The organism is Azospirillum ramasamyi (assembly GCF_003233655.1).
GTDB lineage: Bacteria > Pseudomonadota > Alphaproteobacteria > Azospirillales > Azospirillaceae > Azospirillum > Azospirillum ramasamyi.
Genome location: NZ_CP029829.1, coordinates 777,370 through 892,318, shown reverse-complemented (window position 1 = coordinate 892,318; position 114,949 = coordinate 777,370). Strand labels below are relative to the sequence as shown.

Genomic DNA, 114,949 nt, shown 5'->3' with positions numbered 1-114,949 from the left:
TCCGGCCCTGCGGCCGGATGTCGGACAGGGCTTCGGCGGCCACGGCGGCGACGGTCTGGTCGCGGTCCGTGGCCCGGTTGTCTAGACGTGCCACCTGGATCAGCCCTTGTCGCGCATCAGCCGCGCCTTGTCGCGCTGCCAGCTGCGTTCCTTCTCGCTCTCGCGCTTGTCGTGCTTCTTCTTGCCGGTGGCGAGGCCGATCTCGACCTTGGCGAAGCCGCGGTCGTTGAAATAGACCGACATCGGCACGAGCGTAACGCCCTTCTGCTTGATGCCGGCCGCGAGCTTGTCCAGCTCGCGGCGGCGGACCAGCAGCTTGCGCGGCCGCTTCGGCTCGTGCTGATCGATGCGGCCGGCCTGGAGATATTCGGGGATGTAGGCGTTGAACAGGAACAGCTCCCCGCCCTTCAGACCGGCATAGGCCTCGTTCACACTGGCGCGGCCGCCGCGCAACGACTTCACCTCAGACCCGGTCAGCATGATCCCGGCCTCGAGGACATCATCGATGAAGAAGTCGAACCGCGCGCGGCGGTTCTGTGCCGCGTATTTTTTAGCTTCCTCGCGCGTCGCCAAGTCTCTCTCCTATACGGCCCGTTCCGTCGCTCAGGACAACAGGCCGGCTTTGGTCATGGCTCCACGAACGGCGGCACGTGCGGTCTCCGTCGCCGGAACCAGCGGCAGGCGCACCTCGTCGCTGCCGAGGCCCAGCAGGCTGGCGGCGAACTTCACCGGGGCCGGGCTGGTCTCGACGAACATCGAGTCGTGCAGCGGCGACAGCACGTCGCGCAGGCGGAACGCCTCCTTCAGGTCGCCCTTGGCCCAGGCGGTCTGCATGGCGGAGCACAGCGCCGGAGCCACGTTGGCGGTGACGGAGATGCAGCCCACGCCGCCCTGCGCGTTGAAGGCCAGCGCCGTGGCGTCCTCGCCCGACAGCTGGATGAAGTCGGGGCCGACCTCCTGCAGCAGGCGGGACGGACGGGACAGATCGGCGGTCGCGTCCTTCACGCCGACGATGTTGGGCAGCTTCGCAAGCCGCGCCATCGTCGCCACAGACATATCCACGACACTGCGGCCGGGAATGTTGTAAATGAAGATCGGCAAATCCGCCGCGTCATGGATCGCCTTGAAATGCTGGTACAGACCCTCTTGAGACGGCTTGTTGTAGTAGGGCGTGACCACGAGCGCCGCCTGCGCGCCTGCCTGCTTGGCATGGCGGGTCAGCGCGATCGCCTCCTCGGTCGAGTTGGAGCCGGTGCCGGCCATCACCGGCACCTTGCCGCCGGCCGCCTCGATGCACAGTTCCACGACGCGGTTGTGTTCCTCGTGGGACAGGGTCGGCGACTCGCCGGTGGTGCCGCAGGGCACGAGACCGTGCGTGCCTTGGGCGACCTGCCACTCCACAAAGGACTGGAAGGCCGTCTCGTCCACTTTCCCGCCCTTGAACGGAGTCAGAAGGGCGACAATGGAACCGTGGAACATGGCTGCCTCCTCAGTCGGCTTAGCTGGAAAAAAGAGTTGCGCACATTATCCCTCCCCGTCGCCCTCGGCAAGAGCGCCCGGAGCGCTGTTTTCGCCGGTCTCCTCACCGTTGCCGCCGCGCTTCCCGGCGCCCTGCCCGCCGCCGCTCTGAGCGCGCAGGACATCGCCGTCTATCGCGAGGCGTTCAAGCTCGCCGATAACGACCGGCTGGCCGAGGCGCTGGCCGCGGCCTCCCGCGCCCAGGACCCGTTACCGGCGAAGGTTTTGCGCTGGATGGCGCTCGCCACGCCCGGCGGCGGCAGCTACGCCGAGATCACGGCCTTCATCCGCGAGAATCCGGATTGGCCCAACATGGCGGCCCTGCGCCGTCAGGCCGAGCTGGCGATGCCCGACATCCCGCCGGCCGAGGTGGTTGAGTGGTTCCGCCAGTCCCCGCCGCAGACCAATGACGGCTTCGTCCGCTACGCCGACGCGCTGATCGCCACCGGCAGCGTGGAGCACGCGACCGGCCTGATCCGCCAGCAGTGGGCCGAGACCAATTTCACCCCGGACGAGGAAGCGGCCTTCCTCTCCCACTACACCCCCTATCTGCGCCCGCTGGACCACAAGGCGCGCATCGACCGGCTGCTCTGGGCCCGGCAGGACGCGCCGGTGCGCCGGATGCTGCCCTTCTTCGACGAGGCCTATGACACGCTGATCGAGGCGCGCATCGCGCTGGACGGCGACAGCCCCGGCGCCGAAGCGGCTCTGGCCCGCGTCGCCTCTGCCCTGCGCGACGATCCCGGCCTGATGTTCGACCGCGCCCGCTATCTGCGCCGCAAGGGCGACGATGCCGGCGCGCTGGAAATCATCGCCCGCGCCGGCACCGACCTCGGCCGTCCGCAGGCCTGGTGGCCGGAGCGCCATCTGCTGGCACGCCGGGCGATGGAGCGCGGCGACTTCAACCTCGCCTACCGTCTGGTCAGCACCCACGGCATGACCGAGGGCAGCGCCTTCGCCGACGCGGAATTCCTGTCGGGCTTCCTGGCCCTGCGCTTCCTCGACAAGCCGTCGGAGGCCTTCGCCCATTTCCACAAGCTCTACCGCTCCGTCTCGGCGCCGATCAGCAAGGCGCGCGGCGCCTACTGGTGCGGCCGGGCGGCGGAAGCCCTGGGACAGACGGAGCCGGCCCGCGACTGGTACGCCAAGGCCGCGACCTACCCCACCACCTTCTACGGCCAGCTGGCCTTCCGCCATGTCTCCGACGGGGCCGTCACCCTGCCGGCGCCGCCGCCGGTGTCCAGCGCCGACAGCGCCGCCTTCAACCGGCGCGAGGTGGTGCGCGTCGCCCGCCTGCTGGCGGAGATCGGCGGCAGCACCGATGCGCGGCTGGGCAGCTTCATCCGCCGCATCAGCCTGGATGCCAAGACGCCCGCCGACTATGTTCTCGCCGCCCGGCTGGCGAGCGAGGTCGGCCGCCGCGATCTCGCCGTCGCCGCCGCCAAGGACGCCGCGCAGAACGAGGTGTTCCTGGTCGAGGCCGGCTATCCGATGATCGACGCCCGGCCGGCGGCGCCGGAAGCGGCGCTGATCCACGGCATCATCCGGCAGGAAAGCACCTTCAACCCCACCATCGTGTCGTCGGCCGGCGCGCGCGGCCTGATGCAGCTGATGCCGGCGACGGCGCAGCTGGTGGCGGGCAAGCTGGGCCTGAAGCACACCCACTCCCGGCTGACCTCGGATCCCGAGTACAACATCGTGCTCGGCTCGGCCTATCTGTCGGAGCTGATCGACCGCTTCAACGGCTCCTGGGTGATGGCGATCGCCGGCTACAACGCCGGGCCGAACCGGGTGCGCAACTGGCTGCAGACCTACGGCGACCCGCGGACCGAGTCGGTGGACGTGGTCGACTGGATCGAGCTGATCCCGATCTCCGAGACCCGCAACTATGTCCAGCGCGTCCTGGAGGCCGTCCAGGTCTACCGGGCCCGCCTGAGCGGCGACCGGGCGGAGCCGAATCTGGACAGGGATTTGCGGCGATAGGGTGTCGCGGCGGGCGAGGTCCGGTGAGGGTCCACGCCCGCCCCACCCTCACCCCTTCGGCCGCTCCGACCGCGCGTAGTTGCTGAAGTGTCCTTCCTTCGCCGCCATCCGGCGGGCCGATTGGACGACGGCGCCGGCCTTGCCCTCCGGCGCCACGTTCGATAGCTGGCGGCTCAGCCCGGCGCTGCCGCAGGACGGGCAGGCCGGCGTCTCGCCGGAGCGCACCAGGGTCTCGAATCCATGGTCGCAGGCGTTGCAGCGGTAGGAATAGAGCGGCATCGGGATCTCCGGGTACGAATCGAGTCGGCCCGAGTATCCCGCAATATCCATATTATAAAAACGGTTTTGTTGCGCTGCATCAAACAGAGCGCATCACACACGGCGCGCCCGGCACGGCGTCAGGCCGCGGCGCCGCCGAAATCGAATCCCGCGGCCTCCACCGCCTGCCGCACCACCTCCTCCGGGATGCCGCCGTCCACCATCACCGTGCCGGTCGCGAGATCCACGGTCACGGCGGCATCGGGCGCCGCCTTGGTGATCGCATTGGAGACGGAGCGGGCGCAGCCGCCGCAGGTCATTCCATCCACCTTGTAGGCATCGGCCATCGTCATGGGGCTCCCCTCACGGTCGGGTCAGCCGCCGGTATGGCGCATCCGCACCAGCGTGCTGACCGGGACAAGTACGAAGCCACGCTTTTGCACATCCGGCATCCAGGACGCCAGGGCGTCGATTGTCGCATCATGCGGGTGGCCGATGGCGACGGCATAGCCCTGCCGCCTGGCGACCTGTTCGGTCTTCGCCAGCTGGGCCTTGACCGCAGCGACCGTATCCTGGTTGTCGAGGAAGATGTCGCGGCCGATCCACGGCATCTTCAGTTCCCGCGCCAGCCCGATCCCGGCGCTGTTCGGCGTCGTCCGGCTGTCCAGCCACAGCAGGCCGCGGCGATGCAGTTCGGCCAGCACCGGCGCCAGCGCCGCGCGGTCGGCGGTGAAGCGGCTCCCCATATGGTTGTTGACCCCGACATAGCCATCGAAGCTGTCCAGCGCCCCGCGGACCCGCTTCACGATCTCCCCCCGGTCGAGCGAAACCAGCAGGGCATTCGGGCCTGGATCGGCCTTCACGCTGGGTTCCATCGGCATGTGCAGCATCAGCTCATGCCCGTTGGCCCGCGCCGCCCTGGCCTGGACCTGCAGATCGCGGGCATAGGGCAGCCAGGACAAGGTCAGCGGACCATGCAGCGCCGCCATCCGGTTCGAGCGCTTCCGGTCCACCCCCATGTCGTCGATGACGATGGCGATCATCGGCTTGCCCTGCGGCACCTCCGCCGGCAGGGCGTTCTTGCGCCACAGCGCGGCATTGCCCGATGGGGCCTGCACCGGCGGCTGGCTGGGCGGGGCGGGCGGCGGCAGCATCGCCACCGTCGTGGCCGGCGGGCGGAATTCGGCCGGCGCCGGCTTCTCCGCCGCCGCCTTGCCGGTGCTTTCCGTCTCCGTCTGCGCGGTCGATTGCGGGGCTGGGGCAGGCGGTTCCACCTTCGCCGCCGGCACCGGCGGGGACTGCACCGGCGGAGGCTGCACCGCCTGTTGCCCGCTTGCCTGTTGCCCGCTTGCCTGCTGTCCATTCGCCTGCTGCTGGGCAGCCTGCTGCACCGGCGCCGGCTTGCCGGACTCGCCACCGGAGCTTCCGCCGGTCAGCGTCGCCACTCCCATAGCGATGGCGAACACCCCGGCGACGGCGGCCAGCGCCAGCACGAAGGGGTTCGACAGAAGGCGGGGAAGCGGAGATTTGCGGGCTTTTGAAGGCGCCTTGCGGGCCATGGTGACGACGTCCATCCTGCAACCGGGGCGCCGCACACTGGCACCCCGCCGCCACGACCGCAACCGCCCAATCGGCGCAGAACGCCGCTGCGGCGCCATCCGCCCGATGCGGCCAAGCCCATTCCGAAGAGTCCGCCCGATGCGTCCCATCTTTGTCATCGCCGCCCTGCTTCCGGCCGCCGCCGCCGCGACTCCGGCGCTGGCCGCCATGGATTGCCCGGCCAGCCTGACGGTCCAGGCGCAGCCCGACGCCCCCGGCGGCTGGTCGCCCTACCCCGGCCGCGACAGCCACAGCTTCGCCGGCATCTCCATCGTCGCGGGCGACCGCGCCAGCCAGATGACCTCGGCCGCTCCCGCCACGCTCGCCCCCGACCGCGAGTTGCGGCGCGGGCGCAGCATCGTCCAGGTCTGGGAGTTCTCCGGCTCGCGCCGCGACAACGTTTTCCTTGTCTGCCGCTACCGCAACACCCAGGCGGCGCTTGCCGCCGACCTGCCGCGCAGCATCCGCCGCTGCACCCTGACGCTGGAGGCCGACATCCGCGGCACCGTGCTGGACGAGCCCAAGACCCCTCCGCAGCTCGACTGCCGCTGATACCGCGGGAGTTCTGCGCGGAGGCTGGAAATCCGCCCCCTCAGCCGTTAGGGTGTCCGTCGTTGGAACAGGGGCGGAACGGCCCCGACGATCCGGGCGAAGGTGGAAGGCGGAAGGCGCATGCTGCTGCTCATCGATAACTACGACAGCTTTACCTACAATCTCGTCCATTACCTGGGCGAGCTTGGCGCCGACGTGCAGGTCCGCCGCAACGACGCCCTGACGGTGGAGGAGGCGATGGCTCTGCGCCCCGACGGCATCGTGCTGTCGCCCGGCCCCTGCAATCCCGACCGCGCCGGCATCTGCCTTCCGCTGATCGACGCCGCCGCCAAGGCCCGCCTGCCGCTGATGGGCGTCTGCCTGGGCCACCAGTCGATCGGCCAGGCCTTCGGCGGCCGGGTGATCCGCGCCCCGGTGCCCATGCACGGCAAGGTCGACAGCATGCGGCACGAGGGACGCGGCGTGCTCGCCGGCCTGCCCAGCCCGTTCCGCGCCACCCGCTACCACTCGCTGATCGTCGAGCGCGAGACCCTGCCCGCCTGCCTGGAGGTGACCGGCGAGACCGCCGACGGCCTCATCATGGCGCTGGCCCACCGCGAGTTGCCGATCCACGGCGTGCAGTTCCATCCCGAAAGCATCGAGAGCGAGCACGGCCACAAGATCCTGCGGAATTTCCTGGACCTGACACGTCCCCGCCCGGAGACCGCGGCCCTGGAGAACGCGGCATGAGCGGCGATCTGTCCGATATGAAGGCCATTCTGGGCAAGGTCGCCACCGGCGCCGCCCTGACCGAGGCGGAGTCCGGCTTCGCCTTCGACATCATCATGTCCGGCAACGCCACCCCGTCGCAGATGGGCGGCTTCCTGATGGCCCTGCGCGTGCGCGGCGAGACGGTGGACGAGATCACCGGCGCCGCCCGCGTCATGCGCGCCAAGGCGATCCCGGTCGATGCGCCTCCCGGCACCATCGACACCTGCGGCACCGGCGGCGACGGCGCCGGCACCTACAACATCTCCACCGCCGCGGCGCTGGTGGTGTCGTCCTGCGGCGTGCCGGTCGCCAAACACGGCAACCGGGCCATTTCGTCCAAATCCGGCGCCGCCGACGTGCTGGGCTCGCTGGGCGTCAACCTCGACTGCGACTTCGCGCAGGTGCGCAAGGCTCTGTGGGATGCCGGCATCGCCTTCCTGATGGCGCCTCGCCACCACCTTGCCATGCGCAACGTCGGCCCGACGCGGGTGGAACTCGGCACCCGCACCGTCTTCAACCTGCTGGGTCCGCTCGCCAACCCGGCGACCGCCAAGCGGCAGGTGCTGGGCGTCTTCTCCAAGCAGTGGGTGGAACCGCTGGCGCAGGTGCTGAAGCGGCTGGGTTCCGAAGCGGCCTGGGTCGTCCACGGTTCCGACGGGCTGGACGAGATCACCACCACCGGCCCCACCACCGTCGCCCAGTTGAAGGACGGCGAGGTGACGGTGTTCGAGGTGACGCCGGAGGACGCCGGCCTGCCCCGCGCCCGCATCGAGGACCTGAAGGGCGGCGACGCCCAGGTCAACGCCGAGGCGATCCACGCCCTGTTCGACGGGGCGCGCAGCCCCTACCGCGACATCGTGCTGCTGAACGCCGCCGCCGCCCTGCTGGTGGCCGGCAAGGCCGCGACGCTGAAGGAGGGCGCGGCGATGGCCGCCGACGCCATCGACAGCGGCGGCGCCCGCGACCGCCTGCGCCGGCTGGTCGCCATCACCAACGAGGCGGTGGCCTGATGAGCGACGTTCTGACCCGCATCAACGACGACAAGCGCGCGCTGGTCGCCGCCCGCAAGGCCGCCCGCCCGCTGTCGGAGGTGGAGGCCGCCGCCAGGGCCGCCAACGAGACCAACCCGCCGCGCGGCTTCATCCGGGCGCTCGGCGCCGCGGTGGAGGCCGGGCGCTACGGCCTGATCGCCGAGATCAAGAAGGCCAGCCCGTCCAAGGGCCTGATCCGCGCCGATTTCGATCCGCCGGCCTTGGCGCGCGCCTATCGCGGCGGCGGGGCGACCTGCCTGTCGGTGCTGACCGACGAGCCCTATTTCCAGGGCAGGGACGAGTATCTGGTCGCCGCCCGCGCCGCGGTCGACCTGCCGGTTCTGCGCAAGGACTTCATGGTCGATCCCTATCAGATCGTGGAGGCCCGCGCGCTGGGTGCCGACTGCATCCTCATCATCATGGCCTCGCTGTCAGACGCCCAGGCGGCGGAGATCGAGGACGCCGCCCTCGCCCAGGGGCTGGACGTGCTGGTCGAGGTGCATGACCGCGCCGAGCTGGACCGCGCGCTGCTGCTGAAGACGCCGCTGCTGGGCGTCAACAACCGCAACCTCAAGACGCTGGCGGTGGACATCGCGACGACGGAGGAACTGGCCGCCAACGTGCCGCCCGACCGCATGCTGGTCGCCGAAAGCGGGCTCTACACCCCCGCCGATCTGGCCCGCATGGCGAAGGTCGGGGCGCGCTGCTTCCTGGTCGGCGAATCGCTGATGCGGCAGGCCGACGTGACCGCCGCCACCCGCGCCCTGCTGGCCCCGGCATAGACCGATGCCGGAGATCGCGATAGCCGCGGAAAGCCCGCGCCAGGAATCGGTGGTCGCGCTGGTTGCGGCGCTGGACCGCTATCTGCTGGAGCTCTATCCGGCCGACACCTGCCACCTGCTCGACATCGCGGAGTTGGAGGCGCCGGACCTCCGCTTCTTCGTCGCCCGCAAGGACGGCGTGCCGGTCGGCTGCGCCGCACTGCGCGTCGATCCGACCGGCTATGGCGAGGTCAAGCGCATGTATGTCGATCCCGCCGCCCGCGGCCTCCGCGTCGGCGACCGCCTGCTGGCGCGGCTGGAGGAACAGGCGCGGGCGGAGGGGCTGAGCGCCCTGCTGCTCGAATCCGGCATCCACCAGCACGAGGCGCTGGGGCTCTACCGCAAGGCCGGATTCACCGGGCGCGGACCCTACGCCTGCTACGAAGAGAACGGCGTCAGCGTCTTCATGGAAAAACCCCTGCGGGAGATCGTCCGATGACCGGCTTCACCCATTTCGACGCCGACGGCAAGGCGGTGATGGTCGACGTGTCCGACAAGGCGGACACCGAACGCACCGCCACCGCCGCCGCCGCCGTGCTGATGCAGCCTGAAACCCTCGCGCTCATCATGCAGGGCGGGGTGAAGAAGGGCGACGTTCTGTCGGTCGCCCGGCTGGCCGGAATCATGGGGGCCAAGCGCACGCCGGACCTCATCCCGCTGTGCCACCCGCTGATGCTGACCTCGGTCAAGGTCGACCTCACCTGCGACCCCGCGCGCAACGCGGTCGACGTGACAGCCACCTGCAAACTCAAGGGCCAGACCGGCGTGGAGATGGAGGCGCTGACCGCCGTCACCATCGCCGCCCTGACCGTCTACGACATGTGCAAGGCGGTGGACCGCGGCATGACGGTCACCGACGTCCGTCTGCTGCACAAGGCCGGCGGCAAGAGCGGCGAGTGGGGCGCGACCGCGCCGTCGGCGGGAGGCTGACGCCATGATCTCCGTCGCGGAGGCGCGCGCCCGAATCCTGTCGGCCTTCGCCCCTCTGCCGGCGGAGACCGTCGCCCTGCCCGACGCGCTCGGCCGCGTGCTGGCCGAGCCGGTGGTCGCCCGGCTGACCCAGCCGCCCTTCCACGCCTCCTCCATGGACGGCTGGGCGGTGCGATCCGCCGACATCGCCGCCGCGACCGCCGACGCCCCCGTTTCCCTGCGCCGCATCGGCGAATCCTCCGCCGGTCATGCCTTCGGCGGCGGCGTCGGTCCCGGCGAAGCGGTGCGCATCTTCACCGGCGCGCCGTTGCCCGATGGCGCCGACGCCGTCGTGATGCAGGAGGATTGCAGCGCCGACGACGCCACGGTTCGCGTCGGCCGCGCCGTCCCCGCCGGACGCTTCGTCCGTCAGGCCGGCTTCGACTTCGCGCTCGGGCAGGAACTGCTGCCCAAGGGCCGCCGGCTGACCGCGCGCGACATCGCGCTGGCCGCCGGCGGCAATGTGCCCTGGCTTTCGGTCCATCGCCGGCCGCGCATCGCCATCCTCGCCACCGGCGACGAGATCGCCCTGCCCGGCGATCCGCTTGGGCCGAGCCAGATCGTCAGCACCAACGCGCTCGGCCTCTGCGCGCTCGTCGCCGCCCAGGGCGGACTGGCCCACAATCTCGGCGTCGCCAAGGACACGCCGGACAGCGTCGCCGCCATGGCGAAGGGCGCCGCCGGCTGCGATCTGCTGGTCACCACCGGCGGCGCCTCGCATGGCGATTACGACTTCGTGCGCGACGTGCTGGCCGACCGTGGCGTGTCGCTGGAGGTGCAGACCGTGGCGATGCGGCCGGGCAAGGCGCTGATGTTCGGCCGGGCCGGCGGGGTGCCGCTGCTGGGCCTGCCCGGCAATCCGGTCTCGACCGGGGTCACCGCCGTCCTGTTCCTGCGCCCGGTTCTGCGCCTGCTGCAGGGCCTGCCGCCCGAGGACGACCGCCCGCCCCTGCGCGCCCGTCTGACCGTCGCGCTGAGGGCCAACGACCGGCGCGAGGAATATCTGCGCGCCACCCTGGCCGCCGGACCGGATGGCGTCCTCACCGTCACCCCCTTCGCCCGGCAGGACAGCGCCATCACCTCGCTCTACGCCCGGGCCGACTGCCTGATTCCCCGCCCGCCCAACGCCGATCCGGAACCTGCCGGCGCCCTGGTCGGCGTGCTTCCTTTGACCGACGGGGCGCTCAGCATCTAAACTTGAACACGGCGTTTGACAGACGATGGAACAGTTGAACACCACCCTGAAATCCGTTCCACGGTGTTTCGGATGTTCCACTCAAGTTCTGAAAGAAGCCGATGGAGGGCTTGACGCGCGGCAGGAACCAAACTAGAACATGGAGCAACGTTTAGTTTTTGTTCCATCTTCAGTCTGGCGACGGCCGGGAGGCATCCATGCTCACGCGCAAGCAGCACGAATTGCTGCTGTTCATCCACGAACGGCTCGGCCAGGGCGGAGTTTCGCCGTCGTTCGACGAGATGAAGGACGCCCTGGGGCTGAAGTCCAAGTCGGGCATCCACCGCCTCATCACCGGCCTTGAGGAACGCGGCTTCATCCGCCGCCTGCCCCACCGCGCCCGCGCCCTGGAGGTTCTCCGCCTTCCCGAGGGCATCGACGCCGCCCGCGCCCGCGGCGGCGCGCCCAAGCCGAAGTTCCAGCCCAACGTAATCAAAGGCGATTTCGCCTTCGCCGGCCGCGACGCCGCTCCGCCCGCCCCCACCCCGGCCGCGGCGAACGAGACGGTGCAGCTCCCGCTCTACGGCCGCATCGCCGCCGGCACGCCGATCGAGGCCCTGCGCGACAACAGCGCCTTCGTCGACGTCCCCGCCTCGATGCTGACCGCCGGCGACCACTACGCGCTGGAGGTCTCGGGCGATTCGATGGTGGAGGCCGGCATCCTCGACCACGATACCGTCATCATCCAGCGTTGCGACGCGGCGGAGAACGGCACCATCGTCGTGGCGCTGGTCGATGAAGGCGAAGTGACGCTGAAGCGCCTGCGCCGCAAGGGCCACACCATCGCCCTGGAACCCGCCAACGCCGCCTATGAAACCCGCATCTTCGGCGCCGACCGCGTCCGCGTGCAGGGCAAGCTGGTCGGTCTGGTCCGCAAGTACTGAGCCACTGTCGTCCCTCCCTATCCCTCCCCCGCTCACGCGGGAGAGGGTCGGTGAGGCGGCAAAACCTCGGTCATCCCTCACCTCCCCCCGGTCCAGGGCCGGTCTCCCCTGATCCCGCGCACCGTCTCCACCTCCACCCCCGCCTCCGTCAGCCACAGCGCATGCGCCCCCTCGTGACGCAGCGCCCAGCGGTCGATAACGACGCCGGCCCGGCACCTCCGCGCCACCGCCGCAGTCACCACCGCATCGGCCGCCCCGCAATCCTCGTCCAGGGCATCCGGCAGCCGCGGCAGGGCGACAGTTCGTCCCCCGCCCCGGTACAGGCAGCCGAGCGCATCGCAGTTCAACGACCGCCCACCCTCGCTCCATCCTCCAGCCGCCGGCCAGGGATCCGCCGCCGCGCGTTCGCCGTCGCGTTCCCGCCAGGTTTCGACGACCCGGCCCCCGGTCTTGCCCGAAGCGCTGAGGCGACCGTCCGCCAGCCGCACCGCCATCACGGCCCCGTCCCCCGAGACCAGCACGTCCGGCCGCGTCACCAAAGCCGGCGAGGCCAGCCCCGCCAGGATCGGCAGCAATCCCAGCCAACGCCATCGCCGGGTCCAGATGCACAGCCAGATGCCGCCCAGCACCAGCACCGCGAACCCCTCCATCGGCATCGCCGGCATGGTCAGCGAGGCGCCGGGCAGCCGGCCGAAGAACTCGGCGGTCCAGATCACCGCCCGGTCGCCCCAGTTCATCGCGATCAGCGCCGGCGCCTCCAGCCCGAATGGCATCAGCGCGTAGACGATCAGGCTCCACGGCATGACCCAGAAGGAGGTGATGGGAATGGCGATCAGGTTGGACAACACGCCATAGAAGGCGATCTGCTGAAAATGGAAAAGCGAGAAGGGCAGCGTCGCCAGCGTCGCCACCACGCTGGTCAGCAGGATGCCGCCGACATAGAGCAGGCTGCGCAGAAACCATCCCGCCTCGTTGCGCCATTCCGCCAGCCGCGGACTGCCGCGCTCTAAGGCGGCGATCAGCGCCACCACCGCCGCGAAGGACATCTGGAAACTTGGGCCGAGCATCCCTTCCGGGTCCATGGCGATGGTGACCAGACCGGCGAAGGCGACCAGCCGCATGCTCAGCGGGTGGCGGTCCAGCATGATCGCGCCCATGACCATGCCGGTCATCAGCACCGACCGCACGGTCGGCAGCGGCGCTCCGACGAGCAACGTATAGGCCAAGGCCGACAGGATGCCGAACAGCGCCGCGATCTTCTTGATCGGCCAACGCAAGGCTATGAAGGGCACCAGCGCCAGCAAGGCCCTGACCACATAGAACAGGATGCCGGCGGCAATGCCCACATGCAGGCCGGAGATCGACAGCAGATGCGCCAACCCGCTGTTGCGGAAATCCTCGAGCGTCTCATCCGGGATGCCGAACTGCTCCCCGTTCAGCAAAGCCGTGGTGACCCTCGCCTCCACCGGATCGCCGATGGTTGCGGCCACCCGCTCGGCGATCGCGCCGCGCGCCCGCTCGAAGGCCACCGCCACCACCTGCCAGCCCGTGACCGGCGGTGCCTCGACCAGTTCCACCGCACCGGTGGCGAAGCCGGTGCCGCCCAGCCCCATGAACCAGGCCCGCCGCTGGAAGTCGAAAGCGCCCGGTTCGGCCGGCGCCTGGGGCGGCAGCAGCGTGGCGCGCAGGCGCACCACCGATCCCGGGTCTGGCGCCGCATGGCGGTCGGGCAGGCGGATGCGCAGCATGGCCGGGGTCTGCTCAGGCGGCAGCCGGCTGACCGTCGGTTCCCGCACCGTGATGCGGGTGGCGCCCGGGCGCCGCTCCACCGCCATCACGCGGCCAGTGACGACCGCGCCCGTGACCATGCGGGTCAGCACCGGCGCCTCCACCCGCGCGCTGTGCCCCTGCGCCACCATGAACCCCGCCGCCATCATCAGCAGCACCATCACCGCGCCGAACAGCGCGAAGCGGCGGCGCAGGACCAGAAGCAGCGCCGCACAGACCCCGCAAGCCGCAAGCCCGATCCACCGGTCCGGTTCCCGCATCAGGCCGAAATACAGCGACACACCCGCCCCGAAGGCGACGGGGAGCCACAGGACCCAGCGCTGCCCCTCCGCCTCGGCCAAGGCCGCGAGTCGCCTCCCGATGTGGAACCGCAGGCCCCGCCACCGCCCACCGGCTCCGGCCGGCCCCTCCGACTCCTCCCCGGACCAGCCGGCGGCCGTCACCGCTGAGGGCTTTCCGGCGCAGGGATGCTTTCCGCGTGCCCCTCATTGACCGTCCATGCGCGCATCGCATTGCCTCCCAACCCGGTGGCTGTGTTAAACCTCGGTGTCGAACCACCGGCGCATCATACCAGCGCCGAACCGGAAATTGAGAGACCGATGACCGTCGTCACCCGCTTCGCTCCGTCGCCGACCGGCTTTCTGCACATCGGCGGTGGCCGCACCGCCCTGTTCAACTGGCTGTATGCCCGCAACACCGGCGGCAAGTTCCTGCTGCGGATCGAAGACACCGACCGGCAACGCTCGACCCAGGCGGCGGTCGACGCCATCCTGGACGGGCTGAAGTGGCTGGGCCTGGATTGGGACGGCGACGCGGTCAGCCAGTTCGAGCGCAAGGACCGCCATGCCGAGGTGGCGCACCAGATGCTGGCCGCCGGCAAGGCCTATCGCTGCTATTGCAGCCCGGAAGAACTGGAGCAGATGCGCGCCGCCCAGAAGGCCGCCGGGCTGCCGATGCGCTATGACGGCCGCTGGCGCGACCGCCCCGAGTCCGACGCGCCTCCCGGCGTCGCCCCCGTCATCCGCCTGAAGGCGCCGCAGGAAGGCCAGACGGTCCTAAACGACCTCGTCCAGGGCGAGGTGACGGTGCAGAACGCCCAGTTGGACGACCTGATCCTGCTGCGCGCCGACGGCACGCCGACCTATCTGCTGGCAGTGGTGGTGGACGACCACGACATGAACGTGACCCACGTCATCCGCGGCGACGACCATCTGACCAACACCTTCCGGCAGATCCAGATCTTCAACGCCATGGGCTGGGATCTGCCGCGCTTCGGCCATATCCCGCTGATCCACGGGCCGGACGGCGCCAAGTTGTCCAAGCGCCACGGCGCGCTGGGCGTCGACGCCTACCGCGACATGGGCTATCTGCCGGAAGCACTGCGCAACTATCTGCTGCGGCTCGGCTGGTCGCACGGCGACGACGAGATCATCTCGACCGAGCAGGCGATCGAGTGGTTCAACCTGGAGAGCATCGGCCGCTCGCCCTCGCGCTTCGACTTCGCCAAGCTGGAAAACCTGAACGCCCATTATATGCGTCTGGCCGACGACTCCCGGCTGGTCGGGCTGATCGCCCCGCGGCTGGAGGCCGAGCTGGGCCGCAGCCTGACCGATGCGGATCGCGACCTTCTGACGCGGGCGATGAACGGCCTGAAGCAGCGGGCCCGCACCGTCGTCGACTTGGCCCAGAGCGCGCGCTTCTATGTCGCAGCGCAGCCCCTCAGCTATGACGAAAAAGCATCCGCGCTGCTGGACGAAAAAGGCCGCGGCCTGTTGAGGGAACTGGCAGAGGCCTTTGACGGGGAACCGGATTTCACCGCCGCGGCATTGGAGGCGCAGGTGCGCGCCTTCGCCGAGGCGCGGGGCGAGAAGCTGGGCAAGGTGGCGCAGCCGCTGCGCGCGGCTCTGACCGGTTCGACGGTGTCGCCGCCGATCTTCGAGGTAGCCGAACTGTTGGGCCGGGAAGTAACGCTTTCTCGCATCCGCGATGCAGCAGGTGCAGCATAATGGTCATTTCCGTGCGTTGCCATCGGGCAGCCTTGGAACTATGCTGCGCCGACGAAAAAAGGGCGTTAAGCCCGACCCTCAACGATAAGGACGTGCCGAGATGACCCAGACTGAGGACGGCAAGGATACCGTTACCCTCATCGACAATAAAACGGGCAAGCAGGTCACGATGCCGGTCCTGCACGGCAGCGTCGGGCCGAGCGTGATCGACATCCGCAAGCTCTACGCCGCCACCGGCTATTTCACCTACGATCCGGGCTTCACCTCTACGGGCAGCTGCGAGTCGGGCATCACCTACATCGACGGCGACGAGGGTGTCCTGCTGCACCGCGGCTACGCCATCGATGAGCTGGCCGAGAACTCCACCTTCCCGGAAGTCTGCTTCCTCCTGCTCAACAACCACCTGCCGACCGCGGCAGAGCGCACGGAGTTCGAGAACATCCTGCGCCGCCATTCGATGGTGCACGAGCAGCTGACCAAGTTCTACAGCGGCTTCCGCCGTGACGCCCACCCGATGGCGATCATGTGCGGCGTCGTCGGCGCCCTGTCGGCCTTCTATCACGACTCGCTGGACATCAACGATCCGCAGGAGCGCAAGATCGCCGCGCACCGCCTGATCGCCAAGATGCCGACGATCGCGGCGATGGCCTACAAGTACTCGACCGGCCAGCCCTTCATGTATCCGCGCAACGACCTGTCCTACGCGGAGAACTTCCTCTACATGACCTTCGGCACGCCCTGCGAGCCGTTCAAGGTCAACCCGATCCTGTCCAAGGCGATGGACAAGATCTTCATCCTGCATGCCGACCACGAGCAGAACGCCTCGACCTCGACGGTCCGCCTGGCCGGTTCGTCGGGCGCGAACCCGTTCGCCTGCATCGCCGCCGGCATCGCCTCTCTGTGGGGTCCGGCCCATGGCGGCGCGAACGAAGCCGTGCTGAAGATGCTGGAGGAGATCGGCTCGGTCGACCGCATCCCCGAGTTCGTCCGCCGCGCCAAGGACAAGAACGACAACTTCCGCCTGATGGGCTTCGGCCACCGGGTCTACAAGAACTACGACCCGCGCGCCCAGGTCATGCGCCAGACCTGCCACGAGGTTCTCGGCGAGCTCGGCATCAAGGACGAGCCGCTGCTGGACATCGCGATGGAGCTGGAGAAGATCGCCCTGTCGGACGAGTACTTCATCGAGAAGAAGCTCTATCCGAACGTCGATTTCTATTCGGGCATCATCCTGAAGGCGATGGGCTTCCCGACCAGCATGTTCACCGTGCTGTTCGCGCTGGCCCGCACCGTCGGCTGGATCAGCCAGTGGAAGGAGATGATCGAGGATCCGGTGCAGAAGATCGGCCGTCCGCGTCAGCTCTACACCGGCGACACCAAGCGGCCGTTCGTGCCGCTGGACAAGCGTGGCTAACCGGCCCACAGCCCATATCGGAATGGGCGGCTCCAACGGAGCCGCCCAGGATCCGACTGCGTACATCGTTCCGGCCCGGCGCGTGCGTCTGCGCGCGCCGGCCAACGACAACCGGGCACCGCTTGGCTGGCGGCTGCGCCGGATGATCGTCTATCTGCTGATCGCCGCCCTGATCGCCGGGATTGTCTTCATCTGAGGCTGGCTCTCAGTTCCCGCTTTCGAGCACGAATCCCTCGTCGATCCATCCCGTCACGCCGCCGATCATCAGCTTGACCGGCCGCCCGATCCGCGCCAGCCGCAAGGCCGCGCGATCCGCGCCGTTGCAGTGCGGGCCGGCGCAATAGACGACGAACAGCGTGCCCGCCGGCCATTCCGTCATCCGCCTTTCCGTGATTTTGCCATGCGGCAGGTTCAGTGCACCCGGCACATGCCCTTCGGCGAAAGCCGCCGGTCCACGCACATCGAGCAGCACGAAATCGGGACCGCCGGATTTCAGCGACTCATGCACATCCCAGCAATCGGTCTCCAACGACAGCTTGCGGGCGAAATGGGCGGCGGCATCCGCCGGTGATGCGGCTGGAATTTCGGTGACGAGACTGGCCATGATGCTCTCCTGATCGGGCTTCGCGGGCATCATTCCAATCGCCGCATCCGCTGGAAAGTGGCGTGACTGCCAGCTATCGTTCAGATCATGCCAATTGCCATGCCACCGCTTGCCGTCGCGCTCGCTTATGACGGCCTGTGTACCTTCGAGTTCGGCGTGGCCGTCGAGGTGTTCGGTCTTCCACGCCCTGAGCTTGGCCCCAATTGGTATCGCTTCGCCGTCGCCGCGCTCGATCCCGGCCCGTTGCGGGCGATGGGCGGCATCCGCATCGAGGCCGATGGCGGGCTCGACCTGCTCGACCAAGCCGACGTCATCGTCATTCCCGGCTGGCGCGGCGCTCGGGAACCGGTGCCTGTCCGACTGACGGAGGCGCTGCGCCGGGCCGATGGCCGGGGAGCGCGCATCCTCTCGATCTGCTCCGGCGCCTTCGTGCTGGCCGCCGCCGATCTGTTGAAGGGCCGCCGCGCGACCACCCACTGGCGCTATGCCGCAACCCTCGGGGAGCTTTATCCCGACATCCGCGTGGTGCCCGACGTTCTCTATGTGGACGAGGGCAACATCCTGACCTCTGCCGGCAGCGCGGCCGGCATCGACCTTTGCCTTCATCTGGTGCGCCGCGACTTCGGACCCGAGGCCGCCAACAGCGTCGCCCGCCGCCTGGTGGTCCAGCCGCACCGCGAGAGCGGGCAGGCCCAGTTCATCGAGGCACCGGTGCCCATCGCCTGTGAAGGCGCCCGCCTGGGACCGCTGCTCGACCATCTGCGGGAAACCCTGGCGGAGGACCACAGCCTGCCGAGCATGGCCTCACGCGCCGGCATGAGCCTGCGCACCTTCCTGCGCCGCTTCCAGGCACTGACCGGCACCACGCCCGGCGAATGGCTGGCGACGGAGCGGCTGAACCGCGCCCGTGATCTGCTGGAACGCGGAACCTTGCCGGTGGAAGAGGTTGCGACGCTTGCCGGCTTCGGCTCCGCCGCCACCTTGCGGCATCATTTCCGCCGGCGTCTGGGGATCAGTCCGGCGACCTACCGGTCACGCTTCCGACGCGATCCGGCGCCCGCCACATAAACAAAGGGCGCAGCCGCTACCGGCCGCGCCCCTGTCGAAAACGGTTAAGCCGCGAAACGTCACTTCGTCTCGATCAGCTCAACCTTGTAGCCGTCCGGATCCTCGATGAAGGCGATGACGGTGGTGCCGTGCTTCATCGGACCCGGCGGACGCGGGATCTTCACGCCTTCCGCGGCCAGCTTCTCGCAGGTGCCGTAGATGTCGGGAACGCCGAGCGCGATATGGCCATAGGCGGTGCCGATCTCGTACGGCTCCTTCTGGTCCCAGTTGTGGGTCAGTTCCAGAACCGCCGTGTCGGATTCTTCGCCATAGCCGACGAAGGCCAGGGTGAAGCGGCCGCCCTCGTAGTCGTTGCGGCGCAGCAGCTTCATGCCGAGCAGCCGGGTGTAGAAGTCCAGTGACTTCTCCAGATCCAGCACGCGCAGCATCGTATGCAGCAGACGGAATTCGCTCATGGTCTCTATTCTCCCGCTTGGCGGTTAACTGGGCGGTTGTTCAGTCGTTTTTTGTGCGGTGCTCTTCGACGAGGTCCAGGATGGCGCGGGCGGCCCGTTCGCTGGGCGGGGTATCCCCCTGCCCCAGCCAGCGGGCCACTTCCGCCACGCCGTCGATCTGCGTCTGGCGCGCCGCCGGATCGTCGAGCAGACGGCGCAACTCGGCCGCCAGTCTATCGGGGCGGCAGTCCTTCTGCAGCAGTTCCGGAACCAGCATCCGATCGAGCATCAGGTTGACGAGATTGACGTACTTCACCTGGATCAGCCGGCGATAAAGCGCGACGGTGACAGGATTCAGCCGGTAGGCGATGACTGTCGGCAGCCGCGCGAGCGCCAGTTCCAACGCGACGGTGCCCGAAGCGGCTAGAGCCGCCTCCGCCGCCGCGAAGGCATCGTACTTCTCGGCATCCCCTTCGACCAGCAGCGTGCGCAGCGGCCAATCGGCGATGGCGGCGGCAACGCGGTCGCGCACCGTCGCCACCGTCGGGACGACAGCCACCAGGTTCGGATGCGCTGGACGCAACAGTTCCAACGTCGCCCGGAAATCGGGCAGCAGGCGGGATACCTCTCCCTTGCGGCTGCCCGGAAGCACGGCGACGATCCGCTCATCCGGCGCGATGCCATGCCGCTCGCGGAACGCTCCCCCGTCACCCTTCCCCGCACCACCTTCGACGACCGAATGCCCGACGAAGGTGCAGGCCAGCCCCTCCTTCTCGAAATAGGGCGGCTCGAAGGGCAGCACCGCGAGAAGGTGGTCATAGATGGCGGCATACTTGGCCGCACGCTTGGGCTTCCAGGCCCAAACCGTGGGCGCCACATAGTGGACAAGCGGAATGGCTGGCTCGGCGGCCCGCACCTTCTTGGCCACGCGCACGGTGAAGCCGGGCGAATCGATGCCTACCACGGCGTCGGGCCGCAGCCGGACGATCTCCGCAACCGTCTGGTCGATGCGGCGGATCAGGTTCGGCAGATGCGGCAGCAGTTCGAAGATGCCGAACAGGGTCAGTTCGCCCATGGGGAACAGGCTGACCAGTCCCTCCGCCGTCATCTTCTCGCCGCCGATACCCACGAAGCGCACTTTGCCGCCGGTCAACCGCTTGGCCGCCGCCATCAGCCGCGCGCCCAGCGCGTCGCCCGACGGTTCGCCGGCGATCAGGAACAGGGTCGGGCCGTCGCAGGCCACCTCAGCGGCCGTCGGGTGGATGGTCATTGCGGAATCTCGATGCCGGTGACGAACAGACCGAGCCGGTCGGCCGCCGCCGCCACCGCCGCGCGATCGACCAAAAGGCTGCCGCCGGCCTCGACGGCGATGCCGCGCAGCCCGGCTGCGGCGGCCTTCTCCACCGTCGTGACGCCCATGGTCGGCAGATCGATGCGGCGGTCCTGCTTGGGCTTCTTCACCTTGACCAGCACGCCGCCCGGCCCCGGCCGCGACAGGCCGGCACAACGGTCGAGCATGGCGTCGGTACCCTCGATGGCCTCGACAGCCAGGACGATGCCCTGCTGGACCACCGCTCCTTGTCCGACATCCAGCGCCCCCATGGCACGGGCGACCTCGACCGCGCGGGCGATATCACGCTCCGCGTCCGCATCCGGGGAGAGCCGTCCGACCGGACCGGGCGTGGTCAACAGATCCTTCAGCAGTTCATGGAGACCGACGACGCGGAAGCCGTCCTCTTCCACCTCGCGCACCACGGCGCGCAGCAAACCGTCGTCGCCAAGCGCGCGGGTTCCGACGCGGGCAAGGAACCGCGCTGTGCGCCAGTCCGGCATCAGTTCCGTGAAGGACGGACGCTTCACCGGCCCGGCCAGCACGACCTCCCCCACGCCTTCCTCATGGAGACGGCGGAGGATGGTGCCGGCAGCGCCGAAGCGGCTCCACAGATGCGGCAGACCGGCGACGGTCTCGGGGTCGGTGTGTCCGTCGAACGCGACGACGAAGACTTCACGCCCCTGCCCGCGCACCGCGCTCGCGATCCTGGCCGGCAGCGTACCGCCACCGGCCAGGATCGCCAATTTCGGACCGGCAACCTGTCGGGTATCGGCCATCGGCCGGCAGCCTCAGCTCTCGCGCGGCTGGCAGAGGGAACGCGCTTCCTTGGCACGGATGAAGGACAGCACGTCGGAGATCAGCGCACGCTCGCCGAAGTCGCGACCGACCTCCTCCACCCGCTCGGCGAAGGTACCCTCCGGCCCGAACAGCATGCGGTAGGCCGCGCGGAGCGCGTGGATGTCGTCCTTCTTGAAGCCGCGCCGCTCAAGCCCGACGAGGTTCAGGCCGGCCAGACGGGCGCGGTCGCCCATGACCAGACCGAAGGGAATCACATCGTTCTCGACGCCCGACATGCCGCCGATCATGGCGTGGGAACCGATGCGCACGAACTGGCGCACCGCCGAAAGCCCGCCGATGATCACATAGTCACCCAGCGTCACATGACCGCCGAGCGTGGCGTTGTTTGCCAGGATGACGTGATCGCCGACGATGCAGTCATGCGCGACGTGCGAGCCCATCATGAACAGCCCGTCGTCGCCGACGCGGGTGATCATGCCCCCGCCCTCGGTGCCGGGGTTCATCGTCACATGCTCGCGGATCTGGTTGCGGGCACCGATGACGAGTTCGGACGCCTCGCCGTGGAACTTCAGGTCCTGCGGACGATGGCCGATGGACGCGAAGGGATAGATGACGGTGTCGGCGCCGATGCTGGTGCGCCCGTCCACAGCCACATGGGAAACCAGCCGAACGCCGTCGCCCAGCGTGACGTCGGGACCGACGACGCAGAATGGGCCGATGTTGACGCCCTCGCCCAGCTTGGCCGCGGGATCGACGATGGCGGACGGATGGATGGAAACGGTCATTTTTCGTCCAGGATCATGGCGGAATAGACGGCTTCGGCGACGAGGACGCCGTTGACCTTGGCCTCGCCCTTGAACTTCCAAACATTGGCGCGCTGGCGCTGCTTGGTCACGTGGATGTGGATGGTGTCGCCGGGGGTGACCGGACGGCGGAAACGCGCCTCGTCCACGGTCATGAAATAGACCAGCTTGCCTTCGGCATCCGGCCCGAGCGTGGCGACCACCAGCACGGCGGAGGTCTGCGCCATCGCCTCGATGATCAGCACGCCGGGCATTACCGGACGCGACGGGAAATGGCCCTGGAAGAAGGGCTCGTTGATCGTGACGTTCTTCACGCCGGTGGCGCCTTCGCCCAGCGTCACATCGATCACCCGGTCGATCATCAGGATCGGGTAGCGATGCGGGATCATTTTCATGATCCGCGTGATGTCGATGTCGTCGATCTTATTGCTGTGCGCGTTGTTGTCCGCCGTCACGTCCATTATCCGGCCGCCCGCCTTTCCACCAACCGATAGGGTTCACCATTCTCCGAACCGGGAGAACGGGCACCGCCGTCCCGCCAGGGAAGCGCCGGCACCTTTTTGTTTGCTCCGCCTTCTTGCCCCATTTCCGCGGCGACCGCAACCGCCGAACCCGGATACGCAACAGGGCCGTCACCCTCCCTCGTCGGGATGGCGACGGCCCTGCTCAGGTATGCGTCACTGCTTGGGAACGTTCAGCGCGACTTGCGGCAGCTTCTTGTTCACCCGCTCCATCACCGCATCGGTGACGTCGAGTTGGGTATCGACCAGGACGAACTGCTGGCGGGCGAGGACGAGGTTGGCGCCGCGCTCGCGCGAGATCTCGGCGACCACATCGACCATCGTCTTGTGAACGACGGCCATCGCGTCGTTCAGCCCCGTCTCCAGGGCCCGCTTGCGGGTCTGGACCGTCTTCTGAACCTCGGCGACCTGCTTCTCGAAATCGCGGCGCTTGGTGGCGAGCGCTTCCGGCGACAGGACGGTCTGCTGCTTGCGCAGTTCGTCCTCGGTCTTGCGGAGCTTGTCCTCCAGCGCGGAGATTTCCTTCTGGTAGGAATCGCGCAGCGATTCGAAGGACTTGGTGATCCCCTTCGACGCCGTGGACTCCTGCATGATCTTCTGGACGTCGATCACCGCGATGATCGGGGCCTTCAGTTCCGCACCGGGAGCCGGCGGGGTGGCCGTCGCCGGCTTGGGGGCTTCGGTCTTCGGAGCCTCGGCCTTCGGTTGGCTTTGGGCCTGAGCCGAGGTGGCGGCGAACAGGAGGCCGGCGACCGTGACGGCCGACAGGACGGCGACGCGGAACGGCGCCTTCGACTGGGAGAATTTCATCTTAGAACCTGGTTCCGAAGCTGAAGCGGATGAGCTCTTTCTCGTCGTAGCCTTCCTTGCGGATCGGCAGCGCGACATCGAGCCGGATGGGCCCGAACGGCGACTTCCACGACACGCCGGTGCCGATGGAGACGCGGATGGTCTCGTCATCCTTCACGTTCGGATCGTTGATGTCGACCTTGCCGAGCGTGCCGACATCGGTAAAGGCGTGGCCGAGCAGGCCGAACTCTTCCGGCAGGCCGAAGGGGAAGCTCATTTCCACCGAGGCGCGGGCATAGCGGGTACCGCCCAGCGCATCGCCGGTGGACACGTCGCGCGGACCGATGCCGGCGGTGTTGAAGCCGCGCAACGTATCACCGCCGATGAAGAAGCGGTCGCCCAACTGCACCTTCTGGCCGAGACCGTGGATATAGCCGATCTCACCCGTGGTGCTCAGCACCCACTGGTCCTCGCCGAGCGGGATGTAGTATCCGGCGGCCAGCTTATTGCGCAGGAACCGCACCGAACCGCCGAGACCGGCGATGTCGTTGGTGAGGCGGATGAAATAGCCCTCGGTCGGCGTCAGCTTGCTGTTGCGGACGTCGTAGGTCAACTCCTGGCCGATCAGCGAGGTCACGCGTTCGCCGCGCTGCTCCTGGATGTACTTCGACGCGGTGAGCGGCACTTCCTCGATCAGCGTGTCCTGCAGCTGGTAATAGACGCGCTGGCGCAGGTGCTCGCTCAGCGGATAGCCCAGGCGCAGGGCGAAGCCAGTGTTCTTCTCGTTGAACGAGCTCTCGTCCTGGTAGTTGTAGCGCGTCCGGAAGAGGTCGACACCGGCCGACAGGTCCCGGTCCATGAAGTACGGCTCGGTGAAGGAGATGTCGTACAGCTGGCGGCGGCCCGATAGTGTGGCGCCCAGGCGCAGATCCTGACCGCGGCCGAGCAGGTTGCGCTCGCGGATCGAGAAGTCGCCCAAGGGACCGTCGGAAGTCGAGAAACCGGCACCGATCGAGATTTCACCGGTCGACTGCTCGGCCACGTCGACGTTCACGATGGTGCGGTCGGGCGCGCTGCTTTCGGCGGTGGTGATGTTCACGCGCTCGAAGAAGCCCAGATCCTTGATGCGCTGCTCGGACCGCCTCAACTTGGACGCGTTGAACGGATCGCCTTCAGCCAGCAGCATCTCGCGGCGCACCACCTTGTCCAGCGTACGGACGTTGCCAGTGATGTCGATGCGGTCGACGAAGGTGCGGGGCCCCTCGTTGATCTCATAGATGATGTCGATGGTGCGGTTCTCGCGGTTGCGCGAAATCCGCGGCCGTACATCCACGAAGGCGTACTGCAGATCGCCGACGGCGTTCGTCAGCTTCGTGATCGTGTCTTCGACCTTCTGGGCGTTGTACCAGTCGCCTTCGGTGGTGGTCACGCTGTTCTGCAGCACGGCCGGGTCGAGCTGCTTCAGCGAGGTGTTGATGTCCACCTTGCCGAACTTGTAGCGATCGCCTTCCTCGATGGTGAAGGTGATGAAGAAGTCCGATTTGTCGGGCGTCAGCTCCGCCACGGCCGAGACCACGCGGAAGTCGGCGTAGCCTTCCTTCAGGTAGAAGCGGCGCAGCAGGTCGCGGTCGTAGTTCAGACGGTCCGGATCATAGTTGTCGTCGGACGACAGGAAGCGCCACCAGGCGGATTCCTTGGTCTGAACGGCCTCGCGCAGAGTTCCGTCGGAAAAATGCTGGTTGCCGATGAAGGTGATGCCGCGCACGCCGGTGCGCGCGCCTTCATTGATCTCATAGACCAGATCGACCCGGTTCTGGTCGAGCTGGATGATCTTCGGCTCGACCGTCGCGGCGAATCGGCCCTGGCGGCGGTAGATCTCCTGGATACGCTGAACATCGTTCTGAACGCGGGTGCGCGTATAGACGACGCGGGGACGCAGCTGGATTTCCCGCTCCAGCGTCTCCCTGTCGATGCGCCGGTTCCCCTCGAACGCGATGCGGTTGATGATGGGGTTCTCGGCCACCGTCACCACCAGCGCATCGCCTTCGCGCTTCAGCACCACGTCCGCGAACAGGCCGGTGTTGAACAGCGCCTTCAACGACTGGTCGATCCGTTCGGGATCGAACTGGTCGCCGGGCTGAATCGTCAGGTAGGAGCGGACCGTGGACGGTTCGATTCGCTGGGTGCCTTCGACCCGGATATCGCGCACCGTACCGCCGCTGAACACCTGGGCGACCATGGACCCGGAACCCGCGGGCGCCCTTCCGGGCGAGGCGGCGGTTTGGGCGTGGGCGACAGACACCGTCGTCATGGCGCAGCCGGCCAGCAGGCCCGCCACCAGAACTTTGCTCGACACCGGCAAATCACGCTCCCTGGCAAGGGGCTGGAATCAGGAAACCAGTCCCCGGAAGAAATCGACCACGCGCAGTTGAACCAGGTCGTTCCACGTGGCGAAGACCATGAGCGTTAATACCAAGGCCAATCCAATTCGGAAACCGTATTCTTGCGCTCGCGCTCCAAGCGGCCGGCCCCGAAGCTTTTCGAAGGCGTAGAACACCAGATGGCCGCCGTCCAGCATCGGCACCGGGAACAGGTTGATCAGCCCGAGGTTCACCGACAGGAAGGTCATGAACCAGATCAGCGGATACAGGCCGGATTGCGCCACCTCGCCCGACATCTGGGCGATGCGCAGCGGCCCCCCCAGCTCTTCGGTCCCGCGCGATCCCTGGACCATCTGGCCCAGCGCGGTGAAGGTGCCGCTGATCATGCCTGCGACTTCTCGTCCCGCCTGCCAGACCGCCGTCAGCGGGTCGTGGCGCATCATCCCGACGCTGCCGCGGCTGATGCCGAGCAAGCCGATCTGATGGCTGTTGCCGAGTCGGTCCGTGACGGACTGCGAATCCGGCGTCGCGGTGACCGTCATCACCCGGCCGTCGCGATTCAACTCGATCGCCAGTGGCTGCCCCGGACGGATGGATACGATCTGCCGGATTTCCTCGAAGCGCTGAATGCCTGTGCCGTCGACCGAGAGGATGATGTCGCCGGGCAGGATGCCGGCGCGCTCGGCCGCGCTGCCGGGCTGGATGCCGCCGACGTCGGGCGGCGTGAAGGACTGCCCCGCCGTCATGAACAGCACGGCCAGCACGACGATGGAGAACAGGAAGTTGGCGATCGGCCCGGCGGCGACGATCGCCGCGCGCTGCCCCACCCGCTTGTGGTGGAAGGAGACGGACCGCTCCTCTTCCGTCATGCCCGACAGATTGGAGCCGGGCGTGCTCGCCGGGTCGGCGTCGCCGAACATCTTGACATAGCCGCCGAGCGGCAGCGCGCTGAACTTCCAGCGCGTGCCGGTGCGGTCGGTGAAGCCGAACAACTCCGGCCCGAAGCCGATTGAGAAGGTCTCGATCCGCACGCCGTTGCGCCGCGCGATCAGATAGTGACCAAGCTCGTGCACGAAGACGAGCACGGTGAGGACCAGCAGAAAAGCCAGCACCGAGGTCCAGAAACCGCCGATTACGTCCATTTCAACCCTTGCGCCCTTCAGCGCCTCGAACGCTGATCATCGGCTGCCAACCGCTGTCGCACCGATGGCCTGAACGCGGCCGGCGGCATCCCGCCTGGCATCCGCATCGGCCTCCCGCACGGCGGCGAGATCGCGCAGCGGGCGGTGGGGCAACGCCGTCAACGTCTCCTCGACGATCCGTTCGATGTCGAGGAAGCCGATCCGGCGGTCGAGAAACGCCTGAACAGCCACCTCATTGGCGGCACTGAGTATAGTAGGAGCGCCCCCCCCGCTTTGCAAGGCGGCCCGGGCCAGCCGGAGTGCCGGGAAGCGTACGGGATCGGGCGCCTCGAAGGTCAGGGTCGCAGCCTTGACAAGATCCAGCCGTTCCGCCGGGGTGGCGATGCGCGCGGGCCAGCCCAGCGCATAGGCGATGGGTGTACGCATGTCCGGCGTGCCGAGCTGCGCCAGCACGGAGCCGTCGACATACTCGACCAGGGAGTGGATCACCGACTGCGGATGGACCAGGACATCGATCCGCTCCTCGGGGATGCCGAACAGGAAATGGGCTTCGATCAGCTCCAGCCCCTTGTTCATCATCGTGGCGCTGTCGACCGAGATCTTGGCGCCCATGTCCCAGGTCGGATGGGCGACCGCCTGCTCCCGCGTCGCCGCGGCCATGAAGGCGCGGTCCCTGGTGCGGAACGGACCACCCGAGGCGGTGAGGATCAGGCGGGCGACGCTGTCGGTCCGCCCGAAATCGAAGACCTGATAGATGGCGGAATGTTCGCTGTCGACCGGCAGCAGCGTTGCGCCGTGGGCCTTCACCTCCTCCATCATCAGGGCGCCGGCGCAGACCAGAACCTCCTTGTTGGCGAAGGCGACGATGGCGCCCCGGCGCACGGCGGCAAGCGTCGGCTCCAGCCCGGCGGCGCCGACGATGGCGGCCATCACCCAGTCGGCCGGGCGTTCGGCGGCGGCGGCCACGGCCTCGGCACCGGCGGCAACCTCGATGCCGGTGCCGGACAAAAGGTCCTTCAATTCAGCATAGGCGGCGGGATCGGCGACGACGGCAAGGCGGGCCCTCAGGTCGCGAGCCTGCTTTGCCAGCAGAGCGACGTTGCGGTTGGCGGTCAGCGCCTCGACCGGGAAGCGCTCCGGATCGCGGGCGACGAGGTCCACGGTCTGCGTGCCGACCGAACCGGTGGACCCGAGGATCGTCACGCTGCGCGGCGCATCCGGCACCGCCTCCGCCTTCACCACCATGAGAGGACCGTTCCGATGGCCGCGTGGAACAAGGCCAGCACCGGGGCAGCGGCCAGAAGCCCGTCGATGCGGTCGAGGATGCCGCCATGCCCGGGAATGAGCTGGCCGCTGTCCTTCACATTGTAACGCCGCTTGACCGCCGATTCGAACAGGTCGCCGGCCTGCCCCACCACCGCGACCGCGGCACCCACCAGAATGGCGATGTCCGGACGCGCGGCGCCGAAGGCAATGGCCACGAGCCAGCCGAACAGGGCGGAAGACAGCATGCCGCCGATAAGGCCGGCCCAGGTCTTCTTCGGGCTGATGCGGGGCGCCAGTTTCGGCCCGCCGATGCTGCGGCCGGCGGCATAGGCGCCGATGTCGGTCGCCCAGATGGCGAACAGGACGAAGAGGAACAGCGAGAGCCCGATGTCCGGGAGGTCGCGCAGCCAGATCAGTCCGGCCATGCCGGCGGCGACGTAGAAGACGCCGAACCCGAGCAGGCCGCGGTCGCTGCCGCCGCCGACGATGGCCGTCATGACGGCGAAGGCCGCCGCGACGCCCAATCCCGCGGCCGGTCCGGCGGCGAGCTGGGCCATCAGCGCGACGGCGATGCCGACCGCCGCCATCACGCGGGCCGGCAGGTGGCGGGCGCTGGGGACGATGTTGGTCCATTCGGAAACGGCAACCACCGAGCCGAAGGCGATGAGCGCATGGAACACCCAGCCACCCATCCAGACAGCGCCCAGCACGACCGGCGCCATGACGAGCGCGGACAGGGCGCGGACCTTGAGATCCCCCGCCTTGGACGGCTTCACCGGCGCTGCGGCCGTATCCGCGGCCGACGGCTCAGCGGGAGCCGGCGGTGGTGGCGCCGAAGCGGCGTTCCCTTCTGTGGAACTCTTCAATCGCCGCCTCCAGATCGCGCTTGGTAAAATCGGGCCAGAGGGTGTCCACGAAGACCAGCTCGGCGTAGGCCGCCTGCCACAGCAGGAAATTGCTGATCCGCTTCTCACCACTGGTGCGGATGATCAGGTCGGGGTCGGGGATGTCGGCGGTGTAGAGCCGGGCCGACAGAGCGTCCTCGTCGATGGCGTCGGGCGACAGGCGCCCCGCCGCCACCTCCTCCGCCAGCCGGCGCGCGGCATGGACGATCTCCAACCGGGAGCCGTAGCTGAGAGCGACGACCAGGGTCATCACACGGTTGTCGCGGGTCAGCGCCTCGGCGTTGTCGATCAGTCGGTTGATGTCTTCCGACAGCCGGTTGCGGTCGCCGATCACCCGCAGGCGGATGCCCGCCCGGTGAAGTTCGGCGACTTCGCTGCGCAGATAGAAGCGCAGCAGACCCATCAGGTCGCTGATCTCCTCTTCCGGCCGGCGCCAGTTCTCCGAGGAGAAGCTGAAGATCGTCAGAGTGCCGATGCCCAGTTCGCGCGCCGCTTCCACGGTGCGGCGGACGGCGTCCACGCCCTTCTTGTGACCGGCGGTGCGCGGCAGGCCGCGCGCCTTGGCCCAACGCCCGTTGCCATCCATGATGATGGCGACGTGCCCGGGGGCCGTGTTGGACCGGTTGTCGTCCGCGTCGCGCATTCCGGATCAGACCTGCATGATTTCCTTTTCTTTTTGCGCAAGCGTATCATCGACCATCTTGATGTGCTGGTCGGTCAGAAGCTGCACCTTGTCCGACTGGACCTTGTGCTCGTCCTGGGTGATCTCGCTGGCCTTCTCCGCCTTCTTCAGGCCGTCCATGCCGTCACGGCGGATGTTGCGGATGGCGATGCGGCACTGCTCGGCGTATTTGTGGGCGACCTTCGCCAGTTCGGCGCGGCGCTCCTGCGTCAGGTCGGGCAGCGGCACGCGGATGACCTGGCCCTCGGTCTGCGGGTTCAGGCCCAGGCCGCTGTCGCGGATGGCCTTTTCGACCGCCTTGGTCATGCCGCGGTCCCACACCTGCACGGTGATCAGGCGCGGCTCCGGCACGGAGACGGTCGCCACCTCTCGCAGGTGCATGCGGCTGCCATAGGCCTCCACCATCACCGGTTCCAGCAGGCTGGACGAGGCGCGGCCGGTGCGCAGACCGCCCAGTTCCTTGCGAAATGAGTCGAGCGCGCCTTCCATGCGGCGCTTCAGATCCGATAGGTCGGGCGCAGCCACGGGCCTACTCCCTTTCTTCCGTTATGATGGTGTGCTTGCCACGGCCCTGCATCACTTCGGCGAAGGCGCCGGGCGTGTGGATCGAGAAAACCAGTATGGGTATATGGTTCTCGCGCGACAGCGCGATCGCCGAAGCGTCCATCACCTGCAGTTCCTTGGTCAGGACATCCATGTAGGTGAGGCGTTCATAGTGCTGGGCGTTCGGATCCTTCTTCGGATCGGCGGTGTAGACCCCGTCGACCTGCGTGCCCTTCAACAGACCGTCGCAGCCCATTTCCGAAGCGCGCAGCGCCGCGGCGGTGTCGGTCGTGAAGAAGGGGTTGCCGGTCCCGGCGGCGAAGATCACCACCCGGCCCTTTTCCATGTGGCGGACGGCGCGGCGCCGGATATAGGGCTCGCAGACCGTCGACATGGGAATGGCCGACTGCACGCGGGTGATGACGCCCATCCGTTCGAGCGCGCTCTGCATCGAGAGCGCGTTCATCACGGTGGCGAGCATGCCGATGTAGTCGGCCGAGGCACGCTCCATGCCGCTCGCCGCACCCTTCACACCGCGGAAGATGTTCCCCCCGCCGATCACCAGGCAGACCTGGACGCCGAGCGCGATGACCGCCTTCACCTCGTTGGCGATGCGGTTCACCATCTCCGGGTCCAGACCATAGTCGCGCTGACCCATCAGCGCCTCACCCGACACCTTGAGGAGGACCCGCTTGTAGCGGACGCCCTCGACCGGCGCGGTGATCCCGGTGGTTTCGACCATTGGGGGAACGCTCCCTTGCTGTATCGGAATGCGGCTTGCGGACCTAAGCGTTCGACCTTACCGGTCTCAGCCCTGACCGCCGGCGGCGGCGGCGACTTCGGCGGCGAAGTCCGACTGGGCCTTCTCGATGCCTTCGCCAAGCGCGAAGCGGGTGAAGGCCGTGACCTTGACCGGAGCGCCGATGCCCTTGGCGGCGTTCTCCACCACCTTGCGGACCTTGGTCTCGCCGTCGATCACGTAGGTCTGCTCGAGCAGACAGACTTCCTCGTAGTACTTGCGGACGCGGCCTTCGACCATCTTCTCGATGATGTTCTCCGGCTTGCCCGAAGCGCGGGCCTGCTCGGCCAGCACGTTGCGCTCGCGCTCCAGCGACGAGCTGTCGACATCGGCGATGTCCAGCGCGTCCGGGCGGGCGGCGGCGATGTGCATGGCGATCTGCTTGCCGAGGTCGGCCAGCTTGGCGGTGTCGCCGGTCGACTCCAGGGCGACCAGAACGCCGATCTTGCCCAGGCCCGGCGCGATGGCCGAGTGGACGTAGCTGACGACGACGCCGGCCGGGACCGACAGCGTGACGGCGCGGCGCAGGTTCATGTTCTCGCCGACGGTGGCGATCAGGCTGGTCAGCTCATCCTGGGCGGTGTGCGAGGTGCCCGGATAGGTCGCGGCCTTCAGGGTCTCGACATCACCGGCGGTCGTCAGGGCCAGCTCGGCGGCCTTGGCGGCGAAAGCCTGGAACTTGTCGTTGCGGGCGACGAAGTCGGTCTCGGCGTTCACCTCGACGACGGCACCCTTGGTGCCGGCGGTGGCGACGGCGACCAGACCTTCGGCGGCGACGCGGCCCGACTTCTTGGCGGCGGCGGCGAGGCCCTTCTTGCGCAGCCAGTCAACGGCGCCCTCGAGGTCGCCCTGCGTCTCGTTCAGCGCCTTCTTGCAGTCCATCATGCCCGCGCCGGTCTTCTCGCGCAGTTCCTTGACGAGCGAGGCGGTAATCTCGGCCATGTTGCGCCCTCTTCCTTCCAAGCGATCCGGCAGGCGGATCGGATTGAGTCACAAATTCAAAACGGGTGGCAACCCATAAAAAAGGCAGCCGGGCCATAGATCATAAGGCCCGGCTGCCCTTCAACCGTCAGGGTCAGGCCTGGGCGGTTTCGGCGGTCTCTTCCTCCGGCAGCTGCTCGGCCGGGGCGTCCTCGGCGGCGCCGACGTCGATGCCGGCGGCGCTCATCTCGGCCTGCAGGCCGTCAAGCACGGCGCCGACCGTCAGGTCGCAGTACAGCTCGATGGCGCGCAGCGCGTCGTCGTTGCCGGGGATCGGGAAGGCCACGCCGTCCGGATCGGAGTTGCTGTCGAGGACCGCGATGACCGGGATGCCCAGCTTGTTGGCTTCCTTGACCGCGATCGACTCCTTGTTGGTGTCGATGATGAAGATGACGTCCGGCAGGCCGCCCATCTCCTTGATGCCGCCCAGCGCACGCTCCAGCTTGTCGCGCTCGCGGGTCAGTTCCAGCACTTCGCGCTTGGTCAGGCCCGAGGTGTCGCCGGAGAGGCGCTCTTCCATCTCGCGCAGGCGCTTGATCGACTGGGAGATCGTCTTCCAGTTGGTCAGCATGCCGCCGAGCCAGCGGTGGTTGACGTAGTACTGACCGCACTTGGCGGCAGCCTCGGCGATGCGCTCCTGCGCCTGGCGCTTGGTGCCGACGAACAGGACGCGGCCGCCGCCGGCGACGACGTCACGCACGGCCTGCAGGGCGCGGTGCAGCATCGGGACGGTCTGCTCGAGATCGATGATGTGCACGCCATTGCGGACGCCGAAGATGTACTGGTTCATCTTCGGGTTCCAGCGGCGGGTGTGGTGGCCGAAGTGGACACCGGCTTCCAGCAGCTGGCGCATGGTGAAAGTGGGCATGGTCATGTGGAAAAAATCCCTTTTTCCGGTTGCTCCGCCGCGGGCATTGTCGAGAGCGCATGGCAACCATGGCTGACGACACCGGATCGGGCCATCGGGGTAAAACCGAGGGTCCGCCAGCCCGCGTGAGGTTTTGACGACGGCGCTTACATAGCCCCGCGCGCGTATGTTGACAAGGAAAAAGGCCACCCGAACCAGAGTCCGGATGGCCTTTTCACATAACCGCCAAGGACTGGCGGAAGTTCCTTTACGCCTGCGGCGCCGAGGGCGCGGCGACCTTCGGTTTCGGCAGGTCGAGCTTCAGGTGCAGCTCCCGCAGGCGGGCGGTGTCCACCGGCGCCGGGGCCTGCATCAGCAGGTCTTCCGCACGCTGGTTCAGCGGGAAGGCGATGACCTCGCGGATGTTCGGTTCGTCGGCCAGCAGCATGACGATGCGGTCGATGCCCGGGGCCGAGCCGCCGTGCGGCGGGGCGCCCAGCTTGAACGCGCTCAGCATGCCGCCGAACCGGGCTTCCAGCTCCTCCGGCGGATAGCCGGCGATCTCGAAGGCCTTGTACATCACTTCCGGCAGATGGTTGCGGATGGCACCGGAGGACAGTTCGACGCCGTTGCAGACGATGTCGTACTGGTAGGCCTTGATGTCGAGCGGGTTCATTGTCTCCAGAGCCTTCAGGCCGCCCTGGGGCATGGAGAACGGGTTGTGGCTGAAGATGACCTTGTTGGTCTCCTCGTCCAGCTCGTACATCGGGAAGTCGACGATCCAGCAGAAGCGGAAGGCGTTCTTCTCGATCAGGTCCAGCTCCTCGCCGATGCGGGTGCGGGCGAAGCCGGCCAGCTTGGCCGCCGGGCCGGGCTGGTCGCAGACGAAGAAGATCGCGTCGCCGTCTTCCAGGCCGGCCAGTTCGCGCAGCCGGGCCTGCGCGGCCTCCGGCACGAACTTGGCGATCGGACCCTTGCCGCCGGCCGCTTCCATGATGATGTAGCCGAGGCCGGGGGCGCCGAGGCCGCGGGCCCAGTCGTTCAGCTTGTCGAAGAAGCTGCGCGGACGGTCGGAAACCTTCGGCGCGCGGATGGCGCGGACGACACCGCCCTTCTCCAGCGTCTGCTTGAAGGCGCGGAATTCAACGTCGTCGCGCTTGAACACCTCGGTCACGTCGGTGATGACCAGCGGGTTGCGCAGGTCCGGCTTGTCGTTGCCGTACTTCAGCATCGACTCGGCGTAGGAGATGCGGCGGAACGGCAGGCCGTCGATGGCCGGCTTCGAGTCGCGGCGGAAGCTGCCGAACTCGTCGAAGATGCCGTGCAGCACCGGCTCGATGGCGGCGAAGACGTCTTCCTGGGTGACGAAGGACATCTCGAAATCGAGCTGGTAGAACTCGCCCGGGCTGCGGTCGGCGCGGGCGTCCTCGTCGCGGAAGCAGGGGGCGATCTGGAAGTAGCGGTCGAAGCCGGCGACCATCAGCAGCTGCTTGAACTGCTGCGGCGCCTGCGGCAGGGCGTAGAACTTGCCGGGGTGGTTGCGGCTGGGCACCAGATAGTCGCGCGCGCCCTCCGGCGAGGAGGCGGTGAGGATCGGCGTCTGGAACTCGGTGAAGCCCTGGTCGATCATGCGGCGGCGCGCCGAGGCGATCACGCGCGAACGCAGCATGATGTTCTCGTGGATGCGCTCGCGGCGCAGGTCGAGGAAGCGGTAGCGCAGGCGCACGTCCTCGCCGGCATCCGTGTCCTGGTTGACCTGCAGCGGGATCTGCTCCGCCTCGCCCTCGACGTTGAGTTCGGCGATCTGCAGCTCGACGCGGCCGGTGGGCAGCTTGTCGTTGATGGTCTCGGCCGTACGCTTCACCACCTTGCCGGTGACGGTGATGACCGATTCCAGCTTCAGCCGGTTCGCGACCTCGAAGGCCGGGTTGGAGGTATCGACCACGCACTGCGTCAGGCCGTAATGGTCGCGCAGGTCGATGAACAGCAGCTGTCCATGGTCGCGCTTCCGGTTCATCCAGCCCGACAGGCGGACGGTCTCACCGGCATTCTCTTCACGAAGCTGGCCGCAGGTGTGCGTGCGGTAGGGGTGCATGGGTCGAAACACCTTGAAAAGATCGGATTCCGGCGGAAAAAGCGGTCCGACACACCACACCGGACGCGCACGAAAGTCAAGCCGCGATAGGGTGGACCGCGCGTCGGCGGCGGTCGGAGCGGAACGTTTGAAACGCCGTGAAACACTTTCCGGCGCCCTGTTCACCTGTTCAACCTCCCCCGCCCGGCCGCCGCGCCGCCAAGCCCGCCGCAGCTTATCACCGCCGCCGCGCGTGGATAAGCGCGGGAGGAAAATCCGCCCGCGGCGCCCCCTGCCCCGCCGCCCGCGCGCCACTTTTCCAGCCTGTGGCGACCCTGCGCTTCGGCGGACTTTCAAGCGCCGGTTCGCTCGTGTATGAAGCCAGCATGACGCTCATCACGACAACCGACGCCCTCCAGGCCTTCTGTCAGTCGCTGGCCGGGGCCGACTACATCACGGTCGACACCGAGTTCCTGCGGGAAAAGACCTATTGGCCGCAATTGTGCCTCGTGCAGGTCGGCGGACCCGACGGCGCGGTCGCCATCGACCCGCTCGCCGAAGGCATCGACCTTGCCCCGCTGTTCGCGCTGATGAGCGACCCGTCGGTGCTGAAGGTGTTCCACGCCGCCCGCCAGGACGTGGAGATCTTCTGGCACCTGTCCGGCCAGATCCCGCACCCGCTGTTCGATACGCAGGTCGCGGCGATGGTCTGCGGCTTCGGCGAGAGCGTCGGCTACGAGACGCTGGTGACCAAGCTGGCCGGCGCCCGCATCGACAAGTCCAGCCGCTTCACCGACTGGTCCCACCGCCCGCTGACCGAGCGGCAACTGACCTACGCCCTGTCCGACGTCATCCATCTGCGCCCGGCCTATGAGAAGCTGAAGCGCCGCCTCGCCCGCTCCGGCCGCTCGCATTGGCTGGAGGAGGAGATGGCGATCCTCACCGATCCGGCGACCTATCAGGTCGATCCGGAAAGCTCGTACCTGCGGCTGAAGGTGCGGACCAACAAGCCGCGCTTCATGGCGATCCTCAAGGAACTGGCGGCATGGCGCGAGCGCGAGGCCCAGCGCCGCGACCAGCCGCGCTCCCGCGTGCTGCGCGACGAGGCTCTGCTGGAGATCGCCGCCCACGCCCCGACCACCGTCGACGACCTCGCGCGCACCCGCGGGCTGGGCCGCGGCTTCGCGGAGGGGCGGCAGGGGACCGACGTGCTGGCTGCGGTGCAGGCCGGGCTGGACCTGCCGGACAGCGCCCTGCCGCGGGTCGAGCCGCGCGAGGAACCCCCGCCGGGCCTGCAACCGATCGTCGAGCTTCTGCGCGTGCTGCTGAAGATGAAGTGCGACGAGAACAATGTCGCGGCGAAGCTGGTTGCCTCGTCTTCCGAGTTGGAGGCCCTGGCCGCCGATGACGCCGCGGACATTCCGGCGATGCATGGATGGCGGCGCGAGCTGTTCGGCAACGATGCGCTCGCCCTGAAGCACGGAAAGATCGGGCTTGCGGTCATCGACCGTCGTGTCCGCATCGTTCCCGCCGGAGAACCGCGTCCTTCGACCGCGCCGGTCGATTCCGAAACTTGATCTTTTCGGATGGCACCGCTTCGATGATTGCCACGCCCGGAAGGCGCCGTCGGGGCGCCTTCCGGGCTGTTTGCCTCGGCCTGGCCCCGCCCGCGTCCGGGCTTTGGCTTTAATGTCTTTTTAAAGGAAGTTACCGTTAAAATCCATTCGGCTGCGCAGGATTCGCGGGGGTCCCGGCGCTTGCGGGGCCACGGTTCCGGCCAAGCACAAGCCACCGGACCGGACATGAAGGCCGCCGAACAACGAGCGGCCGTTGATGCGGGTGGTTGGCAGGCGTGACGCTTGTTGTGGGAGTGCGCATCGTATGAGCAGGTTTGGCGGCAGACCACCGGTTGGACGGGATCGTGTCCGGCTTTCCACGACGGAAAAGCAGGCCGCCGTCGCCGCCGCCAAGGACCAGAAGCCGGATTTCGACAACGACAAGCTCCTGAACCTGCTGCGGTCGGCGAAGAACGAACTGCAGGGCATGCGGTTGATCCACATGCACCTGTCGCTGCTGAAGGACCGCGATCCGACCAGCCAGATGATGGTCCGGTCCATCATCCAGGAACTGGCGACCAAGGCCTCCTTCCTGCAATCCTTCAACATCTCCAACGGCGACGTCATCGTTCTTTACAAGGGGTTGAAGCTGACCGGCGTCACCGACGTCTGCCAGACGGTGGAGCAGGTCTTCCTGTCCAAGACCACCCTGACCGGACCGAACCCCTACAAGGAATATTCCCTCTACTCGATCATGGAACTGGCGTTGAACTTCATCAACGTCATCCGCTTCATCGAGGAACTGCAGGCGAACGAGACGGGCCACCACGTCACCGAAACCAAGCCGCCGATCACGCTGGAGGAACTGGGCAAGCTCGAACGCTCGATGCAGATGTTCGATCTGTCGCCCTTCCTGTTCAACCAGGGCATCGCCAACATCGGCAGCGGCGAAACGGAGATGGAGTATTACGAACTCTACATCTCCATCAAGCTTCTCCAGGAACGGCTCTGCCCGGATTACGACATCACCGCCAACAAGTGGCTGTTCAACTATTTCACCGCCAACCTCGACCAGTCGGTCCTGCGCGCGTTGAACCATGGGCTCAGCTTCATGCGCGGCCGGCGGATCGGCATCAACATCAACCTGTCCACCGTCATCTCGACCGGCTTCGTTAAGTTCGACGAACGCCTGCCGATCGATTTCCGCGGGCAGGTGGTTCTGGAGGTGTCGAAGGGCGACCTGATCGAGAACCTGCCGCTGTTCAACGAGGTGGTGGAGTTCGCCCAGGACCGCCGTTACCAGATCGCGGTGGACGGGCTGAACCCGTTCTGGGTGACGAATTTCGACCTGGAATATCTCAACGCCGATTACGCCAAGATATTCTGGTCGAACGACATGCTGGAGATGGATCCGTCCTTCGAGAAGTTCTTCCGCGACCGCATCGCCGAACAGGACCGCTGCAAGTTCATCCTGGCCCGTTGCGACAGCGTGTCCAGCCTGGTCTACGCCCACAAGATGGGCATCAAACTGGTTCAGGGCCGCGCGGTGGACAACATCATGCGCAAGGGCGTCAGCGTCCGCGAGGCAATCGCCCACGCCAAGGTGGATTGAGGACGGCACTCACGGCTTGCGCGGCGCACGTCGCAACGGGCCGTCGGTCCAGGACGGCGGCAGCAATGCCAGCAGCCACACCGCGGCCATCATCGGCCAGGGGAAGGCGATGCGCGCCGCGTTGCGCTCCAACCCGCGGCGGATGACGCGGGCGGCGGCGTCGGTTTCCATCAGGAAGGGCATGGGGAAGCGGTTGACCGCCGTCATGCGGCTCTTGACGAAGCCGGGGCAGATGACCGAGACGCCGATCCCCTCCCCCGCCAGATCGCCGCGCAGAGCCTCGCCGTAGACCCGCACCATGGCCTTGCTGGCGCAATAGGCCGGCGCGCCGGGAAGGCCGCGGAAACCGGCCAGCGACGCCATCACGGCGATCTGCCCGCGCCGCCGCGCCCGCATCGCCGGAAGCAGCGGATGGATGCTGTTCAGAACGCCGTCGACGTTGACCGCCAGGATGCGTCGGGCCTGCTCCTCCGTCTCGCCGCCGTCGCCGGTGCCGGCGGACATCCCGGCATTGGCGACCAGCAGATCGACCGGATCGGCGGCATCGACCCGCGCCAGCCACTCCGCCATCGCCGCCCGGTCCGCCACGTCGACCACCGCCGTGTCCACCCGCGCGCCGGCGGCCCGGCAGCGCTGCGCCACCGTCTCCAGCCTTGCGGAGTCGCGGCCGGTCAGTGCGAGGGCCACGCCAGGGGCGGCATAGAGGAGCGCCAGGGCCTCGCCGATGCCGCTGGACGCGCCGGTGATGACGATGGAACTGGGGTTGGATAGGCGCTGCTTCATGAATTCTCCGCCCTGCTCGTCGGTCCAATTCCGGTACCGGAGCTTGTTGTGGGGTGCCGTGGAGTTTATAAGCACGACACCAACCGACACCGCTTTTAAAGTGAGGCCGCCTTGCCCGCCCATCGCCCCGTCATTGCCAGCATGACCGGTTTCGCACGCGTCGACGGGCACGGCGACGGCTATTCCTGGACCTTCGAAGCCAAGAGCGTCAATGGCCGCAGCCTGGACCTGCGCTGCCGCCTGCCGTCGGGCTTCGACAGCATCGAGGCTGCGACCCGTGCCGAGCTGCCGAAGCGGCTCGCCCGCGGCAACGTGAACCTGACGCTGACCGTCAACCGCGCCCAGGCGGTGTCGCAGCTCCGCATCAACCGGGAGCTTCTGGCCCAGGTGCTGGAACTCGCCCGCGAGATCGAAGGTGCCGGCGCCGCCGCGCCGCGGCTCGATTCGCTGCTGGCCGTCCGCGGCATCATCGAGCCGGTGGAGGAGGATGAGACCGAATCGCGCGAGCGCGTCGAATCGGCGCTGAAGGCCGACCTCGCCAAGCTGATCGACCAGCTGGTGGTCAACCGCCTCGCCGAGGGCGCCCGCATCGCCGAGGTGCTGAACGGCCATCTCGACGAGATCGCCCGTCTGGTCGATGCCGCCTCCGCCTGCGCCTCCACCCAGCCGGAAGCGCTGCGCGAGAAGCTGCGCGCCCAGGTCGCCGCCATCCTCGGCTCCTTCCCGGCGCTGTCGGAGGACCGGCTGGCCCAGGAGGCCGCCATCCTGATCGGCAAGGCCGACGTGCGGGAGGAGCTGGACCGCCTGCGCGCCCATATCCAGGCCGCCCGCGACCTGATGGCGGAGGGCGGCGCCATCGGCCGCCGGTTCGACTTCCTGTGCCAGGAGTTCAACCGCGAGGCCAACACCCTGTGTTCCAAGTCGGCGGACGTCGAACTGACCCGCATCGGCCTGTCGCTGAAAGCCTCGATCGAGCAGCTTCGCGAGCAGGTCCAGAACATCGAGTAATCATCAACACCGAGTGAGCGCCATGGCTGCGACCAACACCTCCCTGATCCACCGGCGCGGCCTGATGCTGGTGCTGTCCTCCCCCTCGGGCGCCGGCAAGACCACCATTGCCCGCGGCCTGCTGGAGCGCGATCCCGGCATCACCATGTCGGTCTCGGTGACCACGCGGGCGATGCGCCCCGGCGAGGCCGAAGGGCTGGATTACTATTTCATCGACCAGCAGCGCTTCGACCGCATGGCCGAGACCGGCGACCTGCTGGAGCATGCCCGCGTCTTCGGCAACTGCTATGGCACGCCGCGCGTGGCGGTGGAGGATGCGCTGGGCGCCGGCCGCGACGTGCTGTTCGCCATCGACTGGCAAGGCGCGCAGCAGTTGGCGCAGAACGCCCGCGACGATCTGGTCAGCGTCTTCGTGCTGCCGCCGACGGTGAGCGAACTGGAGCGCCGCCTGCGCGGCCGCGGCCAGGATTCGGAGGAGGTCATCGCCAACCGCATGGCCAAGGCGTCCAACGAGATCAGCCACTGGCCGGAATACGACTACGTCATCGTCAACCACGACGTGGACGAGAGCATCGCCGCGGTCGAATCCATCCTGCGCGCCGAGCGGCTGCGCCGCCGCCGTCAGGTCGGCCTGCCGGAGTTCGTGCGCAGCATCCAGGACACTCTCTAAAGCGAATTTGCATGCGCTTTAGAGTCAAACGCCCCCATTGGCCGGTCGGGCTTCGGCCGCATGAGCGGCCGGGGCCGCCGTCGCGGTCCATAGCGGATGGCAATCCGCTTTAACTATTCGGTTGGAAACGGCTTCGCCCGCACCTTGATCTCATGGTCGGGCGGGCCGTCGCCGCCGTCCGGCCGTTTGCCGCGGTAATAGCCCTTCTGCCAGCGCTCCCGCGCCGCCGTGCTGCCGGGAGTTTGCAGATCGGCGTTGAACTGGCTGCGCGAGGCTGCCCAGGCGCGGTATTGCGCCGCCGTTTCCGGGTCGCTGTCCAGATCGCGCACCTCCGGTTCCAGGCTTTCCACCAGGCCGCGCTGGATCGGCATCAGATGGGCGAACGGCTCGCCCTTCTCCCAGGTCACCGGCACGCCGGGCGCGGTGAACCTCCAGTTCATGGTGAAGGGATAGGGCGACCAGTCGGTCTCGATGATGCCCGACAGGCCGAGAATGCCGTGCTTCGGGTGATTGAGCGGCCCGGTGACCATCAGGTTGACGCCCGGCGGCGTCCGGAACAGGGCCGCGACATGGAAGGTCAGCACGCCGCTGCCGAAATGGCTGGCCGGCAGCAGCGGGTGCGGTTCGTCGGCCGTGACGGCGATGGCATCCAGCCCGACGCCGCCATCCCAGACCGCCGTCACCCGCACCGGGCAACAGACCTCCCACCCATGCATGCTGGCGATGTTCAGCGGCAGGCAGCGGTAACCGTACTGCTCCGGCAGGGCGTCGATCCAGTCGCGCGTCGGGCGCGCCGGGCGGATGTCGGGCATGGCGCCCGACAGCGGATAGGCGATCAGTGTCATGGTGCCGCATCCTGCCAGATCTTCCGCCCGGCGTAACCCGGCGGATCGCGAACATCGCCGCCGGCCGCCTGTCCATCGGGGTTTTCCCTATGCCTCCGTAGGGAGTGCATCAACGCCCAATACTCCAGTATGAGCGCCTTATTCCATTAGGAACTTGTCATTTGCGCGGACCGCGATGCGCCGGAGCGTTCCGGCGGCGGCCTCGCGCATTCGGGGTGGAGCGGAGCGATGATCGGCAAAATTCACAGCATCAAGGCGAAGCTCCTGATCCTACTGGGGCTGTTCCTCGCCACCGTCCTGGTGGCCGGCATCTGGTCCGCGACGTCGAAGCGCGCGACCATGGTCGAGGGATACCGGAACTCGATCCAGGCGGTGGTGCAGACCTCGCTGTCGATCATCAGCTCCTACGACGAGCGCGCCGCCAAGGGCGAGTTCAGCCGGGAGGAGGCGCAGACGCAGGCCAAGGCCGCCCTGCGCGCGTTGCGGTTCTTCGGCAGCGAGTACATGTTCGGCTACGAGTTCGACGGCACCAACGTCTTCCAAGGCGTGCGCGCCGATCTGGAGGGCACCCGCAAGCTGGCCGATTTCAAGGACAGCAACGGCGTCCTGGTGATCCGCGGGCTGATCGAGTCGGCCAAGTCCGGTGACGGCTTCCTGATCTACAACTTCCCCAAGGCCGGCGGCGGCGATCCCGTGCCCAAGTTGGCGCTCGCCGCGATCTACGAGCCCTGGGGCTGGATGATCGGCACCGGCGTCTACATCGACGACGTCGATGCCGCCTTCCACCGCACGCTGTCGGAAACGCTGGCGGTCACGCTGGTGGCGTCCGTCCTGCTGGGACTGATCGGCTTCCGGCTGGTGTCGCGCATCGCCAAAGGGCTGGACGATATCGGCACCGCGACCGGCCGCATCGCCAAGGGCGATCTCGCCACCCAGGTCGGCGGGACGGAGCGCCGTGACGAGGTGGGCACGGTCGCCCGCTCGGTCGAGACGCTGCGGCTCAGCGCCCTCGAGGCGGAGGAACTGCGCCGGCGCCATGCCACCCTGGAGCATGAGGCCGAGCAAACCCGCCGCGCCGCCATGCTCCGCCTTGCCGACGAATTCGAGAGCACGGTCGGCGGGCTGGTCCAGTCGGTCGCCGAATCGGCCGGCCAGCTGACCCACACCTCCAGCGCGATGAGCGGCGGCGCGGAGCAGACCACCCGACTGATGGACGGCGCCGCCCGCGCGGCGGAAACCACCTCGGGCAACGTCCAGGCGGTGGCCGGCGCAACCGAGGAACTGGCCGCCTCGATCCGCGAGATCGCCCAGCAGATCGCCGAATCGACGACCGGCTCCGCCCGCGCGGTGGAGGATGTCCGCCGCACCTACGCGCTGATCGAACAGCTGGACGGCGTCGCCCGGCGCACGGTGGAGGTGGTCGACCTGATCCGTTCCATCGCCGCCCAGACCAACCTGCTGGCGTTGAATGCGACCATCGAAGCGGCGCGGGCGGGCGAGGCCGGAAAGGGATTCGCGGTGGTCGCCAGCGAGGTGAAGAATCTCGCCAACCAGACGGCCAAGGCCACCGACGACGTGCAGGCGCAGATCGCCGCCATGACCGACGCCACCTCGTCGGTGGTGGTGGCCATGCGCGGGGTCGGCGGCGCCATCGAGACGGTGAACACCGTCGCTTCCAGCATCTCCGCCGCCATCGAGGAGCAGGGAGCCGCAACCCGCGACATCAGCCAGAACGTCAACGAGGCGGCGCAGGGCGTCAGCTCGGTGTCGGACAGCCTGACTCTCGTGTGCAGCCACGCCTTCGCCACCGGCCAAGCCTCCGCCGAGGTGGCCGCCGCGGCGCGTGCGGTGGGCGAACGCGCCGACCGCATGCTGACCGAGGTTTCGGCCTTCGTCGCCCGCATCCGCCAGGGCTGAACCGCCGCAAGGCGCGCGTAATGGGGGAGGCGCGCGCCGGATGCAATCCGCGACAATCCGCGCTATGGATTGAATCCTGCAAAGCGCTTCCACACGGGATCCCATGACCTCGCCCACCCCCGCCGCCTCCCACTCCACCGCCGCTTGGCGCGGCTGGCTCGACGAGGCGCTGCGGCGCATCGAGGCGGACGTGAACCGGTCCGCCGACACCCATCTTCTGCGCCTGCCGATCCCGTCGGCGCCGGGAATCACGCTGTACCTGAAGGACGAGTCGACCCATCCGACGGGCAGCCTGAAGCACCGGCTGGCGCGGTCGCTGTTCCTCTACGCGATCTGCAACGGCTGGGTGCGCGAGGGCACCACGGTGATCGAGGCGTCGTCGGGCTCCACCGCCGTGTCGGAAGCCTATTTCGCCCAACTGCTCGACCTGCCCTTCGTCGCGGTGGTGCCGCGCAACACCTCCCCGGCCAAGATCGCGCAGATCGAGTTCTACGGCGGCCGCTGCCACATGGTGGAGCGCGCGTCGGAGGTCTGCGCCGAGGCGCAGCGGCTGGCCGAGGCCTGCGACGGCCATTTCATGGACCAGTTCACCTATGCGGAGCGGGCGACCGACTGGCGCGGCAACAACAACATCGCCCAGTCGATCTTCGAGCAGATGGCGCAGGAACCGCATCCGGTGCCGGACTGGATCGTCTGCGGCGCCGGCACCGGCGGCACCTCCGCCACCTTCGGGCGCTTCGTCCGCTACCGCCGGCTGCCGACCCGCATCTGCGTCGCCGACCCGGAACATTCGGCCTTCTTCGAGGGCTTCCGCGACGGTAACCCGAAGGCCGATGTCGGCCGCGGCTCCGGCATCGAGGGCATCGGCCGGCCGACGGTCGAGCCCTCCTTCCAGCCGACGGTGATCGACCGCATGATCCGCGTGCCCGACGCCGCCAGCATCGCCGCGATCTGGGTGCTGCGCGACCGGCTGGGCCGCGCCTGCGGCGGCTCCACCGGCACCAATCTGGTCGGCTCCATCGACCTGATCGCCGGGATGATGCGGGACGGCCGGCAGGGCAGCGTCGCCACCCTGATCTGCGATCCCGGCGACCGTTATATGGGCACCTACTTCAACCCCGACTGGCTGGCCTCCGCCGGGCTGGACATCGCCCCATGGTGCGAGCGGATCGAAGGCTTCTTCCGCACCGGCGCCTGGAGCGGCGACGGGCTTCAGACCGCCGAACGGTGACGGGAGGTTCGCGGCGATGACGCGCATGCGCATCCGCATCGATTTCGACAGCGGCGGCTCGATCGGCCCCGGCAAGATCGCGCTTCTGGAACAGATCCGCGAAACCGGCTCCATCTCCGCCGCCGGGCGGGCGCTGGGCATGTCCTATCGCCGGGCCTGGCTGCTGGTGGACGATCTCAACCGCATTTTCCGCGAACCGGTGGTCAGCGCCGCGGTCGGCGGAAAGCATGGCGGCGGCACGGTGCTGACCGCCTTCGGCGCGGAGGTCATCGACCATTACCGCGCCGTGGAACGCGAGGCCCGCGTGGCGACCGCCCATAGGCTAGCGGCGCTGGAGGCCGGGACCAACCCGGATTACGGAGCGGACAAGCAGGCCGACGACGGCAGCTTCGCCAACGATCCGGGGCTGAAGCCGGGATGCGGGGCGGAGTGATTGCGGCGGTCGGCGATACCGGCGGAATCACCCCGCCCGCTCAATAGTCCCTCTCGTAGGTCAGACCGAACTTCGTGTTGGAATCGGCGCCGACCGAGGCGGTGCCCTTCAGGTTCTTGGTGATGTCGATCTCGACCTTCGCCCGGCTCTGGTTGGAGCCGATGCCCTGTTCGACGCCGACATAAACGCGGTCGTTGATATAGCGGCCGGCCTGCACCGCCTCGCCGCCGTTCGCGCCCTCGGTGAATTCCAGCCGGTCGATGCCGAGGCTGCGGCGCACCTGGTCCAGGATGCCGCCGCCCCCGCCGCCGTAACCGGCCAGCACCGCCGCCGATTGCGCGAGCTGCAACGCCTCCGGCGCACTGAGGTCGCCCACCGACTTGCCGAACAGCACGCCGGCCAGCACCTCGTCCTGCGGCAGCCCCTGGGGAGAGGTAAGCTCGACCTTCGGCTGGCGGGCGGTGCCGCTGACCACCACGTTGGCGGTGATGCCGTTGGCCGTCGCCTCCGCCAGCAGGTCGAGCCGGGGATCGAGTCCGCCGTCGAATTCGAAGATGCCGCGTTTGAACACGAAATTGAGGGCCAGAAGATCCAGGTTGCCCCTGAGGATGGTGAGGCGGCCGGTCAGGCCGGGCGCCGCGGCCGTGCCGCCGACGCGCAGGTTGCCGCCAAGCTCCGCATTCAGCCCGCGGCCGCGCACGAAGATCTGGTTGGGTGCGTTCACCGTCATGTCCAGCGCCAGCACGAAGGGCGTCGCGGCGGGTTGCACGTCCTCCGGCTGCGGAATGATCTGGGTGCCCGCGGGTGTGGTGACCTCGGTGATGCCGCCGGCCCGGCTCCTGCCGATCTCCTTCACCTTCAGGTCGACGATGCTGGCCGGCATGCGGTCGGGGATCTGGATTTCGGCACGGCGGATATCGATCGGCCCGGACAGCCGCGCGTTGGCGAAGCCCCCGGTCAGCGTCAGATTCGCACCGATATCCGCCGTCGCGATGTCGATATTGACCAGCCGGGCGTTGTCGGCCTTCAGCGCGATGTCCAGCTGCCGGTCGGCTGGCGCCGCCGGGCGGATGACGCCGCTGGCGCTGATGGCGCCGCCGTTGCTGGTCCGGCCCTGGAAGCTCTGGATGGTGAAGACGTCGCCCTCCCCGACCAGACGCGCCTGGATGTTGCTGATGACGGCGCCGGACGCCCGGTTCTCGTAGCGCCCGTTCGCCAGCACGACGGAGCCGCCGAGCGCCGGCTTCTCCACCGTGCCGCCGGCCCGCACGTCGAGTTCCAGGATCCCCCGCGCCCGGTCGCCAGTGGACGCCAGAATGTCGTTCGCCAGCGACAAATCCAGCGAGCCCCTGACCGCCGCCTCCAGCGCGCCGTTCGGCGGCAGGCTGACGGCATAGCTGTCGGGATCCATCACCAGCGGCACGACGGCGTTGGCGTTCAGGGTGCCGGCATTCTTCGGCATGGCGACGCGGCCGGTCATCGACAGCCGGCGGTCGCGCCACTGCGCATCCACATTGGCGTCGATGCCCGGAAGGCCGGCCTCCATCGTCTGCTGCGCCTTCAGTCCGCTGATGCGCAGGGTGGCGTCGGCCCGCGGGTTGCGCAGGGTGCCGCCCAGCGAGGCCCGCGCATTGGCGACGCCGCCCAGCCGCAGGGTCGGGCTGGCCAGCTTGGCGAGGGCGAGCGGCAGCCGGTCGACGGTCAGCTCGCCGCTCAGGCGGTCGCCGTTCAGGCCGAGATCGGCGGCCAGCCGGGCGTTGCCCGACGACAGCCGCAGTTCCCTCACCTCGTAGCGGCGCTCGGCCAGCAGGATCGTGGCGGGGGCGGTCATCCGCAGATCCTCGCCGGCATAGCGCGCCCGCAGGCGCTCGAGGCGGATGCGCGTCGTGTCCCCTTCCCGCGCCAGATTGCCGACGAGGTCGAGGGCGACCGGCTGGGCGCCGGCACCCGCGGCATTGGCCTGGAAGCTGGCCTTCGCCAGCGACCCGTCGACCGAGGCGGTGACGCTGCGCAACGCGTTGCCGGCGGCGTTGCCGTCGGTCATCTCCACCCGCGCCTTGCCGCTGGGGGTTCCCAGCGCGTCGGCGACATCGGCCCTTGCGGTCAGGCGGCGGGCGGTCAGCAGCGGTCCGGCCTCCCCCTCCACCCGCAGGTTGGTGGCGTCGGCGGTCAGGTTGGCGGCCTGCTTGCCGCCCCTGCCGTCGAGCGCCAGCGTGAAGGTCGCCCCGCCGCCGAGCGGCATGCCGGCCAGTTCCGACAGGCCGTTCAGGTTGGGCAGCGCGCCCTCCAGCCGCCCGGTGGCGAGCAGGGTGTCGAGCGCCACCTGGGCCTGACCGGTGATGCGGTTCGCCCCGTTGGCGATGGTCAGCCCATCCAGCCGCAGGGTCTGTTCGCGCAGCGCGTAACGCCCGTCGAGGGACAGCGGCGTCCTGTCGAGGTTCGTGCGGGCCGACACCGTGCCGTTCGGCGCCGCCGGCAGGCCCGCGGCGGTCGCCTGAAGCTCCGTGGCGCCAAGACGCCGGCCCTGGACCACGAGGTCGCGCGCGTTCAGCTTTGCCCGCGCCTCGATGGCGTCGAGCGGGCCGCGGGCGATGGCCTCCAGCGTCGCCGACCCCGCCATCGGGGTGCCGAGCGCGCCGCCCAGCGGTTCGAGCCTCGTCACCGTCAGCGTGGTGCGGGCATCGACCTGGTTGTTCGCCAGCGCGCCGTTGCCGGTCAGCTTGCCGTTGCGGCCGTCGATCGTCAGGTCGGTCAGGCGCATGGCGCCGTCCGGCTCCATCCGCGCCGCCAGCGCCAGCGTCGCCCTGTCGCCCAGCACCGCGTCGGCCGGCGTGCCGGTGGCGAGACGGTCGAGGCTGCCGGTCAGCTCCGCGGTGAGCACGCCGTCGGCACCGCGCCGCACCGGACCGGACAGGGCGACCGCCCCGGCCAGCGGCCGGCCGGCAAGCTCCGACAGGGGGGCGAGGTCGTCGGCGCTGGCGGAGAGGGTAAGGTCCGCGGTCTGGCCCCAGCCGCCGATGGCCCCATTCGCCTCCGCCCGCGCGGCGGCGGCGGTCAGCGTCAGCGTTTCCAGGCCAACCTGCCCGCTGCCGACGTCTACCTGGGCGCGGGCGGCCAGCACCGTCTCCGGCCCGGTCAGGCGGGACAGCGCCGGATCGTCGGCGGCGAGATCGCGCAGCGTGGCGTTGACGGCGACGTTCAGCGCGTTCAGCGCGCCTTCGGCCGATCCCTCCACCACGCCCTCGCGCCAGGACAGCGGCACCAGCGGGTGCAGGGTGGAGTCCGGGCCGGCCTGCAAGGTCCAGCGCAGGTTCAGGCTGTTGTAGTCGGCGCCGATGTCGCCGTTCACCGTGGCGGTCGCGGCGGCGACGGTCAGCTCGAGCGGACGGACGGTGATGGCGCCGCTCGGCGCCCGCAGCACGCTGGCGTTCAGCGTCGGCGCGGAGCCGATCAGCGGCGTCGCCGTCTCCCCCGCCAGTCCGGCGATCAGGGGGGCGATGTTGCCGCCGGCGGTCAGCGTCAGAGCGTGGCCTTCCGGCACCTTCCTGATGGTGGCGTCGGCGTTCAGCGTGCCGGCGGGGGCTGCGGCCTCGCCGGACAGGGCCGTCAGCTTGCCGGTCCAGTCGTCCAGCGAGCCGTCGCCCTTCAGCGTCACCTGCACCGGCGGCAGGCCGGGGATCGACAGCGCGCGCGCCATGACGCCGCCGCTGGGTTCCGAGGCATCGACCGAGAGGGTCAGCGTGTTCTCGTCCGGCTTGAAGACGGCGACCAGATCCGCCTGGCCCGGCTTGTCGTCGATGCGCGACACCGACAGGGTGGTGTCCAGCGCCCCGCCGCCATGCGCCAGCTCCGCCGCCCCGGTGATGCGCAGAACCGCCGGCTCGCCGAGCAACTCCGGCCCCAGCTCCAGCCGCTCCACCACCAGCTTGTCGAGGTCGATGTTGACCGGCAGGCTGGGCAGCAGCGGGGCGTTGGGGTCGGACGGCGCGGCCGGCTGGGTGCTGACGGGCGCACGGGTGACGATGACGGAGGCCGCCTCCAGGGCGTCGATCTTGGCGCTGCGCAGGAACAGGGCGGAGGGCGACAGCACCACATGCAGCCGGTTGATCGTCAGCCAGACGCCCTGGCTGTCGGCGAGCGTGACCGTGTCGATGGTGAAATCGGTGGGAAAGCCGCCCTCGATGGTGCCGAGCTTCAGCTTCATGTCGGGCGAGTCGACGGCCCCCTCGATCTTCCCCACCAGCCATTCGCGGGTCGATTCACCGAACAGCGAGAAGGCGTGCGCCGGCTGCGAGCCGGAAAGCAGGCCGGCAAGGATCGTCAGACCGACCAGAAGAATGCGTACCGCCGTCACACCACGCCCTTTCACCGCCACGTCCACCCCATCAGGGGCAACTTTGTCTCAACCGCAATAAACGGTAATCGTCCCGAATGTCCGGGACCAATTTGCGTCATTCCCACCTGCCCTCTCCCGGGGCGGGAGAGGGAGTTTTAGAAGGCCTGCCCCAGGCTGAGGTAGAGCTGCCAGCGCGCGTCGCCGCTCGACGGGTTGAGGGGAACGCCGACATCCAGGCGCAGGGGACCGAAGCCGGTGTAATAGCGCAGGCCGAGGCCGGCGCCGACGCGCAGAGGCTCGCTGAAGTCGGGATAGGCCGAATCGAAGACGGTGCCGGCATCGACGAAGGGGACGACTCCGATGGTCTCCGTCACCTTGATGCGCAGTTCCGCCCCGATCTCGAACAGGGATCGCCCGCCGATGGGATCGTCGAAGCGGTTGAGCGGCCCCGCCTTCTGGAAGCCGTAGCCGCGCACAGACCCGCCGCCGCCGGCATAGAAGCGGTGGTTGGGCGGAATATCGGTCAGCGAGGTGCCCAGGATGCTGCCCACCCCGACCCGCGCCGCGGCGACATAGCGCCCTTCATTGCCGAGATCGTGATAGGTGGAGCCGTTGAACAGGATCGAGGTGAAGGGCGACTTGGTGTCGCCGCCGAACGGGAACCACGGCGTCACCTCCAGCGATGCCCGCTGACCGGAGGTCGGGTTCAGCAGGTTGTCGGTGCCGTTCCAGCCGACGCCCAGCGGCACGCCGATGAAGGCGGTCTGGTAGGTGGCTTCCTCCGTTTCCACCCGTCCGCGCTCCGCGGTCACGCCGTAGCTGATGGCCAGCCGGTCGGTCAGCGGTCGTTCGAGCTTGACCGTCAGCTCGGTGGCGACGCGGCTGTAGGCCGGCGGCTGGTCGTTGACCACGGCGAAATTGACCACCAGGGACTGTTTCAGCGCCAGGAAGTCGGGCGTGCGGTAATTCACGCTGAATCGCAGGTCTGGCAGGTCGTTGCCGGTGCTGGAGGTGCCGCCCGAGGATCCGGCGACGCGGCCGACCTCGACGCCGACGCGCAGATGTTCCGCGCCGCCGAACAGGTTGCGGTTTCCCCAATAGGCGTGGCCGCCCAGCCCTTCGTCGGTCGAGAAGGTGACGCCGCCGCCGATGTAGCGGGGCTTGCGCTCGGTCACCGTGACGATCACCGGCGTCTCGCCGTCCGGCCCCGGCTTATCCGCCAGCCGCACGCGCACGGTGTCGAAGACCTGCAACGCCGCGATGTCCTCCCGCGCCCGGTCGGTGTCGAGGGGGTTGTAGACCTGCCCCTCCTTCCAGGGCAGACGCCCCCGCACCAGAGCCTCGTCAATACCCTCCAGCCCTTCGATCCGGGTCGTGCCGTAGCGGATCAGCGGGCCGGGATCGACCGTGAAGGTGACGTCCATCGTGTCGTCGGAATGATCGACCACCACCTCGCGGTCGGTAACCTTGGCGAAGGCGTAGCCGCGCTTGGCAAGCCTGCTGATCAACTCCGACTCGGCATTCAGCACCCGCTGCGCCACCGCCGGCGACCCGGGGGCGAGACCGAGATCGTCCGTCGCCACATCACCAGGCAGGGTGGAGCCGCCGGTGCCGCGCACCGTCACCGTCTTGATGTGATAGAGCGGCCCCGGCGTCACTGTGATCGTCACCTTGGCCGGCGGCGCATTCCCGCCCGCGGACGCCGTGGCGGCGGCCGGTTCGTCGATGCGGATGTCCACCTGCGCGTCGTAATAGCCGGCGGAGCGCAGTGCCACCTGCAGCCGGTCGCGGTCGGTTTCGGCCCGCCGCTCCAGCCCGATCAGCGAGGGCGGCGGGTCGTTCTGCAGCCCCACCAGCGTCGAGGCGTCGTTGAGCGTGCTGCGCAGGCTGCCGTCCTCGACCCCGGTGATCTCGACGTCATAGCGGATGCCGGCCGGCCCCGCCTCATCCTCCGGCGGGGACTCGGGCTGGGCGCCATCGAGGGAGCCGGTGGGCGAACCGGCGGGAGAACCGGCGGGCGCGGCGCCGGGAATGCCGTCGGCCGGCGAATCCTGGGCATGGCCGGCGGCGGACGGCCCCAGCAGCAGCAGGGCGGCGACCAGCGGAACGGCGACGGGGGCCTTGAAGGGCGTGGCTGCAATCCTGGTTGCAGCGGCCATCCTGCGGCGTGAAGCGGAAGCGAAGCGGATCATCGGCCACAATGTAGGCTGCGAGCACGCATGGCTCCATCCCGGAAATTCGCGCTAGACCAAAGGGCACGGCACTTGCGTTTTGGCTGCATTCCCATATATTGCGCCGCAACAGTTTCCCCGACAGCGCCCACGGATTAATCTTCGTCGGGCATTTTTGTTGTTTGTGGCATGACGCTGCTGCGTGTCGGGGGTGCCATTGCGAGACCAAAGGCTCCATGAATCTCCGTAACGTCGCCATCATCGCCCACGTCGACCACGGCAAGACCACGCTGGTCGATCAACTTCTCAAGCAGGCCGGCTCGTTCCGCGAGAACCAGCAGGTGGCCGAACGCGCCATGGACTCCAACGATCTGGAGCGCGAGCGCGGCATCACCATCCTGGCCAAGTGCACGTCGGTCCTGTGGAACGATCTGCGCATCAACATCGTCGACACCCCCGGCCACGCCGACTTCGGCGGCGAGGTGGAACGCATCCTCTCCATGGTCGACGGCGTCGTCCTGCTCTGCGACGCGGCCGAAGGCCCGCTGCCGCAGACCAAGTTCGTGCTGGGCAAGGCCCTGAAGCTCGGCCTGCGCCCCATCGTCGTCATCAACAAGGTGGACCGTCCCGACGGCCGTCCGCACGAGGTGCATGACGAGGTGTTCGACCTGTTCGCCTCGCTCGACGCCTCGAACGAGCAGCTGGACTTCCCGACCCTGTTCGCCTCGGGCCGCAACGGCTGGGCGACCACGGACCTGGAGAACGGCGCCCGCGAGACGCTGACCCCGCTGTTCGAACTGATCCGCGATCATGTCCCGGCCCCGAAGGTCGAGGAGGATCTGCCCTTCAGCATGCTGGCGACCACGCTGGAAGCGAACCCCTATCTGGGCCGCATCCTGACCGGCCGCATCCTTACGGGTTCGGTCAAGGTCAACATGGCCGTCAAGTCGCTGAGCCGCGACGGCAAGCTGGTCGAGAACGCCCGCGTCAGCAAGGTGCTGGCCTTCCGCGGCCTGGAGCGGGTGCCGGTGGACGAGGCCCATGCCGGCGACATCGTCGCGCTGGCCGGCATGACCAACACCACCGTGGCCGACACCATCTGCGCCCCGGAAGTGGCCGAGCCGCTAGCCGCCCAGCCGATCGACCCGCCCACCCTGGCGATGACCTTCTCGGTCAACGACAGCCCGCTGGCCGGCCGCGAGGGCGACAAGGTCACCAGCCGCATGATCCGCGACCGCCTGATGCGCGAGGCCGAGGGCAACGTCGCCCTGCGCGTCACGGATACCGAGGGCGGCGACGCCTTCGAGGTGGCCGGCCGCGGCGAACTGCAGCTGGGCATCCTGATCGAGACCATGCGCCGCGAGGGCTATGAGCTGGCGATCAGCCGTCCGCGCGTGCTGTTCAAGACCGACCCGCTGAACGGCCAGCGCCTGGAGCCGATCGAGGAAGTCGTCGTCGACGTCGACGAGGAGTTCTCGGGCACCGTCGTCCAGAAGATGTCGGAGCGCAAGGCCGACCTGATCGAGATGCGCCCGTCCGGCGGCAACAAGACCCGCATCGTCTTCCATGCGCCGTCGCGCGGCCTGATCGGCTACCAGGGCGAGTTCCTGACCGACACCCGCGGCACCGGCATCATGAACCGCCTGTTCCACGGCTACGCCCCGTTCAAGGGCGCCATCGCGGCGCGGCGCACCGGCGTCCTCATCTCCAACAGCGACGGCACCGCGGTGGCCTATGCGCTGTGGAACCTCGAGGATCGCGGCCCGATGCTGATCGATCCGGGCGTTCCGGTCTATCAGGGCATGATCATCGGCGAGCATACCCGCGGCAACGACCTCGAGGTCAATGTCATCAAGGGCAAGCAGCTGACGAACATCCGCACCACCAGCAAGGACGAGGCGGTCCGCCTGACTCCGCCGATCCAGATGACCCTGGAGAAGGCGCTGTCCTACATCGCCGACGACGAGTTGGTGGAAGTCACGCCGAAGTCCATCCGCCTGCGCAAGCGCTACCTCGACCCGAACGAGCGCAAGCGTCACCAGCGCGCCGCCGAGGCGAGCTGATAGCCCTTATGGCCTAAGGCAAGCGGTATAGAGTAAGGTAGCGGCGGCACCCGTTCCCATTCCGGGGCGGGTGCCGCTCCGTTTCCGAATACAGCGAGGATCCCCCCGCATGGCGATGGCGACCGACGCGAAGTCATCCGGCTCTCCGTCCTTCTCTCCTCGTCGATTGTGGTCGAGGGTGGGCCCGACCGGGCTGTTCGCCCTGATCCTCGCATTGCTGATCGCGCTGCCGATCCTCGCCGTCTTCGTCCAGGCGGCCGGCGTCTCCACCGACCTGTGGGGACACATGGCGCGGACGGTGCTTCCCGACTACATCCTCAACACCCTGATCCTGCTGGGGATCGTCGGGGTGGTCACGATGGTGACCGGCGTCGCCTGCGCCTGGACCGTCACCATGCACGACTTTCGCGGGCGTGGGGTCCTGCAATGGCTGCTGCTGCTGCCGCTGGCCATGCCGGCCTATGTGCTGGCCTACACCTACACCGACTTCCTGCAATTCGCCGGGCCGCTGCAATCCTTCCTGCGCGCCGCCTTCGGCTGGCGCCGCGGCGACTACTGGTTCCCGGACATCCACACCGCCTGGGGCGCCGGGCTGGTGCTGTCGTCGGTGCTCTATCCTTACGTCTATGTGCTGACCCGCGCCGCTTTCCTTGAGCAATCGGTCTGCGTGCTGGAGGCCAGCCGTACGCTGGGCTGCACCCAGTTCGGCGCCTTCCGCCGCGTGGCGCTGCCGCTGGCGCGCCCGGCGCTGGTGGCCGGTGTCGGCTATGCGCTGATGGAGACGCTGGCCGATTTCGGCGCCGTCCGCTACTTCGGCATCGACACCTTCACCGTCGGCATCTATCGCACCTGGTTCGCGTTGGGCGACTCGGCCGCGGCGGCTCAGCTTGCTGCCGTGCTTCTGCTGGTGGTGCTGGCCCTGGTGGGTCTGGAGCGGCTGTCGCGCGGAAAGATGCGCTTCCACCAGACCACCGGCCGCTACCGCGCCCTGCCCGCCCCGCGCCTGTCTGCCCGCGGCACGGTGGTGGCCTGGTTCGTCTGCCTGACGCCGGTGCTGTTCGGCTTCCTGCTGCCGGGCGCGGTGCTGATCCGCATGATCCTGCGCGGCGGCACGGAGTTGACGCTGGCCCGCTTCATGGACCTGACGGTCAACACCTTTATCCTGGGGGCCAGCGGCGCCGCCCTGGTCGTCGTGGTGGCGCTGATGGTGATCCATGGCGTGCGCCACGACCGCAGCGGGCTCGCCACCGGCGCCGCGCGGCTCGCCTCGCTCGGCTACGCCACGCCGGGAACGGTGATCGCGGTGGGCATCCTGATCACCGTCGGTCTGACCCGCGACTGGACCGGCTGGCCGGTCGGCGCCATCCTCGGCGCCACCATCGCCGGCATCCTCTACGGCTATCTGATCCGCTTCTTCGTGGTGGCCTATGGGCCGCTCGAATCCGGCTTCGCCAAGATCGGCCCCAATCTGGAAGGTGCGGCCCGCTCGCTCGGCCACACGCCGCTGCAGGTGCTGCGCCGGGTCCATCTGCCGCTGCTGCGCCCCAGCCTGCTGAGCGCCGCCATGCTGGTCTTCGTCGACATCACCAAGGAGCTGCCGGCGACGATGATCCTGCGGCCCTTCAACTTCGACACGCTTGCGATCGAAGCGTTCCGCATGGCCTCGACCGAGCGGCTGGACGACGCCGCCCTGCCCGCCCTGGTGATCGTGCTGGTCGGCCTAGCCCCGGTGATCTACCTGAGCCGCACCATCGCCTCGTCGCGCCCAGGCCATCGCGGGTAACGCCGCTCGCTCCTCCGCCCGCGCCTAGCGGCGGCTTTCCACCCTCTCCTCCCGCCTCTCCTCGCGCCTCTCCTCGCGCGGCGGCTCCGCCACGGGCCGGGAGGCCGCCAAGCGTCGGGCCCGCAGTTTCTCGCGCTCCTTCCAACGGCGGAAGGCATGCTCGTTCCACCAGCCGCGCAGCCGTCCGCCGATGTTGGCGACTCGCCGATAGAGCGGCCGGCGCCGGGTGGTGAGGCGGACGGGCTCCAGCGCCAGCCCGACCGAGGTGATGGTGTCCTCGTCCATGTCGCGCACGATCAGTTCGACACCACCCATGCGCACCCGGTCGCCCAGTTCGCACGAGCCGCCGAACTCGTTGCGCAGCAGGTCGCTCAGCGTAAACTTGGCGTTGGGCAGCGACAGCGGCAGGCCGTACATCTCGGCGATCTGCTCCACCGTGGCATCGGGACTCAGCACCAGATCACCGTAGAATTCACGGTCGGAGCGGTCGAGTGCCCGGCTGCCGCCATAGAGCCTGTCGATCAGCGGAAGACGGTGCGGCGGCGTGAACAGGTAGACGAGGTCGCCCGGCTGCAACGGCTTGACCTTGTGCAGCGGCACCACCGCCCCGGCGCGGATGACCAGCGACGGCCTGGCCCAGCGCGGCATGCGCTGGCCGCGCGCCGCCGGGCTCTTGCCATGGACGGTGTAGGCGACGAGCTCCTGATCCGCATTGCCGGGAAGCTCCAGTTCCACGCGGTCCACCGGGCCGCGGCGGGGCGGGACGATCAGTTCCAGCAGGCGGGCCATGCTGCCGATGGTCCAGCCCTGCACCAGCAGCGAGACGACCACGACGACGAAGGCCGTGTTGAAGATCAGTTGCCCGTTCTCCAGCCCGCCCAGCACCGGCACCAGCGCCAGCAGAAGCGAGACGGCGCCGCGCAGGCCGACCCAGGCGATGAAGCTGGTTTCCCGCACCGAGAAGCGGAAGGGCAGCAGGCACATCCAGACCGCCAGCGGCCGGGCGACGACGATCAGCACCAGAGCGATCCCCAGCGCCGGCAGCAGCATGTCCGCGAGTTCCCGCGGGGTGGCGAGCAGGCCCAGCATGACGAACATGACGATCTGGCTGAGCCAGGTCAGCCCGGAATGGAAGCGCCGCAGTTCCAGCGCGCCGCGCAGCTTGACGTTTCCGGCATAAAGCCCGGCGGCATAGACGGCCAGATAGCCGCTGCCGCCCATCACATTGGTGGCGGCGAAGATGAACAGGGCGAAGGTCAGCGTCACCACCGGGTTCAGCCCGGTTTCGAAATCCGCCTTGTTGATGAAGGCCACCAGCAGCCAGCCGCCGGCCAGCCCCATCACGCCGCCCAGCGCGAAGGCCAGCACCAGTTCGCCGAGAATGGAGACGGGCGACGCCAGACCGTGGGTCGCCGCCTCCACCAGCAGGATGGTCAGCATGATGGCGACCGGATCGTTGCTGCCCGATTCGATCTCCAGCGTCGAACGCACGCGGTCGCGCAGAGTGATGCCGCCCACCCGCAGCAGGAAGAAGACCGCCGCCGCGTCGGTGGAACTGCAGGCGGCGCCGATCAGCAGCGCCTCCCCCCATCCCAGATTCATCAGGTAATGGGCCGCCACCCCGACGACGCCGGTTGTCACCGCGACGCCGACCGTCGCCAGCGTCATCGCCGGCCAGGCGGCGGCCCTGTAGCTGGCGAGCTTCGTGTCGAACCCGCTTTCGAACAGGATCACCGCCAGCGCCATCGATCCGATCAGGAAAGCGGACCCGGCATCGTTGAAGGCGATGTGGCCGATACCGTCTTCCCCCGCCAGCAGGCCGATGCCGAGGAAGATCAGAAGCAGGGGGGCGCCGATGCGCAAGGCGAGGTAGCTGGTCAGCACGCTGACGATCAGCAGCGTGGACCCGATGAGGATGATATAGCTGACCGCCTCCATAAGCCTCACACGCCGTTGGCATTAGGCCGCCCTTTGGCGGAACTCCTTGATTTTGACGGCAACCCTGCACATCCGCAAGGCGTAGAAGCCGGAGGCGGTCGTTCGTAAAGGCTGTACGCCTACGACATCAGCCTCCAGCTTCCGTCAGCCTGTCGGCAGGCGGATCCGCGCGCGACCTGGGTCTGGCCGTCGATAACCACGGTATGGTTGTAATCGCGGCAGGTCTGGCCGCCGCTGCCCTGATATGTCCGCACCGGCTGGATGGTGCCCCTGTTGCCGGATTGCGGGTTGTTCCAGGTGATGGTCTGGTTGTTGGCGACGGCACGCTCCTCCGCATCCGACGCCCGGTTCTGGTCGGACGGCGAGAACCGGCTGGCCAGCTGCTGGCCGGCATAGGCGCCGAGCAGCGTGCCGATGGCCGTGGTCGCCAGCTTGCCGGCCCCGCCGCCGAAGCGCGAGCCGAGCAGACCGCCGGCAACGGCGCCGCCCAGTGTGCCGAGGGTTTCCGTGCCGCTCATCCCAGCGATGCCGCCCTGGGCGTTTTGGCAGGCGGCCAGGGATAGGGCCGCGATGGCGGCGAATGCGGTCGCGCGCAGGCGGTTGGTGATGCGCAGCATGGGCTTTCCCCCGGGTTAACGTTGCATGGTCAAATTCCGGTCAACGCCTGTGGGGTTGATAGGTTCCCGCCAGGAATCAGAGCCAAAAGATCAGGGGTGATGGAAGCAAAACGCGGTTCCGCGTGTTTAGACATCGAACAGTCAACACGAGGAGGGTTGCATGATGTCCCGTTTGCGTCTGATCGGTGCGGTGTTCGCGGTTCTTTCGCTCGGCGCTTGCTCGACTGGCGGCGTGGTCGGCGGTGCGGCCGGCGCGGCCGGCGGCTATGCGGTGGACGGCACCCGCGGCGCCGTGATCGGCGGCCTTGGTGGTGCGGCGCTCGGCACGGCCATCGATCACTAAGCAGGAAACGATAATCAGGACAGCCGCCCATGCGCCGGTGAGCGATCCGGCGCTTTCCGCGGACCGGCCTGCGGGACTTGTCCTGCGGGCCGGTCGCGAAGACGGCCGGCCGCTCCGGGGCGGAGCCCTGCCGCGGCGTGAAAATCCGCCAATCCGATCATCCGCCATCCGGCACGAAAGCGGCAGAGGAAGCCTGTAACCGGAGGCGGACCGCCGCGCCGACCGGTGGACAAAGCCGAAGCCCATGGGCTAAGCCATCGGCAACGGATTAGAGATCGGATGCGACCGTGACGAACAAGAGCGGCAAGCCCCTGCGCCTGGATGCGGCGACCGAGCGGCTGGTGGCGCGGATGTGGCGCGAGTGGGTGCGGCCCTATCGCGGCAAGCTGATGCTGTCCTTCCTGCTGATGGCGGTGGTGGCGGCGGCGACCGGCGCCTATCCGCTGCTGATCGACCGGTCCTATGCCATGTTCTCCGCCCAGGACCGCGGCATGCTGCTGGCGATTCCCCTGGCGATCGTCGCGGTGACGGTGATCAAGGGGGCGTCGCTCTACGCCCAGACCGTGGTGACCAGCGACATCGTCCAGCGCGTCATCGCCGACGTCCGCCTGTCGATGTTCACCCATCTGCAGACCGCCGACATGGCGCAGCTGCACGCCACCCCGACCGGGGCGCTGACCTCGCGCTTCATCAACGACGTCGACCTGATCCGCAATGCGCTGACCCGCACGCTGACCGGTCTGGTGCGCGACATCCTGACGGTGATCGCGCTGGTCGGGTCGATGTTCTATCTCGACTGGCTGCTGTCGCTGATCGTCTTCATCATCTATCCCATCGCCGCGGTGCCGATCGTCCGCATCGGCAAGCGCCTGCGCCGCGTCTCGCGCGACACCCAGGCGCAGATGGGCGACATGACCTCGCTGCTGACCGAAAGCCTGTCGGGCGCGCGCATGGTCAAGACCTACAATCTGGAAGATTACGAACGCGCCCGCGCCGGCCGCGCCTTTCATGAGAACTACCAGCTGACCATGAAGGCGGTGCGCGCCCGTTCGCGCATCGATCCGATGATGGAGGTGCTTGGCGGCGTCGCGGTGGCGGGGGTGATCGCCTTCGCCGGCTACCGCATGACGATGGGCGAGGGTTCGGTCGGCGCGTTTTCAGGCTTCGTCGGCGCGCTGCTGATGGCGGCCCAGCCGGTGCGCGCCATCGGCACGCTCAACGCCGCCCTGCAGGAGGGGCTCGCCGCCGCCCAGCGCATCTTCGAACTGCTGGACCAGCAGCCGACCATCCTGGAGCGGCCCGACGCCAAGCCACTGACCGTGACCGAGGGCGCCGTCGCCCTGCGCGGCGTCCGCTTCTCCTATGAAGCCGGCGGCGAGGCCGCGGGCGACACGCTGAAGGGCATCGACCTCGACGTGCCGGCCGGCAGCACGGTGGCGCTGGTCGGGCGCAGCGGCGCCGGCAAGTCGACCGTCTTCAACCTGATCCCGCGCCTCTACGACGTGACGGGGGGCGAGGTGCTGGTCGACGGCCAGGACGTGCGCGGCGCCACCCTGCGCAGCCTGCGCGGCGCGGTGTCGATCGTCAGCCAGGACACGGTGCTGTTCAACGACACGGTGCGCGCCAACATCGGCTTCGGCCGGCTCGATGCCGGGATGGAGGAGATCGTCGCCGCCGCCAAGGCCGCCGCCGCCCATGATTTCGTCTCGCGCTTGCCCGAGGGCTACGACACGGTGATCGGCGACCGCGGCGTGAAGCTGTCGGGCGGTGAACGCCAGAGGCTGGCGCTGGCCCGCGCCTTCCTGAAGGACGCGCCGATCCTGCTGCTGGACGAGGCGACCAGCGCGCTCGACAGCGAGTCGGAACGCCTGGTCCAGGCGGCATTGGAGCGGCTGACCGAGGGACGCACCACTCTGGTGATCGCCCACCGGCTGGCGACCGTGCGCAACGCCGACCGCATCGTGGTCATGGAAGGTGGCCGCATCATCGAACAGGGCACCCATGACGCGCTGATCGCCGCCGACGGCGCCTATGCGCGGCTGTGCCGGCTGCAGTTCGGCGAGGACGAGGTGCGGGCGGGGGCTTGAGGCTGGGTGTTTGCAGGTGGGGCGGAGTTAACCCCACCTAACCTCCCCCGCCCGGCGGGAGAGGGTCAGGGAGCGGGCATCCGCCCCGACAAACCATTCACTCCGCCGGGAACACCATCACCCGTTCGGCCGCTATCGCGGCGGAGAGTTCCTCGCCGGCGCGGACGTCCACATGGCCCGGCAGGCGGGCATGGACCTCGGAAGTGCCGTCCGGCAAATCCAGGCAGACCCGCGTCGCCGGACCCAGAAAGCTGGAGTGGCGGACACGCACCGGCACCGCGTCGGGGCGGGCGCCGAGCGGCACCAGTTCCAGATCCTCGACACGGCAGGCGACCTCCACCCTGGTCCCGCCGGGCAGGTGCGGCGCCTGGATGCGGCCGAGCGGCGTGACGATCTGGCCGTCGCGCACCGTCGATTCAAAACGGTTCACCTCGCCGAACAGGCGGGCGACGAAGCTGTTGGCCGGGCGCTGGTAGAGGTTGACCGGCGTGTCGGCCTGGACGATGCGTCCGGCCTCCATCACCACCACGCGGTTGCCCATCTCCATCGCCTCTTCCGGGTCGTGGGTGACGACGATGGTGGCGATGCCGCTGGCGCGGATGATCCGCACAACCTCTTCGCGCACCGAGCGGCGAAGCTGCTCGTCGAGGGCGGAGAAGGGTTCGTCCAGCAGGAGAACCTTGGGATCGCGCGCCATGGCGCGGGCCAGCGCCACCCGCTGCTGCTGCCCGCCCGACAAAGTGTGCGGATAGGCGTCGGCGTAGCGGGTCAGCGCCATGGTTTCGAGCAGTTCGGCCACCCGCCGCTTGCGCTCGGCGCGGGGGCGGTCGGTCTGGCCGAAGGCGATGTTGCCCGCGACGGTCAGGTGCGGGAACAGCGCGAAATCCTGGAACATCATGCCGACCGGCCGCCTTTCCGGCGGCAGGGAACGGTCGGCGGTGGCGAGCGGCACCCCGTCCACCGTGATCGTCCCGGCCTGGACCGTCTCCAATCCGCTGATCAGCCGCAGCAGGGTCGATTTGCCGCAGCCCGACGGGCCGACGATGCAGACCACCTCCCGCGGGGCGACCGACAGCGACACGTCGTCGACGGCGGTCAGCGGCCCGTAGCGGTGGGTGATGCCCGTCAGGACGACAGACGAAGGAGAGGGGGCGGACGATTTCACGGTGAACGGGGCCTCGGTCATCTTACTTCCAGCCGGCACGGTCCATGATGCGCAGCGCCTGCGGGGTGTAGGCGGCGAAGGCGGCGGCGTTGACGTCGGCGGCCTTGAAGTTGCCGAGCTTCACCAGCTCCGGATGGGGCTGGACCGCCGGGTTGACCGGATACTCCATGTTGCCGTCGGCGAACAGCCGCTGCGCCTCGGGGCTCAGCAGGTATTCCAGCAGCTTGCGGGCGTTCTCCTGGTTCTTGGAGGTCTTCACCACGCCGGCGCCGCTGAGGTTCACATGGGTGCCGCGGTTGTCCTGGTTGGGGAAGATCACGCCGATCTTCGAGGCGACCTCGCGGTCCTCCTGCTTGGCGGAGGTGATCAGCTTGCCGACGTAATAGGTGTTGGCGATGGCGACGTCGCCCTCGCCCACGGCGACCGCCCGGATCTGGTCGGTGTCGCCGCCCTGCGGCTTACGGGCGAGGTTGGCGACCAGCCCCTTCACCCACTCCTCCGTCTTCTCCTCGCCCTGGGCTTCGATCATCGAGGCGGTCAGGGCCAGGCTGTAGGGATGGGTGCCGGTGCGGGTCAGGACGCGGCCCTTCCATTCCTCCTTGGCGAGGTCTTCGTAATTCTTGATCTGCTCCGGCTTCACCCGGTCGCGGGCATAGACGACGATGCGGGCGCGGCTGGACAGGCCCCACCAGGCGCCGTTCGGATCGCGCAGGTTGGACGGAACCTTGATGGCGTCGAGCGCGGGCGAGGTGACCGGGGCGAGCAGCCCCTCCTTCGCCGCGGCGGCCAGGCGGCCGGCGTCCACGGTGATGAACAGGTCGGCCGGGCTGCTGGCGCCCTCCGACTTGATGCGCTGGATCAGTTCGTCGTGGTTGCCTTCGATGATGTTGACCTTGATGCCGGTCGCTTTCGTGAAGTTATCGTAGATCGCCCGGTCGGTGTTGTAATGCCGCGAGTTGTAGATATTCACTTCCTGGGCCTGGACGGAGAAGGCGGTCAAGGCACCGACGGCGAACGCGATTCCGGCAAACTTGTTGATGAACATTCTACACTCCCGAACTGCGAATGACTCTCAAGGTCGTGAGAATGGATATCAGTTGCAGCCGATTCTGTCGAGTTGGGATTTATCCGCAGGGCAGCACCGCCTGCGCCCGCACCATGTCGGCCAGCGCGTCGGGCGCCATCGGCCGGCCGAAGAGATAGCCCTGCATCATGTCGCAGCCGACCGACACCAGGAAATCCCGCTGCTCCGCCGTCTCCACCCCTTCGGCGACGGTGGTCAGGCCCAGGCCGTGCGCCATGCCGACGGCGGCGCGGACCAGCGCGTTGCTCTTGGGATTCTCGGGAACGTCGATGACGAAGGCGCGGTCGATCTTCAGCTTCGCCACCGGCAGCTGCTGCACATAGCTGAGCGAGGAATAGCCGGAGCCGAAATCGTCGATGGCCGCCTGGATGCCGAGGTCGGCGAGTTCCCCCAGCGTGCGCACCGCCACCTTCAGATCGCGCACCGCAGCCTGTTCGGTGATCTCCAGCCCCAGATGCCTGCGCAGTGACGGATGCTGGGACAACAGCTCTTCCAGCCGCAGCGTCAGGTTGCCGCGCAGGAACTGCTGTCCGGAGATGTTGAGGAAGACGCGGTCGGGCAGCACGCCCTCATCCTCCCACCGCGACATCTGGGCGACGGCGGTGGACAGCACCCAATCGGTGATGGGAACGATCAGCCCGCTTTCCTCCGCCACCGGGATGAACTCGCCGGGAGAAACCGGCCCCAGCGCATGGTGGTTCCAGCGCAGCAAAGCCTCCGCCGAGCGGATTTGGCCGTACCGGTCGACGATGGGCTGATACACCAGATGCAGTTCGTTGCGTTCGATGGCGTGGGTCAGATGCATGGTCAGCATCATCCGCCGCGTCGCCGCCGCCGCCATTTCCGGCGTGTAGAAGCAGACGGCGTTGCCGCCATTGTGCTGCACCGCCTGCAGGGCCAGCTTCGCCTTGGCGTTCAGATCCTCCAGCGTGCTGACCGAATCGTCCTGTACCGCCGCCCCGACCGACAGGCGCAGCCGCACCCAATGGCGGTCGGCATAGATGGAGGCGGTCAGCCGGTCGTGCAGAACCCCGGCCAGCGTCCGCGCATGTTCGCCGTCGCTCACCCGTGACAGCGCTGCGAATTCATCGGCGGCGATGCGGCAGACGATGGTGTTGGGCGGCAGGACCTCGATCACCCGGCTGACCATGGCCTTCAGCGCCGTGTCGCCGACATGGAAGCCGAAGGCCTCGTTCACGTCGCTGAACTGATCGACGTCGAAGGAGAAGAGCGCGAACAACCCCTCGCCCGCCGCTTCCCCGTCCGCCGTGCCGTGGCCGGCGAACAGCGCCTCGCAATCCTCCAGGAAGGCGGTGCGGGTGAGGACGCCGGTCAGCGGGTCGTGCCGCGCCAGATATGTCGCACGCTGTTCGGCCGCCAGCCGTTCGGAGATGTCGCGGATGATGCCGACGAATGTCACCTCCTCCCCCAGTCGCGCCTGGCCGACGCTGAGATGGATGGGGAAGACGGTGCCGTCCTTGCGCTGGCCCAATGTTTCACGGCCGATGCCGATGATCTTGGCCCGGTCCGTCTTCATATAGGTGTCGATGTAGCGGTTGTGGTCGCGCGAGAAGGGTGGCGGCATCAGGATGGTCATGTTCCGCCCGAGCAGTTCGCTCTCCTCGTACCCGAACAACTGGCAGCAGGCACGATTGATGGAGCGGATGATGCCGCTGCGGTCGGACACGATGATGCCGTCCACCGCGGCGTCCAGCAGGGTCGCGATGAAGCTATCGCGGCAGGTCACGAACTCCGCGATGCGGTCGGGGTCGCCGGTCTGGTGGAAGGTGCCGAGATATCCCACCGTCTCGCCCATGGCGTCGCGGTGGGCGAGCACGCCGCCGCAGAGAATCGAGCGGCGGCCGTCGCCGCCGGCCGTCAGGCAATCGAGCGGCGCCGAAGACCGCGACGGTGATTGGCCGACCGCCGTGATGGCCATCGTCAGCGCTGCGATCGCCGGATGATCGAAGTCGGCGAGCGGTTGGCCGACGAGGTCCGCCGGATCGGCGTCCAGCACGGCGGCGAAGCGCGGATCGGCATGGCGGATCACGCGATCGCGGTCGACATAAACCAGCAGCGCCCCACAACGGTCGAGGGGATCGGAGGCCAGCAGGCTCGATCCCAGCGAAGCCAGGAAGGCCGGATCGCGCGGCAGGGCGACGGCACCGCCTTCCCGGACGGAAACATCGCCGTCGGGACCGCTGATTTCGGAGCCGTTCATCTGATCCGCCGGTTGTAGGTTCACGAAGCGATCCGTCTTCTCTGCAGGTCTCTGGCTGCCGGCCTGCCTGAACAGGACGAGGCAACCCCTATGCTCTTTCGAACACTCGACCGAGGTATTATGACCCCGTTCAGGGACTTTTCCAACGTTCGGCCAAGCTCCGGCAGACCAATGATTCGCATTGCCGCCGGAGCGTGATGCATTTGCACTCTAGTGGTTGAAACCGGATGCACGATTGACATGGTTCAATGTGCGCTGCGGTTCCCGGAAATAATCCGTCGCCGCCGGACCCTCGATCACATCTTTTGCGCGTGTTTGCTGCGACAATTCGGTGGCATTTTCCACTTGAGTCTGGACCTGCGGCAGTGTTCCCACCAGGATATTCGCGGAAGGGAGAGTGCCGGCCAGAACGGCGGCCGGGCATCTCTCCCCCGGTGGTTTTCGACCTGCGTGCATTGAATGGAGGAATAAACCGGACCTTCCAGGCGTTCGCCCGGTACCGGCATCGGCAATGGCTGCCGCCGTTACGCATCGGGAAGCCCGACGGTCCGCCGCTCGATAATTGAATAGGGAGAATCGGGACATGACCAACGCATTCAGCCAGATTCGCCATGCCGACGGCCGTGCATACTATCAGGGCACCCCGCTGTCCCTGGCGGAGGCGCAGATCATGCTCAACGACGACATCCTCCGGGGCCATGTGCGCGTGGGGGCGTATCTTCAGGTGGACGGCAAACGTCTGGTCCTGGTGAACGGCCCCGCCCTGCGGCAGTCGGTCAACCGGCCGATCCCGCCCGCCCTCAGCCCGCGCGGGGACCAGCGAGGATAATCGCCGCACCGGCAAGGCAGACCAGCGCGCCGGCCGTATCCCAGCGGTCCGGCCGCGCCCCCTCGACCAGCCAGAGCCACAGCAGCGAGGCGGCGATGTAGACGCCGCCATAGGCGGCATAGGCCCGGCCGGCGAACTCCGCGTCGGCCCGCGTCAGCAGCCAGGCGAACAGGCACAGGCTGGCCACCCCCGGCAGCGTCCACCACAGGCTGCGCCCCAGCCGCGCCCAGGCCCAGAAGGCGAAACAGCCGGCGATCTCCGCCAGCGCCGCCGCCCCGTACAGGGCCAGCGTCGGCCATACCGCCCGCTCCATCCATCCTCCCGTTACGCTTACGTCGCCGACGGCGGCGATGCTGCGGCACGTCCGGGCCCGCGTCAATGTCCGGATTTTCAGGACCGGCCGTTGCGTTGAGGCGCAAGCCGCCACAGCTCGTTTCAATTTCCGCGACCGATATTACAGCCCGTTCATGGACTTGCAGGAGGGGCCGGCATAGATTTTGGACAGGGAGCATACCGCAATGTTCATCGACGCCGCCAACCCCATGCAGGACGCTTTGGAAACCATCCGGATCACCGACGTGATCTCGGAAGCGAAGAAGCATGCCCTGCGCCAGGGATTGGAGGCGCTGCGCCGCAAGCATTGCCCGGAACATCTGGAACCGACCGGTTGCACCGGCGACTGCCGGTCGCGCCACATTTGCCTGACGGCGGTCCTCGATCTGCTGGGCTCCTGAGCAAGTCCACCGGAGGCATGCCGATGACTCTCCCATCCGCCAGACGCGCCCAAGACGAGTTGCCGCTCGAGGACGAAGCGGCCCTGTGCTCCATCGAGATCCTGGCGGAAGCGGTGGAGATGGCCTTCGTGCCGGGCATCCTGGAACTGCGCACCCTGCGCGATGCGCTGCGGGAGGCGCGACGGACCCGGTCTTCCGCCGCCGTGAGGCTGGCCTACAGCGCGTTCAGCCGGGTGGACCCCGAGTTCCGCAACCGCATCAGCCACCATGCGCTGACGCTTGCCACGCTGCGCCGCCGCAGCGGCGGCCGGATGCCTGCCGGAACCCCCGTATCGGAACGGTCGTCCGGCCGCGGCATCGACGGACCGCGCCGGGCCTGAGCGGCGGTCCCTGCCGCGCTTTCCTTTCGTGTAATAATTTTAATGGAGCTTTTCCTCTTCCGGCGTGTTGTCCAGGCATAACCAACTCACAAGAGGTTGCCACCATGGACAAGGATCGCATCGAGGGCGCCGCCCGCTCCGTCAAGGGCACGATCAAGGAAGCCGTCGGCAAGGTGACCGGCGACAAGAAGACCGAGGCCGAGGGCCAAGCCGACAAGGCTGCGGGCAAGGTTCAGAACACGGTCGGCGGCGCCAAGGATGCCGCCCGCGACGCGCTGAAGTAAGCCGCCGCTCCACACCGGCAGAAAGCCCCGGCGCCGCATGGCTTACGGCGCCGGGGCTTTCCGTGCGCGGGAAAGGTGCGGGAGATCGGCTTTCCCGAATTGACCCGCGAGGAAAAGGGCTGTTGCCGCCCCACCCTCCCCTATCTATGATGCGCCGCCCCGGCCATATGGCCGAACGACGCGCTTAGATTCGGGTCCCATGCTCCAGTTCATCCGCAGTTTCGCCGGCTCTTGGGTCGTCAAGATCCTGTTCGTGCTGTTGATCCTCAGCTTCGGCGTTTGGGGGATCGGCGACATGTTCCGTGCCTCCACCCCCACCACCGTCGCCAAAGTCGGCGACGTGGAGATCGGGCAGCAGGCGCTGGACCAGGAATTCCGCCGGCAGATGGAACGGCTGCGCCCGATACTGGGCGGCAACCTGACCACCGAGCAGGCCAAGCGTTTCGGTCTTCTGGACCAGTCGCTGCAGTCGCTGATACAGCGCACCCTGTTCGACCTCGCCGCTGCCGACATGGGCATCTCCGTCGGCCCGGAGGTGGTCCGGCTGCGCATCGCCGATGAACCGGCCTTCCGCAACCAGCAGGGCCAGTTCGATCCCGACATCTTCCGCTCGGTGCTGCGCAACAGCCAGCTGACCGAGGACGCCTATGTCGCGATGATCCAGCGCGAGACGGCGCGGCAGCTTGTCGCCGGCGCCATTTCCGCCGGCCTGCCGCCGCCGCAGCCGCTGGTGCAGGATCTCTACCGCTTCCGCGGCGAAAAGCGCGCGGCCGAGGTCGTGACCCTGCCCAATGCCTCCATCGGCGATGTCGGGGTGCCGGACGACGCGACGATCAAGCAGGCCTATGAAGACCATCAGGTCCGCTTCACGGCGCCGGAATACCGGTCGCTGACCGTCGCCCGCCTGTCGCCCGACGTGCTGGTCAAGGACATCAGGATCGACGACGCGCAACTGCGCAAGGCGTATGAGGAGCGGGCGAACGAGTACGGCTCCCCGGAGAAGCGCAACGTCCAGATGGTGCTCGTCGATGACGAGGCGACGGCGAAGCAGATCGCCGAAGCCGCCAAGGCCAAGGGTCTGGCCGAGGCCGCCAAGGAAGCCGGGCTGGAGCCGGTGACGCTCGACAACATTGCCAGCGACGACCTGCCGGAAATCGGCGAGGCCGCCTTCGCGCTGGAGCCGGGCAAGACCTCCGATGCGGTGAAGAGTTCGCTCGGCTGGCACGTTCTGGCCGTCACCGGCGTGACCCCGGCGACGACCCGCAGCTTCGAGGACGTGCGCGACCAGCTGGCCGAAGAGCTGAAGATGGAGCAGGCGCTCGATTCCATCTACTCCATCGCCAACCGGGCCGAGGACCAGCTCGCCAGCGGCGCGTCGCTGGACGAGGTGGCGCAGACCCAGGGGCTGGCGCTCACCAAGATCGCCGCCGTCGACAGCACCGGCAAGGCGCCCGACGGCAGGGATGCCGCCCCCAACCTGCCCGGCCTCAAGGCCCTGCTCCCCACCGCCTTCCAGCTGACGAACGGCTCCACCTCCAATCTGACCGAGGGCGATGGCGGCGTCTTTACCGCCATCCGCGTCGACGGCGTGATCCCCGCCGCCGTTCGTCCGCTGGCCGACGTGCGCGATCAGGTCATCGCCGACTGGCAGCAGGAACAGCGCGCCGAACGCGCCGCCAAGAAGGCCGAGGAAATCGCCGCCAGCCTGAAGCAGGGCGCCGACGCGGCGGCCCAGGACATCGCCACCCAGGCCGGCGCCAGCTTCGCCATGACCGCCCCCTTCACCCGCGATGCCCAGTCGGTCCAGGGGCTGCCGGGCGACATGATCGCCAAGCTGTTCGCCGCCAAGCCGAACGAGGTGGTCAGCGGCAACACCCCCGACGCCCAGATCGTCGCCCGCCTGAAGGAGATCATTCCGGCCGATCCGAAGGCCGCCGACGCCGATCTGGCGCCGGTCCGCGCCTCGGTCGAGCAGGGGCTGGGAAATGATCTGGTCACCGAGTTCACCAACGCGCTGCGCGGGAAGTACCCGGTGGAGATTTATCCCCAGCGCATCGAGCAGTTCTTCGCCAGCAACTGAGGCTCCGGCTTAGCCGACAGCCAAGCAAGAGGTCTCGTGCCGTGAAGGTCCAGCCCGATTTCGCCAGCTTCGACACCGCTTACGCCGCCGGCCGGCCGCAGGTGGTGTGGACCACGCTGGTCAGCGACCTGGAGACGCCGGTCTCCGCCTATATGAAGCTGGCGGACGGGCGTCCCTTCGGCTTCCTGCTGGAGTCGGCGGAACGCGGCGCCGGCTCGCGGCGCGACCGCTATTCGGTGATCGGCTTCAAGCCGGACGTGGTGTGGCGGTCGCGGGGCAACAGGGCGGAGATCAACCGCGACGCCCTGCATGACCGCGACGCCTTCCAGCCGCTCGAATCCGCGCCGCTCGACGCCCTGCGTTCCCTGATCAACGAAAGCCGGATCGACCTGCCGGAGGAACTGCCGCCGATGGCGGCCGGGCTGTTCGGTTACATGACCTACGACATGGTGCGGCTGATGGAACGGCTGCCGGACAACAATCCGGACGAGCTGAACATCCCCGACGCCATCCTGACCCGTCCCAGCATCGTCGCCATCTTCGACAGCCACACCGATTCGATCACTCTGGTGACGCCGGTCTGGCCGAAGACCGGGAAGGATGCCGCCACGGCTTATGCCGACGCGCGCGAACGGCTGACCGACGCGCTGGCCGACCTTGAGCGTCCCCTGCCCTACCGGCGGGAGCCGCGCACCGAGAACGGCCTGCCGCTGGCCTGGACCTCCAACACGACGCGCGAGGAGTATCACGCGATCGTGGAGAAGGCGAAGGAGTACATCCGCGCCGGCGACATCTTCCAGGTCGTGCCGTCCCAGCGCATCCGCTTCCCCTTCAAGCCGTCGCCGCTGTCGCTGTACCGCACGCTGCGCCGCCTGAATCCGTCGCCCTTCCTGTTCCACTGCGACTTCGGCGATCTCACCATCGTCGGCTCCAGCCCGGAAATCCTGGTGCGGGTGCGCGACGGCAAGGTCACCGTCCGCCCGATCGCCGGCACGCGCAAGCGCGGCGCCACCACGGCGGAGGACGAGGCGCTGGCCGCCGACCTGCTGAGCGACCCGAAGGAACTGGCCGAGCATCTGATGCTGCTCGACCTCGGCCGCAACGACGTCGGCCGGGTGGCGAAGGTCGGCACGGTCAAGGTGACGGCCAAGATGATCGTGGAACTCTACAGCCACGTCATGCACATCGTCTCCAACGTCGAGGGCGAGCTGGATCCGAAGTTCGACGCGCTCGACGCGCTGGTCGCCGGCTTCCCGGCCGGCACGGTGTCGGGCGCGCCCAAGGTCCGCGCCATGGAGATCATCGACGAGTTGGAAAAGGCCCGCCGCGGCGTCTATGCCGGCTGCATCGGCTATTTCGGCGCGTCGGGCGCCATGGACACCTGCATCGCGCTGCGCACCGCCGTGCTGAAGGACGGCATGATGTATGTGCAGGCCGGCGGCGGCGTGGTCGCGGACAGCGATCCCGAGGCCGAGTACCAGGAGACGGTCAACAAGTCGATGGCCCTGATCCGCGCCGCGGAAGAGACGCTGCGCACGATCGCACGCGGGTAGGCGCCTCGCCCACGCCGATCAGAAAGGCCGCTGACGAAGCGGCCTTTTTCGTGCCGGGGTGACGGCAGGCGGCATACCCTCGCCCCCGAAGGCGCGATTGTCCACAGGATTTGGCACGCCTGCGATGCTGGGCGGCGCACGCATTTGCAGCCGTGAGGCAAAAGTGGGCGGGTGCGGACGGGGTGGCGGATAGGCCGCCACCGCCGCACACCAAAGGAGAGAAGAGGATGGAGAAAATCCTCACACTCCTGATCCTGCTGTTGCGGATCATCAAGGCGTGCCGTGATCTTCTGAACCGCTGATCGGATGGGCGTATTGGGAACGGCAATTCCCGGCGCGCCTGTCCCTAAAGATAAGCCATTTCCCGCGTTCGGCAGAATGCTTCTGCACGCGGGGCGATCATGCGCTCAGTCGTCGCCGGCGGCCGGCATCGGGCCTTGCGGCAGATCGGCCTTGACGCCACGGTGGAACAGATTGCTGACGAAGCGGCCGAAATCCTCCATGTAGAGGTAGAGCGACGGCGTGATGTAGAGCGTCAGCACCTGCGACACGCACAGCCCGCCGACCACGGCGAGGCCCAGCGGCTGGCGCAGTTCGACGGCGGCGCCATGGGCGATGGCGATGGGCAGAGTGCCCATGATGGCGGCCATGGTGGTCATCATGATCGGGCGGAAGCGCAGGATGCAGGCCTGCTCGATGGCGTCATGCGCCGACATGCCGTTGCGGCGCGCGTCCACCGCGAAGTCGATCATCATGATCGCGTTCTTCTTCACGATGCCGATCAGCATCAGGATGCCGATGATGGCGATCACGCTCAGTTCGGTATCGAACAGCATCAGCGTGCCGAGCGCCCCGATCACCGCCGAGGGCAGACCGGACAGGATGGTCAGCGGGTGGATGAAGCTCTCGTACAGCACGCCCAGCACGATGTAGATCACCAGCACCGCCGCAGTCAGCAGCAGCGCCTGCCCGGCCTGGGCGTCCTGGAACACCTGGGCGGTGCCGGCGAAGCCGGTGTTGATTGTGGGCGGCAGCCCCATGTCGCGCTCCGCCGCGCGGATCATGTCGACCGCCTGTCCCAGCGAGGCGCCGGGCGCCAGGTTGAAGGACAAGGTGACGGCCGGCAGCTGCCCCTGGTGCGCCACCGCCAGCGGGCCGGCGGTGCGCTCGACCCGCGCGAAGGCATCGAGCGGCACCAGCTTGCCGGTGGTGTTGGAGCGGACATAGATGCGCGAGAGCGAGTTGTCGTCGCCCTGGTATTTCGGCTCAAGCTCGATCAGCACCTGATAATCGTTGCTGGGGGTGTAGATGGTCGAGACCTGCCGCTGGCCGAAGGCGCTGTAGAGGGTCGAGCGCACCTGATCGACGCCGATGCCCAGCGTCGCCGCCTTTTCGCGGTCGATGTGGACATAGGCCTGCGGATTGTTCAGCTGAAGGTCGCTGGTGACGTCCTGCAGGATGGGGATGCCGTGCAGGGTCTGCTCCAGCCGGGCCGACCACTGGTACAGTTCGTCCAGGTCGAGGCCCTGGATGGTGTACTGGTACAGGCTCTTGGACGTACGTCCGCCGACGCGCAGGTTCTGAACCGGCTGCATGTAGACGGCCATGCCGGGAATGCCGTTGACCTGACTGCGCAGCTGCTGGATCACGTCGCCGATCGCCGGGCGTTCCGCGCGCGGCTTCAGCGTGATGAACATGCGCCCCTGGTTGCCGGTGGCGCCACCGACGCCGACGGAGGAGATGACGTCCAGCACCGCGGGATGGGCCTTGACGATCGCGGCGACCTCTTGCTGCCGCTCCGCCATCGCCGGGAAGGCGATGTCGGCCCGCGCCTCGGTCGTCACCTGGATCTGGCCGATGTCCTCGGTCGGGAAGAAGCCCTTGGGGATCGCCTGATAGAGAACCACCGTGCCGATGACGGTGGCGATCATCACCAGCCCCATCAGCGGCCGGTGGCGCAGCGTCCAGCGCAGCGTGCGGGCATAGCCGTTGAGCATGGCCGAGAAGCCACGCTCCAGCATACGGCCGAACCAGCCCTCCTTCTGCTCGCCGGGGGCGTGGTGGACCAGCAGGCGGGAGCACATCATCGGCGTCAGCGTCAGCGACACCAGGGCCGACGCGGAGATCGCCATGGTCACGACCATCGCGAATTCATGGAACAGCCGGCCGACGACGCCGCCCATCAGCAGGATCGGGATGAACACCGCGACCAGCGACAGGGTGATCGACAGGATGGTGAAGCCGATCTCGCGTGAGCCTTTGATGGCGGCCTCGAACGGCTTCATCCCCTGTTCGACATAGCGGACGATGTTCTCCATCATCACGATGGCGTCGTCCACCACGAGGCCGACGGCCAGGGTCAGCGCCATCAGCGAGATGTTGTCGACCGAGAATCCCAGCAGATGCATGCCGCCGGCCGTCGCGATCAGCGAGATCGGCACGGCCAGCGCCGGGATCATCGTGGCGGACAGCCGGCGCAGGAACAGGAAGATCACCAGCACGACCAGGGTGATGGTCAGGCCGAGGGTGAACTGCACGTCATCGACCGCCTGGCGGATAGATTCCGAACGGTCGTTGACGATGTTGATGGCGGCGGAGGCCGGAAGCTGGGCCTGGAAGGTCGGCACCAGCTCGCGCACGCGGTCGACCACGTCCACGGTGTTGGCGTCGGGCTGGCGCTGGACCGCCAGCATGATGCTGCGCGTGCCGTTCAGCCAGCTGGCGGTGCGGTTGTTCTCAACGCTGTCCAGCACCTGCGCCACATCGCCCAGCCGAACGGGCGCGTTGTTGCGATAGGCGACGATCAGCTCGCGGAAGGCGGCGGCGTCGGGAAGCTGCGGGTTCGCGGCGATGACCAGCTGCTGCTGCTGTCCGGTCAGGGTGCCGACGGGGGTATTGGCGTTGGCGGCGGCAAGCGCGTTCTGCAGCTCGTCGATGCCGATGCCGCGCAGCGACAGCGCATTGGGGTTCACCTGCACCCGAACCGCGTATTTCTGCGACCCGTAGATCTGCACCTGCGCCACGCCCGGCAGGGTCGCGACCTTGGGCTGGATCAGCGTTTCGGCGATGTCGTTCAGCCTCGCCAGCGGCAGGGTGGGCGAGTTCAGCGACAGGAACAGGATCGGCTGGTCGGCCGGGTTCACCTTGCGGTAGCTGGGCGGCGTGGTCATCTCCGACGGCAGCCGGCGCTGGGTGCGGGCGATCGCCGCCTGCACGTCGGCCGCCGCCGCGTCGATGTCGCGCTCCAGCACGAACTGGATGGTGATGTTGGTGCTGCCGAGCGTGCTGTTGGAAGTCAGCGTGTCGATGCCGGCGATGGTGGAGAATTCCCGCTCCAACGGGCTGGCGACCGAGGCCGCCATCGTCTCCGGCGAGGCGCCGGGCAGTGTGGCGGTGACGCTGACCACCGGGAAATCGACCCGCGGAAGCGCCGCGGTCGGCAATTGGCGATAGGCTGCCAGACCGCCGAGAACCAGTGCCGCCGTCAGGAGAATGGTCATCACCGGACGGCGGATGCAGAGTTCGGATATGTTCATGTCGCGCCCCCGCCCGTCTTGCCCTGGGTCAGGACGCTGCGGCCGGCGGCATCCTGTGCGGCGGATCCCTGCTGGCGGTCGCCCTCGGCGGTCTCGCCGGACGTTGCGCCCGCGGGTTCACCCGCAGGCTTGCCGCCGGGACGCTCGGTCACCTTGGCGCCGGGGGAGAGGCGCGACTGGCCGTCGACCACCACGCGGTCACCGGCCTTCAGGCCGGACGAGATGATGCTGAGCCCGCCATGGGTGCGCTCGACCGTGACCGGGCGGACCTCCACCGTCTCGTCGGCCTTCACGACATAGACGTAGCGGCCCGTCTGGCTGGTCTGCACCGCGAGATCGGGGATGGTCAGGGCGTCGGGCTCCACCCGCAGGGTCAGCACGGTGTCGACGAACTGGCCCGGCCACAGCCGGGTGTCGGCGTTCGGAAACTCTCCCTTCACCAGGATTGTGCCGGTCTGCTGGTCGACCTGGCTGTCGACGAAGGACAGCTTGCCCTCCGCCGTCTCGCCGCGGGTGCCGGCGATGGAGGCGGTGACCGGCAAGGTTCCTGTCGCCATCGCGGCGCGGATCGCCGGCAGGTGCCTTTCCGGGACGTTGAAGGCGACGTTGATCGGGCGCAGCTGGGTCAGCGTGACCAGCGGGTTGGTGTCGGCGGCGCGGACCATGGTGCCGACCTTCGCGTTCACGGTGCCGGTGCGCCCGTCCATCGGCGCGGTGATGCGGGTGAAGCTGAGCGAGACCTTGGCAGCTTCGATCGCCGCCAGATCGGCCTTCACCGTACCTTCCAGAGCGTCGGCGGTGGCGACGGCGGCGTCATAGGTGGTGCGGGAGATGGCGCTGGTGCGCACCAGCTCCGCATAGCGCCGCACATCCCCCTTGGCCTTTTCCAGATTGGCGCGGTCGCGCTCCAGATTGGCCTGGGCCTGGCGCAGCTGGGCCTCCAGGGCACGGCTGTCGAGGGTGAACAGCGTGTCGCCCGCCTTCACCTCCTGCCCCTCGACGAACTCCACCGTCTCGACCACGCTGTCGACGCGGGCCTTTATGGCGATGGCGGCGATGGGCTGGACGCTGCCGATGGTGACGAGCTGCTCCGGCACGGCCTGGACCGCCACCTTCTGGGTCACCACCGGGATCGCGCGGGCCCCGGCCGGCGCCGCGTCGGCCTTGGCGGTCTGCGACTGGTTCCCGGCATCGCGGGTCTCATACCAGTAGTACCCGCCGCCGCCGAGCAGTGCCGCGATCAGCAGGGCCAGGAAAAGCCGTCTCATCCGTTGGGACTCCAAATGCCGGGGACCGGCTTGCGCTTAAATGAAGGGAGGCAGATTGGTCAGGCCGGACATCAGGAAGTCGATGACGGAGCGCTCCAGCGCCTCGCGCGGGCGTTCCTCCGCCTGCATGATGCCGCCGCTCACCATGCCGATAACCAGAATCGGCACGATCTCCAGATCGATCTTGCGGAACTCTCCCGACGCCATGCCCTCGGCCATGACCCGCTGCAGCGCGGTCGCGGTGCGTTCGCTGCGCCGGCCAATGATCCGGCGCGTGCGGTCGGCGAGCGCCGACTGGTCGCCGCCCAGCCGCTTCAGCGTCAGCAACTGTTCGCCCAGGGTGCCGACAAGGGCGGAAACCATCGCCGTCAGCCGGACGGAAGCCGGGATCGGCTGCGGAGCGATTTCGGCGGTCAGCTTCTGCTCCAGCCCGCCCAGCGCCCGTTCCAGCGATTCCAGATAAAGCTCCTCCTTGGAGGGGAAGTAGCGGTACAGCGTCGCCTTGCCGACGCCGGCCCGCTTCGCCACCTCCTCGACCTGGACGGAGGCATAATCGCGGCCGGCGAACAGCTCCGCCGCGGCGTTGAGGATCACCTCGCGCCGCCGAGCCCGCCAGTCAGGTATCTCTTCCGCATCGAGAGGCATGAATGGAACCCACGGATTTCAAAAAAAGACGATAGTGGAGTTCCTTAGAGTGTCAAGGAACCACTCTCCAGTAAAAATGAAATCGGCGTCATCCTCAAAAGCCTATCCCGGCCATGGGATTGAGCTCGCCGCGGGACGACCACCGCGCGTTGACCTGTTCGAGGAGCGGGAGCATTCAACCGCGAAAAAGCGCGGGTTCCAGAGCCCCGAGGCGGCGCTGCCTGGGAAGCCGGAACCCGCGCCCTTGCTGCGGACTTACGATTATCGGACCCACACCCTTGCGAGCGTCACAGGTCAGCTCCGCGTGGTGGAGGACCGGTTGGCTCCGGTGGAGCCGGTGATGCCGGTGGTGGAGCCGGCCATCGACCCGGTCCCGGCGGAAGCGCCGGCAGGCCCGCCGCTGGCTCCGGCCCCGGTGCCGGTCGAGGAGGGCGACGCGGCCCCGGTGCCGCTGCCGGTGGAGGCGCCGAGACCGGCAGCGGTGCCGGCCGTGGTGTCGCTCCCCTGGAGTCCGCCCGTCGTTCCGCCCATGGCCGAGGCGCCGGAAGCCGAACCGCTCCCCGCATTCGCCATCGCCGAGGCGCCGGCGCCGGTCGAGCTGCCCCAGTTGGAACCGCCCTGGCTGCCGGCCTGGTTGCGGACGCGCAGGTTGTTCTGCACATGGGTCACGCCGGACACCGCCTCCGCGACATCCTCGGCGCGGCGCTTGGTGCGTCGGTCGGGGACCATGCCCGCCAGCGTCACCTCGCCGCCGCTGACCGTCACCTCGATGTCGGAGGCGTCGATGTAGGCGTCGTCGGTCAGGCGGTCGCTGACGTCCTCGCGCACCCGCTCGTCGGAGCGGCTGTAGCCGCGCGGACCACGGCCGCGATGCTGGGAGGCGCGGCGCTCGTCCTCGGCCCGGCGGCGTTCGGCGTCGTCATCGCCGAACCAGGAGGCGATCTCGTCGCCCGCCTGCTCCCAGAAGCCGCGCTGGCGCGCGCGGCCACGGTCGTCATCCCAGCGCTCGTTGCGGCCGCCGCCGTAGCCGCCCCGCATCTCCCGGTCACGGTACATGCCGCCGCGATCCTCGCCCCAGGAGCGGTCGCGGCCTTCGTCGCGCTCATAGCTGCCGCTGTAGCCGCCACCTGAGCTGGAAGAGGAACTGCCGCCGTAGTCGCGCCGGCCATAGTCTCCGCGCTCCCAATCGCCACGGTCGCGGCCGGATTCGTAACCGCCGCCATAGCCGCTGCCGTAACCACCCTGAGCCCCGTAATCGCGATTGCCGTAATCGCGATTGCGGTAGTCGCGGCTGGCATAGTTGCGGTCGCTGCTGCCCTCGCGCTCGCCATACTCCCGGCCGCCATAGCCCAGCGAACCGCGGCCGCGGGCGCCCTGCCCGCCTTCGCCATAGGGGCGCACGCCATATTCGCGGTCGCGATAGTCGCCGCTGCCGACGTCGCGGCTGGTGTAGTTGCCTTCCGTCCCGGCATTGCCGGCGCCGGCATAACCGCCATAGCCGCTCGACCCGGACCGCCCGCCATAGCCGGCGCCGTAGCCGCCGCGGTTGATGCCTCGCCCGCCGCCGAAGCTGCGGTCATAGACCCGCTCCATCTCGCGGGCGTTGTCGTGGCGGCTTTCGGCGCGGCTGTCGGCGCTGTCCATGTGGAATTCGGGGCCGTAGCCGCCGGATTCGTTGCCGACATGCCCCCTGTAGCCCGGGTCGCGGTAGAGGTGTCCGCGCTCGTCCTGGTGCAGGTGCGCCTGCGGGTGATACATGCTCTCGTGTTCGGTGGACCGGTAATCGTCCTGGTCGTAGACGCCGGCATGCCGCGCCGCGCCCCAATCCCTGTGCCGGTTGGGTTCGCGATCATCGTCGCGCCAGTCGCGGCCCTGACCGCGCCACCGATTCTCGTTCTGCGCCATCGTGGTCGGCTCCCTCTTGTTGGATTCTTGAACCGCGGTCGGCATGGCGCGATTGGCATAGGCCACCGGCGCCTGTACATCCGCGTTTCCCGAACAACAGGAGGGACCATATGGCGTTCCGGATTTTTCCCGGCCGCCGGCGGTCCAGTGGATGGATTCTGGCACGAGGATTGCGAAGCAGGAAGCGGTTGGTTCCACGCAACACTTGCGGCTTCGGCGCTTCATGCACCGAAGCCGCTTTCTTTTGCGCCCTATTGTTGGGCAGAAGCTTCGATCTGCTTAATTTACAAGCGGTCGGTCGAGCAGACGGGCGACCGCGGCCCCCAACTCTTCGTTGAGGAAGGGCTTGTAGATGATTTCATCCGCATTGAACATGCGCGTCATCTTCAGCAGATAGCCGGCCGGCATGTTCGGCGCGCCACCGGACATGGCGAGGATCTTCACGTCGGGCTGGGCGTTGCGCGCCGCCTTGATCAGCTCGATCCCGTCCACCTCCGGCATCAGCACGTCGGTGACGATCAGGTCGAAGCTGCGGCGGTCCATCGCGCGGATGGCGGCACGGCCATTCTCCGCCTCGGTCACGTCGAAACCGCGACCCTCCAGATAGCCGGCGACGGACAGCCGCACGGCCGGTGAGTCCTCGACAACCAGGATGTTTGGCCGAATGGCACTTTCCATCTCACGCCCGGCCCCTTTCGGAAACCGCCTTATAGCAAGGCCGGCCACAGCCGGCGGAATACGCCCCCGACGCCTGTCCCGTCTTCATCCACCCAGCGCCGCAACGGCGGCAGCCGCGTCGGCATGGATTTCGAACAGCGACGAGAAGCCGCTGACGTCGAATACCTCACGAATGTGCGGCGCCATGGCCGAAAGCGCAATGGCGCCGCGCTTCGCCCGGGCCGCCTTGGCGGCGACCAGCAGACAGCGAAGCCCGGCAGAACTGATGTAGGAAAGCTGTTCCATGTCGACAACAAGCCGCGTGCCCTCGGCCGCGATGGCCGACAGCAGCGCCGCCTCGAACTGCGCGGCGTTGCCGCTGTCGATGCGGCCGTCCGCGCGCAGCACCGTAACGCCGTTGACCGACTGTTCGGTAATATTCATCCCCTGCCCTCACCTAGCATTAGCCGGTTCTTACCCGGATCTTTCCTGCCCGTTGATTATAGCATGCCCTGGCCGGTCCGACGATGCATTCGCCGTCGGACCGGGCAGCAACCCCTAATGATTTTTTTGGGCTCAGGCGACGGGATCGGCCTGCTGCGCCAGGATGGCGGCCGGCGCGTCCGCCGCCCCGCGCCAGCGCAGGACCAGACACGTGATGTCGTCGGACTGCGGCGCGCCTGCGGTGAAACGGGCGACATCGGCCAACACCCCGTCCAACCCGTCGCGTGCCGAGGCGCTGCTCTGCCCGGCGACCGCGGCAACGAGCCGGGGGTCGCCATACATCACCTCTTCACCGTTGAAGGCCTCGGTCACGCCGTCGGTGAACAGAACGACCATGTCGCCGGTGTCCAGCGTCACGCTCTTTTCGCCGAAGGGCATGTCGGGCATGGCGGCCAGGGCGATGCCGGGGGTGCGCTCAAACTCCTTCACCGCGCCCGACGCGGTCATGCGCAGCGGCGGGTTATGACCGCCGTTGGAGAAGGCCAGCACGCCGGTGCGCAGGTCCAGCTCGCCGTAGAAGACGGTGACGAACATCATCTGCTCGTTCTCCGCGGCGAGCAGGTTGTTGACCCGGCGCATGGTTTCCGCCGGACCGACGCCGGATTCGGCGATGGCGCGCAGCATGGTGCGGGTGATCAGCATGAAGAAGGCGGCCGGGATGCCCTTGCCGGACACATCGGCGATGACCAGCGCCACCTTGTGTTCGGAAATCGGGAAGAAATCGTAGAAATCGCCGCCGACCTCCTTCGCCGGGATCATCCGCGCGGCGATGTCCAGTTCCGGCAGATCGGGGAAGACCTGCGGCAGGATGGTCAGCTGCATGGTGCGGGCGATCTCCAGCTCCTGCTGCAGGCTGATCAGCCGCCGCTTGTCCTCCAACGCCTCGCGCAGGTCGCGCACCATCTGGGTCAGCTGCACCTGCTGGGTGCTGACCCGCGTCGCCAGCCGCGAGAAGCCCAGCGCCAGCAGCCCCAGCTCGTCGCCGACGCCCTTGGACTGGGCGGACTGGGCATCGTGGGTTTCCGCCTCGATCTGGCGCAGCTCCTCCAGCAGGTTCTGGCGGGCGTCCTCCTCCAGGGTGACGGCCAGCGCCTCCATCTGGCGGCGGATGAAGCGCTGCTGGCGGCGCAGGCGGCGCTCGCGCTGGCCGGCGCTGCGCTCGATCTCGCGCATCACGCCACGGAAGACCTCCACCGCTCCGGCGATGCGGCCGATCTCGTCATTGCCGGCCGGCAGCTCGACATAGCCCATGGCGCGTCCGCGCGAGAGATCCTGCAGAGCCTTCACCGCGCCGTCCAGCGTGGAGAAGTTCCGCCGCAGGAAACCGTAGAGCAGGCCGAGCGCGCCGAGCAGCACCAGCCCGACCGCCGCGACATAGGCGACCGACCACAGCGCCTGCTCCTCCACCGCCTGGGTGACGTCGCTGGCGATCAGCACCGTGGCGACGCGTCCGCCGGCAAGATCGGCGACCGGCAGGCTGGCCAGCGCATAGCGGCGCCCGCCGCCGGCGACGGTGGTGATGCTGCGTTCCGCCGGACGGACCAGCGGCTTGACCGCCGGCCACAGCGGATCGCTTTCCCCGTCGAAGGCGGCGCCGTTGCGGGTCACGGCGAAGACGCGCCCGCCGGTGGTCCGCCGCAGCACGTCCAGCGCGGCGACGAAATCCAGCCCGGCGACGGCGGCGCCGGTCACGCCGGCCCCGCTGCCCTGCCCGCCGCCGGCCCCGGTCCCGGCATAGATCGGCACGCCGGCGACCACGACCAGACGTTCGCCGTCGACCAGACGGACGCCGCGCGCCAGCTTCTGGCCGGACAGGATGGCGTCGAGCGCGCCGCGGTTCAGCAGCGGTTCCGGCTCCAGCGCCGGATCGGTGCTGTAGAGCAGCTCCCCCGACTTCGACAGCAGGTTGACGTCGGTGATCCCACCGGTGGCCGGCGCGGTAACGACGCCGAGCGCCGCGACGCGGCGGTCCAACGCGCCGCGCTCCTCCCCCTCCACCGCGCGGGCGATCTCGGCGTCGCCCGCCAGACGGCCCAGCCCCTGGTCGATGCGCCCGACGGCGCCCGACACCGCCAGCTGCCAGGAGGTTTCGAGGCGCTCCAGCTCCAGCTCGCGCGCACGGCGGTCGAGGGCATCCTCGCGCAGCGCGGCGAAGCCGAGGAGAAGGCCGGCCACCACGGTGACGGTGGCGAGGACGAACAGGATGATGCGGGTCTGAAGCAGCATCGGGGCCTCTCAACTCCGCAGAACGACGATGGGGCGGGCCAGCAGTGCCGCCAGCACGGCGGGCAGCAGCGACGATGCGGCAAGCATTCCGCCGTCCCAGCCGACCGCCGCCGCCCACAGCAGGGCCGCGGCGATCCCGGAGCACAGCGCCCGCAGCAGCGGGAACTGCCCGCCGTCGGCGGCCTGCCGGCGCCCATAGGACAGCGCCAGCCCGGCGGCGGAACCGCCCGCCAATCCGCCGGCCAGCCCGGCCGCCAGCGGGGCGCCGCAGAGCAGCAGCACGGCCGCCGCGGAGGCCAGCACCAGCGCGCCCGACACCGCCGCGACACGGCGCCAGCCGAAGGGAACGGCATAGCCGGCGAACGCGCCGGCCAATGCGGCGGCCAGCGCCGGACCGGCGACGGCAGGCCCGCAGCCGGAAACCAGCATCGCCGCCGCCGATGCGGACAGCAGGGCGAAGGCATGGACATCGTCGGACCGGGCATCGATCTCGCGCCGCGGCGGCGCCTCCAGCCCGGGGCCGAGGGCGGTCAGCGCCGACAGCCGCGTGGTTTCGACGGCGGACGCGACCTCCGGATCGAAAACGGCGGCGCGCACCTCGTCGGCATGGGCGGCGAAGCGCTGGCGGCGGTCGTGCAGGCCGAAGACGACGGCATTGAAGGCGAACAGCAGCCGGCCGACCTGATCGCGCGGACGGCGGCCCAGCAGGGTGGCGAAGCGCCCGTCCACCGCCTCCTCCATCGCCAGGGCGAGACGGCGCAGCGGCGCACGGAAGCTGGCGCGGGCCAGAACGCCGGCCAGCTCGGCCAACAGCAGCAGAACCGCCAGCCCGCCCAGCGCCACCGTCGCCAATTCCCCGGCGATCTGGCCGCGCACCTGCTGCGGCTGGACGCCGACCAGCACATGGCCGGCCGGCTGATTGCCCACCCCGCCGCCGCCCTCGGACGACAGCCGGCCGACCCGAACCGGCACCCGCAGGATCAGAAGGCCGTCGCGCTCGATCGGCTGGAGGGTCGCCGCCCGGGTTTCCGGCGTCGGCAGACCGCTCAGTCCGGCGGTCAGCGCCTGCAGTCCCGCGGCGTCGATGCCGCCGCCGGCATTCACCGCCCCCTGCAGCAGCACCCCGTCGCCGCCGGTCAGCGCCAGGAAGCCCAGGTCCGGGTTGCGGCCGGCAATGCCCTGAAGGAAGGTCCCGACCCCTTCGATGCGCGGCAGGGGAATGCCGTAGGCGATGGCGCGCTCCAGATCGTGCTGAACCGCCTCCGCCACCGCGGCGGCCTTGGCGGCGCGCGCCTCTCCCAGCTGGTCCTGAGCCAGCCAGGTGCCGAGCAGCCCGACGCCGGCCATCGCCAGCGCGGCCGCCAGCAGGATGACGGCCGGAATGCCGGCCATGAACAGGCGATTGCCGCCGGAAGGGCCGCGGTAAGGGCCATGGGAGGCATTGCGGGAGGCACTGCGGGTCGTCATGCGAGTTCGTCCAGGCGTGCGACTTCGCGCTCCGCCTCGTCCAGGATGGTCAGGCGCCGCCGCACCGCGTCGGTGAAGGCGGCGGCCGGCAGCCCCAATGTCTGCTGCGGCGATTGCGCCGACGGCTCGGCGCGGACCCGCCCGCCCTCCCCCAGCCCTTCGAGGGTGGTGGCGAGGTCGGCCAGCGAGCGGCGCGGCCCGGCGGCAAGCCGCAGACCGGCCAGCCAGCCCAGCAGGGCCAGCGGAAGCGCGATCAGCACCGCGCCGATGGAGAGGGTCAGGGCGTAGTGGCGCATCGGCTCGGCCATCGCGCCGGCCGGCATGCGGACCAGCAGGCTGCCGGCCGCCGTATCGAAGCTGGTGGCGAGACCGACGCCGTAGACCCGCTCGCCCCCGCGCTCCTCCGACCAGAAGCCGCTGACGCCGGAACCGGCTTCGGCCCCGGTGCGGACGGGCAGAAGTTCACCCACCTCCACCGCGTTGGTGGAGAACAGAACGGTGCCGGTCTCGTCCAGGACGGTGACGGACTGGATGCCGGGAAGGGCGGTACGGGCGCGGGACAGCAGCCCGTCGACCTGCGGCAGGTCGCCCAGGGCGAGGCCGAGGTTCAGCTGGGTTTCGAGCGACGCCTTGGCCTCGCTCAGCACGAAGCCGACCTGGGAGGTCACGGCCTCGTCCAGGCGGCGCGCCTGTTCGCTCGTCCACAGCACGACGGCGGACAGCGCGGCGACGAACACCGCCACCGCCACGAACGCCGCCAGCCGCGCCCCGAAACTCCCCGATCCCATTCCGGCCATCCCCCTTCAGCCGGCCGCGCGCCTCAGCGCCCGCCCGGCCCCGTCCCGTCATGCCGCTCCAGCGGAGCCCTTTTCCCGGCCGCACAGCGCGTACCAGCGCAGCGCGGCGCCCTCGCCGACGGCGACGCGGCCCCAGACATGGCCGCGCTCGAACACGTCCCAGCGCCCGACCAAATCCTCGACAGCCACCAGTTCGGCGCTGGCGGTGTCGAAGACCGGATCGGCGGTGAAGTCGCGGTGGACCAGCAGCCGGACCAGATCGCCGCCGACGCGCACCAGCCGCTTCGGATAGATGCCGTGACCGGCCAGATGGCCCCAGCTGCGGTGGTTGCGGGTGCTGACGGTGGTGATCAGGTGCCGGCGGCCCAGCGCCTCCGCCACCTCGATCCGCCAGTCGATCAGACGGTGATGCAGGCCGCGCCCGCGCTCCGACGGATCGACCATAGCCGACGACATGTGCGCGACCCAGGGCAGTTCCGCTTCCGGCAGGTCGAGGTCGCGGCCCCGGTTGGGATCGTCGCCGGACGGCAGGCCCAGCGCGCCGTAGGCGACCAGACGGGTGCCTGAGCGCCCATCCTGCCGGAAGATGCCGGCGGTCAGCCCCCGGTCGCCCAGATGGTCGGTGACGAAGTTCCCGACCTCGCCCGCCATGCGGTAATGGTCGGGATCCTCCAGCGTCGCCACCACGCGGACGCGGAAATCGGCCAGCAGGTTGGAATCGTCCAGGTCCATCATGCGGACGGTCAACCCGTCCGGCAGATCGGCGGCCAGCGTCCTCAGGCGGACGGCGGCCACCGCGCGGGCGGCCTCGCCGCACAGGGGAGCGCCGCCGAACGGCATCGTCATGGGAATGCGGGCGCTCATGATTCGATGATTTCCGCGAAATTCAGAAGCCCGATCGGCGGGTAGTATTCCAGCGCCCGGACCGTGGCCATGTTGATGATGACGGAAAAGCGCTTCAGCGTTTCCACGGGAATTTCCGCCGGACTGACGCCGTCCACCAGGATCTGCGCCGCCTTGAAGGCGGTGAAGCGGCCGATGCCGTAGGCGCTGCTCGCCAGAGCCAGCATCGCCTTGTCGGTGCGCACGATCAGTTCGGTCACCGAGAAGGTCGGCAGGCCCAGGCGCAACGCCTCCGCCGCCACGACGCTGCGGTTGTGGAAGGCGATGAAGGTGTCGGGGCCGATATAGAGCACCTCGCCCCCGCGCCTCGCCACCCGGCCCAGCGCGTCGGGCACCGCGGCGGCGATCGGCTCGCCGCGGTCGTTCAGGGGGACCGGCTCCTCGATCAGTTCCAGCCCGCGCAGCGCGGTCTCCGCCCGCAGCCCCTCGATGGTGAGGACGGAGTTGCGTTCCTGAGGGTTGTAGACCACGCCCAGCCGCTTGATCGTGCGATAGGCCTGGATGGTGTTGAGCTGCACCGCGATCGGCGCGATGTGGATGGTTCCGGTGACGTTGCGCCCCGACCGGGCGAGATCGGGCACGATCTTCGCATCCACCGGGGCGGCGACGAAGGTGAAGACCACCGGGATGTCGGTGACGTGCTTGCGCGGGTCCGCCTCGTCATGGGGGCCGACCAGCGCGCGGGTCTGCGGCGTGCCCCAGCTGTAGACGAGGTCGGGGCGGGTATCCTTGATCTCCTGGATGATGCCCGGAAGCTTGGCTGTGTCTCCGCCGGTGTTGCGGATGGTGTACTCCACCTTCAGGCCGCGCCGGGCCAGATAATCCTTGAAGCCGAATTCGTTGTCGCTCTCGCCGCGGCCCAGCACCATGGTGATGCGGAAGGTCCTGTCGGGAGCCGTGGCGGCCAGCGCCGAGCCGATCAGAGACCCGCCGGCCAGCGGCAGTCCGGGCAGGGCCAGCCCGCCGGCGGCGGCAAGGCGCAGCAGCGAGCGGCGGCGGATGCGGAGCAGATCGCTTTCGTCCAATCCCATCGCGGTCATGCCTCCTGTGGCCGGGCGGCCGGGCGCCCGGTGCGGAAAAGGATCCAGAACAGAAGCGCGCTCGCCCCGCACAGCAGGCCGATGCTCAGCATCGCCTCGCGGTAGGAGGTGGCGACCGCCACCGCCATCGCGGTGACGGGGCCGAGCGCGCCGCCCAGCCGTTCGATCAGCCGGTACCAGCCGATCGCCGCGGTCTCGGGCAGGCCGCCGTCGCGGGCGATCTGCGAGACCAGGGTCAGCTGCGGCGCGCCGACCAGGGCCTGGGACAGACCGAACAGGGCGATGGCCAGCGGCGGCCCCCACAGCGACTGGGTGGCGAGGATGGGCAGGCAGCTCGCCAGCGTGCCGATGCCGCCGGCGGCGATGAAGCCGCGCCGCGCCTGCCAGCGGTCGGACAGGCTGGCGGCCAGCGGCGACACCAGGATGAAGGCGACGAAATACATCATCTGCACCCGCCCGATCTCCGCCTTCGACGCGCCGTCGGCGGTCAGCAGCAGCGGCACGAGGCAGAAGAGGAAGGCGGTCGAGGCGATCTTGGTCGGGATGGCGCTCAGCACCATCAGGGCGGAGAAGCGGAAGTCGCGGAACAGCGGCAGGGCGCTGCCCATCGCCGGCCGGGCCGCGGCACCGGCGCCGGCAGCGGACTGCCCCGCTCCACGGCCGCGCAGCAGGAGCAGGCTGACCGACAGGCCGGAGCCCAGGGCCAGAAGCGCACCCAGCAGGAAGGTGGCGCGGAAGCCGATCTGGTCGGCGATGATGCCGCCGCTGACCGGGCCGCAGACGCCGGCGGCCAGCAGCGCGCCGATGAACATCGCCATGCCGGCGGCGCGGTTGCGCGGCGTGGTGTGGTCGACGACGATGCCCTGCGCGGTGATCAGCACCAGCCCGTAGCCGAGCGCGGTCAGGCAGCGCCACAGCATCAGTTCGGCCAGCGACCCGGCGAAGGCGGTCAGCGCGAGGCTGACGGAGCCCAGCAGGGCGCCGATGGTGAAGGCGCGCGACCGGCCCCAGCGCTCGGAGAAACGGGCGCCGCCCGGCTGCGACAGCGCCCAGATCAGCATGAACAGCGTGATCGGCAGGCTGACCACCATGTCCGGCGTCAGCCACGGCACCTCGCCGGCGAAGGACTTGGCATAGGCCGGCAGGAAGGGGCGCGACAGCTCCTCCGACAGGCAGAACAGGAAAACCGGCAGCCTCAGGAAGACGAGGTTCAGCGGCGGCGTCGGCGGATGCGCGGTGTCCGGATCGCGGAAGCGGAAGCGGCGGGCGAGCGCCGACAGCCCGGCCTCCGCCCGGCCGACCCGCGGGTCGTCGCCGCCCAGCCGGCGGCGCAGCTCCGCCACCCGCGCGGCGAGGCCGGCATAGCGGGCGTTGACGCCGTCCAGCGCCGCGCGCACGCCGCTCTCCAGCGCCCGGTCCTCCCGCGCCGCGAGTGGACCCGGAATCTCCGGCAGGGTGGCGCGGAAATCCCCCTGCTCCGCCCGATCGGCCAGCAGCCGCAGGGTCAGCACCCGCCGCATGGCGAGGTTCACCACCAGCTGCAGCACCTCGAAGATCAGCAGGACGGAGACGATGACCACCGACAGCACGTCCAGAGCCAGATCGGTCGAGGCCTTGGCCAGATAGGCGCTGTCGACGCCGACATGCAGCGCGCCGGCCGGGTCGGCGGCGTCGCCCAGCGGGCGCTGGACATCGACGAAGCCGCGGGCCAGCCGACCGTCGGCGGGGCCGCTCAGCCGGTCCGGCGACAGGGCGGTGAGGCCGTCCAGCGGCCCGCCCGCCGCCGCGACGGTGCGACCGGCGGGGTCGGTCACCGCGATGTAGGCGATGTCGTCGTGGCGTCGGACCTCCGCCTCCAGCAGGGCGTCGAGACCGGCCATGCGGTCCAGCGGAATGCGGACGCCGAGCCCGCGGTCGATCTGCGCTCCCATCAGGCCGCCGACCGTCTGCGCCTTGCGCGCCAGTTCGGGCTGGAACAGCGGGTCGAATCCGCGCAGCGACAGCCAGGAGGCCGCACCGGCCGCCAGCAGCAGCACCGCGACCGTGACGATGGTCAGCCGCAGAACCAGCGCGCTGATCGGGTCGCGCCGCTTGGCCGGATTGCTGGCCTGATGGTTGGCCTGATCGGAGGAGCCGTTGCGGGCCGGACCGCTCATGTCACCACGCCCTTCGCCGGGAGTGGTCCGGGGGCATTCGGCGCCACGGCATCCAATTCGCGTTCAAGTTCTTCCATGGCGTGATCGGCGTCGGCGATGCCGTGGTTCAGCCGGTCGCGCACCATGCCCAGCGGCGCGGTGCCGGCCGCCAACCCGCCGCGCCCGCCGCCCTGCCGCACCACGACGAAGACGGCGGCCAGCGTCACCAGCGCGGCGCCCCCCACCAGCGCCAGGATGTTGCCGCGCAACCCCTCCTCGACCGCCGCGACCCGCGCCTTCAGCCCGGCCAGGGAAGAGCGCAGGATCACCTGCCCCACCGTCTGGCCGAAGCTGTTGCGCACGTCGGAACCGAGGATCAGGACGTCGCCGTCGATCTGCTGCCGCAGGGTGCCGGCGGAAGCGTCGCCGCTCCAACGCACCGGCGTGGGCTGTCCGACAGCGTTGCGGTCGGCGGCGAACAGGATGATGCCGCGGTCGTCCACCACCTCGACGCCGAGGATTTCCTCGCCGGAGGCGGCGCGTTCGGCCTGCGCCTGCAGATCGACCAGTTCGGAGAGGTCGAGCCCCAGCGTCAGGCCGTATTCGACCCGTCTCCGCATCTCGTCCGCCACCACCATGAGGCGGGAACCGGTGACCTCGCGCAATTTCTGTTCGAACTTCAGTTCGGACAGCGCGACCGACAACAGAACGGCGGTCGCAACCGTCGCCGCGATAACGGCGCCGGTGCGCAGGGCCAGCACCCCGCCCAGCCTCATGCTGCCCCTACAACCGGAAAAGGTAATGCATCAGCCACGGATCGCCCAAAGCTCCATCGCCACCTGGGGAAAATCACCTGCTAGATGAACCGCGATTCCGCCCGATGTTGCAAGCTGTTTCCAAATAGGGCTACCGCGTTCGAGCTCGAAATACACGGCACCGGCGTGGTAGGGCAGTTGGCGCGGAGCGACCGGCAATGGCCTTACTCGGATTCCGGGCAACTGTACATTGACCAGCTCTCGGATTTGCTCCACCGGGCCGATCTTCACCAGCGCCGGAAAGTTGCGGCGCAACGCCTCGCCCGGCATGTCCGCCCGCACCGCCAGCACGAAGGTCGCCGTGGTGATCAGCGAACGGTCGGCGATGGTGCCGACGCGGATGCCGTATTTGCGCTCCTGCAGATCGATGGGGATGGCGGTCTGTTCCAGCACGGCGCTCAGCGAACGGCGGATCTCCGCCATCACCGGCTCCAGCGTGCCCTGCAGATCCTCGTGCCGGTAGGGCGGGAAACTGGGCGGACGCTTGTTGACGGCGGTGAAGGTCGCCAGTTCGCCGGCCAGCCCCAGCATCATGCCGTGCAGCCGTTCCGGGTGGATGTCGGGCATGCGGGCGATGTTGGCGAACAACGGTTCGGAGCGGTTGGCGACCTGCAGCATCAGGAAATCGGCCATTTCGCCGGCGCCGCGCCCGTTGGAGCCGCCGACGCGGGCGGCCAGGGCCTCCGACCGGCTGTTCAGCAGTCCCTGGATCTCGGTGACGAAGCCGGCCAGCGGCGCCAGCGCCTGGACGTTCAGGGCCGGCGGGATGTAGCGCTCGTCCAGCGTGGCGTGGCGGTCGGAGCGCACCTCCTGGATGCGGGCGAGGCCAAGGCAGTGGTAGCCGGCGCGCTCCTGCCGTTCCAGCCGGTAGCGCAGGCGCAGGCGCCCGGTGCGGATGCGCGACACGCTGGCCGACCCGGCGATGGCGTCGACCGTCTCCGTCTCCTCGCCGACATAGCGGGTGGCGGCGTCGGCGCTCTCGCCCACCTCGAACTCCACGCCGCCGCGCTGGCGGACCGGCAGGGCCAGATAGACGATGCTGTTCGCCAGCGTCTCCGGCAGGTCGAGCGGCGGCGGCGGGTCGTCGTCGTCGGGGATGTTGATCGGCGTCCCGTCCTCCAGAATGCCCTTGCAGCGCAGGACGGCGAATTTGCCGACGGCCAGAAGCTCGCGGTTGATGGTGAGTTCGCTGATGCCCCAGGCGAAGGGACGGATGCCGGCGACGCGGCCGCGCACCAGCCGCTCGACATAGCGGTCCTGCTGTTGGAAATGCTGCGCCCGCAGGAACATGCCTTCGGACCAGATGACCTTGTCGTCCCAACTCATGGGCGCTTTCCCTCTTGCAGGCTGATGGTCGTTGCCATGGGTACCCTCCTCCGGTCAGCCGCCCAGCGCGTGGCGGTGGATCGGCAGGAGCCGGCGGTACAGCGCGGCCAGCCGGGTGCCGCCGTCGGCGGTCTCTCCGGTAAGCTCGCGCACCGCCGCCAGCAGGGCCGACTGATGGGCCGCACCGTCGGACACCGCCGCCTGCAGCAGCGCCTCCGCCTCGGCGGGCGGCAGGGCGCGCAGGCGGGCCAGCGCGTCGTCGGCATCCACGGCGCGGCGCAGGATCGAGTCCCCCTGCGCCATCGTCTCGTCCGGGTCGAGGCCGAGCAGCGCCTCAAGCGCCGCCTGCCGCCGCACCAGCGACAGCACGGCATCGACCAGCGCAAGGCTGAGCGCGTCGGAGGCCTCGTCGGCCAGAGGGGTGGAGGTCGACGGACGCGCACCGAAGGCCGGCGGGACCAGCGGCTCCTCGTTCCAGTCGGCGGCCCAATCGGCAGGCGGGGTGGCGGCCGGAATTGCGGACGGGGCGGCCGGCTGCGCCGCGAAGGGCTGGACGGGCGGCGGGCCGGACGGCTGGGCGGCCGGCGTCAGTTCGACCGGATCGTCGAGCCAATCGTCGGGGATCGACGTTCCGCCATTGCCATGGCCGAAGCCCGCCTGTTCGGTCGATACCCGGATGGTGCCGAGGCTGTCCGGCGAGAAGTCGGTCTGGGCGGAACCCGGCCAATCGGGATCGCCGCCCGGCGTGTTTCCGGCTGCGGTTGGCTGCCAGCCACCGCCCGAATTGCCACCCGGCTTGCCGCCCCAACGGTCGTCCGGCTTCGGCAGGTCGCCGAACAGGTCGTCGTCGTCGGGGATCGGCATCACCGACACCGGCCCACGGCCGAAGGCCGGCAGGGCGAAGGGATCCTCCTCGGGCGAGGCCGCCGACGACTGCGCCGTTTCGCCGGAACCGCGCAGGACCGCCAGGAAGGGGTCGTTGGCGGGCGGCGCCTCCTCCGCGGCGAAGCCGGCGCGCATGACGAAGCCGCCCATCCGCAGCCGGTCGCCCTCCCCCACCACGGCGGAGTTGCCGCGGCCGATGGGGGTCGGCGCGTCGTTCAGGAAGACGCCGTTGGTGGAACTGTCGATGACGATGTAGACGCCGCCCTTGAACTCCACCATGCAATGGGTCTTGGACAGCATCCGCTCCGGGTCGTTCAGCACCCAGTCGCAGTCGGGACCGCGGCCGATCACCAACCGTCCGGTGCCGAGATCGCGGGCGATGTCGCCGCCCTGGGCGGGCGGGCATTGGATCAGGGTCAGGCGCAGCTTCATCGGATCACGCCGCCCCCACCTTGCCGCTGCCGCCGTTGGCGATGTCCAATGCCTGGACCAGCGAGGCGCGTTGGCGGGCCGCGATCTCCTTCGGCACCGCCGCGGCGGCGATCAGCACCGCGGCGGCGGCGGCCGTTCCGGTCAGCCCGTCGCCCGGCGGCACCACCACCGCCGCATCGGGCGGGGCGAGGCTGCCGCCCGACCAGAAGGCGGCCATGGCGGCATAGGCGCAGGGGGTATCGAAATTCATCGCCTCGGCCGGCGCGAAGCAGGCGCGGCGGTTCTCCTCCGTCGGGCGGTAGACCCAGGCCTCCGCCGCCTCCAGCGCCGCGACGTCGGCCGGCGCCGGCTCGTCCGGCAGCGCGCCGCGGGCGGACAGGCAGCCCCACCACACGGCCTCGCGCCGCGGCAGGGCCATGCCCAGCAGCCGGATGGCGTCCACATACAGTTCGGCGTCGATCAGCGCCTTCAGAAAGGCCGCCGTCGGAGCGTTCGGCGCGTACAGCGCCTTCGCCTCCGGCGACAGGTCCAGCCCCGCGACCGCTTCGGCCGCGCGGGCAAAGCGCAACTTCGGCAAAAGCCCGATGTCCACCGTCCCAACCCCGCTTGAAAATCCGTCCCAGTGTGGACGGCGTTCGTCAATTGATGGTTACCACGCCGCCCTTGACCTGGACCATGGCATCCCCGTTGACCTGGGTAATCTTGCCCTTGATCTGCACCTGCATGTCGCCGGTGAGCTTGACCATGCTGCCCTTGATGGTGACGCCCATCTGGTCGATCTTGATGCTGTTGCCGCCGACCTTCAGTTCGATGCCGGTCGCGGCCTGCATTGTGATCTGCCCGGCGGACGCCTTGACCGAAACGTCGCCCAGCCCGGTTTTCAGCGTGTAATCGCCCTGCTTGACGTCGACCGACATGTCGCCCTGCTTGACGGTCAGGCTGTCGTTGCCCTGCCCGACCTCGACCGTCCGGTTGCCCTTGGCGACCGTATGGGTGTCGTTGCCCTTGCTGACGGTGACGGTCCGGTTGCCCTTCCCCACCGTCAGGGTCTGGTCGCCCTCGGTCACCTCATGGGTGTCGTTTCCCTTCGACACGGTGACGGTGCGGTTGCCCTTGGCGATGGTGACGGATTCGTTGCCTTCCGACACCGTTTCGGTGCGGTCGTTCTTGATGGTGATGGTCTGGTCGTGATCGACGGTCAGCTTGTCGTCGTTCTCCACCATCCGGGTGAAGTCCTTCTGGGCGTGGAAATAGATCTCCTCCGAGTCCTTCTTGTCCTCGAAGCGCAGCTCGTTGAAGGCCGACGCGTCGCCTCCCTTACTGGAGCGGGTCTTGATGCCGCTCTGCGTCTTGTTGTCGGGCAGCGCGTAGGGCGGCATGTTCTCGGCGTTGTAGACGCAGCCGACGATCAGCGGCCGGTCGGGGTCGCCGCCGATGTAGTCGACCAGCACCTCCATGCCCACGCGCGGGGTGAAGATGGTGCCCCAGTTCTTGCCGGCCATGGTCTGGGCGACGCGCAGCCAGACGAAGCTCTTCTCGTCCTTGGCGCCCTTGCGGTCCCAATGGAACTGCACCCGGACGCGGCCGTACTTGTCGCAGTAGATCTCCTCGCCGCTGGGACCGACGACCGTCGCGGTGTCGGGACCATGGGTGCGCGGGCGCGGCACCGGCGGCGGGCGGAACACGGTGGCCTCGGGAATCGCGGCGAAGCGGCAGGAGAATTGCGGCGGCATGCCGCCGTTGCCGAGATGGCTCTCGTCCTGGGCGCTCAGCGCCAGATCGGTGACGACATAGCCCTTGCCGACCTCCGCCGACACCGCATGGCCGGCCATGGAGATCTTGCCGCCGGCCGACAGGCCGCGATAGGTCGCCGTGCCCTCCACCCGCTCATGGCCGGTCTCCGTCTCCTCCATGCGCAGGCGGGACAGGTCGGTGCCGTCGGCCTTGACCATGTGGCCTCCGGGATAGTCGAACATCTCGTGCGACTTGAAGGCGGAAACGCCGAGCACCGTGGTGGTGCTTGCGGTCAGGTCGGTGCTGGGCGTCTCGAAATTATAGTCCTTCAGCGTCCATTTGCCGGACACGTAGGACTGGGAATGCGACCAGCCGTCGATGGCCAGCGTATTGCCCTGCGACGCGGCGGCGTGGTTGACGTCCTTGTCCAGGCAGTCGGTGTAGCCTGACGCGCTGTCGCTCAGCACCAGCGTGTGCTTGCCGGCCTCGTGCTGGAAATAGAAATAGATGCCCTCGTCCTGCAGCAGGCGGGCGATGAAGTCGTAATGGGTTTCGCGGTACTGCACGCAGACCGGGCGGGCGTTGTGGGTGCCGGACAGCCCCTGCTTCTTCACCTCGGTCACGCCGCAGTCGGACAGCATGGCGTCGACGATCTGGACGACGCTCTTGTCCTGGAACACCTGGCAGTCGGAGCGCAGGGTCGCCAGCCACAGGGACGGCACGATCTCCGCCGTGTAGCGGCGGTAGCCGCGCAGGGCCAGCGGCCCGGCGGAAAAGCTCTTCACGATGCCGTTGATGACGCGGGGACTGCCGCCCTGGCGCGCGACGGACAGCGTCAGCGACTTTCCCAGGATGTCGGCCGGCGCGATGGTCATCCGCGGCGAGATCATCGAAACGGTGTAGCGGAACAGGCGCGACAGCCCTTCCTCCCCCTCGACGGCCACCGGGATCAGCACGTCCGCGCCGAGCGGCGAGGTCAGCGACAGAAGCCGGCCGGTCTGCGAGATGGTGGGCGCATCCGACATGCGGGCTTGGTCCTATGTGTTGGGAAGCAATGGTCGAAGAAGGACTTGCCCCGCCCTTCCCCCTCCCCTGCGATCGGACCGGCCTTTGGCCGGCCGAGAGCGGGGAAGGGTTTGGGTGGGGCAAGCCCCGTGCCGAACTTAGGCGCTCTTGGTCGTCGACAGGTCGTAGGAGACCGAGATCGGCGTGCCGGCCTTGTTCTTGTCGTCGAAGGGGATGAACTTGTACTCCATCTTGGTGAAGCTGATGGAGATCGACTCCGACGGACGGTCACCGCCCGACGACATCGAGTAGGCCGAGACCAGGGCGTTGGTCAGGGTGTATTCGGCATAGGTGTTGCCCGGGCTGCCGGTGGTGACGAGGTGGATCTGCACCTTCTTGCCGACGGCGCCGGTGCAGGACTCGACGAAGAACTTCGGCGAGGAACTGTCCATCAGCTTGGTGATGGTCACTTCCGAAACCGACGGCTCCGACGCTTCGCGGTTGGCGGTCGAGCCCGACGGCGTGCTGATGGCGCGGCCGACGCCCCACTGCAGCGAGCTGACGTCCAGCCACTTCTTGTGGGTCTCGTGCGTGGCCTCGCCGTCGATGCCGTCGTACTTGATATAGATCGCCATGGTTGTCTCCTCGCTCTCTTGAAGTCGGACTTAACGGGGTAAGCTCTGTCTGTGCTGTATGGTTACGAAAGAATTGAGGCGGGTGCTGTGACGGCCGTCACCGCCCGTCGCTTTTTCCGCATGCCCGCCCCGGTACTCCCGTTTCCATGGCCTCAGGCGATGTCGTAGACGAAGCGGTCTTCGCCATCGACCGAGACGTGGACGCGGGTGATCGGTTCGCCGTCGCCCATGCGGGCGAGGATGCGGGACGAGATCTCCGGCAGCAGGGTGCGGCTCAGGATCGTCTCGATGTTGCGGGCGCCGCTGGAAACCTCCTGGCACCGGTTGACGATGCTCTGGACCAGATCGTCGGAGTAGGAGAAGGCGGCCTTGTAGTTCTGCACCACCCGCTTGGCGATGCGGTTCAGCTGCAGGACCACGATCTTGGCCAGATTCTCGTCCGACAGCTGGAAATACGGGATGACCGTGCAGCGGCCGAGGAAGGCCGGCTTGAAGCTTTTCTGCAGCTCGGGATGCAGGGCCTCCAGCAGACCCTCGGCGTCGGGCGCGGTCTCCGGGTCGGCGCACAGCTTGTGGATCAGGTCCGTGCCGGCGTTCGACGTCATGATGATGACGGTGTTCTTGAAGTCGATGTCGCGGCCTTCGCCGTCCTTGATCGTGCCCTTGTCGAACACCTGGAAGAAGATGTCCTGCACGCCGGGATGGGCCTTCTCCAGCTCGTCCAGCAGGACGACGCTGTAGGGCCGGCGGCGCACCGCCTCGGTCAGGACGCCGCCCTCGCCGAAGCCGACATAGCCGGGAGGCGAACCGAGCAGCAGGGAGACCTTATGCTCCTCCTTGTACTCGGTCATGTTGATGGTGGTGACGTTCTGCTCGCCGCCATAGATCAGGTCGGCCAGGGTCAGCGCCGTCTCGGTCTTGCCGACGCCCGACGTGCCGACCATCAGGAAGACGCCGATCGGCTTGCGCGGGTCGGTCAGCTTGGCGCGGCTGGTCCACATCGCCTGGGCGATGGCGTCCAGCGCGTGGTCTTGGCCGATGATCCGCTCCTTCATGCGGTCGGCGAGCGACAGGATGGTCTTGATCTCGTTGGAAACCATGCGGCCGACCGGAACGCCGGTCCAGTTGGCGACCACCTCGGCCACCGCCTGCCCGTCCACCGCGACCTTGACCAGCGGATCCTCGCCTTGCAGCGCGGTCAGCTCGGCGGTCAGCGCCGACAGCTTGGCGTTCAGCGCATCGGCGTCGAGCGGCTCGGCGGGCGCAGCGCCCTCGGCGGCCGGCGCCTTCGACTGCTCATGCACGGCGACCAGCTGGTCGCGCGTCTCGTTGATGGCGCGGACCAGCTCCAGTTCCTTGGTCCAGCGCGCCTCCAGCGCCTCAAGATCGGCCTGGGTGGCGGCGATCCTGTCCTTCAGCGCGCCGATCTGCTCGGCATGGTCGATGCCGATGGCCTGCTCGCGCTCCAGGATCGCGACCTCGGTCTCGGTCAGCTGGATGGTGCGGCGGCGGTCCTCGATGGCCGGCGGGGTCGCGGTCTGGCTCATCGCCACGCGGGCGCAGGCGGTATCCAGCAGGCTGACCGCCTTGTCGGGAAGCTGGCGCGCCGGAATGTAGCGGCTGGACAGGCGGACCGATTCGATCAGCCCCTCGGTCACGATGCGGACCTTGTGGTGCTTCTCCAGCGTGGCGGTCAGGCCGCGCATCATGTCGACGGCGACCGGCTCCGCCGGCTCCTCCACCTTCACCACCTGGAAGCGGCGGGTCAGCGCCGGATCCTTCTCGAAGTACTTCTTGTATTCGGCCCAGGTGGTGGCGGCGATTGTGCGCATCTCGCCGCGCGCCAGCGCCGGCTTCAGCAGGTTGGCGGCATCGTTCTGCCCGGCCTGCCCACCGGCGCCGATCAGGGTGTGCGCCTCGTCGATGAACATGATGATCGGCTGGGTGGAGCCCTTCACCTCGTCGATCACGCCCTTCAGGCGGTTCTCGAACTCGCCCTTCATGCCGGCGCCGGCCTGCAGCAGGCCGAGGTCGAGCGACAGCAGGCGGACGTTGCGCAGATCCGGCGGCACGTCGCCGGCGGCGATGCGCAGCGCGAAGCCTTCGACCACCGCCGTCTTGCCGACGCCGGCCTCGCCGGTCAGGATCGGGTTGTTCTGGCGGCGGCGGGTCAGCACGTCGATGATCTGGCGAATCTCGGCGTCGCGGCCCAGCACCGGATCGATCTTGCCGTTCTTGGCGCGGTCGGTCAGGTCGATGGTGTACTGGTCGAGGTTGGGGGTCGCCCCGCCGGCCTTCGGCGCGCCGCCCGCGGCAGCCCCGCCGGCGCCGGCCGCCGCCGTGACCGGCGCGCTGGTTCGCGCCTCGGCGGTGTCGGCGACGATCTTGGGCAGGTCGCGGCGCAGCGCCTCGGCGGTGATCTTCGCGAACTGGCCGGACATGTCGCGCGCCTGGGCGGACAGGGATTCGTCGGACAGCAGCGCGGCCAGCAGATGGCCGGAGCGAACCGCCCCCTCGCCATACTGCAGCGAGGCCAGCACCCACGCCTCGCGCATCAGCTGCACCAGATTGGGCGACAGGGCGGGCGCGCGGCTGTTGCCGGTCTTCAGCTTGTCCAGCACCCGCGTCAGGTCGGCGGACAGGCGGCCGGCGTCGATCTCGTAGACGCGCAGGATGGCGGAGATGTCGCCGTCGGCGGCCCCGATCAGCTGGAGAAGCCAGTGCTCGATCTCGCAGTTGTAATGCGTGCGCGACAGCGTTTGTCCGGCCGCAGCCTCCAGCGCCCGCCGGCACGGAGGATTCAGCCGCGAAATCATGCTCTGCAGATCGACCGCCACCATGGCTCCACCCCCTTCGTGTGACTTGCTTGTCTTCAACCCATGCGGGCAGAGCGCCTGCGACGCCCGCACCAACTCAACCGGTCGGCCGGTTCGTCCTGTGGCTGTGCCCCGGACTTTGACCAAGCCATTCTGAAAAATCCACTGCTATGCTTCGCAATATGAACGAAATTGCTTCTCTTCATTCGCGAATCATGCACGCAACATCGCCAGATGCGATCTATATTGCATGGTGGCGCGGTCATGCATCCGAACCGTCCAAGAAATATCTACTGGCTCACCCAAAAGGCGCAGTCGCTCGACCGACTGCGGATGGGCGCCCGGTGTCAGGAGCCGCGCCAGCACCGCCTCGCAATGGCCGGCATCGTCCCCGCGCTGCGAATGGCCGCCCAGCCAGGCCTCGACTGGCGTAGCCTGCGTCGACCAGTCGAAGGGCGTCGCCAGGACCGCGCCGCCGCCATCCGCCACCATGCCGTCGATGGCGTGCAGCAGGGCCGGCGGCGAGGCGACGCAGTCGAGGACATTCATGGCAGCAACCAGGGCGAAGCCGCGCGGGGCGAAGGGCGGGAACAACGCGTCGCCGATCCAGAAATCCACCCGCTCCGCCCCGGCGAATCGCGCCTCGATCCGCTGCCGGTCATAGGCGATGCCGGAACGGCGCAGCGGGAAAACCGCCTCTCCACGCTCCATCACCCGCCGCGCCAGCATCAGAAGCGGCCAGTGCAGATCGAGGCCGAGCACCAGATCCTCCCCCCGCGCCGCCAGTTCGAAACTGGTGCGTCCGGCGCCGCAGCCGAGGTCCAGCGCCGGCCCCGCCGGCAGCGCCCCAAGCCGCTCCAGTCCCGTGGCGAGGCAGCGGGCGACCGAGCCGGCCTGCCCGTCCGGCGTGGCGGGGCCGAGGTCTCCGTAATGGTCCCAGCCATAGCTGGACAGATGCTGGCGGGTGGCGTTGAAGGCGCTGTCGGGACCGAACCCGTCGCCCAGGACCCCTTCCATCGCCGCCGGGATGTCGGCGCGCGTGGTCAGCAGATGCCCGTTCGCCGCCATCCAGCCGCGCAGGTCGGGCACTAGGATCGGCGCGCCGTCGACGATCGGGTATTCCATCGCGCAGGCCGGGTCGCCACAGACCAGCGTTCCCCAGCGGACGTCGTCGGCGCCGGCCTCCTCCACCATTCCAAGCGCGAGCGGCACCGCCGCGCCGCGGGTGGCGAGGCAGCGCGGGCAGACCGGGCGCAGGCGCTCGAAATGGGACAGGCGCATGCGCTCAGCCGCCGATGATGACGGTCGGACAGCCGGGCGGCAGCACCTTGCCCACCGGGGCCGGAATGGGCGCGACGCAGCTTACGTGGGCGGTCATGTCGTTGATGCGCGCCGCCGGCAGGTTGTTGATCAGCACCGTCGTCGATCCTTGGGAGATCATGCCCGGTCCGGCCGGAACGCAGCCCGGCAGCACGCAGGGCGCGGAGATGTCGGTCGCCCGCGCAGCCGGCATGTTTCCGATCAGCACCGTCGGGCTGCCCAGCACGATCGCCAGCGGCAGGCCGGGATGCGGTGCCGGCGCCGGCACGGGGGCCGGCGGGTGGATCGGTGCGTGGCAGTGCGGCGTGTCCTGCTTGATCAGGTCGCCGAGGCGGGCGGCGGGCGGCATCCGGTGTCTCCGGCCGGTCAGAACGGCGATTCACCCGACGCCACCGGGGCGCCGAGCAGCGAGGACGCGGAACCGTAGCCGGCCGGCGGCAATCCGGGAGGCGGCAGCACCTGCCGGCCGGCGCGGAACACCGTCCGCGCGACCACCGTCTCGCCATCCTCCGCATAGAAGAGGCAGGGCCCCTCCAGCATCCCGCCGGCGATGCCGACCCGCGCGACCAGGCGGCCGGCCGCATCGCGCCTTTCAATCAAAACGGGAGCGGCACCCCCGGAACCTTCCACCGGAACGGCAGAGATGCCCGAGACTTCAGATGGAATGGCGTCAGGAGTCATTGCAAACGGGATCCCGGCAAGGGTTCATTCCGACGTCAGGCGAACAGCATTCATCCGCAATTGCGTTTCGTCAAGCTCATAGGGGTAATCTGGGCGCTGATTTGTTACGCAATTGCAATATTCTGTTCGGCGGCTCCCCAAACACGAATAGCCTTGTCGAATCGACGGAAGTAACGCTATCAATTTCCCGGCGCGAACGCTCACCCCCAAATCGGCGGGCACCGTAACCTGCGGCTCTGACCTTCTTCATATGAATGTGGAAAGGGTACTTTCCTTCATGCCGACACCGCAGATTTTCGACATCGAAGAGCTTCTGCAACCAGTAGAAGGCGATTCCGAATGCGGAATCGACCTTCGCGAGAACGCCTCGGCCGACTATTACACCGTCAAGGATGCCCGCAGCGCCGCCCGCGCCGCCGAACGCTCCATGGATGTCGAGGACGACGCCGGCGGCCTTCTGCCGGAATGGCGCACCATCCTGGAGGTCAGCCCGCGGATCCTGCGCACCCAGGCGAAGGATCTCGAGGTCACCGCCTGGTTCATCGAGGCGCTGCTGCGGGCGGAGGGTTATGCCGGCCTGCGCGACGGCTTCGCGCTCGCCCGCGGTCTGGTGGAGCGGTTCTGGGACAACCTGTATCCGGCCCCGGACGAGGACGGCATCTCCACCCGCGTCGGCCCGCTGACCGGCCTGAACGGCGAATCCGCCGACGGCACGCTGATCCAGCCGGTCCGCAAGGTGCCGCTGACCCTTGGCGACATTCCCTATTCGCTCTGGCAGTACGAACAGGCCATCGAACTGGCGAAGATCACCGACGAGGCGCGCCGGCAGGCGCGCATCGACAACGGCGCCGTCACCTGGGAGCAGTTCGAGCAGAGCGTCCGCGAGACGCCGGCATCGGAGTTCAAGACCCTGCTGGAGGACATCCAGGGCGCCATCGACGAGTTCGAGGCGCTGGGCAAGGTGCTCTACGACAAGGCCGGCTACGATGCGCCGCCGGCCGGCAACATCCGCAACGTCCTGACCGCGGCGCTCGACGCGGTGAACTATGCCGCGCGCGACCGTCTGGCGACGCTGGGCGGCGAAGAGCCCGCCGTCGAGGAGTCCGTCTCCGCGTCCACCGACATGGTCGCAACCGGCGGCGGAGGCGGCGCCGTCGCGGCGGCCGGCGCCAAGGTGCAGGCCAGCGGGACTGTGACAACGCGCGAGGAGGCATTCAAGGTCCTCTTGCAGGTCGCCGATTTCTTCCGCAAGACGGAACCCCATTCCCCCATCTCCTACACGCTGGAGGAGGTGGTCCGCCGCGGCCGCATGTCGTTGCAGGAACTCCTGCAGGAGCTCATCACCGACGAGGAAACACGGCGGCAGTTCTTCATCGCGTCCGGCGCCAAGGCGCCGCCGCCGGCAGAGCAATCAGGGTATTGACGATCACCGCCTATCCTACGGCGTGAGCAGGGAGGTCCGATAACATGGCGAGTATCCACCAGAAGCTGGATCGCGTGCGCAAGCCCCGCGTCCACATCACCTACGACGTCGAGACCGAAGGTGCGACCGTCGTCAAGGAGCTGCCCTTCGTCGTGGGCGTGCTCGGCGACTTCTCGGGCGATCCGACGGAGCCGCTGAAGCCCCTGAAGGACCGCAAGTTCATTCAGATCGACCGCGACAACTTCAACGACGTCATGGCCCGCATGACGCCCGGCCTGAAGATGAAGGTCGACAACACGCTCGCCGACGACGGCACCCAGCTGTCGGTCGACCTCGCCTTCAAGTCGATGGAGGATTTCGAGCCGGGCCGCGTCGTCCAGCAGGTCGAGCCGCTGCGCAAGCTGCTGGAGACCCGCAACCAGCTGCGCGACCTGCTGAGCAAGGCCGACCGCTCGGAAGAGCTGGAGGGCCTGCTGGAGCGCGTGCTGCAGAACACCGACGAGCTGGCCGCGCTGAGCGGCGAGCTCGGCACCGAGAAGAAGGAGGGTTGATCCGATGAGCGACGCTCAGTCCCAGGGCGCGGCCGCCGGCGCCGCCGTTGCCGAAGGCACCGGCCTCTCCATCCTCGACCAGGCCATCGCCGCCACCAAGCAGACCGAGCCGGACCGTGCGCAGGAGTTGCTGCGCACCCTGACCCAGGAAGCGCTGGCCGGCACGGTCACCTTCAACAAGAACCTGGGCCAGACGATCAACAAGGCGATCGCCGCGATCGACGCCAAGATCAGCAAGCAGCTCAACGCAATCATGCACCACGAGAAGTTCCAGAAGCTGGAAGGCTCGTGGCGCGGCCTGAACTATCTGGTCATGAACTCGGAGACGGGCTCCACGCTCAAGATCCGCGTCATGAACTGCCCGAAGAAGGACCTGTACAAGGACATCTCGAAGGCGGTCGAGTTCGACCAGAGCAACCTGTTCAAGAAGATCTACGAGAACGAGTTCGGCATCGCCGGCGGCGAGCCCTACGGCGCCCTGATCGGCGACTACGAGTTCACCAACCACCCCGACGACATGGAGCTGCTGACCGGCGTCTCCAACGTCGCGGCGGCCGCCTTCGCGCCCTTCATCTCGGCCGCCAGCCCGAAGCTGTTCGGCTTCGAGGACATGACCGAGCTGTCGAAGCCGCGCGACCTCGAGAAGATCTTCGACAGCGTCGAGTACACCAAGTGGCGCAGCTTCCGTGAGAGCGACGACAGCCGCTTCGTCACGCTGACCATGCCGCGCGTGCTCGCCCGCATGCCCTACGGCGCCAACACCAAGCCGATCGAGGAGTTCGAGTACGAAGAGGCTCCGTACGAAGGCGGTATCGCCCGGCCGATGGCCCACAACGATTACTGCTGGATGAACGCCTCCTACGCGCTGGGCCAGCGCCTGACCAACGCCTTCTCGCAGTATGGCTGGTGCACGGCCATCCGCGGCGCCGAGGGCGGCGGCAAGGTGGAGAACCTGCCCTTCCACACCTTCACCTCGGACGACGGCGACAGCGACGCCAAGTGCCCGACCGAGATCGGCATCACCGATCGCCGCGAGGCCGAACTGTCGAAGCTGGGCTTCCTGCCGCTCTGCCATTACAAGAACCAGGACTACGCCGTCTTCTTCGGCGCCCAGACCACGCAGAAGCCCAAGAAGTACGACCGGCCGGAGGCGACCGCGAACGCCGCGATCTCCGCCCGCCTGCCCTACATCATGGCGACCTCGCGTTTCGCCCATTACCTGAAGATCATGGCGCGCGACAAGATCGGCTCCTTCATGGAGGCGAGCGACTGCGAGGCGTGGCTGAACCGCTGGATCCTCAACTACGTCAACGGCAACGAAGCCGCGGGCCAGGAGATGAAGGCGAAGTACCCGCTGGCCGAAGCCAAGGTGCAGGTGAAGGAGATCCCGGGCAAGCCCGGCTCCTACAACGCCGTCGCCTGGATGCGCCCGTGGCTGCAGATGGAGGAACTGACCACCTCCATGCGCATGGTCGCCCGCATCCCGCAGGCCGGCTGATAGCCGCATGACCGAGGCAGCGGCCGAAATTCATGCTGACGACGCGGAGGCAACGGTCCTTGAACGGCCGTTGCGTCTGCGGGCGGTCGACATGGCGCTCGGCCGCGACGATGCCGGCCCGCTCGATGCCTTCCTGGCGGCCGATGGCCCCGGGGAGGCGTTGCGGCTGTGGTTCGGCATCACGCTTCCCGTACATGACAGTCTGGACAAGCTGCGCGCCGCCCTCGACCGCGACATCGCGGCGATCGACGCGCTGCTGTCCGAACAGGTCAACGCCATCCTGCACCACAAGCGCTTCCAGTCGCTGGAAGGCTCCTGGCGCGGGGTGCGCGCGCTGGTGAAGCAGTCGCAGAACGCCGAGACGGTGGTGCTGCGCCTGCTCAACCTGACCTGGCCCGAACTGTGCCGCGACCAGGAACGCGCCATCGAGTTCGACCAGAGCCAGCTGTTCAACAAGGTCTACAGCGACGAGTTCGGCATGCCCGGCGGCCGCCCCTTCGGCGTGCTGCTGTGCGACTACGCCGTCCAGCATCGCCCGACCAAGGAGCGGCCGACCGACGACGTGTCCGGCCTCAAGGGGCTGGCGCAGGTCGCCGCCGCCGCCTTCGCGCCCGCCATCGTCGGTGCGGCGCCCGAGCTGTTCGGCCTGGAGACCTTCCACGAGCTCGGCCTGCCGCTCGACCTGAAATCGGTGCTGCGGCAGGCGGAATACCAGCGCTGGCAGCGCTTCCAGGAAACCGAGGATTCGCGGTTCGTCGGCGTGGCCCTGCCGCGCGTGCTGATGCGCGAGCCCTATGGCGACGATCCGCAGGCCCGCCACGGCTTCCGCTTCCGCGAGGAATCGGTCGGCGGTGCCAGTGGATACGGGGGCGGCATGCGGCTGGAGGACCATTGCTGGGGCAATGCCGTCTTCGCCTTCGGCACCGTGCTGATCCGCTCCTTCCTTCAGCATGGCTGGTTCGCCGACATCCGCGGCGCGCAGCGCGACGTGGTGGGCGGCGGATTGGTGACCGAGCTGGTGGTGCCGGATTTCGCCACCGACAGCGTCAGGGTGGCGCAGAAGTTCTCGGTCGAGGTCTCGATCTCCGACCAGTTGGAGCGCGATCTCGACGACCTCGGATTCATCCCGGTCAGCCGCTGCAAGGACACGCCCTATCTGGTCTTCTACGGCAACCAGTCGGTCCAGCGGGTCGGCCAGTTCACCACCGCGACGGCGACGGCCAACGCCCGGCTGTCGGCGATGCTGCGCTACATGTTCTGCGTCGCCCGCTTCGCCCATTTCATGAAGGTGATGGTGCGCGACCGCGTCGGCTCCTTCGTCACGCCGGAGGAATGCGAGCGCGACCTGCAGAGCTGGCTGCACGGCTATTGCCTGGGCAACGACGACGCCAGCCTGGACCAGAAGGCCCGCTATCCCTTGCGCGAGGGCAGCATCCAGGTCCGCGCCATTCCGGGCAAGCCCGGCAACTATCAATGCGTCATCCATCTTCGGCCGCACTTCCAGCTGGATCAGGTCTTTTCGACCTTCAAGCTGGTGACCGAGCTGGCCCAAACCGGCGGCGCGGCCTGACCCGACCGTCAAACGGAGTCAGGCGCTCCATCCAGGGAGAGATACAGACCATGAGCGAAACCGCAGCCCAACTGTTCCAGGCTGGCCGTCTCGACGAGGCGATCGCCGCGCTGAACGGCGAGATCAAGAAGAAGCCGACCGATCTCGACCGCCGCGTCTTCCTGGCCGAGCTGCTGAGCTTCTCCGGCAATCTGGAGCGCGCCGACCTGCAGCTCGACACCATCGGCACGCAGGAGCCGCAGGTGGCCGTCACCATGGCGCTGTTCCGCCAGCTGGTGCGGGCCGAGCAGGCGCGGCGCCAGCTGTTCGCCGACGGCCGCGTGCCGGAATTCATCGACCAGCCGGCCGACCATCTGCGCCTGCATCTGGAGGCGCTGGTCGCGCTGCGCGCCGGCGACACCGCCGAGGCTTTGGCCAAGCTGGCCCAGGCCGAGGAGATGCGCCCGCCGGTGTCCGGCAGCCATGACGGCACGTCCTTCGACGATTTCCGCGACCTGGACGACCTGACCGGCGGCTTCTTCGAGGTCTACACCAGCACCGGCAAGTATTTCTGGATCGCCACCGAGACGGTGGAGCTGGTCGAGTTCCGCGCCCCCCAGCGCCCGCGCGACCTGCTGTGGCGCCCGGCCCACATGGTGGTGCGCGGCGGCCCGGACGGCGAGGTGTATCTGCCCACGCTGTACGGCGGCGCCCCGGCCGACGCCGATGATGCGCTGAAGCTGGGCCGGGCGACGGACTGGTCGGAGGATGCGCCGGTGCGCGGGACCGGCCAGCGCTGCTTCCTCGTCGGCGAGGAGAGCGTTCCGATGCTGCAGCTTGGCACGCTGGAGTTCTCCGGGGCGGTGTGAGGTTAACGCCCTCTCCCGGGCCGGGAGAGGGCGACGACGCAAAGGTCAGCAATGGATCGCAACCAGTCCATCACCCTGTCCGTCCTGGACCGTCTGCTCGACGACACGCCGGAGCATGTGGCGCCGCGACCGCACACCGTGGCGGATCTGCGGGCGGCCATCCGGCGCGACCTGGAGAACCTGCTGAACACCCGGCGGCGGGTGCTGGGCTGGCCGGACGACCTGACGGAGCTGGCGGACTCGATCCTCGGCTACGGCTGCCATGACCTGTTGGTGGAGAATGTCGCCACCGAATCCCGCCGGCGCGAGGTGGTGGCGCAGATCGAGGCGGCGATCCGCCGGTGGGAGCCGCGCTTCGCCCATCTGGCGGTGAGCATGGTCGAGAACAGCGATCCGGCCGACCGCACCCTGCGCTTCCGGATCGAGGCGCTGATCCATGCCGACCCGGCGCCCGAGCCGATGGTCTTCGATTCGGTGGTCGATCCCACCTCCAACATGGTCACCGTGACGAGCAAGGCCCGTGGCTGACGAACTCCTCCCATACTACAACCGCGAGCTGACCTATCTTCGCCGCATGGCGGCGGAGTTCTCGGAGGCGCATCCGAAGATCGCCGGCCGGCTGCGGCTCAGCGCGGATGCGGTGGAGGATCCGCATGTCGCCCGCCTGCTGGAAGGCGTCGCCTTCCTCAACGCCCGCATCAGCCGCAAGCTGGACGACGAGTATCCAGAGCTGGTGGACACGCTGCTCGACGTGCTCTACCCGCATTATCTGGCGCCGATCCCGTCGATGGCGGTGGTGCAGATGAAGAGCAGCCCGGACCTGACCGGCTCGCACACCGTGCCCAAGGGAACGGAGCTGGAGACGGAGGCGCTGCGCGGGGAAACCTGCCGCTTCCGCACCGTCTATCCCGCGACGCTCTGGCCGATCGAACTGGATCAGGCGGTGCTCGCCGGCCGGCCGCTGGTGGCGCCGCCCAACCCGCGCGCGGGCGACGCGGTGGCCTCGCTGCGCCTGACCCTGCGCTGCCGCGTGCCGGAAATGACCTTCACCGAGCTGGCGCCCGACACCTTGCGCTTCTTCCTGCGCGGCCAGCCGCAGCAGGTCTATGCCCTGCACGAACTGATCTTCAACAACGCGGTCTCGGTGGCGCTGGCCGACGATCCGCGCGACCCGAACGCGGTGATCCTCGGTCCAGACGCCATCCGCCCGGTCGGCTTCGGCGAGGACGAGGGCATGCTGCCCTACCCCGCCCGCTCCCATGGCGGCTACCGGCTGCTGACCGAGTATTTCGCCTTCCCGGAAAAGTTCCTGTTCTTCGATCTCCACGTCTCGCCGAAGGTGCTGCGCCGCGCCGGCAACACGCTGGAGATCTTCATCTATCTGAACAGCACCGACGGCGACCTGGAACGCGCGGTGTCGAAGGACAATTTCGCGCTCGGTTGCACCCCGGTGGTCAACCTGTTCCGCCAGCGGGCGGAGCCGGTCGCCCTGACCCAGACCCAGCACGAGCATCGCGTGGTTCCCGATGCCCGCCGCCCCGGCGCGCTGGAGGTCTATTCGGTGGACGGCGTGCTCGCCACCGATCCCGACGGGAAGCAGCGGCGCTTCCTGCCCTTCTACGGCCTGCGCCATGGCGGCGTCGAAGCGGTCAGCCGCACCTATTACACCGCCAGCCGCCGCCCGGCCGGCGGGCGCGATCCCGGCACCGAGGTGCATCTGGCGCTGGTCGATCTTGATTTCGACCCGTCGAGCCCGGCGGAATCGGTGCTGTCGGTGGAGACGACCTGCCTCAACCGCGACCTGCCGGGACAACTGCCCTATGGCGGCGGCCACCCGCATCTGAAGCTGACGGAGGGGATGGCGGCGGTCGCCGGCCTGTCCTGCCTGACGCCGCCGACGCCGACCCTGCGCATCGCCGAGCGCAAGGGCCACCGCTGGCGCCTCGTGTCCCACCTGCTGCTGAACCACCTGTCGATCTCCGGCGGGGCGGAGGGGACGGAGGCGCTGCGCGAGATCCTGCGGCTCTACGACTTCCGCGATTCCGCCGAGACCCGCGGCATCGCCGACGGCATCGTCAAGGTGACGACCAAACGCGGCACCGCGCGGGCGCCGTCCCGGCCGGGCGACGTCGCCTGGGGCGACGCCATGTGCCGGGGCATCGACATCGGCATCGAGTTCGACCCGCAGCGCTTCAGCGGCAGCGGCATGTTCCTGCTGGCGATGATCCTCGACCATTTCCTGGGGCTGTACTGCTCGATCAATTCCTTCACGCGGCTGACCGCTACGGTCAAGGGCCGCACCGGAGTGCTTCGCACATGGCCCGCCCGCGCCGGCAACCGCCCGCTTCTGTAATCGACCGGCTGTTCCGCGCGCCCCACCGCTTCGACTTCTTCCAGGCGGTGCGGGTGCTGGAATGGCAGGCCCGGCGCGACGCGCGCGATCCGCGCACCGCGCGCCGCCATGCCGTGGGCCACGACCATGACCCGCGCGAGGAGGTCGTGCGCCTGCGTGCCGAAACCTCGCTGACCTTCCCCGGCAATCAGGTGGCCGGGGCGGAGCCGGGTGCGGACGGGCGCCCGCCGACGGTGGTCGGAGCCTTCCTGGGGCTGGTCGGCCCGCTTGGCGTGCTGCCGCAGCACTATACCGAGTTGATGATCCGCTCCTTGCGCGAGCGGAACCGGGCGCTGCGCGACTTTTTCGACGTCTTCCATCACCGCAGCTTCTCGCTGTTCTACCGGGCCTGGGCCAAGTACCGGCTGCCGGTGTCCTTCGAGCGCGGCCAGGGACAGCGCGAGCCCGACCCGGTCAGCACCACGCTGTCCAGCTTCGTCGGCATCGGCCAGCCTTCGCTGAGCAAGCGGCTGGTGGTGGAGGACGAGACCCTCCTGCATTATTCCGGCCTGATGTCGCGCGGCACCCGCTCGGCCGCCGATCTGCAGGCGATGCTGTCGGACTTCCTCGGCCGCCCGGTGACGGTGGAGAGCTTCGTCGGCGGCTGGCTGCCGATCGCGCCGGACGGTCAGACCCGCCTGCCCAGCCTGTCCGATCCCGAGGGCCAGCACTGCCGGCTGGGGATCGACGCGCTGGCCGGCGACCGCGCCTGGGACGTGCAGGGCAAGTTCCGCCTGCGCATCGGCCCGCTGAACCACGACCAGTTCCGCGACTTCATGCCGGAAGGCCGGGAGTTCCGGAAGCTGCAGGATCTGGTCCGCATGTATGTGGGGCCGGAACTGGATTTCGAGCTTCAGGTGACCTTGCAGGCGCCCGAGGTTCCCGCCGCCCGGCTCGCCGCCGGCGACGACGATCCCAACGCCGCGCGGCTCGGCTGGAACGGCTGGGTGCTGCACGCGCCGAGCCCGGTCGAGCGCAAGGACGCGGTTTTCCCGATGCAGGATTTGTAAGGCGTGCGGGCGCGTTGCCCCCTCCCCAACCATCCCCCGCTTCGCGGGAGAGGGGGGCACCGCCCCTACCGCACCCCGTAGAACGACGAGGACCCCATGAGCGACTGGAGCGCCGGCTATGTGTCGGACATCGAATATCTGCCGGGCTTCTACCGCGAACAGGGGCCGGCGCATCTGACGCTGAGCTGCCTGATCAACGGCATCGCCCCGCCCTCCACGGCCAACGGGTTCGACTATTGCGAACTCGGCTGCGGCCACGGCACGACGGTGGCGCTGTTCGCGGCGGCCAACCCGCAGGGGCGGTTCCATGCGGTGGACTTCCACCCCGCCCACATCGCCCGCGCCCGCGATGCCGCCGAGGCCGCCGGCCTGACCAACATCAGCTTCCATGAGGCGAGCTTCGCCGAGATGGCGGAGGGCGCAGGGCCGGAGCTGCCGGAATTCGACTTCGTCACGCTGCATGGCGTCTACAGCTGGGTCAGCCCGATGAACCGCGGCGCCATCGCCCGCTTCCTGGCGAAGAAGCTGAAGCCGGGCGGCGTGGTCTATGTCAGCTACAACGCCATGCCCGGCTGGGCGCCGATGATGCCGCTGCAGCGGCTGCTCTACGAATATTCAGGTCTGGTCCACCAGCGCAGCGACGTGCAGGTCAAGGCCGGCCTGGACTTCGCCGAACAGCTCTACAAGGCCGGGGCCAAGATCCTCGGCGACGATGCGATGTTCGGCAAGCTGCGCGGCGAGACCAAGGCCAAGAACAGCACCGAACAGTCGGTCTATCTGGCGCACGAGTATCTGAACGGCAGCTGGCAGCCGCTCTACCATGTCGATGTCGCCCGCGAACTGGGTGAGGCGAAGCTGACCTATGCCGGCTCCGCCACGCTGTTCGAGAACTACCCGGACCTGTCGCTGACGCCCGACCAGCGTCAGGCGCTGGACAGCATCGGCGTGCCGAGCCTGCGCGAGACCTTCAAGGACTATTGCGTCGGCCGTCCCTTCCGCCGCGACGTCTTCGTCCGCGGCGCGCGCCGCATCAGCGTGGGCAAGCGCGACGCGATGCTGATGGACATGGCGATGGCGATGATCCTCCCGCGCGCCGACGCCCGCACCACCATCCAGGTGCCGCTGGGCGAGGCGACGCTGGAGGCCAAGCATTACGAGCCGATCTTCGACGCGCTGGCCGAGGGGCCGCGCCGCATCGGCGACCTGATGGAGTTGCCGGAAATCCGCCGGGCCGGCGGCAACCTGTCGGCGGTGGAGATCGCCGGGATGCTGACCGGCTCCAACCAGGCCATTCCGGTCCTGAACCCGCCGGAAAGGGTGGACCCGCTGCCCGGCGTTCTGGCCCACAACCGCGCCGCCGCCAACGAACTCGCCACCAGCGAGGGACGCAAGAGCACCGCGCTCGCCGCGTCGATCGGCGGCGCCGGCCTGCATGTCAGCACGATGGAGGCGCTGCTCTATGACGGCCTCTGCGAAGGCGTGCCGGAGGCGCTGGACCCGCTGGTCGCCCACGCGATGCGCCGCCTGGATGCGCCGGAGAACGCCGACGAGGGCAGCCGCAAGGCCATCGCCGACAGCATGGGCTGGTGCATGGCCAACAGCCTGCCGGTCTGGCGCAAGCTGGGCATGATCGGATGATGCGCTCCGCATGCGCCGAGTATCAGCCCGGCGGCATCGCTCCGGCATGGGCGCCCTCCATGGGGCGCCGTTCCGCCTGATGCTGCCAGCCGACCGCCTCCTCCTCCAAGCCTTCGCCGTCCTCGGCGGCCTCATCGGCGGCCTCATCGGATGCCGCGCTCAGGTTGGCGAGCGCCGCCAGCGCATCGCGGTCGCCGGCGGCGGCGGCGGCCTGCATCCACAGCGCAGCCTCGGCCGGGTCGCGCACGGTGCCGACGCCTTCGCGCAGGCACAGGGCGAGGCGGTATTGCGCGGCGGGGTGCCCCTGCCCGGCGGCGGCGCGCAGCCAATGCACGGCTTCCGCCTCGTCCCGGTCCACCCCGCGGCCGTCGAGCAGAAGCAGGGCGAGGTTGACCTGGGCGGGGGCCGACTGCTGCAGGGCGGCCAGCCGGTACCACAGCGCCGCCTTGGCCGGGTTGCACGGCACGCCGGCGCCATGCTCGTGCATGTAGCCGAGGTTGTTCTGCGCTCCGACATCGCCCTTGGCGGCGGCGCGGCGGTACCAGGACACCGCCCGGCCCGGATCGGGCGGCACGCCGATGCCGTTGGCGAGCAGGAAGGCCAGCATGGTCTGGGCGGCGACATGGCCCTGGCGCGCCGCGCGCCGATACCAGGGAACCGCGGCGGCGACATCCTCCGGCCGCAGCGATTCGGCGAGCAGGTACTGCGCGTCGGCGTCGCCCAGTTCGGCTTTCATCCGGTTCCAGAGCGTGGGCATGGCATGCTTGGGCATGGCGCTGGCACCTTCGTCAATTATCCCCCGAGCTCTTGCTCTGCAAACAATGAAAGAATAGGTTTTATTCTATTCTCTTCACGGTTGCGGAGCAGCCCCTGCGCCCGAGTCTGTCCCCCCGGGGCGCGGCGATCAACCTCCCCAGCCGGCTGTCGAGGAATTGTCACGCAGGCGCCTTTGGTTAAGGATGACCATCCATTCGCGCCCTGCTATACCCGTTCGCATAAGGGGAAAGGTGTGGTGATGCTGAGGATTGCCGGCCGGATGCGGATCCGGAAGACGATTTGGTCCGCTGCCGTCCTGGCCGCAATGCCGGCGCTTGCCGCCTGCTCCTCCGCTCCGCCGCCTCCCCCGCCGCCGACCACGATCCAGTTGACGGTGATCGGCGACAAGACGCTGAACCCCGATCCCAACGGCCGGCCGTCGCCGGTCATGCTGCGGCTCTACCAGCTCGGCCCCAGCGACGCCTTCGCCAACGCGGATTTCTTCCAGGTCATCGACCAGGACAAGGCGACGCTCGGCCCCACCCTGCTCGACCGGCAGGAACTGGCGGTGCCGCCCGAAAGCCGGCAGACCGTGACCGTCCAGCCCAAGCCGGACGTCAAGACGCTGGCCGTCGCCGCCGCCTTCCGCGCCTACGAGGAAGCGGGCTGGCGCGCCATGCAGCCCATCCAGCCGAACAAGGCCAACAGCTTCGTCCTGACCGCCACGGCCAGCACCATCACGCTCGTCCCCGGTGACGGCGCGAGTTCCGGCACGGACGCCCCGGCGGACGCCAAGGCGGATGAGGCCAAGCCGGAAGCCGGAAAGCCCGATGCCGAGAAGCCAAGCCCTGGAAAGCCGGACGGCGCGCCGGATCCCGATGCCGATCAGCCGCCCGCGGCAAAGCACAACCTGATCCTGGAGGGGGCGTCATGAGCGTCCGGCCGCCGCCCGACAAGAACCCGTTCGAGGAGCCGGACGACATCGACGCCACGGTGATGCAGCCGATGGCGTTCCAGCGCCCGGCGCCGCCGGCCGGCACCGCCGCGCCCGCCTCTCCGCCGCCCTTCTCCGGCGGGTCGGCCGGGCTGGTGCCGCCGGCCTTCGGCCAGAGCGCGCAGCCCTTCGCGGCTCCTTCAGCCTTCACCCCGGCCGCTTTCGCCACGTCCAAGCCGGCTCCGCCGCAGGCCGCGCCCTCCCCGGCCTCCGCGATGTCGGCGCCGCTCTCGCCCGGCTTCCGGCCGCTGGACGACGCGGCGCTGGCGGCGTTGACGGCGGTCAGCGACAACCCGCTGGTCACCGCGGCGGCCCCCATCCTGGCGATGGTGGTGCGGGTGCGCGACCTGACGCAGCACCGCGACGTGGAATCCCTGCGCGAGCGCGTCATCGCCGAGATGCAGCGCTTCGAGGCGGCGACCGTCCGCGCCGGGCTGTCGGCCGCCCAGATCCGCAACGCCGGCTACGCGCTGTGCGCGACGGTGGACGACGTGGTTCTGGCGACATCCTGGGGCAGCCAGAGCCTGTGGGCGCACAAGAGCCTCGTCTCCACCATCCAGAAGGAAACCTGGGGCGGCGAGCGCTTCTTCGACCTGCTCGACCAGATGGCGGAGGTGCCGGATCGCCACCTGATGGAGCTGGAGCTGTTCTACCTCTGCCTGTCGCTGGGCTTCGAGGGCAAGTTCCGGGTCATGCAGCGCGGCTACAGCGATCTGGCCAAGCTGCGCGACCGGCTCTACCGCATCATCCGCAAGCAGCGCGGCGAGGCGGAACGCGACCTGTCGCCCCATTGGCGCGGACAGGCCGACGGCTTCCGCCCGCTGGCGGCGACGGTGCCGCTGTGGCTGCCGGCCGCGCTGATCGCCGCACTGCTCGCCGCACTCTTCTCCTGGTTCGTCTTCGCGCTGGCCGACCAGTCCGACGCCGCCTATCGCCGGCTGGACGCGGTGATCCCGGACCAGCCGGTTGAGATCGCCCGCATCACGCCGCCGGTCACGCTTCCCGCCCCGCCGCCCCGGCAGACCGTGGCCGACCGGGTCGCCCTGGCGCTCGCGGCCGACATCAAGGCCGGGCTGGTGGAGGTCAGCGGCGGCACCGACGGCCGCGTGCTGGTCCGCACCCGCCTGAACGTCTTCGCGTCGGGCAGCGACCGGGTCGAGCCGCGCTATGTCGAGGTGTTCAGGCACGTCGCCGAGGCGCTGCGCCGGGAGCCGGGCCGCATCTCCGTGATCGGCAACACCGACAACGTCGCCATCCGCTCGCTGCGCTACCCCTCCAACCAGGAGCTGTCGGAGGCACGGGCGTTCCAGGTGCAGAAGCTGATGACGGAGTTCCTGGGCTCCGACGCCGCCAACCGCTTGAGCGCCGAAGGGCGCGGCGACACCGATCCGATCGCTCCCAACACGACGGCGGAGGGCCGGCAGGCCAACCGGCGCGTCGACATCGTGCTGGCGCCCTGACCGATGCAGAACCACCGATGCTGAAAACGATCCTGTCCGCCCTGACCTCCCGCTGGTTCCTGACGCTGGTCGCGGCCCTGTGCCTCGGCGCCATCGTCTGGTTCCTGGGGCCGCTCGTCGCCGTATCGGGCGCCTTCCCGCTGGAGGACGCCACCATCCGGCTGGCGGTGGTCTTCGGCATCCTGCTGGTCTGGGCGCTGGCGATGCAATGGTCGCTCTACCGCCACCGCAGCGCCAACGACCGCATGGTGCAGGCGCTGTCCAAGGCGACCCCCGCCGCCAAGGACGATCCCGACGCCGAAGCCGTGGGCCAGGAGACCGACCTGCTGCGCGGACGCCTGCGCGAGGCGCTGGACCAGCTGCGCAAGGCGCGCTTCGGCGGCAAATGGGGGCAGCGCTACCTCTACCAGCTTCCCTGGTACCTGCTGATCGGCGCGCCGGGGGCCGGCAAGACGACGGCGCTGGCCAATTCCGGCCTGCGCTTCCCGCTCGCCGCCGAGATGGGCCGGTCGGCGCTGCGCGACGTGGGCGGCACCCGCAACTGCGACTGGTGGTTCACCGACGAGGCGGTGCTGATCGACACCGCCGGCCGTTACATCACCCAGGACAGCCAGCCGGCCATCGACGGCAAGGTGTGGAAGAACTTCATCGCCCTGCTGAAGCGCCACCGCCCGCGCCAGCCGGTCAACGGCATCCTGCTGGCCGTCAGCCTCGCCGACCTCGCGGTGTGGAGCGAGCCGGAGCGCAAGGGCCATGCCGAACAGCTGAAGCTGCGGCTGAAGGAACTGCGCAGACAGGTCGGATCGCGCGTGCCGGTCTATGTGCTGCTGACCAAGGCGGACCTGATCGCCGGCTTCGCCGAATTCTTCGACGACCTCAGCCGGGAGGAGCGCGAACAGGTCTGGGGCGTCACCTTCCCGCTGGACGACGGCAAGAGCGGCGACGACGCCCCGGTCTACCGCTTCGGCGCGGAGTTCGACGCGCTGACCGGGCGGATCGCCCGTCGGGTGCTCGACCGCGTCCATGGCGAATCCGACATCCAGCGCCGCTCACTCGACACCCTGTTCCCGGCGCAGATCGCCGCGCTGAAGCCGGCCATCACCGACCTGCTGATGGTGATCTTCGAGCCCAACCGCTACGAGGAGCGTGCGCTGCTGCGCGGCGTCTATCTGACCAGCGGCACCCAGGACGGCGCGCCGGTCGACCGGCTGTCGGAGATGGTGGCGGGCTCCTTCGGGCTCGACCGTCCGGTGCTGCCGGCGGCCAGCGGCGGGCGCAGCTTCTTCCTGACCCGCACCCTGCGCGAGGTGGTCTTCGCCGAGGCCGGTCTGGTCGGCACCGATTCCGGGCTGGAGCGGCGGCGGCGCCTGCTGCGCGGCGGGGCGATGGTGGCGATGCTGCTGGCGGGTCTGGGGATCGCCGCCTTCTGGGCCAACAGCTTCACCGGCAACGCCGCGCTTGTCGCCGGGGTCGATGCCGCCGCCGGCAAGGCGCAGGCCGAACTGGCGCCGCTCGCCACCGCGCCGCGGTCGCTGACCAAGGTGGACGACACCGACTTCATCACCATCGTGCCGCCG

99 protein-coding genes (2 of these 99 running past the window's edge) are annotated in these 114,949 nt (G+C 68.6%); 42 read left to right on the top strand and 57 right to left on the bottom strand.

Annotated features, from left to right (window positions below; all coding sequences use genetic code 11):
- The 3 genes in view from DM194_RS04105 to dapA are tightly spaced (at most 30 nt apart) and all read right to left on the bottom strand, a layout consistent with a single transcriptional unit that may run on beyond the window.
- Window positions 1-94, bottom strand: partial view of a class I SAM-dependent methyltransferase gene (locus DM194_RS04105; protein WP_111066051.1) — the 5' end (the start) only. 941 nt of this gene lie to the left of the window's left edge; the window shows 94 of its 1,035 coding nt (coding positions 1-94); its start codon is at window positions 92-94; its stop codon lies beyond the left edge, outside the window.
- Window positions 95-99: 5 nt separating this feature from the next.
- The gene (smpB, locus tag DM194_RS04100) at window positions 100-573 is read right to left on the bottom strand and encodes an SsrA-binding protein SmpB (protein WP_111066050.1); all 474 of its coding nucleotides are present in this window, start codon (window positions 571-573) and stop codon (window positions 100-102) included.
- A gap of 30 nt (window positions 574-603) precedes the next feature.
- On the bottom strand, window positions 604-1,479 hold the full coding sequence (gene dapA / locus DM194_RS04095; RefSeq protein WP_111066049.1) for a 4-hydroxy-tetrahydrodipicolinate synthase: 876 nt from the start codon (window positions 1,477-1,479) through the stop codon (window positions 604-606).
- A gap of 36 nt (window positions 1,480-1,515) precedes the next feature.
- Between dapA and DM194_RS04090 the strand changes: the two genes are divergently transcribed.
- Window positions 1,516-3,501 carry a lytic transglycosylase domain-containing protein gene (locus DM194_RS04090; protein WP_111066048.1) on the top strand — a complete coding sequence of 662 codons (1,986 nt, stop codon included), beginning with the start codon at window positions 1,516-1,518 and terminating at the stop codon, window positions 3,499-3,501.
- 48 nt (window positions 3,502-3,549) lie between these two features.
- On the opposite strand, the gene DM194_RS04085 is transcribed toward DM194_RS04090, so the two are convergent.
- From DM194_RS04085 to DM194_RS04075, 3 genes are all read right to left on the bottom strand, one after another.
- Window positions 3,550-3,780 carry an FmdB family zinc ribbon protein gene (locus DM194_RS04085; RefSeq protein WP_111066047.1) on the bottom strand — a complete coding sequence of 77 codons (231 nt, stop codon included), beginning with the start codon at window positions 3,778-3,780 and terminating at the stop codon, window positions 3,550-3,552.
- A gap of 119 nt (window positions 3,781-3,899) precedes the next feature.
- Window positions 3,900-4,112 carry a heavy-metal-associated domain-containing protein gene (locus tag DM194_RS04080; RefSeq protein WP_425457265.1) on the bottom strand — a complete coding sequence of 71 codons (213 nt, stop codon included), beginning with the start codon at window positions 4,110-4,112 and terminating at the stop codon, window positions 3,900-3,902.
- 21 nt (window positions 4,113-4,133) lie between these two features.
- Window positions 4,134-5,333 (bottom strand): divergent polysaccharide deacetylase family protein, encoded by a 1,200-nt coding sequence (locus DM194_RS04075; RefSeq protein ID WP_246024279.1) that lies wholly within the window; start codon window positions 5,331-5,333, stop codon window positions 4,134-4,136.
- A 124-nt stretch (window positions 5,334-5,457) separates the two neighbouring features.
- Here DM194_RS04075 and DM194_RS04070 point away from each other — a divergent pair, with 124 nt between their 5' ends.
- The 8 genes from DM194_RS04070 (at window position 5,458) to lexA (ending at window position 11,599) form a co-directional block, all read left to right on the top strand.
- Window positions 5,458-5,910: an STY0301 family protein gene (locus DM194_RS04070; RefSeq protein WP_111066045.1), complete on the top strand. Its 453-nt coding sequence runs from the start codon at window positions 5,458-5,460 to the stop codon at window positions 5,908-5,910.
- Window positions 5,911-6,030: 120 nt separating this feature from the next.
- Window positions 6,031-6,639 (top strand): anthranilate synthase component II, encoded by a 609-nt coding sequence (locus DM194_RS04065; RefSeq protein WP_111066044.1) that lies wholly within the window; start codon window positions 6,031-6,033, stop codon window positions 6,637-6,639.
- Window positions 6,636-7,670, top strand: coding sequence for an anthranilate phosphoribosyltransferase (trpD, locus tag DM194_RS04060; RefSeq protein WP_111066043.1), 1,035 nt, complete (start codon window positions 6,636-6,638; stop codon window positions 7,668-7,670). Before DM194_RS04065 ends, trpD begins: the two co-directional genes overlap by 4 nt.
- Complete coding sequence (gene trpC, locus DM194_RS04055; RefSeq protein ID WP_111066042.1) at window positions 7,670-8,473, top strand: indole-3-glycerol phosphate synthase TrpC; 804 nt, start codon at window positions 7,670-7,672, stop codon at window positions 8,471-8,473. The genes trpD and trpC overlap by 1 nt, the downstream gene beginning before the upstream one ends.
- Before the next feature lie 4 nt (window positions 8,474-8,477).
- Complete coding sequence (locus DM194_RS04050; protein WP_111066041.1) at window positions 8,478-8,951, top strand: GNAT family N-acetyltransferase; 474 nt, start codon at window positions 8,478-8,480, stop codon at window positions 8,949-8,951.
- Window positions 8,948-9,442, top strand: coding sequence for a cyclic pyranopterin monophosphate synthase MoaC (gene moaC, locus DM194_RS04045; protein WP_111066040.1), 495 nt, complete (start codon window positions 8,948-8,950; stop codon window positions 9,440-9,442). Before DM194_RS04050 ends, moaC begins: the two co-directional genes overlap by 4 nt.
- Window positions 9,443-9,446: 4 nt before the next feature.
- Entirely contained in the window at window positions 9,447-10,676 is a 1,230-nt protein-coding gene (locus DM194_RS04040) for a molybdopterin molybdotransferase MoeA (protein WP_111066039.1), read from the top strand.
- Window positions 10,677-10,873: 197 nt separating this feature from the next.
- Complete coding sequence (gene lexA, locus DM194_RS04035) at window positions 10,874-11,599, top strand: transcriptional repressor LexA (protein WP_111066038.1); 726 nt, start codon at window positions 10,874-10,876, stop codon at window positions 11,597-11,599.
- 77 nt (window positions 11,600-11,676) lie between these two features.
- On the opposite strand, the gene DM194_RS04030 is transcribed toward lexA, so the two are convergent.
- Complete coding sequence (locus DM194_RS04030) at window positions 11,677-13,728, bottom strand: ComEC/Rec2 family competence protein (protein WP_246024278.1); 2,052 nt, start codon at window positions 13,726-13,728, stop codon at window positions 11,677-11,679.
- 258 nt (window positions 13,729-13,986) lie between these two features.
- Here DM194_RS04030 and gltX point away from each other — a divergent pair, with 258 nt between their 5' ends.
- The 3 genes from gltX to DM194_RS27995 all read left to right on the top strand — a co-directional run bounded on the left by gltX (window position 13,987) and on the right by DM194_RS27995 (window position 17,003).
- Window positions 13,987-15,393 carry a glutamate--tRNA ligase gene (gene gltX, locus DM194_RS04025; protein WP_111066036.1) on the top strand — a complete coding sequence of 469 codons (1,407 nt, stop codon included), beginning with the start codon at window positions 13,987-13,989 and terminating at the stop codon, window positions 15,391-15,393.
- A gap of 100 nt (window positions 15,394-15,493) precedes the next feature.
- The gene (gene gltA / locus DM194_RS04020) at window positions 15,494-16,807 is read left to right on the top strand and encodes a citrate synthase (RefSeq protein ID WP_111066035.1); all 1,314 of its coding nucleotides are present in this window, start codon (window positions 15,494-15,496) and stop codon (window positions 16,805-16,807) included.
- A gap of 22 nt (window positions 16,808-16,829) precedes the next feature.
- Complete coding sequence (locus DM194_RS27995) at window positions 16,830-17,003, top strand: hypothetical protein (protein ID WP_162629958.1); 174 nt, start codon at window positions 16,830-16,832, stop codon at window positions 17,001-17,003.
- Window positions 17,004-17,012: 9 nt separating this feature from the next.
- On the opposite strand, the gene DM194_RS04015 is transcribed toward DM194_RS27995, so the two are convergent.
- On the bottom strand, window positions 17,013-17,411 hold the full coding sequence (locus DM194_RS04015; RefSeq protein ID WP_111067737.1) for a rhodanese-like domain-containing protein: 399 nt from the start codon (window positions 17,409-17,411) through the stop codon (window positions 17,013-17,015).
- Between the two features lie 87 nt (window positions 17,412-17,498).
- Here DM194_RS04015 and ftrA point away from each other — a divergent pair, with 87 nt between their 5' ends.
- The gene (gene ftrA, locus DM194_RS04010) at window positions 17,499-18,479 is read left to right on the top strand and encodes a transcriptional regulator FtrA (RefSeq protein ID WP_111066034.1); all 981 of its coding nucleotides are present in this window, start codon (window positions 17,499-17,501) and stop codon (window positions 18,477-18,479) included.
- A gap of 59 nt (window positions 18,480-18,538) precedes the next feature.
- Here the strand turns inward: ftrA and gloA are convergent, their stop codons facing one another.
- The 16 genes from gloA to aspS all read right to left on the bottom strand — a co-directional run bounded on the left by gloA (window position 18,539) and on the right by aspS (window position 34,798).
- Window positions 18,539-18,934, bottom strand: coding sequence for a lactoylglutathione lyase (gene gloA, locus DM194_RS04005; RefSeq protein ID WP_111066033.1), 396 nt, complete (start codon window positions 18,932-18,934; stop codon window positions 18,539-18,541).
- A gap of 40 nt (window positions 18,935-18,974) precedes the next feature.
- On the bottom strand, window positions 18,975-20,183 hold the full coding sequence (gene lpxB, locus DM194_RS04000; RefSeq protein WP_111066032.1) for a lipid-A-disaccharide synthase: 1,209 nt from the start codon (window positions 20,181-20,183) through the stop codon (window positions 18,975-18,977).
- Window positions 20,180-21,022 carry an LpxI family protein gene (locus tag DM194_RS03995; protein WP_111066031.1) on the bottom strand — a complete coding sequence of 281 codons (843 nt, stop codon included), beginning with the start codon at window positions 21,020-21,022 and terminating at the stop codon, window positions 20,180-20,182. The genes lpxB and DM194_RS03995 overlap by 4 nt, the downstream gene beginning before the upstream one ends.
- Before the next feature lie 12 nt (window positions 21,023-21,034).
- Window positions 21,035-21,829 (bottom strand): acyl-ACP--UDP-N-acetylglucosamine O-acyltransferase, encoded by a 795-nt coding sequence (gene lpxA, locus DM194_RS03990; protein WP_111066030.1) that lies wholly within the window; start codon window positions 21,827-21,829, stop codon window positions 21,035-21,037.
- The gene (gene fabZ, locus DM194_RS03985) at window positions 21,826-22,308 is read right to left on the bottom strand and encodes a 3-hydroxyacyl-ACP dehydratase FabZ (protein ID WP_111066029.1); all 483 of its coding nucleotides are present in this window, start codon (window positions 22,306-22,308) and stop codon (window positions 21,826-21,828) included. Before fabZ ends, lpxA begins: the two co-directional genes overlap by 4 nt.
- A gap of 216 nt (window positions 22,309-22,524) precedes the next feature.
- Entirely contained in the window at window positions 22,525-23,178 is a 654-nt protein-coding gene (locus DM194_RS03980; protein WP_111066028.1) for an OmpH/Skp family outer membrane protein, read from the bottom strand.
- A gap of 1 nt (window position 23,179) precedes the next feature.
- On the bottom strand, window positions 23,180-25,468 hold the full coding sequence (bamA, locus tag DM194_RS03975; protein WP_425457281.1) for an outer membrane protein assembly factor BamA: 2,289 nt from the start codon (window positions 25,466-25,468) through the stop codon (window positions 23,180-23,182).
- Window positions 25,469-25,546: 78 nt separating this feature from the next.
- Entirely contained in the window at window positions 25,547-26,680 is a 1,134-nt protein-coding gene (gene rseP / locus DM194_RS03970; protein ID WP_111066026.1) for an RIP metalloprotease RseP, read from the bottom strand.
- A 36-nt stretch (window positions 26,681-26,716) separates the two neighbouring features.
- A complete protein-coding gene (locus DM194_RS03965; RefSeq protein ID WP_111066025.1) occupies window positions 26,717-27,925 on the bottom strand; it encodes a 1-deoxy-D-xylulose-5-phosphate reductoisomerase in 1,209 nt (402 codons plus the stop codon).
- On the bottom strand, window positions 27,916-28,722 hold the full coding sequence (locus tag DM194_RS03960) for a phosphatidate cytidylyltransferase (protein ID WP_246024276.1): 807 nt from the start codon (window positions 28,720-28,722) through the stop codon (window positions 27,916-27,918). Before DM194_RS03960 ends, DM194_RS03965 begins: the two co-directional genes overlap by 10 nt.
- A 31-nt stretch (window positions 28,723-28,753) precedes the next feature.
- The gene (locus DM194_RS03955; RefSeq protein ID WP_111066023.1) at window positions 28,754-29,494 is read right to left on the bottom strand and encodes an isoprenyl transferase; all 741 of its coding nucleotides are present in this window, start codon (window positions 29,492-29,494) and stop codon (window positions 28,754-28,756) included.
- Between the two features lie 6 nt (window positions 29,495-29,500).
- Window positions 29,501-30,058, bottom strand: a complete 558-nt coding sequence (gene frr / locus DM194_RS03950) for a ribosome recycling factor (protein WP_111066022.1) — start codon at window positions 30,056-30,058, stop codon at window positions 29,501-29,503.
- Between the two features lie 4 nt (window positions 30,059-30,062).
- On the bottom strand, window positions 30,063-30,818 hold the full coding sequence (pyrH, locus tag DM194_RS03945) for a UMP kinase (protein WP_111066021.1): 756 nt from the start codon (window positions 30,816-30,818) through the stop codon (window positions 30,063-30,065).
- A 66-nt stretch (window positions 30,819-30,884) separates the two neighbouring features.
- The gene (gene tsf / locus DM194_RS03940) at window positions 30,885-31,817 is read right to left on the bottom strand and encodes a translation elongation factor Ts (protein WP_111066020.1); all 933 of its coding nucleotides are present in this window, start codon (window positions 31,815-31,817) and stop codon (window positions 30,885-30,887) included.
- 133 nt (window positions 31,818-31,950) lie between these two features.
- Complete coding sequence (gene rpsB / locus DM194_RS03935) at window positions 31,951-32,730, bottom strand: 30S ribosomal protein S2 (RefSeq protein WP_111066019.1); 780 nt, start codon at window positions 32,728-32,730, stop codon at window positions 31,951-31,953.
- A gap of 241 nt (window positions 32,731-32,971) precedes the next feature.
- Complete coding sequence (gene aspS / locus DM194_RS03930) at window positions 32,972-34,798, bottom strand: aspartate--tRNA ligase (RefSeq protein ID WP_111066018.1); 1,827 nt, start codon at window positions 34,796-34,798, stop codon at window positions 32,972-32,974.
- A gap of 365 nt (window positions 34,799-35,163) precedes the next feature.
- Here aspS and rnd point away from each other — a divergent pair, with 365 nt between their 5' ends.
- Window positions 35,164-36,354 carry a ribonuclease D gene (gene rnd, locus DM194_RS03925; RefSeq protein ID WP_111066017.1) on the top strand — a complete coding sequence of 397 codons (1,191 nt, stop codon included), beginning with the start codon at window positions 35,164-35,166 and terminating at the stop codon, window positions 36,352-36,354.
- Between the two features lie 304 nt (window positions 36,355-36,658).
- Window positions 36,659-37,945: an EAL domain-containing protein gene (locus DM194_RS03920; RefSeq protein ID WP_111066016.1), complete on the top strand. Its 1,287-nt coding sequence runs from the start codon at window positions 36,659-36,661 to the stop codon at window positions 37,943-37,945.
- A gap of 9 nt (window positions 37,946-37,954) precedes the next feature.
- On the opposite strand, the gene DM194_RS03915 is transcribed toward DM194_RS03920, so the two are convergent.
- Window positions 37,955-38,728 (bottom strand): SDR family NAD(P)-dependent oxidoreductase, encoded by a 774-nt coding sequence (locus tag DM194_RS03915; protein ID WP_111066015.1) that lies wholly within the window; start codon window positions 38,726-38,728, stop codon window positions 37,955-37,957.
- Window positions 38,729-38,869: 141 nt separating this feature from the next.
- Between DM194_RS03915 and DM194_RS03910 the strand changes: the two genes are divergently transcribed.
- Together DM194_RS03910 and gmk are read left to right on the top strand one after the other, a co-directional pair.
- The gene (locus DM194_RS03910; RefSeq protein WP_111066014.1) at window positions 38,870-39,736 is read left to right on the top strand and encodes a YicC/YloC family endoribonuclease; all 867 of its coding nucleotides are present in this window, start codon (window positions 38,870-38,872) and stop codon (window positions 39,734-39,736) included.
- Window positions 39,737-39,758: 22 nt separating this feature from the next.
- Window positions 39,759-40,406, top strand: a complete 648-nt coding sequence (gene gmk / locus DM194_RS03905; RefSeq protein WP_111066013.1) for a guanylate kinase — start codon at window positions 39,759-39,761, stop codon at window positions 40,404-40,406.
- A 113-nt stretch (window positions 40,407-40,519) separates the two neighbouring features.
- Here the strand turns inward: gmk and DM194_RS03900 are convergent, their stop codons facing one another.
- The gene (locus DM194_RS03900; RefSeq protein ID WP_111066012.1) at window positions 40,520-41,251 is read right to left on the bottom strand and encodes a DUF6065 family protein; all 732 of its coding nucleotides are present in this window, start codon (window positions 41,249-41,251) and stop codon (window positions 40,520-40,522) included.
- A gap of 228 nt (window positions 41,252-41,479) precedes the next feature.
- Between DM194_RS03900 and DM194_RS03895 the strand changes: the two genes are divergently transcribed.
- From DM194_RS03895 to DM194_RS03885, 3 genes are all read left to right on the top strand, one after another.
- A complete protein-coding gene (locus DM194_RS03895; protein WP_111066011.1) occupies window positions 41,480-43,168 on the top strand; it encodes a methyl-accepting chemotaxis protein in 1,689 nt (562 codons plus the stop codon).
- 103 nt (window positions 43,169-43,271) lie between these two features.
- The gene (locus DM194_RS03890; protein WP_111066010.1) at window positions 43,272-44,399 is read left to right on the top strand and encodes a PLP-dependent cysteine synthase family protein; all 1,128 of its coding nucleotides are present in this window, start codon (window positions 43,272-43,274) and stop codon (window positions 44,397-44,399) included.
- A gap of 16 nt (window positions 44,400-44,415) precedes the next feature.
- Window positions 44,416-44,832, top strand: coding sequence for a winged helix-turn-helix domain-containing protein (locus DM194_RS03885; RefSeq protein ID WP_111066009.1), 417 nt, complete (start codon window positions 44,416-44,418; stop codon window positions 44,830-44,832).
- A 40-nt stretch (window positions 44,833-44,872) separates the two neighbouring features.
- On the opposite strand, the gene DM194_RS03880 is transcribed toward DM194_RS03885, so the two are convergent.
- Together DM194_RS03880 and DM194_RS03875 are read right to left on the bottom strand one after the other, a co-directional pair.
- Window positions 44,873-49,186: a translocation/assembly module TamB domain-containing protein gene (locus tag DM194_RS03880; RefSeq protein ID WP_246024275.1), complete on the bottom strand. Its 4,314-nt coding sequence runs from the start codon at window positions 49,184-49,186 to the stop codon at window positions 44,873-44,875.
- 137 nt (window positions 49,187-49,323) lie between these two features.
- Window positions 49,324-51,327: an autotransporter assembly complex protein TamA gene (locus DM194_RS03875; RefSeq protein ID WP_111067735.1), complete on the bottom strand. Its 2,004-nt coding sequence runs from the start codon at window positions 51,325-51,327 to the stop codon at window positions 49,324-49,326.
- 248 nt (window positions 51,328-51,575) lie between these two features.
- Between DM194_RS03875 and typA the strand changes: the two genes are divergently transcribed.
- A complete protein-coding gene (gene typA / locus DM194_RS03870; protein WP_111066007.1) occupies window positions 51,576-53,402 on the top strand; it encodes a translational GTPase TypA in 1,827 nt (608 codons plus the stop codon).
- Window positions 53,403-53,511: 109 nt separating this feature from the next.
- Complete coding sequence (locus DM194_RS03865; RefSeq protein ID WP_111066006.1) at window positions 53,512-55,185, top strand: ABC transporter permease; 1,674 nt, start codon at window positions 53,512-53,514, stop codon at window positions 55,183-55,185.
- Window positions 55,186-55,209: 24 nt separating this feature from the next.
- On the opposite strand, the gene DM194_RS03860 is transcribed toward DM194_RS03865, so the two are convergent.
- Complete coding sequence (locus tag DM194_RS03860) at window positions 55,210-57,123, bottom strand: potassium/proton antiporter (RefSeq protein ID WP_111066005.1); 1,914 nt, start codon at window positions 57,121-57,123, stop codon at window positions 55,210-55,212.
- Between the two features lie 119 nt (window positions 57,124-57,242).
- Window positions 57,243-57,740: an RT0821/Lpp0805 family surface protein gene (locus DM194_RS03855; RefSeq protein ID WP_111066004.1), complete on the bottom strand. Its 498-nt coding sequence runs from the start codon at window positions 57,738-57,740 to the stop codon at window positions 57,243-57,245.
- Window positions 57,741-57,900: 160 nt separating this feature from the next.
- Here DM194_RS03855 and DM194_RS03850 point away from each other — a divergent pair, with 160 nt between their 5' ends.
- Together DM194_RS03850 and DM194_RS03845 are read left to right on the top strand one after the other, a co-directional pair.
- Window positions 57,901-58,083, top strand: a complete 183-nt coding sequence (locus tag DM194_RS03850; RefSeq protein WP_111066003.1) for a hypothetical protein — start codon at window positions 57,901-57,903, stop codon at window positions 58,081-58,083.
- Between the two features lie 287 nt (window positions 58,084-58,370).
- Window positions 58,371-60,170, top strand: coding sequence for an ABC transporter ATP-binding protein (locus tag DM194_RS03845; protein ID WP_111066002.1), 1,800 nt, complete (start codon window positions 58,371-58,373; stop codon window positions 60,168-60,170).
- 97 nt (window positions 60,171-60,267) lie between these two features.
- Here the strand turns inward: DM194_RS03845 and DM194_RS03840 are convergent, their stop codons facing one another.
- The 3 genes from DM194_RS03840 to DM194_RS03830 all read right to left on the bottom strand — a co-directional run bounded on the left by DM194_RS03840 (window position 60,268) and on the right by DM194_RS03830 (window position 64,640).
- A complete protein-coding gene (locus DM194_RS03840; protein WP_111066001.1) occupies window positions 60,268-61,356 on the bottom strand; it encodes an ABC transporter ATP-binding protein in 1,089 nt (362 codons plus the stop codon).
- Between the two features lies 1 nt (window position 61,357).
- The gene (locus DM194_RS03835) at window positions 61,358-62,380 is read right to left on the bottom strand and encodes a Fe(3+) ABC transporter substrate-binding protein (protein ID WP_111066000.1); all 1,023 of its coding nucleotides are present in this window, start codon (window positions 62,378-62,380) and stop codon (window positions 61,358-61,360) included.
- Window positions 62,381-62,459: 79 nt separating this feature from the next.
- Window positions 62,460-64,640: a putative bifunctional diguanylate cyclase/phosphodiesterase gene (locus DM194_RS03830; RefSeq protein WP_111065999.1), complete on the bottom strand. Its 2,181-nt coding sequence runs from the start codon at window positions 64,638-64,640 to the stop codon at window positions 62,460-62,462.
- Window positions 64,641-65,223: 583 nt separating this feature from the next.
- Between DM194_RS03830 and DM194_RS03825 the strand changes: the two genes are divergently transcribed.
- Window positions 65,224-65,469 (top strand): hypothetical protein, encoded by a 246-nt coding sequence (locus tag DM194_RS03825; RefSeq protein ID WP_111065998.1) that lies wholly within the window; start codon window positions 65,224-65,226, stop codon window positions 65,467-65,469.
- On the opposite strand, the gene DM194_RS03820 is transcribed toward DM194_RS03825, so the two are convergent.
- Entirely contained in the window at window positions 65,441-65,782 is a 342-nt protein-coding gene (locus DM194_RS03820; protein ID WP_111065997.1) for a YnfA family protein, read from the bottom strand. The two genes, DM194_RS03825 and DM194_RS03820, sit on opposite strands and share 29 nt — an antisense overlap.
- Window positions 65,783-65,987: 205 nt before the next feature.
- Here DM194_RS03820 and DM194_RS03815 point away from each other — a divergent pair, with 205 nt between their 5' ends.
- The 5 genes from DM194_RS03815 to trpE all read left to right on the top strand — a co-directional run bounded on the left by DM194_RS03815 (window position 65,988) and on the right by trpE (window position 70,500).
- Complete coding sequence (locus DM194_RS03815; protein WP_111065996.1) at window positions 65,988-66,203, top strand: hypothetical protein; 216 nt, start codon at window positions 65,988-65,990, stop codon at window positions 66,201-66,203.
- A gap of 23 nt (window positions 66,204-66,226) precedes the next feature.
- A complete protein-coding gene (locus DM194_RS03810; protein ID WP_162629957.1) occupies window positions 66,227-66,583 on the top strand; it encodes a hypothetical protein in 357 nt (118 codons plus the stop codon).
- 104 nt (window positions 66,584-66,687) lie between these two features.
- The gene (locus tag DM194_RS03805; RefSeq protein WP_111065994.1) at window positions 66,688-66,867 is read left to right on the top strand and encodes a CsbD family protein; all 180 of its coding nucleotides are present in this window, start codon (window positions 66,688-66,690) and stop codon (window positions 66,865-66,867) included.
- Window positions 66,868-67,066: 199 nt separating this feature from the next.
- Window positions 67,067-68,947, top strand: a complete 1,881-nt coding sequence (locus DM194_RS03800) for a peptidylprolyl isomerase (RefSeq protein WP_111065993.1) — start codon at window positions 67,067-67,069, stop codon at window positions 68,945-68,947.
- Between the two features lie 41 nt (window positions 68,948-68,988).
- A complete protein-coding gene (trpE, locus tag DM194_RS03795; protein ID WP_111065992.1) occupies window positions 68,989-70,500 on the top strand; it encodes an anthranilate synthase component I in 1,512 nt (503 codons plus the stop codon).
- A gap of 407 nt (window positions 70,501-70,907) precedes the next feature.
- Here trpE and DM194_RS03790 read toward each other — a convergent pair whose 3' ends face one another.
- The 22 genes from DM194_RS03790 to DM194_RS03685 form a co-directional block, all read right to left on the bottom strand.
- Window positions 70,908-74,036 carry an efflux RND transporter permease subunit gene (locus DM194_RS03790; protein ID WP_111065991.1) on the bottom strand — a complete coding sequence of 1,043 codons (3,129 nt, stop codon included), beginning with the start codon at window positions 74,034-74,036 and terminating at the stop codon, window positions 70,908-70,910.
- Window positions 74,033-75,304 (bottom strand): efflux RND transporter periplasmic adaptor subunit, encoded by a 1,272-nt coding sequence (locus DM194_RS03785; protein WP_111065990.1) that lies wholly within the window; start codon window positions 75,302-75,304, stop codon window positions 74,033-74,035. The genes DM194_RS03790 and DM194_RS03785 overlap by 4 nt, the downstream gene beginning before the upstream one ends.
- Before the next feature lie 36 nt (window positions 75,305-75,340).
- Window positions 75,341-75,949: a TetR/AcrR family transcriptional regulator gene (locus DM194_RS03780; protein WP_111065989.1), complete on the bottom strand. Its 609-nt coding sequence runs from the start codon at window positions 75,947-75,949 to the stop codon at window positions 75,341-75,343.
- Window positions 75,950-76,243: 294 nt separating this feature from the next.
- Window positions 76,244-77,920: a BON domain-containing protein gene (locus DM194_RS03775; RefSeq protein WP_246024274.1), complete on the bottom strand. Its 1,677-nt coding sequence runs from the start codon at window positions 77,918-77,920 to the stop codon at window positions 76,244-76,246.
- 213 nt (window positions 77,921-78,133) lie between these two features.
- Complete coding sequence (locus DM194_RS03770) at window positions 78,134-78,481, bottom strand: response regulator (protein ID WP_246024273.1); 348 nt, start codon at window positions 78,479-78,481, stop codon at window positions 78,134-78,136.
- Window positions 78,482-78,616: 135 nt separating this feature from the next.
- Window positions 78,617-78,955, bottom strand: coding sequence for an STAS domain-containing protein (locus tag DM194_RS03765; RefSeq protein WP_111065987.1), 339 nt, complete (start codon window positions 78,953-78,955; stop codon window positions 78,617-78,619).
- Window positions 78,956-79,087: 132 nt separating this feature from the next.
- Window positions 79,088-81,241 carry a PP2C family protein-serine/threonine phosphatase gene (locus DM194_RS03760; RefSeq protein WP_111065986.1) on the bottom strand — a complete coding sequence of 718 codons (2,154 nt, stop codon included), beginning with the start codon at window positions 81,239-81,241 and terminating at the stop codon, window positions 79,088-79,090.
- A gap of 9 nt (window positions 81,242-81,250) precedes the next feature.
- Window positions 81,251-82,708 carry a HAMP domain-containing protein gene (locus DM194_RS03755; RefSeq protein WP_162629956.1) on the bottom strand — a complete coding sequence of 486 codons (1,458 nt, stop codon included), beginning with the start codon at window positions 82,706-82,708 and terminating at the stop codon, window positions 81,251-81,253.
- A complete protein-coding gene (locus DM194_RS03750; RefSeq protein WP_111065985.1) occupies window positions 82,705-83,496 on the bottom strand; it encodes a hypothetical protein in 792 nt (263 codons plus the stop codon). The genes DM194_RS03755 and DM194_RS03750 overlap by 4 nt, the downstream gene beginning before the upstream one ends.
- A 57-nt stretch (window positions 83,497-83,553) precedes the next feature.
- Window positions 83,554-84,369 carry a GNAT family N-acetyltransferase gene (locus tag DM194_RS03745; protein WP_111065984.1) on the bottom strand — a complete coding sequence of 272 codons (816 nt, stop codon included), beginning with the start codon at window positions 84,367-84,369 and terminating at the stop codon, window positions 83,554-83,556.
- Window positions 84,366-85,448 carry an ABC transporter substrate-binding protein gene (locus tag DM194_RS03740; protein ID WP_111065983.1) on the bottom strand — a complete coding sequence of 361 codons (1,083 nt, stop codon included), beginning with the start codon at window positions 85,446-85,448 and terminating at the stop codon, window positions 84,366-84,368. The genes DM194_RS03745 and DM194_RS03740 overlap by 4 nt, the downstream gene beginning before the upstream one ends.
- Complete coding sequence (locus DM194_RS03735; protein WP_111065982.1) at window positions 85,445-87,604, bottom strand: MFS transporter; 2,160 nt, start codon at window positions 87,602-87,604, stop codon at window positions 85,445-85,447. Before DM194_RS03735 ends, DM194_RS03740 begins: the two co-directional genes overlap by 4 nt.
- The gene (locus DM194_RS03730) at window positions 87,601-88,359 is read right to left on the bottom strand and encodes a hypothetical protein (RefSeq protein ID WP_111065981.1); all 759 of its coding nucleotides are present in this window, start codon (window positions 88,357-88,359) and stop codon (window positions 87,601-87,603) included. The genes DM194_RS03735 and DM194_RS03730 overlap by 4 nt, the downstream gene beginning before the upstream one ends.
- A gap of 30 nt (window positions 88,360-88,389) precedes the next feature.
- Window positions 88,390-89,724 carry a type VI secretion system baseplate subunit TssK gene (gene tssK, locus DM194_RS03725; RefSeq protein ID WP_111065980.1) on the bottom strand — a complete coding sequence of 445 codons (1,335 nt, stop codon included), beginning with the start codon at window positions 89,722-89,724 and terminating at the stop codon, window positions 88,390-88,392.
- A gap of 54 nt (window positions 89,725-89,778) precedes the next feature.
- Entirely contained in the window at window positions 89,779-91,041 is a 1,263-nt protein-coding gene (locus DM194_RS03720) for a type VI secretion system-associated FHA domain protein (RefSeq protein WP_111065979.1), read from the bottom strand.
- Between the two features lie 4 nt (window positions 91,042-91,045).
- Window positions 91,046-91,633, bottom strand: a complete 588-nt coding sequence (locus DM194_RS03715) for a DUF6931 family protein (RefSeq protein WP_111065978.1) — start codon at window positions 91,631-91,633, stop codon at window positions 91,046-91,048.
- Between the two features lie 46 nt (window positions 91,634-91,679).
- Window positions 91,680-93,800, bottom strand: a complete 2,121-nt coding sequence (locus DM194_RS03710; protein WP_111065977.1) for a type VI secretion system Vgr family protein — start codon at window positions 93,798-93,800, stop codon at window positions 91,680-91,682.
- A gap of 138 nt (window positions 93,801-93,938) precedes the next feature.
- A complete protein-coding gene (locus DM194_RS03705; protein ID WP_111065976.1) occupies window positions 93,939-94,415 on the bottom strand; it encodes an Hcp family type VI secretion system effector in 477 nt (158 codons plus the stop codon).
- 152 nt (window positions 94,416-94,567) lie between these two features.
- Window positions 94,568-97,255, bottom strand: a complete 2,688-nt coding sequence (gene tssH / locus DM194_RS03700; protein ID WP_111065975.1) for a type VI secretion system ATPase TssH — start codon at window positions 97,253-97,255, stop codon at window positions 94,568-94,570.
- A gap of 189 nt (window positions 97,256-97,444) precedes the next feature.
- The gene (locus DM194_RS03695; RefSeq protein ID WP_111065974.1) at window positions 97,445-98,512 is read right to left on the bottom strand and encodes a methyltransferase domain-containing protein; all 1,068 of its coding nucleotides are present in this window, start codon (window positions 98,510-98,512) and stop codon (window positions 97,445-97,447) included.
- Between the two features lie 4 nt (window positions 98,513-98,516).
- Window positions 98,517-98,900, bottom strand: a complete 384-nt coding sequence (locus DM194_RS03690) for a PAAR domain-containing protein (protein ID WP_111065973.1) — start codon at window positions 98,898-98,900, stop codon at window positions 98,517-98,519.
- Between the two features lie 17 nt (window positions 98,901-98,917).
- Window positions 98,918-99,151, bottom strand: coding sequence for a hypothetical protein (locus tag DM194_RS03685; RefSeq protein ID WP_111065972.1), 234 nt, complete (start codon window positions 99,149-99,151; stop codon window positions 98,918-98,920).
- Between the two features lie 358 nt (window positions 99,152-99,509).
- On the opposite strand from DM194_RS03685, the gene tssA reads away from it, so the two are divergent.
- The 9 genes from tssA (at window position 99,510) to DM194_RS03640 (ending at window position 110,162) form a co-directional block, all read left to right on the top strand.
- The gene (tssA, locus tag DM194_RS03680) at window positions 99,510-100,655 is read left to right on the top strand and encodes a type VI secretion system protein TssA (protein WP_111065971.1); all 1,146 of its coding nucleotides are present in this window, start codon (window positions 99,510-99,512) and stop codon (window positions 100,653-100,655) included.
- 44 nt (window positions 100,656-100,699) lie between these two features.
- On the top strand, window positions 100,700-101,206 hold the full coding sequence (gene tssB, locus DM194_RS03675; RefSeq protein WP_111065970.1) for a type VI secretion system contractile sheath small subunit: 507 nt from the start codon (window positions 100,700-100,702) through the stop codon (window positions 101,204-101,206).
- 4 nt (window positions 101,207-101,210) lie between these two features.
- Window positions 101,211-102,704, top strand: coding sequence for a type VI secretion system contractile sheath large subunit (gene tssC / locus DM194_RS03670; protein WP_111065969.1), 1,494 nt, complete (start codon window positions 101,211-101,213; stop codon window positions 102,702-102,704).
- Window positions 102,705-102,711: 7 nt separating this feature from the next.
- Window positions 102,712-104,274 carry a type VI secretion system contractile sheath large subunit gene (gene tssC, locus DM194_RS03665; protein WP_111065968.1) on the top strand — a complete coding sequence of 521 codons (1,563 nt, stop codon included), beginning with the start codon at window positions 102,712-102,714 and terminating at the stop codon, window positions 104,272-104,274.
- A gap of 50 nt (window positions 104,275-104,324) precedes the next feature.
- Complete coding sequence (locus DM194_RS03660) at window positions 104,325-105,122, top strand: type VI secretion system accessory protein TagJ (protein ID WP_111065967.1); 798 nt, start codon at window positions 104,325-104,327, stop codon at window positions 105,120-105,122.
- A 51-nt stretch (window positions 105,123-105,173) separates the two neighbouring features.
- Complete coding sequence (gene tssE / locus DM194_RS03655; RefSeq protein ID WP_111065966.1) at window positions 105,174-105,650, top strand: type VI secretion system baseplate subunit TssE; 477 nt, start codon at window positions 105,174-105,176, stop codon at window positions 105,648-105,650.
- Window positions 105,643-107,475: a type VI secretion system baseplate subunit TssF gene (tssF, locus tag DM194_RS03650; protein ID WP_111065965.1), complete on the top strand. Its 1,833-nt coding sequence runs from the start codon at window positions 105,643-105,645 to the stop codon at window positions 107,473-107,475. The genes tssE and tssF overlap by 8 nt, the downstream gene beginning before the upstream one ends.
- Window positions 107,439-108,524: a type VI secretion system baseplate subunit TssG gene (gene tssG, locus DM194_RS03645; RefSeq protein WP_111065964.1), complete on the top strand. Its 1,086-nt coding sequence runs from the start codon at window positions 107,439-107,441 to the stop codon at window positions 108,522-108,524. Before tssF ends, tssG begins: the two co-directional genes overlap by 37 nt.
- 96 nt (window positions 108,525-108,620) lie before the next feature.
- Window positions 108,621-110,162 carry a class I SAM-dependent methyltransferase gene (locus DM194_RS03640; RefSeq protein ID WP_111065963.1) on the top strand — a complete coding sequence of 514 codons (1,542 nt, stop codon included), beginning with the start codon at window positions 108,621-108,623 and terminating at the stop codon, window positions 110,160-110,162.
- 22 nt (window positions 110,163-110,184) lie between these two features.
- On the opposite strand, the gene DM194_RS03635 is transcribed toward DM194_RS03640, so the two are convergent.
- The gene (locus DM194_RS03635) at window positions 110,185-110,934 is read right to left on the bottom strand and encodes a tetratricopeptide repeat protein (RefSeq protein ID WP_111065962.1); all 750 of its coding nucleotides are present in this window, start codon (window positions 110,932-110,934) and stop codon (window positions 110,185-110,187) included.
- Window positions 110,935-111,177: 243 nt separating this feature from the next.
- Here DM194_RS03635 and tssJ point away from each other — a divergent pair, with 243 nt between their 5' ends.
- The 3 genes in view from tssJ to tssM are tightly spaced (at most 17 nt apart) and all read left to right on the top strand, a layout consistent with a single transcriptional unit that may run on beyond the window.
- Window positions 111,178-111,852: a type VI secretion system lipoprotein TssJ gene (gene tssJ / locus DM194_RS03630; protein WP_111065961.1), complete on the top strand. Its 675-nt coding sequence runs from the start codon at window positions 111,178-111,180 to the stop codon at window positions 111,850-111,852.
- Complete coding sequence (gene icmH / locus DM194_RS03625; RefSeq protein ID WP_111065960.1) at window positions 111,849-113,372, top strand: type IVB secretion system protein IcmH/DotU; 1,524 nt, start codon at window positions 111,849-111,851, stop codon at window positions 113,370-113,372. Before tssJ ends, icmH begins: the two co-directional genes overlap by 4 nt.
- A 17-nt stretch (window positions 113,373-113,389) precedes the next feature.
- On the top strand, window positions 113,390-114,949 hold the beginning of the coding sequence (tssM, locus tag DM194_RS03620) for a type VI secretion system membrane subunit TssM (RefSeq protein ID WP_111065959.1). Its footprint extends 2,082 nt past the window's final position; 1,560 of the gene's 3,642 nt are visible here — the first part of the coding sequence; it begins with the start codon at window positions 113,390-113,392; its stop codon lies beyond the right edge, outside the window.

Coding starts and splice junctions, on each gene's coding strand:
- DM194_RS04080 (WP_425457265.1), bottom strand. CDS start 4,112: ATGACGATGGCCGATGCCTACAAGGTGGATGGAATGACCTGCGGCGGC.
- lexA (WP_111066038.1), top strand. CDS start 10,874: ATGCTCACGCGCAAGCAGCACGAATTGCTGCTGTTCATCCACGAACGG.
- DM194_RS03885 (WP_111066009.1), top strand. CDS start 44,416: ATGACGCGCATGCGCATCCGCATCGATTTCGACAGCGGCGGCTCGATC.
- trpC (WP_111066042.1), top strand. CDS start 7,670: ATGAGCGACGTTCTGACCCGCATCAACGACGACAAGCGCGCGCTGGTC.
- typA (WP_111066007.1), top strand. CDS start 51,576: ATGAATCTCCGTAACGTCGCCATCATCGCCCACGTCGACCACGGCAAG.
- DM194_RS03800 (WP_111065993.1), top strand. CDS start 67,067: ATGCTCCAGTTCATCCGCAGTTTCGCCGGCTCTTGGGTCGTCAAGATC.
- DM194_RS03660 (WP_111065967.1), top strand. CDS start 104,325: ATGAGCGAAACCGCAGCCCAACTGTTCCAGGCTGGCCGTCTCGACGAG.
- gloA (WP_111066033.1), bottom strand. CDS start 18,934: ATGAGCGAATTCCGTCTGCTGCATACGATGCTGCGCGTGCTGGATCTG.
- DM194_RS03790 (WP_111065991.1), bottom strand. CDS start 74,036: ATGAACATATCCGAACTCTGCATCCGCCGTCCGGTGATGACCATTCTC.
- DM194_RS03785 (WP_111065990.1), bottom strand. CDS start 75,304: ATGAGACGGCTTTTCCTGGCCCTGCTGATCGCGGCACTGCTCGGCGGC.
- DM194_RS03755 (WP_162629956.1), bottom strand. CDS start 82,708: ATGACGACCCGCAGTGCCTCCCGCAATGCCTCCCATGGCCCTTACCGC.
- tssH (WP_111065975.1), bottom strand. CDS start 97,255: ATGGTGGCGGTCGATCTGCAGAGCATGATTTCGCGGCTGAATCCTCCG.
- DM194_RS03840 (WP_111066001.1), bottom strand. CDS start 61,356: ATGACCGAGGCCCCGTTCACCGTGAAATCGTCCGCCCCCTCTCCTTCG.
- pyrH (WP_111066021.1), bottom strand. CDS start 30,818: ATGGTCGAAACCACCGGGATCACCGCGCCGGTCGAGGGCGTCCGCTAC.
- DM194_RS03895 (WP_111066011.1), top strand. CDS start 41,480: ATGATCGGCAAAATTCACAGCATCAAGGCGAAGCTCCTGATCCTACTG.
- DM194_RS03955 (WP_111066023.1), bottom strand. CDS start 29,494: ATGCGCGACGCGGACGACAACCGGTCCAACACGGCCCCCGGGCACGTC.
- lpxB (WP_111066032.1), bottom strand. CDS start 20,183: ATGACCATCCACCCGACGGCCGCTGAGGTGGCCTGCGACGGCCCGACC.
- DM194_RS03745 (WP_111065984.1), bottom strand. CDS start 84,369: ATGAGCGCCCGCATTCCCATGACGATGCCGTTCGGCGGCGCTCCCCTG.
- DM194_RS03720 (WP_111065979.1), bottom strand. CDS start 91,041: ATGAAGCTGCGCCTGACCCTGATCCAATGCCCGCCCGCCCAGGGCGGC.
- DM194_RS03640 (WP_111065963.1), top strand. CDS start 108,621: ATGAGCGACTGGAGCGCCGGCTATGTGTCGGACATCGAATATCTGCCG.
- DM194_RS03830 (WP_111065999.1), bottom strand. CDS start 64,640: ATGAACGGCTCCGAAATCAGCGGTCCCGACGGCGATGTTTCCGTCCGG.
- DM194_RS04065 (WP_111066044.1), top strand. CDS start 6,031: ATGCTGCTGCTCATCGATAACTACGACAGCTTTACCTACAATCTCGTC.
- DM194_RS03890 (WP_111066010.1), top strand. CDS start 43,272: ATGACCTCGCCCACCCCCGCCGCCTCCCACTCCACCGCCGCTTGGCGC.
- moaC (WP_111066040.1), top strand. CDS start 8,948: ATGACCGGCTTCACCCATTTCGACGCCGACGGCAAGGCGGTGATGGTC.
- DM194_RS04040 (WP_111066039.1), top strand. CDS start 9,447: ATGATCTCCGTCGCGGAGGCGCGCGCCCGAATCCTGTCGGCCTTCGCC.
- bamA (WP_425457281.1), bottom strand. CDS start 25,468: ATGACGACGGTGTCTGTCGCCCACGCCCAAACCGCCGCCTCGCCCGGA.
- DM194_RS03965 (WP_111066025.1), bottom strand. CDS start 27,925: ATGGTGGTGAAGGCGGAGGCGGTGCCGGATGCGCCGCGCAGCGTGACG.
- DM194_RS03730 (WP_111065981.1), bottom strand. CDS start 88,359: ATGAGGCTGGGCGGGGTGCTGGCCCTGCGCACCGGCGCCGTTATCGCG.
- tssC (WP_111065969.1), top strand. CDS start 101,211: ATGAGCGACGCTCAGTCCCAGGGCGCGGCCGCCGGCGCCGCCGTTGCC.
- DM194_RS03705 (WP_111065976.1), bottom strand. CDS start 94,415: ATGGCGATCTATATCAAGTACGACGGCATCGACGGCGAGGCCACGCAC.
- tssJ (WP_111065961.1), top strand. CDS start 111,178: ATGCTGAGGATTGCCGGCCGGATGCGGATCCGGAAGACGATTTGGTCC.
- DM194_RS03855 (WP_111066004.1), bottom strand. CDS start 57,740: ATGCTGCGCATCACCAACCGCCTGCGCGCGACCGCATTCGCCGCCATC.
- DM194_RS03735 (WP_111065982.1), bottom strand. CDS start 87,604: ATGAGCGGTCCGGCCCGCAACGGCTCCTCCGATCAGGCCAACCATCAG.
- DM194_RS03740 (WP_111065983.1), bottom strand. CDS start 85,448: ATGACCGCGATGGGATTGGACGAAAGCGATCTGCTCCGCATCCGCCGC.
- trpD (WP_111066043.1), top strand. CDS start 6,636: ATGAGCGGCGATCTGTCCGATATGAAGGCCATTCTGGGCAAGGTCGCC.
- DM194_RS03875 (WP_111067735.1), bottom strand. CDS start 51,327: ATGGCCGCTGCAACCAGGATTGCAGCCACGCCCTTCAAGGCCCCCGTC.
- tssK (WP_111065980.1), bottom strand. CDS start 89,724: ATGAGTTGGGACGACAAGGTCATCTGGTCCGAAGGCATGTTCCTGCGG.
- lpxA (WP_111066030.1), bottom strand. CDS start 21,829: ATGACCGTTTCCATCCATCCGTCCGCCATCGTCGATCCCGCGGCCAAG.
- DM194_RS27995 (WP_162629958.1), top strand. CDS start 16,830: ATGGGCGGCTCCAACGGAGCCGCCCAGGATCCGACTGCGTACATCGTT.
- aspS (WP_111066018.1), bottom strand. CDS start 34,798: ATGCACCCCTACCGCACGCACACCTGCGGCCAGCTTCGTGAAGAGAAT.
- DM194_RS03750 (WP_111065985.1), bottom strand. CDS start 83,496: ATGGGATCGGGGAGTTTCGGGGCGCGGCTGGCGGCGTTCGTGGCGGTG.
- DM194_RS03635 (WP_111065962.1), bottom strand. CDS start 110,934: ATGCCCAAGCATGCCATGCCCACGCTCTGGAACCGGATGAAAGCCGAA.
- DM194_RS03915 (WP_111066015.1), bottom strand. CDS start 38,728: ATGAAGCAGCGCCTATCCAACCCCAGTTCCATCGTCATCACCGGCGCG.
- DM194_RS03995 (WP_111066031.1), bottom strand. CDS start 21,022: ATGGCCGATACCCGACAGGTTGCCGGTCCGAAATTGGCGATCCTGGCC.
- DM194_RS03710 (WP_111065977.1), bottom strand. CDS start 93,800: ATGTCGGATGCGCCCACCATCTCGCAGACCGGCCGGCTTCTGTCGCTG.
- tssB (WP_111065970.1), top strand. CDS start 100,700: ATGGCGAGTATCCACCAGAAGCTGGATCGCGTGCGCAAGCCCCGCGTC.
- DM194_RS03760 (WP_111065986.1), bottom strand. CDS start 81,241: ATGCTGCTTCAGACCCGCATCATCCTGTTCGTCCTCGCCACCGTCACC.
- DM194_RS04085 (WP_111066047.1), bottom strand. CDS start 3,780: ATGCCGCTCTATTCCTACCGCTGCAACGCCTGCGACCATGGATTCGAG.
- DM194_RS03910 (WP_111066014.1), top strand. CDS start 38,870: ATGACCGGTTTCGCACGCGTCGACGGGCACGGCGACGGCTATTCCTGG.
- DM194_RS04015 (WP_111067737.1), bottom strand. CDS start 17,411: ATGGCCAGTCTCGTCACCGAAATTCCAGCCGCATCACCGGCGGATGCC.
- fabZ (WP_111066029.1), bottom strand. CDS start 22,308: ATGGACGTGACGGCGGACAACAACGCGCACAGCAATAAGATCGACGAC.
- rnd (WP_111066017.1), top strand. CDS start 35,164: ATGACGCTCATCACGACAACCGACGCCCTCCAGGCCTTCTGTCAGTCG.
- DM194_RS04050 (WP_111066041.1), top strand. CDS start 8,478: ATGCCGGAGATCGCGATAGCCGCGGAAAGCCCGCGCCAGGAATCGGTG.
- rpsB (WP_111066019.1), bottom strand. CDS start 32,730: ATGACCATGCCCACTTTCACCATGCGCCAGCTGCTGGAAGCCGGTGTC.
- DM194_RS03820 (WP_111065997.1), bottom strand. CDS start 65,782: ATGGAGCGGGCGGTATGGCCGACGCTGGCCCTGTACGGGGCGGCGGCG.
- tssA (WP_111065971.1), top strand. CDS start 99,510: ATGCCGACACCGCAGATTTTCGACATCGAAGAGCTTCTGCAACCAGTA.
- tsf (WP_111066020.1), bottom strand. CDS start 31,817: ATGGCCGAGATTACCGCCTCGCTCGTCAAGGAACTGCGCGAGAAGACC.
- DM194_RS03810 (WP_162629957.1), top strand. CDS start 66,227: ATGACTCTCCCATCCGCCAGACGCGCCCAAGACGAGTTGCCGCTCGAG.
- dapA (WP_111066049.1), bottom strand. CDS start 1,479: ATGTTCCACGGTTCCATTGTCGCCCTTCTGACTCCGTTCAAGGGCGGG.
- DM194_RS04075 (WP_246024279.1), bottom strand. CDS start 5,333: ATGGACGTCGTCACCATGGCCCGCAAGGCGCCTTCAAAAGCCCGCAAA.
- DM194_RS03850 (WP_111066003.1), top strand. CDS start 57,901: ATGATGTCCCGTTTGCGTCTGATCGGTGCGGTGTTCGCGGTTCTTTCG.
- DM194_RS03980 (WP_111066028.1), bottom strand. CDS start 23,178: ATGAAATTCTCCCAGTCGAAGGCGCCGTTCCGCGTCGCCGTCCTGTCG.
- gmk (WP_111066013.1), top strand. CDS start 39,759: ATGGCTGCGACCAACACCTCCCTGATCCACCGGCGCGGCCTGATGCTG.
- DM194_RS03900 (WP_111066012.1), bottom strand. CDS start 41,251: ATGACACTGATCGCCTATCCGCTGTCGGGCGCCATGCCCGACATCCGC.
- DM194_RS03825 (WP_111065998.1), top strand. CDS start 65,224: ATGACCAACGCATTCAGCCAGATTCGCCATGCCGACGGCCGTGCATAC.
- DM194_RS03780 (WP_111065989.1), bottom strand. CDS start 75,949: ATGCCTCTCGATGCGGAAGAGATACCTGACTGGCGGGCTCGGCGGCGC.
- DM194_RS03690 (WP_111065973.1), bottom strand. CDS start 98,900: ATGCCGCCCGCCGCCCGCCTCGGCGACCTGATCAAGCAGGACACGCCG.
- tssC (WP_111065968.1), top strand. CDS start 102,712: ATGACCGAGGCAGCGGCCGAAATTCATGCTGACGACGCGGAGGCAACG.
- DM194_RS03815 (WP_111065996.1), top strand. CDS start 65,988: ATGTTCATCGACGCCGCCAACCCCATGCAGGACGCTTTGGAAACCATC.
- DM194_RS03695 (WP_111065974.1), bottom strand. CDS start 98,512: ATGCGCCTGTCCCATTTCGAGCGCCTGCGCCCGGTCTGCCCGCGCTGC.
- DM194_RS03920 (WP_111066016.1), top strand. CDS start 36,659: ATGAGCAGGTTTGGCGGCAGACCACCGGTTGGACGGGATCGTGTCCGG.
- rseP (WP_111066026.1), bottom strand. CDS start 26,680: ATGGACGTAATCGGCGGTTTCTGGACCTCGGTGCTGGCTTTTCTGCTG.
- DM194_RS03860 (WP_111066005.1), bottom strand. CDS start 57,123: ATGGAGGCGGTCAGCTATATCATCCTCATCGGGTCCACGCTGCTGATC.
- gltA (WP_111066035.1), top strand. CDS start 15,494: ATGACCCAGACTGAGGACGGCAAGGATACCGTTACCCTCATCGACAAT.
- DM194_RS03865 (WP_111066006.1), top strand. CDS start 53,512: ATGGCGATGGCGACCGACGCGAAGTCATCCGGCTCTCCGTCCTTCTCT.
- icmH (WP_111065960.1), top strand. CDS start 111,849: ATGAGCGTCCGGCCGCCGCCCGACAAGAACCCGTTCGAGGAGCCGGAC.
- DM194_RS04070 (WP_111066045.1), top strand. CDS start 5,458: ATGCGTCCCATCTTTGTCATCGCCGCCCTGCTTCCGGCCGCCGCCGCC.
- ftrA (WP_111066034.1), top strand. CDS start 17,499: ATGCCAATTGCCATGCCACCGCTTGCCGTCGCGCTCGCTTATGACGGC.
- tssE (WP_111065966.1), top strand. CDS start 105,174: ATGGATCGCAACCAGTCCATCACCCTGTCCGTCCTGGACCGTCTGCTC.
- DM194_RS03765 (WP_111065987.1), bottom strand. CDS start 78,955: ATGAATATTACCGAACAGTCGGTCAACGGCGTTACGGTGCTGCGCGCG.
- DM194_RS03805 (WP_111065994.1), top strand. CDS start 66,688: ATGGACAAGGATCGCATCGAGGGCGCCGCCCGCTCCGTCAAGGGCACG.
- DM194_RS03835 (WP_111066000.1), bottom strand. CDS start 62,380: ATGTTCATCAACAAGTTTGCCGGAATCGCGTTCGCCGTCGGTGCCTTG.
- gltX (WP_111066036.1), top strand. CDS start 13,987: ATGACCGTCGTCACCCGCTTCGCTCCGTCGCCGACCGGCTTTCTGCAC.
- tssG (WP_111065964.1), top strand. CDS start 107,439: ATGGCCCGCCCGCGCCGGCAACCGCCCGCTTCTGTAATCGACCGGCTG.